The following is a 115,343-nucleotide window of genomic DNA, read 5'->3' as shown; positions in this document are numbered from 1 at the left end:
GTGGGCAATCGGCGTGTAGATCTCCAGCGTTTCACGGGCGACCCGGCGCCGTTTTTCGGTGCCGACGGCGCCCAGAGTGCGCATATTGTGCAGGCGATCAGCCAACTTGATGAGTATGACGCGGACGTCGCGCGCCATGGCCAGCAGCATCTTGCGAAAACTTTCTGCCTGTTGCTCAGCCTTGGTGGCGAACTCGAGTCGGTCCAGCTTGGAGACGCCATCGACGATCTCCGAGACATCGGCCCCGAATTTTTCGGCCAGCTCTTGTTTGGAAATACCCTGGTCTTCGATGACATCGTGCAGGAGCGCCGCCATGAGAGAGTCGGCGTCGAGTTTCCAGCCGGCACAGATTTCTGTGACCGCGATAGGGTGGGAGATATAGGGTTCGCCGCTGGCGCGAAACTGACCTAGATGGGCCTGGTCTGCAAAGCGGTAGGCTTCTTTTACCCGTTCAACATCTTTGGGGTCGAGATAGCCGCTGATGATTTCGCTGAGCGGCGCCAGCGAGGCTATCGTGTTGGCGCCGGTGTCGGGTTGGGCAGGCTTGGGCGGGTGTTTGGCGTTTTTTTTTCGGCGCAGGCGCGGGCCTTTTTTCAGGGCAGCCAGAAGCCCGGAAGATGCGCCACGCAATGCTGAAAATGCCATAGGCCGCCTCGGTAGTTCAGGTCGGCACTTTGCGGAGCATTTCCATACCGGTGGCGCCTGCCGCAATTTCGCGCAAGGCGGTGACGGTGGGTTTATCCTTGGTGTCCAGGCGTGGTTCATGACCTTGGGCGAGTTCGCGGGCGCGATACGCCGCAACCAGGGTCAGGTTGAAGCGATTGGGGATATGATCCAGACAGTCTTCGACAGTGATGCGTGCCATTTTTAACCTTGAGTAGCGGTATCAGTACGGAAAAAGCGATCAGGCAACAGTTTTACTGATGCCCAGCTGGGAAAAAAGTTGCTCGTTGCGCATCGCCTGGGATGCGTAACGCAAGCGAGCTGCTGCAACAATTTGACCAAGTTGCAGCAGCGCGGTGCTAAATTCTTGATTAATAATAACATATTGGCACTCCGAGGCATGCGACATTTCGCTGCCCGCGGCCAGCAATCGGCGCGATATGACGTCAGGCGCATCCTGGCCGCGCTTGGTCAGGCGCGCTTCCAGCGCTTCCACCGATGGGGGCAGGACAAAAACGCCTATCGCCTGGGGAAAATGCTCGCGCACCTGGCGCGCGCCTTGCCAATCGATTTCAAGAATGACATCGCGGCCTTGAGCCAGCGCTTCGTCGATGCGATCACGTGGCGTGCCGTAGAAATTGCCATGGACTTCGGCCCATTCGAGCAAGGCCTGCTGTTCTCGTAACGCCAGAAAATCTTCCTGACTGACAAAGCGGTAGTGCTTATTGGCTTCTTCACCCGGCCGCGGCTTGCGTGTGGTGCAGGAAATGGAAAGCACGATGGACGGGTCCTGCGCGAGCAGGGCGTTGACCAAGCTGGACTTGCCCGCGCCGCTGGGCGCGACCACCATGAATATATTGCCGGAAAAAGAGGACATTTTGGACATTCTGTCTGGTAAGACTGCGTATTTTACACAGCTGTGAAGCCCAGTTCTTCGAGCGTACGCTCGTACACCGCCTGGTTGCCGCAAAGAAACACAGCGGCATCGCCCAGATTCATGTTGAAAGCGAGATCTTCGACTTGCGTTCGGGCTTCGTCTGGGTGACTGACGGCGGTAACGTGTACATCGCCGTCCTGTTCGAATTGTTCGGCTGGCACGAAGTCGGCAACGCGTTCGATATCCGGCGCACTGACCACGACATAGGAGCGGAATTGCAGGTCTTCGATGGTGACCTCAAGAACAAGCCCTTGCTCCAGCGTGCCGACAACCCTGCTGCTTGTGACGCTGCTCATCCTGCGGCTCCTTGGGTTGTATCCCGCGTGAAATCCAGCTCGGCGACGACAGGTGCATGATCCGACGGCTGTTCGTTGCCACGGGGCCCCTTGTCGATAAAGCAGGCTGAGCACAAGGGCTTGAGTGCTTCTGACAGCAGAACGTGGTCGATGCGCAAGCCGGCATTGCGGCGGAACGCGAAGCGTCGATAGTCCCACCAACTGAATGATTTTTCTTCCTGGGGAAACAGGCGGAAGGCGTCAGTCAGCCCCAGATCAAGCAGGCGGCGAAACGCGGCGCGCTCAGGGTCGGACACCAGTACGTCGCCTTCCCATTTGGCGGGGTCGTGCACGTCGGCATCTTCTGGGGCAACGTTATAGTCACCCAGAATGGCCAGGCGCGGGTAACGTTTCAGTTCTTCTTTCAGCCAGGCGTGCAGCGCCTCGTACCATTGCAGCTTGTAGGCATATTTCTCGCTGCCGACAGCCTGCCCGTTCGGACAGTAAGCGCTGATAATCCGGATTTCGCCCACGGGGCTGTCCAGGGTGCTTGCAATGATGCGACGCTGATGATCGTCGAACGACGGCATGTTGCGCTGAACGTCCAGGCATTCAGCGGGTGCGATGATGGCCACGCCGTTATAGGTTTTTTGTCCTGCCCATTGGGCCTGGTAGCCGATCTCGGTAAATGCGTCGAGCGGGAATTTGTCGTCGGCCAGTTTCAGTTCCTGCAGGCACAGGGCATGGACGGGGTTATCGTTCAGCCAGTCAAGAACCTGCGGTAAACGTACCTTGAGGGAATTTACATTCCATGTGGCAAATTTCATTGTGTGCGCTTTCTTGTGGGGTTTTCGGCGACCTCGGGTCGCTGCTCATCTGCTTGGCAGGCGTATCAGGCGCTATTGTCCCATGAGACAGAAACCGATGGCCATGCAGCGGCACCTACGGAATTGATTACGGCAGCCTACAGAATTGATTACTATACCCGGACTCATTTTTCCGTGACAGCCAGACTGCCTGGTAGAGCGAACTGCCCATGAATCCTGTTTCTCACACCGCCGAAGCGTCCACTGAGCGTCGCCATGTTCAGCGCAATGTCTGGTTGTTGGTCGCCGCGCAATCGCTGGGCGGCGCGGCGCCGCCGATTATCATTTCGCTGGGAGGCATCGTCGGGCAAATGCTTGCGGTCAATCCGACGCTGGCCACCTTGCCCGTCAGTCTCTATAACCTGGGGCTCGCGCTGTCGACGATTCCCGCGGCCTTGCTCATGCGGCGTATTGGTCGCCGCAACGCATACTTGCTGGGGGCGTTACTGGGCATATTGTCCGGCATTGTCGCCACCGTCGGGGTATTGCGGGGCAGCTTCGAAATATTCTGCACGGGCACGGCTGTGGCAGGTTTTTACGGAGCCTGTGTACAAAGCTATCGTTTCGCGGCCTCTGATTCCGTCCAGGCGGCGATGCGCGCCAAAGCCATTTCGCGCATTATGGTGGGTGGGCTGGTTGCTGCGATTATCGGCCCACAGGTGGTCATCTGGACACGCGATGCATGGCCCGCGGCGCCGTTCGCTGGAAGCTTTCTGGGCCAGGGTGTCTTGGCCATGCTGGCCCTGCCGCTCCTGGCGATGTTGCACATGCCTCGGCCCAAGACCGAATCGGTCGTCGGCCAAGCCCGTCCTCTCGCCGTGATTGCGCGCAGCCCACGCTTTGTAGTGGCGGTCACAGCCGGTATTGTTTCGTATGGATTGATGGCTTTCATCATGACCGCGGCACCCATGGCCATGGTGGGCTGTGGCCATACGGTCGGCGAGGCGGCATTGGGCATACAGTGGCACGTGCTTGCCATGTTCGGACCAAGCTTTTTTACAGGGCACTTGATTGCGCGATTCGGAAAAATCGCAATTACGGCGATGGGCCTGGTGCTGATTGCCGCCTCAGGGTTGTTGGCCCTGGCGGGTCTGGAGCTGTTGAATTTCTGGGGGTCGCTGGTCTTGCTCGGCCTGGGATGGAACTTCGGTTTCATCGGCTCGACCGCCATGGTCACAGAGGTTTATACCCCTGCGGAGCGGGCCAAGGTGCAGGCGCTCAATGATTTTCTGGTGTTCGGCACGGTGGCCGTTGCTTCTTTCGGATCGGGCAGGCTGCTCACTACAGCGGGTTGGGATGTCATCAATACCCTGATGATGCCGCTCATCGCTATCGTTCTGCTCATGCTGGGATGGCTGGCCTGGCAAATGCGCCGCGAGGAAGTGTCATCAGCCGCTTCCTCTTAGGCCATGAATTGGCCGGTATCGTTTCTGCCGCAATCGTGCTGTCAAACTATGTCAGAAATGCTTTATCTTCGCTTATTTTAGGCTAAGTGCCTGACAATATTGGATTTATTTCTCTAAATGGTGTATGCTTGAAGAGTACGGGGCGCACAGTGTGCCCCTGTAATGCATCAAGGAGAGATAAACAATGGCAACCAAATCTACTGCCAAGAAGCAGCCCTTCGTGATCGAACCCCTGAACTGGGTCGCGCCGAGCCAGTCCAACGAAGACACCGAAAAGAAAGAAGAGAGCAAGAAGGCCGCTCAGGCAGAAGAATTGCAGGACTGACGAATCCTCAGTCAATCTGCCCATCGATGCATGATGGCATGATACCAACCCACATGCACCTGTTTGGGCGTATACAAAAAAGCGACGGTTCCAGGCCGTCGCTTTTTTTATGCTGCGCCGCGGCATGAATGTTCCTGAACGCGTTAATATGGCAGATTCCGTACATCAATCAACTGGAACAGCCAATCGGGAGACCATGATGGAAGAAGTTGTCATTGTCGGCGCATGCCGTACCGCTATCGGAGATTTTGGAGGCGGCCTCAAGGACGTGTCGCCTTGCGACCTCGGGACAACCGTCTTGAAAGCGGTGCTGGAACGCAGCAAGGTCGCTGCGGACGATGTCGGGCACGTGGTGTTCGGTCACGTGATCAATACCGAGCCTCGCGACATGTATCTATCCCGTGTGGCAACGCTCAATGCCGGCATGCCGCAGTCTACGCCCGCATTCAATGTCAATCGTCTGTGTGGATCGGGTTTGCAGGCTATTGTTTCCGCCGCTCAGGCCTTGAAACTGGGCGACGCTGAAGTGGCCATCGGCGCCGGCGCCGAAAGCATGAGCCGCGCCCCCTATATCGCTCCGGCCCAGCGCTGGGGAGCGCGCATGGGCGACAGTGTAATGTTGGACATGATGACTGGCGCGCTGTCTGACCCATTCGAAAAAGTCCACATGGGCATTACGGCCGAAAACGTGGCAAAAAAATACGAGATCAGCCGGGAGGACCAGGATGCGCTAGCACTCTCGTCTCATCAGCGGGCAGAGGCTGCGATTCAGCAAGGGTATTTCAAGGAGCAGATCGTTCCCGTTGTGCGTAAAACGCGCAAGGGAGAGGTTGTATTCGACACAGACGAACATGTCCGCCTGGGCGCGACGGCGGAGAATTTCCAGTCGCTCAAGCCCGTTTTCCAGAAGGAAAACGGCACGGTGACCGCAGGTAATGCCTCAGGGCTGAACGATGGCGCCGGCGCGGTGCTATTGATGACCGCCGCGGCCGCCAAGGCCCGCGGGCTTGCCCCCATGGCGCGTCTCGTGTCATATGGCCATGCGGGCGTCGATCCTCAATATATGGGAATAGGCCCGGTACCTGCCACGCGTATTGCGCTCCAGAAAGCAGGGCTGGATATTGGACAGATGGATGTGATCGAAGCCAACGAGGCATTCGCTGCCCAGGCATGTGCAGTCAGCAAGGAGCTCGGCCTGGATCCGGCCAAGGTCAATCCCAATGGCAGTGGCATCAGCCTGGGGCATCCGATTGGCGCAACGGGCGCCATCATAACGGTTAAGGCGCTGCATGAGCTTACGCGCATTCAAGGCCGTTATGCGCTGGTTACCATGTGCATAGGCGGCGGGCAGGGTATTGCGGCGATTTTCGAACGTGTCTGAGGCCTTGCGTCGCAAGCCAGGCAGGCAGGCAGCAAATGCAGCTTACGCCATAGACGAGCCCACGTTGTCCGAAGAGTACGGGGTACGTTATCTGCATTTCGGTTCACAATGGATTCAGGGCGCCATGCGGATAGCGGCGCCCGCCGAACTGGTCCTGGCCTATACCCAGCAAATGATGGCTTGGTTGTTGTTTCTGGAGCCCAGCCGCAAGGATGAAATAGGCGTCCTTGGGCTGGGGGCGGGTTCGCTGCTGCGCTATACGCTCAAGCACACGCCCGCATCGGTGGTCACCGCCGAGTGGAATCCGGCTGTCACGGCTGCCTGCCAAATGTACTTTCGACTGCCTGGCACCGCGCGTTCTGTCGTTGAGCATTGCGATGCGGGCGAGTGGGTACACGAGAGCCGCAATATCGGTCGCTACATAGCGTTAATGGTTGATCTTTACGATGGCCAGGCGCAGGGGCCCGTGCGTGACAGCGTGGCATTTTACGAGGGTTGTCGCCGAACGCTCGCAGATGTGGGCATCATGACGGTGAACTTGTTCGGCAATCATGACAGTTTTCCGCGCAACCTCGACAACATACGCGAAGCATTCCGCGGTCGCGTGCTTGAGTTGCCCGAAATAGACGAAGGCAATCGTATTGTGCTTGCATTCAAAGGCCCGGTATTGGATGTGACCGTCGCCCGCCTGTTGCAACGTGCAGAGCAGATAGAGGCTGCCGGTGGCCTGCCTGCGCGGCGATGGGCCAGGACGCTGCTTGCGGGGCGCGATGGCGGTGGTTCCCTGGTGGTATGAGCGTGCCGGCAGGGACGCCATGTTCGCATCGCTGGCAGGGATATCCCTTGAGGAAAATTCCGCCCTTACGCGTTAGACTTACGGCCATTGGCGAGGTCGCACCTTGCAGACTTACGCTGCTTTTATATCGGACAAGGAGCACTAGATGAAGTTCAGCAAATCTGCCAGCCTGCTGGCAGGCGCTGCGGCCGTGGTGGCGGCGCTCGCGCAGGCGCCGGTTTTTGCGCAGTCGGTCGCGGTGACCTCTATCGTCGAACATCCCGCACTGGATGCGATCAAGGATGGCGTCAAAGAAGTCCTGGATGAAGCCGGTTATGCCAAGCAAGGCGATTTCAAATGGCAATTCCAGACGGCCCAGGGCAATACCGCGATTGCCGCGCAAATTGCCCGCAAATTTGTTGGCGACAATCCTGATGTGATCGTCGCCATCGCCACGCCGTCGGCACAAGCTGTTGTGTCGGCAACCAAAACCATCCCTGTTGTGTATTCCGGCGTCACGGATCCTGTGGCAGCACAATTGGTTCCTTCCATGAATGCGTCCGGGACAAACGTTACGGGTGTGTCGGACAGTCTGGCGCTGGAAAAACAAATCGACTTGATCAAACAGGTTTCGCCGCAGGCCAAACGTGTTGGTATCGTCTACAACCCGGGTGAAGCCAACTCGGCGGTGGTCGTCAAGCAGTTGCGCGAATTGCTCCCCAAGGCTGACATGTCCCTGGTCGAGGCCACTGCGGCCCGCACGGTTGATGTGGGCGCGGCGGCCCGTAGCCTGGTGGGCAAGGTGGATGTCATCTATACCAATACGGACAACAATGTGGTGTCGGCCTATGAATCCCTGGTCAAGGTGGGCAACGATGCCAAAATCCCATTGATCGCCTCCGATACCGACAGTGTCAAGCGCGGGGCCATTGCGGCGCTCGGTGTCAATTATCATGACCTTGGTTTGCAGACAGGCAAAATAGTCGTACGCATTCTCAAAGGCGAGAAGCCAGGTGACATTGCCTCCGAAACCAGCGACAAACTCGAACTGTACGTCAATCTGGCCGCCGCCAAGAAGCAGGGCGTCACGCTGTCGGATGAGTTCATCAAGTCGGCCACGCAAGTCATCGAATAGTGGCGTGGATAGACCATCGGCTGACGCCTCGATCTTTTTCTGGCAGAGCAGGCGGGGCTGTTTCGTTTTTTGATTAAAATTTCTCGCTAGGCAAAACAGGTGGGTTGTCTTCAACAGCCCGCCTGTTTCTTTTTCAACTCAACGAGCCGGACAATGTCTATTTATTCGTTATGGGGCGCACTGGAAATTGGGCTGATTTTCGGACTGGTTGCGCTGGGGGTTCTGATTTCGTTTCGAATTCTGCGGTTTCCTGACCTTACCGTCGATGGCAGCTTCCCGCTGGGCGGAGCCACTGCGGCAACACTTATCAGCGCCGGAATGGATCCTTTCACGGCGACGCTTATCGCGACGCTGGCGGGAGCCGTGGCCGGCATGATGACAGGTTGGCTGCACGTCCGGTTGAAAATCATGGATTTGCTCGCCAGCATTCTGATGATGATTGCGTTGTATTCGATCAATCTGCGTGTGATGGGGCGGCCTAATGTGCCGTTGATCACCGAGCCAACGGTCTTCAGCATATTGCAGCCAGAAGGGTTGAGCGACTATATCGCAAGGCCGTTGATGTTGCTGCTGCTGGTGGTCATCGTCAAGCTTGCGCTGGATTGGTATTTTTCAACCGAAACGGGCCTGGCCATGCGTGCCACCGGCTCAAATCCGCGCATGGCGCGTTCGCAAGGAGTGGCAACCGGTAATCGCATTCTTGCCGGCATGGGGATATCCAACGCCTTGTGTGCCCTGGCCGGGGCGCTATTCGCCCAGTCTCAGGGTGGTGCGGATATTTCGATGGGGATTGGAACCATCGTGATCGGCCTGGCCGCTGTGATTGTGGGCGAAAGCATCATGCCGTCCCGGCGCTTGCTGATTGCCACGCTCGCCGTCATCGTGGGCGCGGTGCTTTACCGTTTCTTCATTGCTCTTGCCCTTAACGCCGATTTCATCGGCCTCAAGGCGCAGGATTTGAATCTGGTCACGGCCGTGCTTGTGACGGTCGCATTGGTCATTCCGCTGGTCAAGCAGCGCTTGCGCGGCAAGGGAGGGCGCTAATATGCTGAGCGCAAAAGATGTCACGATTACATTTAATGCGGGCACCCCGATCGAAACGCGCGCGCTGCGTGGCCTGTCACTGGACATTCCGGCCGGACAGTTCGTTACGGTGATCGGATCCAACGGCGCGGGAAAATCCACGTTTCTGAACGCCGTATCCGGTGATCTGGCCATAGACAGCGGTTCCATCGCCATTGACGGCAAGGATGTCACGACCGAGCCTGTCTGGAAACGTGCCGAGCGCGTCGCGCGGGTTTTTCAGGACCCCATGGCCGGCACCTGCGAAGATCTCACCATCGAAGAAAATCTCGCCCTGGCGTATGGCCGCGGAAAGCGTCGCGGCTTTGGCAAGGCCGTCAAGGCGGCCATGCGGGATGAATTCCGCGAACGCGTGGAGATTTTGGGGCTCGGATTGGAAAACCGCTTGACGGACAGAATAGGTCTGTTGTCGGGTGGGCAGCGCCAGGCCGTCAGCCTGTTGATGGCGGCCCTGAGGCCCTCACGCATTCTGTTGCTGGACGAACATACTGCCGCGCTCGATCCGCGTACCGCCCAGTTTGTGCTGGATCTCACTGCCCGCATCGTGGCGGAAAGCAAACTGACCACCATGATGGTCACACACAGCATGCGGCAGGCGCTGGATGTCGGCGATCGCACCGTCATGCTGCACCAAGGCAATGTTGTTCTCGACGTTTCAGGCCCTGAGCGCAAAGGGTTGGATGTGCCCGACCTCCTGCAGATGTTCGAGCGCGTAAGAGGCGAAAAGCTGGCTGACGACGCCTTGTTGCTGAGTTAACCGCCGTTAGCCTCAGGCACGTTACTTGCTACGGGTTGGCCTATAACAACAGGCCAGCCTGACTCCATGACGAAAGAGGACAAACCGCTCACGCTCAGAATACTTACTGTCAATACGCACAAAGGGTTCACGGTTTTCAATCGCCGTTTTATCCTGCACGAGTTGCGAGATGCGATTCGTGCAACGCGTGCCGATATTGTGTTTTTGCAGGAAGTGCTCGGTGCGCACCATCATCATGCCGAGAAACTGGCTCGGTGGCCGGCAACCAGCCAATATGAGTTTCTTGCGGATACGATCTGGCCCCAGTTCGCCTATGGACGCAACGCTGTTTATCCGCATGGGCATCATGGCAACGCGATCCTGTCAAAGTTTCCCATAACAAGTTATGAGAATATCGATATTTCGGTAGACAAGCAGGAAAAGCGCGGCATGCTTCATTGCGTGCTGCAGCCTCCCGGCTACGACGGGCAGATCCATCTCATATGCGTGCACATGGGCCTGCGAGAGCGGCATCGGCATTTTCAGCTGAGCGATCTGTGCCGGTACGTCAACGAAGATATTCCGCCGGACGTGCCGCTGGTTATAGCAGGTGACTTCAATGACTGGCGGCAGATCGGCCAGCGTATGCTGGTGCGTACCTGTGGGATGTATGAGGTTTTTCGCGAAAAAAAAGGCAAAGTGGCCCGAACCTTTCCCGCCCGCCTGCCACTGCTGCGACTGGATCGGATCTACGTGCGCAATATTTCCCGTTTTGAAGCCATGTCGCTGGCCCGGCGTCCATGGTCACAGCTGTCGGATCATGCTCCGCTGGCGGTGGAGCTTGCGATATGAAAGCGCACTGGACCTCAGGGAACACCATTGAATTGCTCGAAAATGGAGAGGATTTTTTTCCGGCTGTCAACGAGGCCATCAACGAGGCGACGCACAGCGTCATCATTGAAACCTTCATTATCTTCGACGATAAGGTTGGTCAGGCGCTGCAACAGGTGGTCATCGGGGCGGCGCAGCGGGGCGTGCAAGTGGATATCGCCGTCGATGGCTATGGCACTGCCGATTTGCCGCCGGACTTTATCGAGGCAATGACCTCGGCCGGCGTTCGCTTCCACGTGTTTGATCCACAGCCGCGTCTGCTTGGGATGCGAACCAACCTGTTTCGCCGACTCCACAGGAAAATCGTTGTTGTCGACGATGCCATTGCATTTGTGGGAGGGATCAATTTTGGCGCGGACCATCTCGCGGATTTCGGTCCCACAGCCAAACAGGATTATGCAATCTCCATCAAAGGGCCCTTGGTCAAGGAGATCGCGCATTTCGAAGCTCAGGTACTGGCGCCGGTCAAGCCGGAGCGCAGATCCTGGCGCAGGCGGCGTCGCCAGCCCGAACGACGCGCTACGTCCGCCGCGCCTGCGTCGGAGGGCTGTTCCGCAGCGCTGGTCGTGCGCGACAATGATGAACACAACAATGACATAGAGCTGCACTATCGCATGGGTATACGGGCAGCCAAGGACTATGTCACGATTGCAAACGCTTATTTTTTCCCTGGCTACCGTCTGCTCAGAGACTTGCGCGGTGCGGCGCAGCGCGGTGTAAAAGTTCGGCTTATCCTGCAGGGGGAGCCCGACATGCCTGCAGCCCGCTTTGTGGCGACCATGCTCTACGACTATCTGTTGTCTGCGGGCGTGGAAATCTACGAGTATTGCGAGCGCCCGCTGCACGGCAAGGTGGCTGTGGTCGATGATGCATGGTCCACGGTAGGCTCCAGCAATCTGGATCCACTCAGCCTTGCGCTCAATCTGGAAGCCAACGTGATGATTCTGGATCGCGACTTCAGCAGGCATTTGCAGTCCCGGCTCGACAAGCTGATCGACGAGCACTGCAAGCAGATGCTCAGCGACACGCAGCCTCGGCGGAAGATTCAGCGTGTCGTCCTGGGCGTGTTCGTGTTCCATTTCCTGCGACGCTTTCCTTCATGGGCCAGTTGGCTCCCTGCCCGCAAGACCAGATTGCTGTCCATGCCCCCCGAACACGCCAAAGCCACCTCGCCGGCGACAGACCCGGACGATGCGGCGGACACCCACGACAAGCGCGGCCATCACGCTGTCCTTCAATGGGCCAGGGCGCGTTGGCCGATGCTGCGCAGGATCCTGGCTGGCGGATTCATCGCGCTGATCGTCGTGCTTCTGGGGCTTGCGGCCACCCGCGTCAAGTGGGACGAGGTACTGCAGGCCATAGGCGATACGCCCTCCCGAGCGCTATTGTTTGCATTCGCCCTCACGCTGGCCAGTTATTTGACCTACGCCTGTTTTGATCTCGTGGGAAAATGGTACACCGGCCACACCCTGACAAGGCTCAGGACGTTTGTGATTGGGATCACGACTTATGCCTTCATCATGACTTTAGGCTCATCTGTAGGCGGGCTGGGTCTGCGTTTGCGCCTGTACACCAAAAGCGGGCTCAGTCCTGGTAAGGCCACGCGTATATTCGGCGTTGGCGTGGTGACCAACTGGGCCGGCTATGGCCTGCTTGCAGGCGCCATTTTCGCTGCGGGCGGTGTAAGCCTGCCGACGGACTGGGGCTTCGGAACAGGCGCGCTCAGGGGGCTGGGCGCGGTCATGATGCTGTTGTCGTTGTGCTACGCAGGCGCTTGTTTTTGTTCACGCAAGCGGTCCTGGACACTACGTGGCCATCATATTGAGTTGCCATCCGGCAAAATTGCGCTCGTCCAGCTCGGACTTTCCACGCTCAACTGGAGCCTGATGGGAGCCGTGCTGTATGTGTTGCTCCCCGATGGTCCGGGCTATCTGCTGGTGCTTGGCGTTGTGCTGCTCAGTGCCATTGCTGGCCTCATCGCCCGCGTGCCTGCGGGCCTGGGCGTGCTTGAAGCGATGGCGGTGGCGGTACTGTCGGCGAACGATGATGTGACGCACAGTACCGTGCTGGCGGCCACACTGGTCTACCGCGCAGTGTATTATCTGTCGCCGCTTTTTGTCGCCGGCCTCTGGTATCTGCTGATGGAAGCACGTATGAAAGAGCAAACCGGAAGTCAGCAGAAAAATCCCGGAACCGATATGCCTGGGGGTTGAGCACTTAAAGAGTGGTCGTCATGGGCATACGAATTGCTGCGCTCCAACTATCATCACCACAAGGAGAGCAACATGTCCCTGATCGTCGCTGCCCGTTTCGAAACGTTTGACGCAGCGCAGGTTGCCGCCTCCCGCCTGATGGAAGCGGGCATTACACCAGACCGGCTGCATACTTTTTATGTTAATCCCGCAGGAAGCCATGACCGCTATCCCCTGGGCGGAGATCATGCCGCCGACCCGAACTCCATCGGCGCGCCGTCCGGCGCTGTTGCAGGCGCGGCAGTGCTTGGCGGGATCGGCGCCATTATCGGTGGGATCGTTGTGTCTGTATTTGGTGCGGACACCGCTGCCATCGCCGGTGGCGCGGGCGTGGGGGCCTATGTGGGATCGCTGGTAGGCGCCATGCGGGGACTGGGCCGATCCAGGCCTGAACAAACCCACGCGCAGCGCAAGGAAACCCAAGCACACGAGGGGCGCAGCTCCGGGGTGGTGCTGGCCGTTCATACTGAACCCGCGGACGAAAAGCGGGTTGGGGGAATACTGCGTGATGCCGGCGGCGCAGAAGTGGAGCGTGCAAAAGGCAACTGGCGTGATGGCAAGTGGGAAGATTTCGACCCCCTCACCAGCCCTGAGCTGGAGAGGGATCTCTAGTCCAGGAACCAGTTGCCGCTTTTACCGCACGCTTAGATCAGTAGCTGGACTTTACGCTCATGTCGTAATCCACTGTCTTGACGCCTTCCACCTGCCTGGCCGCCTGGATGGCGTTTTGCGCGGCTTTCTGGTTATCTACCATGCCGCGCAACTTCACCACACCTTCATACGTGCTCACTTGTATGTCATTGGCATGCACACCGGGAACTCCGAGCACTGCCGCCTGCACATTGGTGTTTATGCTCGTGTCATCCGAGTACTCCGCCGCGCTGCGTTGCGAGTCGGTGTCGTGATGCGCGCAAGCGCCGAGCGCGAGTGTCATGACTGTAATCGCCAGGGCTTGGGCAATTCGTTGCTGGGACATAAAACCTCCTGTTCGTAAAAATGCAACCCCCACAAGGGCGCTGTCTTACAACAGCAAATGACATGCCGCCGGGCAAATGAAACATATTGAAATGAGTAAGAATATTTGTATAGTACCTGTTTACCCTTATACTTTCGCTTTGCATAAACAACCAGAAGCGATGCAGTTAGCCTCAAAAGGGCGCCAATACTGCACAGGAGCCATCGGATGCCGAGTTATCGCTTGCCCTCGGGGCAGCAGATCCGCGTTATCATATTTTCTTCTTTACTCTTGCTCGGTGCTTGCAGCGAAAAGGGCGAACCCCAAGGCGGGGGCATGAAAGTCCCTGTCAGTGTCGTGACAGTGCAGCCAGCAAAAACCCAGATCTTTGTCGACTTGCCCGGCCGCGTCGAGGCAATCAAAGACGCGCAGATCCGCGCCCGTGTCGACGGCATCGTCGAAGAGATCAATTTCGAGCAGGGCAGCGAAGTCAAGCAAGGCCAATTGCTCTTTACGATCGATCCGGCTCCGTATATCGCCATGCGCGACCAGGCCTCCGCACAGCTCAAGAACGCCCAGGCCGATGTGCGTACGGCCCGCTTGCTTGCCGAGCGCTACACCAAGCTGATCAAGGCCAATGCCGTCAGTCGGCAGGAATACGATAACGCCGTGGCGCAGGCCAGCCAGGCCGATGCCGCCGTGGCAGCCGCTCAGGCAGCGCTGAAATCTGCCGACATCAACCTTGGCTACACCAAGGTGGTATCGCCGATTGATGGCCGCATCGGCGAATCGCTGGTCACCGAAGGCGCGCTGGTGAGTGCGGCCTCGGCAACGCAAATGGCCACGGTGCAGCAGCTTGATCGTGTTTATGTCGATATCACTCGCTCAACCGCGCAATTGGCACAATTGCGTCGTGCCCTGGCCTCGGGCCATCTGACTCCGTCAGGCGAAGGTAATGCGCTTGCGCAGGTGTTGCTGGATGACGGAACGCCATATGACCACGACGGCAAACTCCTGTTTTCCGGTGTGAGTGTGGATCCTACGACTGGTCAGGTACGCCTGCGCGCCTTGTTCGACAACCCTGATCAAATCCTGTTGCCGGGCATGTATGTGCGGGTTCGCCTTGAGCAAGGGGTGGACGAAAAGGCGCTGGTTGTTCCGCAGCAGGCGTTGCAGCGCACCGCCGATGGTCTGGACAGCGTCATGACCGTCAAGGACGGAAAGGTCAGCCCAATGGCTGTGTCGTTGGGACCACGCGTCAATGGCGGCTCGATTGTCACCAAGGGGTTGAATCCTGGCGATGTCGTCATTGTCGAAGGCTTTCAGAAGATTGGTCCGGGTGCGCCGGTTCAACCCATACCCTGGAAGCAGGGGCAGGGCAAAGGCGGCGCGCCTGCGGCGCAAGGCGGGGAGCCGGGCGCTCAGCAGCCCCCTCAGGATGCTCCCGCCAGACAAGGCGAAAGCCAGGCGGATAAAACGCCGGCAACAGCGGAATCCCAGGGCTGAATCACAGCCAAAACAAGCGGGCCCATCGGGCCCGCAGCGCTTATGCTTGAAAAAGTGAGCACACATGCCACAGTTTTTTATAGATCGTCCGATTTTTGCGTGGGTCGTTGCCCTGGGCATCACGCTGGCCGGCTTGCTGGCTATCCCCAACATGCCGGTGTCGCAATATCCCGAGGTCGCGCCACCCACGATATCGATTCAAGCCACTTATCCGGGTGCATCGGCTGAAGAGGTATCCACGACAGTCGCCAGCGTGATTGAAAACGAGCTCAATGGCGCCAAAGACCTGCTTTACTACGAGTCAGTCAGTGATTCATATGGCAGCGCCGAGATCTCGGTTACCTTCAAGCCCGGCACCGACCCTGACATGGCGCAGGTCGATGTGCAGAATCGTCTGTCTAACGTCACTTCCAAGCTGCCGTCGGCAGTCACGCAACAGGGCCTGCGCGTCAACCAGAGCAATACAGGCTTTCTCATGGTGGTGGCCTTGTCCTCCACTGATGGCTCGCTGGACCAAACCGCGTTGGCAGACTATATAACCCGCAACGTGCAGAACACGATTTCCCGGGTGGAGGGTGTCGGTAATTTCCAGCTGTTTGCCGCGCCACGGGCGATGCGCATCTGGGTAGATCCCGATAAACTCACGGGCTTCAACCTGAGCGCCTCCGATGTCAATGCAGCGGTTTCGCGCCAGAACGTGCTGGTCTCCGGCGGTATATTGGGTGCGCCGCCCAATCCTGACACTCAGCGAACCTCCGCGCCCATTGTCGTGAACGGGCAGTTGGCCACCGTTGAAGAGTTCGGCAATATCGTGTTGCGATCAAATGTGGATGGCGCGACAGTGCGCCTGAAGGACGTCGCGCGCATAGAGGTAGGTTCTGATTCGTATCAGTTCGGCGCGCGCCTGAACGGCAAGCCTACTGCGGCGTTTGCCATTGCCCTGTCGCCTGGCGCCAACGCGCTGTCCACGGCAGAGGGTATCAAGGCCGAAATGGAAAAATTGTCCGAGTTTTTCCCGGACAACATTACCTACTCCATTCCCTATGACACCTCGCCCTATGTGTCGATCTCCATCGAGCAGGTTGTCCATACCCTGCTCGAAGCCATGGTGCTGGTGTTCATCGTCATGTTCGTGTTTCTGCAGAACGTACGCTACACATTGATACCGGCGCTGGTGGTGCCTGTAGCCATGATGGGGGCGTTCGCTGTCATGCTGGCGCTGGGCTTTTCGATCAACGTGCTTACCATGTTCGCCATGGTGCTGGCCATTGGTATTCTGGTGGACGACGCCATTGTGGTGGTCGAGAACGTCGAGCGGATCATGGTGGAAGAGGGATTGTCTCCCAAAGACGCCACGCGCAAGGCCATGCCGCAAATCAGTGGTGCGATTGTCGGGATTACGCTGGTGCTGACCACGGTGTTTCTGCCGCTTGCCTTCATGTCGGGTTCGGTGGGCGTGATTTATCGCCAGTTTTCGGTGGCCATGGCGGTATCCATCATGTTCTCGGGCTTTCTGGCGCTTTCGTTTACGCCTGCGCTGTGCGTTACCTTGCTCAAGCCCATCCCCAAAGGCCATCACGAAAGCAAGAAGGGCCTTTTTGGCTGGTTCAATCGCGGCTTCGAGCGTACGACCAACAAGTACGAACGCATGGTCGCAGGCAGCCTCAAGCGTGGCGGCCGCATGATGCTGATCTATCTGGTGCTGGTGCTTGCATTGGGCTGGATGTATGTTCGCCTGCCTACGTCTTTCCTTCCCGAAGAAGATCAGGGCTACGTGATTGCCAATATCGAGCTGCCTGCTGGCTCGACGGCCAACCGCGCGCTTGAAGTCATCGAAAAGGTCGAGAAGTTCTTTATGGATCAGCCCCAGGTTGCCAATATTGTGGCTGTCCAGGGTTTCAGTTTTAACGGCAATGGCTTGAATGCCGCCATCGCATTCGTGCCACTCAAGGATTTCTCCGAACGCAAGGGGGCCGAGAATTCAGCGCAAGCCATGTCTGGCAAGGCAATTCAAAACCTGTTGTTCGGCATTCCGGATGCCATGGTATTTACGGTTGTGCCGCCCGCGATTTCTTCGCTGGGCAATGCCACCGGCTTTGACCTCAGGTTGGAGGACCGGGGTGGGGTGGGCCATGATGCCCTGTTGGCCGCCTCCCAGCAATTGCTGCAGTTGGCAGGCAAGAGCGAGATTCTCAAGGATACCCGTGTCACGGGGCTTGCCGGCGGCAAACAGCTCAAACTGAATATTGACCGCAGCAAGGCCGCTGCGCTGGGTGTGGATTTTTCCGAAGCCGCGCAGCTGATTTCGACGGCCCTGGGTTCGTCCTACGTGGGCAACTTCACGAACCAGGGTTGGGTCCAGAACGTATGGGTGCAGGCCGAGCAGAAGCATCGCATGGATCCGGAGGATATTCTCAAACTCAACGCCCGCAATACCGACGGCAAAATGGTGCCGCTGTCGTCGTTTGTCTCTGTCGAGTGGGGACAGGGGCCGGTGCAGGTGGTGCGCTATAACAGCTACGAAACCGTCCGTATCGGCGGCTCGGCACAGGATGGCTATTCCACCGGCCAGGCCATGGCCGAGATGGAGCGGTTGGTGGCGCAACTGCCCACAGGGATTGGGTATGAGTGGACCGGGCTTTCCTATCAGGAAATCCAGGCAGGCAATCAGTCACTGATCCTGATGGCCTTGTCGGTGCTTGTGGTGTTCATGGTGCTGTCCGCACTCTACGAGAGCTGGGCGATTCCGCTTTCGGTCATGCTGGCGGTGCCGCTGGGCATGTTGGGCGCTGTGGCAATGATTACGCTGATGGGTATGTCCAATGATGTGTATTTCCAGGTGGGCATGGTGACGGTGATCGGCCTGGCGGCGAAGAACGCCATCCTGATTGTTGAGTTTGCCAAGGATATATACGCGCAGGGGGGCAGTTTGATAGATGCAACCGTTCAGGCAGCCAAACTGCGGTTCCGCCCCATTCTGATGACCTCCTTCGCCTTCATCCTGGGTGTTGTACCGCTGGCGCTTGCCACTGGCGCAGGCGCGGCCAGCCAGAATGCCGTTGGCCTGGGCGTGTTGGGCGGCATGCTTGCCGCTACGCCGCTGGCAGTGATTTTTGTGCCTGCTTTCTTTGTCGTGGTACTGGGGCTTTTCAAGACCAAGCCCAAGGTGTTTGGCGATCATGGCGTGCCGGCCAGCTCCGGTGCAACCGCGCACACCCTCGAACATCAAGAAGGCCATGGCGGACACAACGAGGATAAAGCATGAGTCGGCGAATTTACCGTTATACGGCACTGACAGCGTTGCTGGCATTGACGCTGTCCGGGTGCTCGTTTGCGCCCAAGTACGAAAGGCCGCAACCGCCTGTACCGGGGCACTACCCAGACGCGCCGGCCGCCGGCGATACGGCGCACGGCGGCGCGCAGTCTGGATCGCGGGTCGACTATAGTGCTGATCTGGGCTGGGGCGAGTTCTTTCGCGATGAGCATCTGAAGGCACTCATTAATGTCGCGCTGGCCAATAATCGCGACCTTCGCATTGCCGTCCAGCGCGTAGAGGAAGCCAGAGCGCAATACGGGATTGTGGATGCCGACCGCTGGCCAAGCATCGGCGCGGGCGCAAATGCACAGGTCACTCGCAATCCTGAGAACCTGCGCATGGCAGGTCCTGACTCTCCCAGCGTGTCCCATTCCTATCAAGCAGGCATCGGCCTGACCGCATTCGAGCTGGATTTCTTCGGCCGCATACGCAATCTGAGCGAGGCAGCTTTCCAGCAATACCTGTCCACGGCTCAGGCGCGCCGTACGGTGCATATCAATCTGGTGGCGCAGGTGGCCGAGGCCTATTTCCGCTTGCGTACCGCGCAAGAGCTGAGCAAACTGATGCACAGCACACTGCGCTCGCGCCAGGATACTTTTGACTTGGTCAAGACCCGATATGATGCCGGGATATCGTCTGCACTGGATCTCAATCAGGCCCGTGGCCAGTTGGAGACCGTTCGCTCGGACATGTCTGGCATAGAACGCGAGCAGTCGCAAGCCAGAAACGCGCTCCATTTACTGCTGGGCGCCGAGCCTCCGGCCAATCTTCCTCCGGCGGACACTTTTGGCCGTGATCAGGTTCTGGCTGCCATTCCGGTAGGCTTGCCTTCCGATTTGCTTGAGCGCCGGCCAGATATCATGGGTGCCGAGAATGCCTTGCGCGGCGCCAACGCCAATATTGGTGCAGCACGCGCAGCTTTCTTCCCCAATATTTCCATTACAGGGCTGTTGGGTTTTGCCAGCACTGAGCTGGGTGGGCTTTTCAGTTCGGGGCAGCGCTTCTGGCAGTACGCGCCTCAGATACAGGTGCCGATTTTTTCGGGCGGCAGCCTAAGGGGTAACCTGGCATTAGCGGAAGCTCGCAACAATATTGCCGTATCGCAGTATGAAAAAACCATACAGATCGCCTTTCGAGAAGTCGCAGACGCCCTGGCCGGCGAGGCAACCTATGCTAACCAACTCGATGCCCTGCGTGCGCTTGAAGCATCGGCAACCGAAAGCCTGAAGCTGGCACGCTTGCGGTACGAAACGGGCATAGACAGCTTTCTGCAGGTGCAGAGCGCTGAAGTTAATCTCTACAGCGCGCAGCAACTGTTCCTGCAGACAGGCATGAACTCCTTGCTGAACCGTGTCGAACTCTATAAAGCCTTGGGCGGCGGCTGGCTGGAAAGCACAACGCAGGCCGGTCCCGAGGGTGACGCGACGCGTGTCACAGGTGAGGTCGATGGCGCACACCCGGTTCCCTTGTCGGCACAGTAGGCTTGTCAATGGCGTGCTGGGGGCCGGTTGGTTCCCTGGCGCCGCCACACCTTTATCGTAAAAGGCGATAATAGAGATGTGCCTGAGACAGGCACATCCCGCAGAACCAGTATGAAAGAGGGTCGCATGTTAGAGCTGGGTGTAAATATTGATCACGTTGCTACCCTGCGTCAGCAACGGCACACGTTTTATCCTGATCCGCTGCAGGCGGCGTTGCGCGCGGAAGACGCCGGGGCGGACCTCATCACTTTGCATTTGCGTGAAGACCGTCGCCATATTCAGGATGCGGATGTTGAGGCGATCAGGCCGGTGTTGCGCACCCGGATGAATCTTGAATGCGCCATTACGCCAGAAATGCTGGATATTGCCTGTCGCGTGCGCCCGCAAGATGTCTGCCTGGTGCCCGAAAAGCGTGAAGAATTGACGACAGAAGGCGGCCTGGATGTTCAGGGTAAATTTGAACAGGTCAGGCAGGCAGTGTCGCAGTTGCATGATGCTGGAATACGCGTATCGTTGTTTGTTGATCCCGAGGCGGTGCAGATAGACGCCGCTGTGCGAGCGGGCGCCACAGTCATTGAGCTGCACACTGGGGCCTATGCCGAGGCGTACGAGGCGGCGCAAGCCGAAACTCAGGTAGGGCAGGCCTCGGCCGACACCGCAGAAGCTGGTCGCGCAGCGGTTGATTTTGAGCTGGCCCGGCTTCGCACCGCCATTGCGCAAGGCGTCGGCCACGGTTTGCGTGTCAATGCGGGCCATGGCCTGCATTACGACAACGTGGATGCCATTGTGGCTTTGCAAGGGATAGCAGAGTTGAACATCGGCCACGCCATTGTGGCGCGCGCCGTGTTCGACGGCTGGGAAAAGGCGATACGCGATATGAAGGCGCTACTTACTAAAGGATGATAGATGTCTGTTGCACCCATTGATTTTTTACTTTCGCGTCGTTCCGTCAAGTTCGTGCAGGAACCTGCGCCCTCCAGCGAGGAACTCGCGCGCATTCTCCAAAGCGCCATGTCGGCACCTGACCATGGCCGTCTTCAGCCTTGGCGTTTTAAGTTGATCCGTGGCGCTGCGGTTGGCCGCCTGGCAGATACCGTTTTTACTCTGATGGAGGAGGCTGGTTCGCCTATCCCCCCTCACAAGGCGGAAATCACGCGTCGCTGGCTGAGCAAAGTGCCTTTGATGCTTGCTGTGGCGTGCAAGCTGGATCACGCCAATACCAAAATCCCCGAAGAAGAACGCATGCTGGCCACAGGTGCGGCGGTCACCAATATTCTTAACGCGGTCCACATGTTGGGTTACGCTGCGTATTGGAGCACCGGCCTGGGAACATATGTTGATCAAGTGACTGATGCGCTGGGCTTTGACAGCCTGGATTATCGATTCATGGGTTACATCGCCATTGGCACGCCGATAGAATCGGGTCAGGCACCTGAACGGCCTGATTACCACCAGTTTGTCAGCGAGTGGACCGGCGCGTAAACGGGCAGGACAACGGAGGTTGTGCGGCATGGAACGAGTAAAGACAGATGTGGCGATTATCGGTGCGGGTACGGCAGGGCTTTCCGCGTACCGCGCGGTCAAGTCTGCCGGGCTGGATGCGCTACTGATTGAAGGCGGCCCTTATGGCACAACGTGCGCCCGCGTCGGATGCATGCCTTCCAAGTTGTTGATTGCAGCGGCAGAAGCGGCCCATGGCGTTGCAGCTGCGCATGCCTTCGGCGTGCACATTGATGGCAGCGTGCGTATCGATGGCGTGGCGGTCATGGACCGTGTTCGCCGCGAACGTGATCGTTTTGTTGGTTTTGTACTCGAGAGTGTCGAGCAGATTCCCGACGACGACAAACTGGTTGGCCGCGCCCGCTTCATTTCGGATACGGGGCTGATCGTCGGTGATCATACCGAAGTCGAGGCAGGGCGGGTTGTTATCGCGACAGGCTCGTCCCCTGTCATGCCGGATATGTACGCGGCCCTCGGAGACCGCGCCATCGTCAATGACGATGTTTTCGAATGGAAAGACCTTCCTCAAAGCGTGCTTGTTGTCGGCACCGGTGTGATTGGCCTTGAGATAGGCCAGGCGCTCGCGCGCCTTGGCGTGCGCGTGCGTTTCATTAGCCGTAGCGCCGGCGTGGGTGGCCTGACAGATCCGAAGGTCAAGGCAAGTGCCCTTGCCGCATTTCGCCATGAACTGGACATCTGTCTGGAAACCGAGGTCATTCAGGCCCAGCGCGACGGCGACCGGGTTGCGGTGCGTTACCGATCAGAAGGCGGCGAAGAGAAAACCGAACAGTTCGATTATGTTTTGGTTGCCGCGGGGCGCCGTCCGAACCTGGCTGGTCTCGATCTTCACAATACGTCGGCACAGGTCAATGATAAAGGCATGCCGGATTTCGATGCGGGCACCTTGCAAATTGGCAGCCTGCCGATTTTCATTGCAGGCGATGTCAGTGGCATCTTGCCGGTACTGCATGAAGCGGCGGATGATGGGCACATCGCAGGAAGCAATGCAGCGTCATATCCCGAGGTAGAGATAATCGTCCGCAGGGCGCCGATGGCCGTTGTGTTCACCGACCCTCAACTGGCCCAGGTGGGCACGCGTTTCAAGGAGTTGGCGAGCCCCTGCACGGTGTTTGGCGAGGTGGATTTTTCCAATCAGGGCCGTTCGCGCGTCATGCTCAAGAATCGCGGCATGCTCAGGGTTTATGCCGATCGCAGCGATGGGCGTTTTCTTGGTGCGGAAATGGCAGGGCCGGCCATGGAGCACATTGCCCATTTGCTGGCTTGGGCATTGCAGCAGGAACTGACGGTTGGCCAGATGCTGCAGATGCCGTTCTATCATCCTGTTATCGAAGAAGGGTTGCGCACCGCGCTGCGCATGGCGGCCAAGCGCCAGGTCGAGGCCGACCTGCAGTATGTGCGCGAATGCGAACAGGCGGTCAACAGCGCCTGATCCGGGCCGATATCACCCCTGTTTCAGCAGCTGCTCGACACCTGACTTGAGCACTTCTACCGATTCGGTGTCGGGCGCCAGAAAGCGTGCCCGGCCTTTTTCATCGAAAAAATACACGCCTCGGCTGTGCGCAACGTCGTAGACTTCAGGCGCGTTGGGCTTGGGCTTTTCGATCTGATAAGCAACGCGATAGCGGCGAGCGACATCGGCGATCTGTTTTTCGGTGCCAGTCAAACCGATGGCATTGCCTTCGAAGGCATCGACATAGGCTTGCAAGACCTCTGGCGTATCGCGATGCGGATCGACGCTGATAAACAGAATGCGCACTTTTTCTGCCGCGTCGCCCAGCTCGCGCACCACCTGCGTGAGTTGGGCCATCGTAGTCGGACAGACGTCCGGGCAACTGGCATAGCCAAAAAACAGCAGGACGGTTTTGCCTTTGAAGTCTTCCTGAGTATAGGTTTTGCCGCCGGCGCCTTCCAGCGTGAACTGCAGATCCGGGAGGAATCCACGAATCTTGTGTAGAGTGGCGTCTGTCTGAGCGGCCGCCGAAGTGCAGAGCACGAGCGCAGCGGCAAGGCCAGACAGGAAACGAAACAGCTTAGGCATGACAGTGGAAACCAGCGAGGCGGGAACCCTCGGATAACAATAATGGAACTGTAGCCATTATAGGCTCGATTCCGCCAACCCACTGTGCCGGAGCAGGGGTTCCAAAGAAGGGGCGCGTCCACGGAATGCCTTGAAGGAATCCGCAGCGGGCCGGGCACCACCAATCGCGAGGATTTCCTGGAGAAAACGCTGCCCTGTTCCGGGATGCAGGGTATCCCGCTCGCTGTCAGGCATGCACTGAACGGCTTCTTCAAATGCGGCGTAGGCATCGGCAGAAAGCACTTCGGCCCACTTGTAGCTATAGTAGCCAGCCCCATAGCCGCCCGCAAATAGATGCGAGAAGGCATGAGGAAAGCGATGCCACGACGGGGGGAACAGGACAGCGACTTCCTTGCGCACGTCGTCAAGCGTCGCGAGCACTTGCTCAATGCTCATGCCCTTGGGCTGATGGTGGATGACCATGTCAAACAGCGCGAACTCCACTTGCCTGAGCATCTGCATGCCGCTTTGAAAATTGCGTGCGGCCACCAGCTTGTCAAACAGCGCTCTGGGCAGATGCGCGCCGCTTTCCACATGTGAGGAAAGGCTGCGCAGTACCGGCCATTCGTAGCAGAAGTTCTCCATGAATTGCGAAGGCAGTTCAATGGCATCCCACTCGACACTCGCAAACGCTGCCGCACCCGGATCATCTATCTGCGACAGCAGAGTGTGCATCGCGTGCCCGCTTTCGTGGAAAAGCGTAATGACGTCATCGTGGGTCAGCAGGGCTGGCTTACCGTCCTGTGGCGCGGAAAAATTGCAGGTCAGGTAGGCAACAGGCGTTTGCAGGCCAGCAGCACTGCGGCGACGGCTGCGTTCGCTGTCGACCCAGGCACCGCCTTGCTTGCCTTGCCGTGCATAAAGATCAATGTAGAGCACGCCGAGCACGTCGCCTTTCGCGCTGAGCACTTCCAGCGCCTGAGCGTCCTTGTGCCAGGTAGGGGCATCGCTGCGACGCAGCGTGATATTGAACAGGCGATTCATGACATGAAAAAGGCCGTCCAGTACCTGGGGCTCGGTAAAGTATTGCTTGATTTCTTCTTCCGAATACGCATAACGCGCTTCGCGCAGCCGCTCCGAGACAAACGCGATGTCCCAGGGTTCAAGCTCAGGCATGTGAAGCGTGTCGCGGGCGAATGCCCGTAATTCGGCAAGATCCCGCTGTGCGTAGGGCTTGGCTTTTGCCGCCAGCTCCCTAAGGAAATCCGTCACCTGCTGGGCGCTGTCTGCCATGCGGGTTTCCAGGCGCAAGGCCGCAAAGCTATCGTAGCCAAGCAAATGCGCTTCTTCGGCGCGCAAGGCCAGCAACTGTTCGATCAGCGCAGAATTGTCCAGTTCAGGGCTGCCTTGTTCGGAGGCAATTGTTGCGTAGGCCTTGTACATTTCCTGCCGCAGTGAGCGATCGAGCGCCCGCTGCATGACAGGCAGATAGCAGGGCATCTTGAGCACGAGCTTCCAGCCTGGCTTGCCATCGGCTTCTGCCGCAGAACGGGCTGCCTGGCGGACATCGGCGGGAATGCCCTCGAGTCGCTGCTCGTCTGTGATCATCAAAGCCCATTGGTCGACTGTGTCGAGTACATGCTCCGAAAATTTCTGAGAAGCCTGCGCTTCCTGATCTGAGATTTCCGCATAGCGCTTGCGTTGACTGCCTTGCAGCGCCACACCACTGAGGCGAAAATCGCGCAGCGCAAGATCAACGATGCGCTGTCGCACTGGCGTCAAGTCTGCGTAATCCTGAGAGGCCTTGAGACGCTTGTATTGCGCGAATAAGCCTTCGTGCAGTCCAACCCACGTGGAGAATTCGGTCACTAGCGGGAGGCACGCGTTATAGGCGGAGCGCAATTCCGGTGTATTGACGACAGCGTTGAGATGGCCTGCCACCGACCATGCTCTCCATAGCCGTCCAGATGCGTCTTCAAGCGGTTCGACAATGGCTTCCCAACGGGTGGGCAAAGTTGGGTCGGCGGCCCGTTCCACCGCCTGCCTGGCTTCTGCAATGAGCATCGTGACGGCTGGCTCGATATGGGCAGGCTTGACCGCTGCGTAGTCGATCAATTGCGTGACCGGTGCAGTGAGTGGATTTTGCGACATGGTTTTCCTGGAACGGTGTAGTAGGGTTGCGCAACCGGGTGTCTGCGCTTGCGAGGCGTGCGCGCGCTTCGCAAGCGTTTCTGCTGGCTTGGCGGGATCAGGCTACCGGTGTGGCAACCACGCTGCGCTCGGCTGCTTCGAGCGTGTTGACCAGCAGCATGGCGATGGTCATGGGGCCCACGCCCCCGGGCACCGGAGTGATTGCGCCCGCGACTTCGCGTGCCGAGGGATAGTCGACATCGCCGACCAGCTTGCCCTGTTCGGTGCGATTGATGCCGACGTCAATGACCACAGCGCCTGGCTTGATCATATCGCCGGTGACAATGCCGGGCTTTCCGGTTGCCACCACCAGTACATCCGCACGGCGTGTCTGGGCGCCCAGGTCGCGCGTCTTGGAGTTGCACAGGGTAACGGTGGCGCCTTTGGCCAGCATGAGCATGGCCATGGGTTTTCCAACGATGTTGCTGGCACCGACAATCACCGCCTCCGCGCCCCAGAGCGAAACTTCTTCGGATTCCAGCATTTTCATGATGCCGTATGGCGTGCAAGGGCGAAACAGCGGCTGCCCTGTCATGAGCAGGCCAGCGTTGCTGACGTGAAAGCCATCCACGTCCTTGCGGGCGTCTATGGCTTCGATGACCTTGGCTGCGTCCATGTGGCGAGGCAGCGGAAGCTGAACCAGAATGCCGTGAACGCGGTCATCCTGATTGAGCTGATCAACCTGGTCCAGCAAGGCCGCCTCGGTAATATCCGCATCGAGGCGGATGACGCGCGAATACAGGCCGGCTTTCTCGCAGGCGGCCGCCTTGTTGCGCACGTAGACTTGCGAGGCGGGATCTTCGCCGACCAGCACGACGGCCAGCCCGGGCACAATGCCTTGCTGCTTGAGTTCCTGAACGCGACGCGCTACGTCGAGCCTGACGGCGTCGGCGAGCGCCTTGCCGTCGATAATGCGAGCCGTCATGCTGTGCCCTCGGCTTTGGTCAGGGCGATTTTCATGAGGTCGGCAACCGTGGTGACTTCGAGCTTTTCCATGATGTTGGCGCGGTGCGCTTCAACTGTTTTGATGCTGATGTTCAGGTCGCCCGCGATCTGCTTGTTGAGCCTGCCGGCGACAATGCGCTCGAGCACTTGCTGTTCGCGCGCCGTCAAGCGTCCCAGCACCGCTTCGTGATTTTTCTGGGCCATGGCCTGGCTCACCCGCTCGGTGGCTTCTTCCAGCATGCGCGCCACGATATTGCGTAAATCGGTTTCATTGAATGGTTTTTCGAGAAAATCCACCGCACCTTTTTTCATGGTGGAGACGGCCATCGGCACATCGCCATGCCCTGTGATGAAAACAATGGGCAAGGGCGCCTTGCGCGCGATGAGTTCCTCTTGCAGCTCAAGGCCGCTCATGCCGGGCATGCGAACGTCTGCGATCAAGACGCCGATTTGATCCGGCTCGTAAGCATTGAGGAATTCTTCTGCGCCGCTGAAGCTGCGAACCCTGTACCCATTGGCTTCGAGCAGCCAGCGCAGGGAATCGCGTACAGCTTCATCGTCATCCACGATGAATATGGTGTTGGGCGCTTGAAGTGTAGTCATGCATGCAACTCCTGAGTGTCTTCTGTCGAGCGGGGCGCTTCTGGCGCGGCGCAGGGCAGGGTAAAACGAAAAATAGTGCCGCCTTCGGGGTTTGCGCTGGCCCACAGGCGTCCGTGATGTGACTCGATAATAGTACGGCAGATATTCAGGCCCATGCCCAGGCCTTCGGATTTGGTGCTGTAAAACGGCTCAAACAGGCGTTCCGGATCGCGCAGGCCGTGACCACGGTCGATGACAGCAATTTCGATGATGGGCCCCTGGTCGGTGATAACCAGATGCAGCGTGCGATAGTCGCTCTTTTCCATGGCTTCGACGCCGTTCTTGAGCAGGTTCAATAATACCTGTTCGATCAGAATGGGGTCGGCCATGACGTCGGGAATGGTTTCGGGCACGTGCAATTGGATTTCGACCTGCCGCTTGCGCGCGTCGATATCGGCGAACCCTACCGCATTGTCGACGATGCGCATCACATGGACGCGTTGCCGGCGTGGTTCGCTGCGCTTGACGAACTCGCGGATGCGAATAATGATCTTGCCGGCGCGCTCGGCCTGTTCCGCCGCTTTTTCCAGCGCCGGCAGCAGGCGCTCGGGATCCGCGTTGCCTGACTTGATCATGGCGACGGCGCCCATGCTGTAGTTGCTGATGGCGGTGAGTGGCTGATTCAACTCATGAGCCAGCGACGACGCCATCTCGCCCATGGTGGTCAGTCGACTGGTGAGCTGGACCTTTTCCTGCTGCACACGTGACGCTTCTTCGTGCGTGCGCCGCTCGGTAATGTCGCGTGCCACCTGAAGGCGCACACGCCTGCCATCCGTCCAGGCCAGGATGCGATGATGGACTTCGAACCAGCGCTGGGCTGATTCCGAGAACATTTCTACGGTTTCGTCGGTAAAGCGGCCCAGGCGGCCGCCCAGCAGCTCGGCGTGGCCGCTGGACTGCGCGCCAAAGAATCGCCGGTATGTCCGGTTGGCAAACAAGAGTTCCAGGCCGTCGGAAGTATCCGCCGCAACGGATATGGCATCGTCCAGGCCTTCGAGCACCGTCATGAACCGTTCGTGTGCCGCCGTGAGTGCCTCGCGTATGCGTTTGGGCTCGGTGATGTCGGTCATGGACGTCATCCAGCCGATCTGCTCGCCATTGGGGTCGCGCAGGGGAGACACATACATGCGGGCGGTGAATCGTGAGCCATCGCGCCGTTGCGCCTCGACCTCCAGCCCGCTGCTGGGCGTGCGGCCGGAAAGCAATACGTCCAGGGTTTCCTGATGTTGGGCGTGCCTGCCCGGCACCCAATAGGGAAAAGGCGTTGTACGCCCGATGAGATCGGCTTCGTTCCAGCCTATCATGCGGCAAAAGGCTGGATTCACATAGGCAATCCGGCCATGCATGTCGAATACGCGCATACCTGTGGACATGGAGTTTTCCATGGCGCGGCGAAAACCGGTTTCGGCGATCAGCGCGGCTTCTGCCCGTGTCCGAAAGCGTGTATAGCGCCACAGCGCCAGCAGGCTAAGGACAATCAGGCACGAAAGGGCCACGACCACCATGATCAGACGCTGCTGCCGGGTTTCCTGATCTATGGTTACGAACATGACGCTGTCCTGGTGCAATTGCTGCAGCCAAATGAACACGCCCATTACGCACAAATACAACACGAGCACCAATACCGGCGTCAGCCAATAGAAGCCGCGCCGGGTATTGTGGGCCTGATCATAAAACGTGGTTGGGATCAGGGATTTGCGTGAGTTACCTGCCATGGGAGTGCATAGTGGGCTGGAGATGCATAGCGCATTTTAGACCGTAACAAGGATGCAAAACGAGGCTTATTTTTCACATTATAAAAACTCATACCATAAAATGAAATTTTTCTTGAACATCCGGTAGGTCTTTCCTAGAATGGGTACATTCTGTGTATGAAGGCAGCCGCGGGTGAGCCTGCCAGGCGTCCGCGAAACGGGCGGCGTGGCACAGACACAGGGTACGGGCTTGGCCGCCAGGCACTCAAGATGCTGGGGCACCGGAATCCACCTTTCCAACAGGAGACAGTGAATGTCCTCTTTAGATCGGGCCGCCAACACGGCCGGCACCACCGACGATGAAACCCTGGAAACCCAGGAATGGCTTGAGGCCCTGGAGGCTGTACTGGATCGCGAAGGCCCCGAAAGGGCGCACTTTCTTCTCGAACGGCTTATCGACCTGGCACGCCGCTCGGGCGCGCATATTCCATTTTCGCCAAATACTGCCTATGTCAACACGATACCGCCAGGGCTGGAACCTCCCCACCCGGGCAATATCGTGCTCGAAGAACGCATTCGTTCCTATGTAAGATGGAACGCGATGGCCATGGTGGTCAAGGCCAATCGTCACAGCCCGGCCGACGGCGGAGATCTGGGCGGCCACATCGCGTCGTTCGCGTCACTGGCAACCATGATCGGCTGCGGCCAGAATCATTTCTGGCATGCCGAAACCCCTGATCACGGCGGCGACCTGGTTTATTTTCAGGGGCATTCGTCTCCCGGCATGTATGGTCGCGCCTACCTTGAAGGCCGCCTGACCGAAGAACAGCTGGACAACTTCCGCCAGGAAGTCGACGGCAAGGGCTTGCCTTCGTATCCTCATCCCAAGCTCATGCCGGATTTCTGGCAGTTCCCCACCGTATCCATGGGGCTGGGCCCGCTGATGGCCATCTATCAGGCGCGTTTTCTCAAATACCTGCACGCGCGCGGCCTGGCCGATACCAGCCAGCGCAAGGTCTGGGTGTTCTGTGGCGACGGCGAAATGGATGAGCCCGAGTCCCTCGGCGCTATCAGCCTTGCCGCACGCGAAAAACTCGACAACCTGATTTTTGTCATCAACTGCAATCTGCAGCGCCTGGACGGCCCGGTACGCGGCAACGGCAAAATTATCCAGGAACTCGAGGGCGATTTCCGGGGCAGCGGCTGGAATGTCATCAAGCTGATCTGGGGCGGATACTGGGATCCTCTTCTGGCTCGCGACAAAGAAGGCATTCTGCGCCGCGTCATGGAAGAATCCGTCGATGGCGAGTATCAGGCATACAAAGCGCACGACGGCAAATTTGTTCGAGAGCATTTCTTCGGCAAACACCCCAAGCTTCTCGAAATGGTCAGTCGCATGAGCGACGAAGACGTCTGGCGTCTGAACCGTGGCGGTCATGATCCCTACAAGGTCTATGCGGCCTTCAAGGCAGCTTCCGATCATGCGGGGCAGCCTACCGTCATCTTGGCCAAAACCATCAAGGGCTACGGCATGGGCCATGTGGGTCAAGCCAAGAATCCCACTCACCAGCAGAAAAAACTAGATATGGATGCGGTGCGCGAATTCCGCGATCGCTTCAACATTCCCGTGCCAGACGACAAGCTCGAAGCGCTGCCATACTTCAAGCCTTCGGAAGATTCTCCCGAAATGAAGTACCTGCACGAGCGTCGCAAAGCGTTGGGCGGGTATCTGCCGCGTCGTCGCGAAAAGGCCGACGAGCAGCTCAAAGCGCCTGCGCTGGAAGCTTTCAAGGCAGTGCTCGAACCCACCGCCGAAGGCCGCGAAATCTCCACCACCCAAGCGTTTGTTCGCATTCTCAATCAGGTGCTTCGAGACAAGGAGCTCAGCCCGCGTGTCGTGCCTATCCTGGCCGACGAGTCACGCACTTTCGGTATGGAGGGCCTGTTCCGGCAGATCGGCATCTATGCGCCTGAAGGCCAAAAGTACATCCCGGTCGACAAAGACCAGGTGATGTACTACCGAGAAACCGAAAATGGCCAATTGCTGCAAGAAGGGATCAACGAAGCAGGGGCGTTCAGTTCCTGGATCGCAGCTGCCACGTCGTACTCGACCAATAATCGCATCATGATCCCGTTCTTCATTTATTACTCGATGTTCGGGTTCCAGCGGATTGGCGATCTGGCGTGGGCCGCGGGCGACATGCAGGCGCGTGGCTTCCTGCTGGGAGGTACCGCGGGGCGCACCACGCTCAACGGCGAAGGCCTGCAGCACGAAGATGGCCACAGCCATATCATGTCGGGCCTGATCCCCAACTGCGTCTCCTACGATCCGGCCTTTGGCCACGAGCTGGCGGTGATTATCCAGGACGGCCTGCGCCGCATGGTCGAAAACCAGGAAAATGTCTACTACTACATTACCGTGATGAACGAAAACTACCCGCAGCCTGGTCTCAAGCCCGGCGACGAGGAAGGCATCGTGCGCGGCATGTACAAGTTCAAATCCGCCGGAAAAGCCAAACAGCCTCGCGTCCAGCTCATGGGTTCGGGCACGATTCTGCGCGAAGTCATCGCGGCGCAGGAACTGCTCCAGAGCGACTGGGGTGTTGCGTCGGATGTGTGGAGCGTCACCAGCTTTACCGAACTGCGTCGCGACGGCCTGGATTGCGAGCGTTACAACCTGCTGCACCCCGAAGAAGGCAAGCAGCAAGTTCCTTACGTTACGCAACAGCTCAAGGACACCGACGGGCCCATTATTGTGTCCACCGACTACGTCAAATCGTTTGGCGATCAGATCCGTCCCTATCTCCCGCAAGGTCGTAGTCTGCGTGTGTTGGGCACCGATGGTTTTGGCCGTTCGGATTTTCGCTACAAACTGCGTGAACACTTCGAGGTAGACCGGCATTTCGTGGTGCTGGGCGCGCTGCGCAGCCTGGCCGACGAGGGCAAGGTACCGCTGGCCAAGGTGGCAGAAGCCATCAAGAAGTATGGCATCAATCCAGAAAAAGCCAATCCGCATCACGCATAAGGGGGGAAGGACATGAGCAATATTACCGAGATCAAGGTCCCGGACATTGGTGATTTCGATGAGGTCGAAGTCATCGAAGTGCTGGTGTCTGAAGGCGATGCCGTATCGGCCGAACAAAGCTTGATTACTGTCGAATCGGACAAGGCATCGATGGAGATTCCGTCTTCCCAGGCCGGCATCGTCAAATCCGTCAAGGTCAAAGTCGGCGACAAGATCAGCGAAGGCACGGTGATTATCGAAGTAGAGCAGGGCGACGCCAAGGCTTCAGACAAGGATGCCGAGACCGCCGCTGCTGCTCCCGAAACCGAAAAGCAGGCGCCGGCGGACGCCGCGCCGCCCGCTGCGGCAGGCGCCGAATCGCCCGCGGCCAAACCGGCAGAGGCGGGCGGTGAAACCGTAACCATTTCCGTGCCGGATATCGGTGATGCCACGGATGTCGAAGTCATCGAAATCCTGGTTAAAGTTGGTGATTCCGTCAATGCCGAGCAAAGCCTGATCACCGTGGAGTCCGACAAGGCCTCCATGGAAGTACCTTCATCGCAGGCCGGTGTCGTCACGGCCATTAAGGTCAAGCTGGGCGACAAAGTCAGCGAAGGCTCGGATATTCTCGAAATCAAGACGTCTGGGGGTTCTGCCCAGGGCGACGCCAAACCTGAGGCCGCGGCGCCAGCTGCCGCGTCAGAAGCCCAGCCGCAGGAAGCGGCCGAACAACCTGCCCGGCAAGACAATAGTGCGCCGCAAGCGGCCTCTGCGGGCGGTCTGGCATCGGTTCCGCCAGAGCGGCACTCGCCCACCGAGGCTTTTGCCGAGGCGGACGTGCCATTGCGCAATCTTCCGCACGCTTCGCCTTCCGTGCGTAAATTTGCACGTGAGTTGGGCGTAGACCTCAAACTCGTGACGGGTTCAGGAGCCAAGAATCGCATCACGCAGGACGACGTGCGCCAGTATGTGAAGCGTTCGCTGGCCACTGGCGCTGCGCCCGCGGCGCCGGCAGGCGTGGCGGGTGGCGGTCTGAATGTGCTTGGCTGGCCCAAGGTCGACTTTGCCAAATTCGGCGAAATCGAAGCGCGCCCACTCTCGCGCATCAAGAAGATATCGGGCGCCAATCTGCATCGTAATTGGGTCATGATTCCACATGTCACCAATAATGATCAGGCGGACATCACCGAGCTTGAAGCGCTCAGGCAGGCACTGAATAAAGAGAACCAAAAGTCTGGCGCCAAAGTCACCATGCTCGCCTTCATCATCAAGGCGGTCGTGGCGGCGCTCAAGAAATTCCCCGAGTTCAATGCATCGCTCGATGGCGATAATCTTGTCTACAAGCACTATTACCATATTGGCTTTGCCGCCGATACACCCAATGGGCTTGTTGTGCCGGTTATCCGCGATGCCGACAAAAAGGGTGTCATGGAGCTGGCCAAAGAAACCTCCGAGCTTGCGGCACTGGCTCGGGACGGCAAGCTTTCTCCTTCGCAGATGCAAGGAGGGTGTTTCTCGATTTCGTCGCTGGGTGGCATTGGCGGCACATCCTTCACGCCTATCATCAATGCGCCAGAAGTAGCCATACTTGGTGTGTCCCGCTCTGCTCATGCACCGGTCTGGAACGGCACTGCATTCGAACCGCGCCTCATGCTGCCTTTGTCACTGTCGTATGATCACCGCGTCATCGATGGCGCCGCCGCGGCACGTTTCAACGCCTACCTCAGCGGCCTGCTGGCCGACTTCCGACGCATCGCGCTATAGGAGCCGTCCATGAGCACCATTGAATTAAAAGTTCCGGATATCGGAGACTTCGATCAGGTAGAGGTCATCGAAGTGTTGGTCGCGGAAGGCGACACCATAGCGCCAGAGCAAAGCCTGATCACTGTGGAGTCCGACAAGGCCTCCATGGAGATCCCGGCCGAGCAGGGCGGGGTGGTCAAGCAGGTTCAGGTCAAGGTCGGCGACAAAATAGCCGAAGGCGCCGTCATGGTAGTCATTGAAGCTGCTGGAGCTGCCGAGGAAAAAGCGTCAGCATCCGGTGGCAAGGATAGCGCGCCAGCGCAACAGCCCAAAGCGCCTGCGGGGGCCTCAACTGATGCATCCTCCCAGGCAAGCGGCGCGGGCGGCGCGCGGGAAGCCAAGGCGCCGAGTGGCCAGCAGGCGGCTGCGCCAGCACCCTCGAGTTATTCCGGCGCAGCCGATGTGCAGTGTGATGTGCTGGTGCTGGGCGCAGGCCCAGGCGGATACTCAGCCGCGTTTCGGGCAGCCGACCTCGGGCTTTCCGTTGTGCTCGTCGAGCGCTATTCAACGCTGGGCGGCGTATGCCTGAATGTTGGCTGCATCCCTTCCAAGGCCTTGCTGCACACTGCAGCGGTTCTGGAGGAAGCCCAGTCACTGACCAAGCACGGAATTACCTTCGGTGCGCCATCCATTGATCTCGATGGCTTGCGTGGCTACAAAGACAGCGTGGTGGGCAAGCTGACGGGAGGCCTTGCCGGCATGGCCAAGGCGCGCAAAGTCAAAGTAATCACCGGAGTGGGTGAGTTTGCCGATCCGAACCATCTTTCCGTCAAGGGTACGGATGGCGCGTCTCAAACAATCAAGTTTGGCTCGGCCATTATTGCCGCTGGCAGTCAGTCGGTAAAGCTGCCATTCCTGCCTCAGGATGAGCGCATTGTCGACTCCACGGGTGCGCTCAAGCTCACCAGCATTCCCAAGAAAATGCTGATCATTGGTGGCGGCATCATTGGTCTGGAAATGGGAACCGTCTATTCTGCGCTGGGCACTCGTCTGGACGTGGTCGAAATGCTGGATGGGCTGATGCAGGGTGCTGATCGGGACCTGGTCAAGGTATGGGAAAAAATGAACGCCCGTCGCTTTGACAATGTGATGCTCAAAACCAAGACTGTGGCCGCTCACGCAAAGGACGATGGCATTTGGGTGGAATTCGAGGGCGAAAAGGCGCCGCAGGGTCCGCAGCGCTACGACCTCGTGCTGCAGGCAGTTGGCCGGGCGCCCAATGGCAAGAATATCGGAGCGGACAAGGCGGGCGTCGCAGTAACCGATCGTGGTTTTATTGACGTCGATCGCCAGATGCGCACCAATGTTCCACATATCTACGCAATCGGCGACATTGTCGGGCAACCCATGCTGGCACATAAGGCCGTCCACGAGGGACATGTCGCGGCAGAAGTCATTGCGGGCCAGAAAAGCTTCTTTGACGCACGGGTGATTCCGTCTGTTGCCTATACAGACCCCGAGATCGCGTGGGTGGGTCTGACCGAAGAGCAGGCTCGCGAGGAGGGCATCGCCATCACAAAAGGCCTGTTCCCCTGGGCGGCTTCCGGGCGGGCCATTGCCAACGGCCGCGACGAAGGTTTTACCAAACTGTTGTTCGATGCCGAGACGCATCGCATCCTCGGTGGCGGTATCGTCGGCACGCACGCCGGCGATCTGATCAGCGAAGTTGCGCTGGCCGTCGAGATGGGCGCGGATGCAGTGGATATCGGCAAAACCATTCACCCGCACCCAACCCTGGGCGAATCCGTTGGTATGGCGGCCGAGGTGGCCGAAGGTAGTTGTACCGATATTCCGCCCGTCAGGAAGAAATAGCCTCAGGGTTGGCTGAGCCCGTCGGTTCAGGCGCTGTCGGGTTCGGCCCTTCCTGATCCCGACGGCGTCAGCCTATTCGGCAACGGTGCATGATCCGCGAACCATGCGTGGTCTTGCCTACGTTTGCTGGCGGCAGGTGCTAATATCAGCGCCTGCCGTTTCTTTTTTGTCTGTGCATACCATGTCTTCTTCTGTACCCACCACCGCCGACCCCCTGCATACCTGGCTGGATTATCTTGAGTCGCTGCATCGGGTCGCCATAGATCTTGGCCTGGATCGCATCCGGGAGGTCGCCCGGAAGCTGGATCTTAGCTTGCCGTTCGTCAAGATTACCGTGGGGGGAACCAACGGCAAGGGATCCACCTGCGCCATGCTCGAGGCCATATTGCTGGCGGCAGGGTACAAGGTCGGGCTGTACACCTCTCCCCATCTGATCGACTTCAACGAACGAATACGCCTCAATGGCGAGTCGGCTGGCGACAGCGCCATCATTGAGCAGCTCGACATCATTGAGCACGCACGCGGTGATACATCGCTCAGCTACTTTGAATACACCACCTTGGCTGCGCTGATGCTTTTCAGCAAACAAGGCGTAGATGTCGCCGTTATGGAAGTGGGCTTGGGCGGGCGGCTTGACGCGGTCAACCTCGTGGATGCCGATTGCGCCATTATCACCAGTGTGGACATTGACCATGCGCAGTATCTGGGTAATACCCGAGAAAAAATAGGTTGGGAAAAAGCGCATATCTTCCGTGCCGGCCGGCCGGCCATCTGTGCGGACCCCGTTCCGCCAGCCTCGCTGCTTGATTATGCCAGGCAAATCAATGCCGACCTCTGGCTGTTCGGCAAGGATTTCAACTACTCCGGGGATAGGCAGCAGTGGGCTTATGGCGGCCGATCGCAACGCCGCGCCGCATTGGCCTATCCTGCGTTGCGAGGGGCCAATCAATTGCTCAATGCCTGTGCAGCACTGGCGGCGCTGGAAGCTTTGCGGTCTGTGCTGGTTGTTCCGCAGCAGGCAGTGCGGTTGGGGCTCTCCCAGGTATCACTGCCTGGCCGACTGCAGATATTGCCGGGCACGCCCACCGTCGTGCTGGATGTTGCGCACAATCCCCACGCCGCCGCCGCTCTGGGCCAGAATCTGGACAATATGGGGCATTTTGCCAAGACCTATGCCATTGTGGGCATGCTGGCTGACAAAGACATAGACGGTGTCATCGAAAAGCTGGCCAGCCGGGTGGATAACTGGTATTGCGTGACGCTGGGTGGCGAACGCGGTGTCGATGGCGAGGCAATGGCCGGGCATGTTCGCAAGGTGCTGGCGGCTCGCAAGGCGTTGAGCGCCGGCCAGGCAGGCAATACCGATAGCCAGGACCCCGACATCGATCCATCGGGCCGTCGTGATCATCAACCCGCTGTCCGGGCGGTGGCGCAACGCCCTGTCGACACAGAGGCCGCAATCGTGTCAAGTTTTGATAATCCGGTACAGGCCTTTAACGAGGCACGGAAACAGGCCGCTTTGAATGATAGAATTCTTGTGTTCGGTTCTTTTTCGACTGTCGGCCCCGTGCTTAACGAACTGGGGCGCACAACTGCTTAGTTCTTCAGGCATGGTCGCGCAGCGCCGGCTGGCCATCCTGTACACAGCATAGGTTTCTAGTCTCATGGGTCTGTTCTCTCGCAACGAGTCTGCCTCCAAGTCGGAGCGTCGCCCGGCTTCCCGGTCCTCCATGTCCAGCGAGGCGCAAGCCAGCGAACTGCGCAACCGCGCCCGTCGTCGCCTCATCGGGGCTCTGGCGCTGGTGTTGCTCGCTGTCATCATCGTTCCCATGCTGTTCGAGTCTCCGGACCCCGCAGTCGAAACACCAACGCCAGTGGTCGTCCCTGCAATACAGCCGCCAGCCATCGACTCTGGCACCCTGGCCGATGCGTCCTCTGGCGGAACGGACGGCACGCATGGGGCCGATGCCTATACCGGCACGGTCCAGCAGCCCGAAGGCGCGAATCCCGCTTTGCCGGATGACAGCACCGCCGCGCAGGCGGAGGCCCCTGCTGAACCCGATGCCAGCGCAGCAGACCCAACAGCGTCCACACCTGAACCCAAACCTGAACCCAAGCCTGAGCCCAAGCCAGAACCTAAACCGAAAGCTGAGCCCAAGCCTGAGCCCAAACCTTCCAAGAGCGCAGATCAGATCAAGCGCACCGACGATGGGTCAGTGGCGCTTGCGCTGCTTGAAGGCAAAACGCCGCCAGCCAGCAAGCCCGCAGCGCAAAAAGGCAATTTTGTGCTGCAGATTGCCGCCTATACGTCCGAATCCGACGCCCAGTCGCGCCGGGATCGTCTGGTCAGTTCAGGCGTCACCAATGCCTATGTGGAAAACGCGGTGTCCGGCGGCAAACCCACGTATCGCTTGCGGGTAGGCCCATTCCCGTCCCGCGATGCGGCCCAGGCAGCCCAGGCGCGCCTCAGGGCGCTGGGTTACGACAACGGTTTCATTTCTGCTAAGTGACAAGCTTCGACTACCTTGTCCTGGCCATACTTGCAGTGTCCGCATTACTCGGGCTGCTGCGTGGCCTCATCAAGGAAGTCCTTTCACTCATCGCTTACGTTGTAGCATTCATGGCTGCCATCTGGTGGGGGCCGCTTGCGTCCGACTGGCTGAGCCACTGGCTGGAAAATCCATTGCTTCGTGCGGGTGTTGCCTATGCCGCAGTGTTCTTTGTCGTATTGTTACTGGTCGGGTTGCTCAATGTCATGCTTGGCACCCTGATCGAAAAAACCGGCCTCACGCCTGCCGACCATGGACTGGGCGCCGTCTTCGGCCTGCTTCGCGGCATGATTTTTGTACTTGTTCTGGTCGGGCTGGCCGGTTATACCGAACTACCCAAGGAGCCGTGGTGGCAAGAAGCCAGGCTCTCTGGCACGGCGGTGCGTGGTATACAGCAAATTAAGCAGATGCTGCCGCCTTCGCTCGCGTCGTGGCTACCTTATTGATCGCATTACAGGAATCCAAAAATGTGTGGAGTCGTAGGGGTTGCAGGTAACGGCCCCGTGAACCAGTTGATTTACGACAGCCTGCTGCTGCTGCAGCATCGCGGTCAGGATGCGGCGGGCATTTCCACCTCGCATGAGCAGTTCTTCAATATGTACAAGGCGCACGGGCTCGTGCGCGATGTTTTTCGTACCCGCAATATGCGGTCTCTGCCGGGCAACAGCGGTCTGGGCCAGGTTCGTTACCCAACGGCGGGCTCCAGCGACAGCGTCGACGAGGCCCAGCCTTTTTATGTGAATGCGCCATTTGGCATCACTTTTGTTCATAACGGCAACCTCACCAATTGGCGTGAGCTGCGCGAAGCCCTGTTCAAGGTGGATCGCCGTCATATCAATACCAATTCCGACTCCGAAGTCCTGCTCAATGTGTTTGCCCACGAGCTGCAGCAGGCCTCCAGCGGTGGAACATTGGACGAAGATGCCATTTTTACCGCTGTATCCTCTGTGCACAGGCGTGCACGAGGCGCGTATGCAGTGATCGCCCAAATTGCCAGTTACGGTCTGGTGGCGTTTCGGGATCCTCATGGGATACGGCCGCTGTGCCTTGGCAGCGTCGAAACCGACGCTGGCACCGAATGGATGGTTGCCTCCGAGTCCGTCGCGCTCACCGGCTGTGGCTACACCCTTGTGCGGGATATCGAACCTGGCGAAGCTGTTTTTATTGATCTCGATGGCCATCTTTCCAGCCGCCAGTGCGCCGAGCAGCCAGCCCTCACGCCCTGCGTTTTCGAGTATGTGTACTTCGCAAGGCCTGACTCCGTAATGGACAATGTGTCCATTTACAACGCCCGCCTCAATATGGGCGAGTATCTTGCCGACAATGTCGCCAAAACGTTGCGTTTGGGCGAAATAGACGTGGTGATGCCTATTCCTGACTCATCACGCCCTTCAGCCATGCAATTGGCGTCGCGACTGGGTCTGGACTATCGCGAAGGGTTTATCAAGAATCGCTATATTGGCCGCACCTTCATCATGCCGGGTCAGGCCGTTCGAAAAAAATCCGTGCGTCAGAAACTCAGCGCCATTGATATGGAATTTCGCGGCAAGAACGTGCTGCTGGTGGATGACTCGATCGTGCGCGGCACTACCAGCCGTGAAATCGTCGATATGGCAAAGGCGGCGGGCGCCCGCAAGGTATTTTTCGCGTCTGCCGCGCCGCCCGTCCGCTTTCCCAACGTGTACGGCATCGATATGCCCACACGGCGCGAACTGATCGCGGTGGGCCGTTCGACAGATGAAATAGCGCGTGAAATCGGTGCCGATGGCCTGGTGTATCAAGATCTCGCCGACCTGGAGCAATCGATTCGCGACCTGAATCCCGCCATGCTCAGTTTTGAGTCGTCCTGCTTCAACGGCCAGTACGTCACGGGCGACATCGATGACAACTATCTGGACCGTCTGGAGCGCAGCCGCGGTGAGCGGGCGACGGCGGGCGAGATGGCCACCACCGAGAAAGACGAATAGACGTGTTTCAGCTTCCCTGAGAGGGTCGTCAAAAGCTATGCCCTGCATGCAGGGTGTTTTATTTTTGGTCAGAGTCCCGCAACATGATCGCCAGCCCCAACAAGGCAGTGATGATGAACAGTCCCATGCCCCAAAGCGCATATTCAATACCCAGTATCGATACGCGCGCGTCCATGCAGGTTGCATAGATGCCGAACAGCCAGGGCAGGGCAGCATCCAGGCCCGAGCCGGCGATAAAGCGATCGGCAAACGTCAAGTCGCACGAAAACATATTGGACGCGACGGAGTACTGGTACCACGCAGCGACAACACCTGCGCCGCCGAGCAGGGCGACCAGTGCCCCGGCCATTCTGTGCAGCCCCGCCTTAAACCGCCCGACCAGCAGGCCCAACCAGCAGACGGCGGCGATGGCCAGAAAGATGAGCCGCTGCAAGACACACCATGCGCAGGGCTGCATGTCGAAGGCAAACTGTGAAATCAGCGCCACGGCAACTGCGGCAATACAAAGTAATGCGGTGAGGTGAAGAAGTACTCTGGGGTGGGCAATCATCGAACGCGAAAATCCATGGCAAAAAGTTAGACAATGATAGCAGCCGCGCTCAGGTAGTCGAGGTGTCAAGCGTTGTCAATAAATCGCGCTCGAAACGAAGTTGTTCGCGAGGATGCCCAAGGATGTCGCCCTCAATGATGAAAATGTCTTCGACACGATCGCCCAGCGTCATGATCTTGGCCATTTTGAGCCCTATGCTGTTTTTTGCGAATACTTGCGCCAGGCTATAAAGCAGTCCGGGCCTGTCGGCCGCCGTGACGGATAGTCGCCAGGACGTGCTGTGTTCATCTGGCTGAAGCTCGACATTGGGCACAATCGGAAATACCCGCGCGCGGCGGGAACCGACCCGTCGGGCAAGCGTATTGGAGGGCGCACGCAAAGAAGGCGGGGCGACGGGGCGCAGCGCCTCGTTCAGTTCGTGTTCAACCAGTGAAGCATTCGAGCGATAGTCTCTGTCCAGACCAGGCAACAGCACGATAAAGCTGTCCAGCGCCCAGCGATGATGAGTGGTATGGATGCGTGCATCCTGAACGCTGAATCCTCGGCGATCGAAATAATGGCAGATATTCACGAACAGATCCTCCCGGTCGCGGGTATATACCATGACCTGCAGGGCTTCATTCTGGCCAATGACGCGTGCCTTGACGACCGGCTCTTGCGTGTCGACACGATAGTAAAGCTGCCGCGTATGCCAGGCGATTTCACTGGATTCATGGCGCAGGAAGTAGGCCACATCGAGCTGGCTCCAGAACGCGTCACGGCTTTCGTCGCGCAGTCCCATGAGGCGGATTTCATTTGCTGCGGCCTGCTTGCGCTGTGCCAGGACGGTATTGGTGTCGGGCTGTGCGCCACCCAGCATAGCCAACGCCTGCCGGTAAAGATCTTCCAGCAGTTTTCCTTTCCAGGTATTCCATACCTTGGGGCTTGTGCCGCGGATATCGGCAACCGTTAGCAGATAGAGCGCCGTCAGTCTGCGTTCGTCGCCGACCTTGAGCACGAACTCCCGAACGACATCCGGGTCGCTCAGATCGCGCTTTTGAGCCACCATGGACATGGTCAGGTGATCGCGGACCAGGAACTCGACCAAGTCTTTGTCTGCGCCGTCGATGCCATGGTCGTTACAGAAACGCCGCACTTCAATGGCGCCCAGCTCGGAGTGATCGCCACCGCGTCCTTTCGCAATGTCATGGTAGAGCGCTGCGACATAAAGCAGCCAGTGGCGGTCGAAGTCCGCGATCAGCTGGCTGGCTAGCGGGTATTCTTGCGCATGTTCGGGCATGGTGAAGCGGCGAAGATTGCGCACGACCATCAGAATATGCTGATCGACGGTGTAGGCGTGAAACAGGTCGTGCTGCATCTGCCCCACGATGCGGCGAAACACGGGCAGGTAGCGTGGCAGAATATTGAGCATGGTCATGCGCCTGAGCGCATGCACAATACCGCGCGGCTGTTGCAGAATCTGCAGGAACTGATGACGGTTCACGGGATTGCGGCGGAACTGCGCATCGATGCGGCGCCGCGCATGCCACATGGCGCGAAGCGCCTGAGCCGTTGTGCCTTCAATTTCGGGGTGCTCTTGCATCACCAGAAAAGCACGAAACAGCAGCGCGGGATTGCGCTCGAAACCATCTTCGCGCTTGATGCCCAGCCGCCCGCGCACGACACAAAAATCGTCGTCGATGGCGCGTGTCTGGTCTGCCGGCAGCGCGAACAGGCGCTCTTCCATGCTCTGCATCAGAATGACATTGAGCTGATTGACGACCCGCGCTGCCCAGTAATAGCGTTGCATGAGTATTTCGCTCGGCCTGCGATTTCGGGTTGCCTCGAAGCCATATACGGCAGCCAGCGCTGGCTGCAGATCGAACAACACGCGATCTTCGCGGCGACCAGCCAATAGGTGCAGTTCTATACGCAGGCGCTTGAAGGCTTGTTCGGCACGGCGCAGCGCTCGGTATTCGGAGGGCATGAGCCAGTCGGTCCGGGCGATCTCACGCCAGCTTTGGCCCAGTCCCGCAGCCTGGGCGATCCACAACAGAATTTGCAGATCACGCAGGCCGCCGGGCGCCTCTTTGCAATTTGGTTCGAGTGCGTAAGGCGTATCTTGATGCCGAGCGTGGCGCTGCTGCATTTCGGCCCGTTTGGCCTGGAAAAACGTCTGGGGATCAAGTTGTTCTCGCATCGTCGTGCGCAGGGCCTGCAACAGATCTTTACTGCCTACCAGCCAGCGGGCCTCGAGCAGGGACGTTTCCACAGTGATGTCGTTGGCCGCTTCGCGTTGACAGTCCTCTACCGTGCGGACGCTGTGACCAGGCTCAACCCCCAGATCCCACATTGAGGCGATCAGGGACGATATCTTGCTGCTTTCATCGGGGCCAGGGGGGTGGCGCAACAGGACCAGCACATCGACATCAGAATAAGGGTAAAGCTCTCCGCGGCCGTAGCCACCGACTGCAGCGAGCGTCGCGCCGGCAGGCAGTGGATGCAGGCGCACCAGTTCGCGCAGTGTCTGATCGGTGATTCGGCGCAACGCGGTCAACAGCGTGTCGGGGCGCAGGTGATGGCGAAACGCGTCGATGGCGGCGTTCCGCTTGCTGGCAAGCTGCTTGCGGAGCACCTCGAGCGTGACGGCTGGCTTGGCCACGCCGTTCATGGTTTCAGGCACCCGCTATGAAAGCCGGTGGACGGGGCATGCCTTCGGACACTGTAAGCACTTCGTAACCCGTGTCGGTGACCAGCACCGCGTGCTCCCATTGGGCGGACAGGCTGTGGTCGCGCGTGACGACGGTCCAGCCATCGGCCAATGTGCGAATTTCCTTGCGACCGGCATTGATCATGGGCTCGATGGTAAAAATCATGCCGGGTTCGAGCCGAACGCCTGTGCCTGGCTTGCCATAATGCAGTACCTGGGGATCCTGATGGAATTTTCGGCCTACGCCGTGTCCGCAGTATTCGCGGACCACTGAAAACCCCTGTTTTTCCGCATGCTTCTGGATGGCGTGGCCAACGTCTCCGAGCGTTGCGCCTGGGCGCACCTGGTCGATCCCCAGCCACATGCATTCGAATGTGGTTTCGGTGAGGCGCCGCGCCAGAATGGAGGGTTCGCCAATGTAAAACATGCGGCTGGTGTCGCCAAACCAGCCGTCCTGAATGATGGTGACATCAATATTCATGATGTCGCCATGCTTGAGCACTTTGTCGCCCGGAATGCCATGACAGATTACATGGTTGACGGAAGTGCAGATGGACGCGGGAAACGGCGTGTAGCCTGGCGGCGCATAGCCCACCGTCGCCGACTTGATGTCGTGCTGCGCGATGTAGTCCATGCATAGCTTGTCCAGCTCGCCTGTGGTGACACCTGGTTGAACGTGTGGCGTAAGGTAATCGAGGATGGCAGCGGCCGTTTGGCATGCAGTGCGCATCTTTTCGAGATCAGCGGGGTCGGTAACGAGACTACTCATGGTAACTTGATATGTATGGCTTAAAAATAGTAGAATTATAGGCTTTCTCGGATTTTTACCCCTTGTTGGGGCACTTAATCCGCAGGCCGCGACGGCAAATCAATGCCGTATTTATGTAAATCGCGTGCCGGGTCGCCTTAGGGTGTTCGCAATACATGTGCATTGCTGCACAGCGGATGCTGGCCCGGTACAAGACCAAACCCTTGGAGAATATCATGTCTTTAATGCGCGAAATGCTTGAAGCTGGTGTGCACTTTGGCCACCAGACCCGTTACTGGAACCCCAAGATGGCTCCGTTCATCTTCGGTCAACGCAACAAGATCCACATTGTCAACCTTGAGCAAACGGTTGGCAAGTTCCAGGAAGCCGCCAAATTCGTGCGCCAGACGGCTGCCCGCGGAGGCACCATCCTGTTCGTCGGCACCAAGCGCGCCGCGCGCGAAATCGTCGCTGCCGAAGCTGCCCGCTGCGGCATGCCTTATGTCGACAGCCGCTGGCTGGGTGGCATGATGACCAATTTCAAAACGGTCAAGACGTCGGTCAAGCGCCTGAAAGAAATGGAAGCCCAGTTGGCCGAAGGCGCCACCGAAACCATGAGCAAGAAAGAAGCGCTCATGTTCGAGCGCGAGTTGGCCAAGCTGAACAAATCCATTGGCGGCATCAAAGACATGAACACCTTGCCCGATGCCTTGTTCATCATCGACGTTGGCTACCACAAGATTGCCGTGGCCGAAGCCAGCACACTGGGCATCCCGGTCGTGGGCGTGGTTGACACCAACCACTCGCCCGATGGCGTTGCCCACGTCATTCCTGGCAACGACGACTCTGCCAAGGCGATTGCCCTGTATGCCCGCGGTCTGGCCGATGCCGTCCTCGAAGGCCGTGAGCAGAATCTCAATGGCCTGGTCGAAGAAATCACCGAAGGCGATGAAGAGTTCGTCGAGGTCGAAGAAGAGCGCGAATAAGCATACGCCGCCTGGCGCCACGCCAGGTGCCGGCCGCCGTCGCCTTCGCGGCGGCGCGCCGCCGACATTTCGCACCTGCCCCGGCCCGACCGGGGCGTGTTTTAGATAATTGGAGAAAATTGTGGCTCAAATTACCGCTTCCATGGTCAAAGAATTGCGCGAAAAAACCGACGCACCCATGATGGAGTGCAAAAAAGCGCTCACAGAGGCCGACGGCGATCTGGCCCGCGCCGAAGAAATTCTCCGCGTCAAGCTGGGCAACAAGGCTAGCAAAGCAGCGGCCCGCGTTACCGCCGAAGGCTTGATCGGTCTGCACATTTCGTCTGACGGCAAATCCGGCGCTGTCGTCGAAGTCAACTGCGAAACCGACTTCGTTGCCAAGAACGACGATTTCATCGGGTTCGTGAACGCACTGGCTGCATTGATCACAGAAAAAAATCCTGCGGATGTGGCTGCGCTCAACGATCTGCCCATGGGCGAGGGCACGGTGGAAACCACCCGTTCGACCCTGGTTGGCAAGATTGGCGAAAACATCAGCGTGCGTCGTTTTCAGCGCTTCGAAACCGAGAACCAGCTGGCCAGCTACCTGCACGGTGGCCGCATCGGCGTATTGGTGGACTTCTCCGGCGCTGACGAAACCGGCAAGGATCTGGCCATGCATATTGCCGCCACCAAGCCCAAGGCGCTTGACGCCAGTGGCGTGCCTGCAGACGTAATTGCGACGGAGCGTTCCGTTGCCGAGCAAAAGGCGGCTGAATCCGGCAAGCCTGCAGAGATCGTCGCCAAGATGGTCGAAGGCTCGGTTCAGAAATTCCTCAAGGAAGTCACCCTGTTGTCCCAGCCGTTTGTCAAGAACGATAAGCAGTCGGTGGAGCAGATGCTCAAAGAGAAGGGCGCCAGCATCTCTCGCTTTGCACTTTACGTAGTGGGCGAAGGCATCGAGAAGAAGTCCGAAGACTTCGCGGCAGAAGTGGCCGCAGCCGCCGGCGGCAACGCCTGATTACCAATTACGGCAAAATATTCGGGTCTGCGCTACCACGCAGGCCCGGGTCTGGCTTACACTTTCGTTGGTTTGTTTACTGGGAAAACTACCTATGACCACCAGATCGTATAAGCGTGTCCTCCTCAAACTGTCCGGCGAAGCGCTGATGGGTGAGGACGCCTTTGGGATCAATCGTGCCACTATCCTGCGCATGACCGAAGAAATTGCCGAGGTGTCCGCGCTGGGTGTGGAGCTTGCTATCGTCATAGGTGGCGGCAATATTTTTCGCGGCGTGGCACCCGGCGCGCAAGGCATGGACCGCGCCACGGCGGATTACATGGGCATGATGGCAACGGTCATGAATGCGCTTGCCCTCCAGGACGCGCTCAAGAACCGGGGCATCGATGCACGCGTTCAGTCGGCCCTGAATCTCGACCAGGTCGTTGAGCCATATATCCGGCCCAAGGCATTGCGCTACCTCGAAGAAGGAAAGGTCGTTATTTTTGCTGCCGGCACGGGCAATCCGTTTTTCACCACGGACACGGCGGCTGCCCTGCGTGGCGCCGAAATCGGCGCTGAAATCGTGCTGAAAGCCACCAAGGTCGACGGGATCTACAGCGCTGATCCCAACAAAGACCCTGACGCAACCCGTTATGCGCGCATCAGCTTCGATGAAGCCATTGTGCGCCGGCTCGAGGTCATGGATGCGACCGCGTTCGCGCTATGCCGCGACCAAAAGCTGCCTATCAAGGTGTTTTCCATCAACAAGCCAGGAGCACTCAAGCGCGCCGTGTCCGGCGAGGACGAAGGCACTTTGGTGCACGTTTGATAAAGGAACCGCAATGAGCCTTTCAGAAGTCAAGAGTTCGGCCGAAACGCGCATGGGGAAATCCATCGAAGCGCTTAAAACCAGCCTGGCCAAGATCCGCACAGGGCGTGCGCATACAGGTATACTCGACCATGTCCTGGTTGAATACTACGGTTCGCCGGTGCCCATCAGCCAGGTTGCCAATGTCAACCTGATCGACGCGCGCACCATCAGCGTGCAGGTCTGGGAAAAAAACATGGCGGGCCCGGTCGAGAAGGCCATACGCGAATCCGACCTCGGGCTCAACCCCATTTCCATGGGAGACAGCATCCGTGTGCCCATGCCGGCGCTGACCGAAGAGCGTCGTCGTGACCTGACCAAGGTCGTGCGCACCGAAGGCGAAGACGCCAAGATTGCAGTACGCAATCTGCGCCGCGATGCCAACGATGCGCTCAAAAAAATGGTCAAGGACAAGGAAATCTCCGAGGACGACGAACGCCGTATGCAAGATGATATCCAGAAGTTGACTGATCGCCACGTGGCCGAGATTGACAAGCTTGTCAGTCAGAAAGAAGCCGAAATCATGACCGTATAGCGCCACGTGCGCCTTCCGGTTTTTTCGATGTCAGCAACTTCATCTACGCTCGCCATTCCAGATGCCTCGGAAGTTCCGCGGCATCTGGCCATTATCATGGATGGCAACGGACGGTGGGCGACTGCTCGATTTCTACCACGTACCGCAGGCCACGTTCGAGGCGTACGGGCCGTACGGCGGATTGTCGAGGCGTGTGGACGGCGTGGCGTCGAATACCTTACCCTTTTTGCATTCAGCTCCGAGAACTGGCGCCGCCCTCCGGAAGAGGTTTCGCTTCTGATGCGCTTGTTCATGCAAACGCTTGAACGCGAGATCGTGCGGTTGGAGGCACAGGGTGTCCGTTTGCGCATCGTTGGTGATCTCTCCGCCTTCGATCCGTCATTGCAGCGCCTGATTCGGGAAGCCGAGGAGCGTACTGCGCACAATAGCTCACTGAATCTCACCATTGCGGCCAATTACGGCGGTCGCTGGGATGTCCTGCAAGCGATGCGCCATCTGCTTGCCGAGCACCCTGAGTTCGCCACCAACCCAGAAGCGCTGAACGAAGCGGCGCTCACCAAGTACTTGTCCATGGCTTTCGCGCCGGAGCCAGACCTTTTTATTCGCACCGGCGGCGAACAACGTATTTCCAATTTTTTAATTTGGCAATTGGCCTATACAGAACTGTATTTCACTGGCCTGTACTGGCCCGATTTCGGCGCCAAAGAAATAGATGCCGCGTTCAGGTGGTACAAAGAAAGAGAGCGTCGTTTCGGGCGCACCAGCGCCCAGTTGGCTGCGCAGGAAAAATAACCGCAAGGTTCAAGGGGGGCTTTCATGCTCAAGCAGCGCGTTATTACCGCCATCGTCTTGCTCGCTGTTCTGCTGGCGGCCTTGCTCGCCCCCAGCCCATTGCCTCTCGTGCTGTTGTTGACGCTGATCGCCGCATGTGCGTTATGGGAATGGTTGCGGCTGACCTGGCCTGGCGCGGGCCAGTCCGGTCCCGCCGCGGTTGCCGCAGTGGTCGGCGTGGGACTGATGATCCTGGCGCTGCAGTGGCTGTCCACCCAGCCGCCCCAATGGACATGGACCGCATTGCTACACGCCAACCGCTGGGCATTGCCCGTTGTGGCTGCCATTTGGTTGGTGGGCGCCACAGGGATGGTATTGCGCGGTCAGGCAGCGCATCGCGCCAATGGGCTGTTGCTCAGCCTCTTTGGCCTCGCTGCAGTAGTGACCTGCTGGGTCGCGCTGGTCCAGCTCTATCGCATACATGGCGCCTGGTATCTTGTGTCCTTGCTCGCGCTGATCTGGATCGCTGACATCAGCGCCTACTTTGTCGGCAAGGCGCTGGGCCGTCACAAGCTCGCGCCCAGAGTAAGCCCGGGAAAAACCTGGGAGGGCGCTGCGGGGGGGGTTGTCGGCGCGACGGTCTGGGTCATGCTAACCATGTTGTGGCCTGGCAGTTTCGGCGCAGTGCTGGCTGAACGTTGGGCATGGTGGGGCGTATTGTTGATCGCCGTTTTTCTGGCGGCGATCTCCATTATGGGTGATTTGTTTGAGTCGTTGCTTAAACGTCGCGCTGGGGTCAAGGACTCCAGTCAACTGCTGCCTGGGCACGGAGGCGTTTACGATCGTATCGACGCATTGCTCCCCGTGGCGCCGTTCGCGTTTTTGCTGTCAACAGGGTTCGGATCGTCATGAAGGTGCAACAGATCTGCGTGCTGGGTTCCACCGGATCCATTGGCGAGAATACGCTTGACGTCATCGCACGCCATCGCGATACGCTGAACGTCTATGCGCTGAGTGCGTATAGCCGCATCGAGCGTCTCGCTGCGCAGGCGCAGGCAACGCGTGCCCGGGTCGTTGTGGTGCCCAATGAGGCGGCTCGCGCGCGCTTTGTACAGGCATGGCCCGCCAGTCAGCGTGCGCCTGAAATCCGGGTAGGCGCCACCGCGTTGGCCGAAACCGTTGCCGATACCGAGGTAACGTCGGTGATGGCGGCCATCGTCGGCGCGGCCGGCTTGCCGGCGGCATTGGCCGCGGCACAGGCGGGCAAGCGCGTTTTGCTGGCCAATAAAGAAGCGTTGGTGGCCGCCGGAGAGCTGTTCATGCGTACTGTACGAGAGTGCGGCGCAGAACTGCTGCCCATCGACAGCGAGCACAATGCCATTTTCCAATGTCTTCCCCACAGCTCAGGATGCCCCGGAAGCCACCCGGCGCCGGGGGTCCGGCGCTTGCTGGTGACCGCTTCAGGGGGCCCGTTCCGCAGTACGCCACTGGACCAACTGGATCATGTCACGCCCGACCAGGCATGTGCGCATCCCAATTGGAGCATGGGCCGCAAGATTTCTGTCGACTCGGCAACCATGCTGAACAAAGGGCTTGAGGTCATCGAAGCGCATTGGTTGTTTGCCATGCCGGTGGAGCGCATTCAAGTGCTGATTCACCCCCAAAGCAAAGTGCATTCCATGGTCGAATACGAGGATGGTTCGATACTGGCTCAGCTGGGCCAGCCTGATATGCGCACGCCCATTGCCTATGGTCTTGGTTTCCCGGACCGCATCGATAGCGGGGTGGGCCTGTTTGATCTGGCAACACTGGGCAGACTGGATTTTGAATTACCCGATCTGAACCGCTTTCCGTGCCTGCGATTGGCGTTCGAGGCGCTGCGAGCAGGGCAAGTTGCCTGCATCGCCTTGAACGCGGCCAACGAGATCGCGGTAGACCGTTTTTTGAAACAGCAGATTAGCTATACTCAGATAGCCCGTATTATCGAAGCCTGTCTGAACCGAGTTGGAGGGCAGGCGATTTCCTCGCCGGAAACCCTCGATGATGTGCTGGCGCTTGACGCGCATACGCGCGCCATGGCGTCCGAGTTCTGCCTGTCGGCGGCCTGACGCACTGTTTTTCTGGAATTTGATGCTTTACACCATACTTGCCTTTGCCATTGCCCTGGGCGTTCTGATTACGTTTCACGAGCTTGGGCATTACTGGGTAGCACGGCGCTGCGGCGTGCGCGTGTTGCGGTTTTCCGTGGGATTCGGCAAAGTACTGGCGCAGCGCACCGACAAGCAGGGCACAGAATGGGCGTTGTCTGCCATTCCGTTGGGGGGTTACGTCAAAATGATGGATGAAGCGCCAGAGGGTGCTTCGCCAGAACTTGCCAATCAGGCCTTCAATAACAAATCGCTGGGACAACGCAGCGCGATCGTGCTGGCCGGCCCCATGGCCAATCTGATCCTTGCCGCGCTCCTGTACACGATGCTCAATCTCGTTGGCACCAACGAGCCAGCGGCCATACTGGCCCAGCCTGCGGCAGAAACAGTCGCCGCACAGGCAGGCATTCAGGCGGGCGATCGCATTACCGCTGTAAATGGCCAGCCCGTGCAGTCCTGGGGCGAAGCTCGTTGGCAACTGCTGGATGTTGTCACCGCAGGCGGTGAAGCATCGCTTCAGGTGGATTCCGAGGGCGCGTCACGTCAGCGGCTTCTGCGGTTTGCGCCGGGGGCAGTCGAGCCGGATGGTCCGGATCCCATGGCGCAGGCCGGTTTGGCTCTGGCTGCGCCGCAGCCCATGGTCGGCAACGTCAATCCTGATAGCGCAGGCGAGGCGGCGGGATTGCGCACCGGAGATGTTATTGTTTCCGCGGGCGATTTACAGCATCCCGGCGCCAATGCCCTGGTACAGGAAATCCAGAAACACGCTGGGCAAGCCCTCGCGATCTCCGTATTGCGAGATGGGGCGCTCGTTACGCTGGACGTTACCCCCAAGGCGGAGACGTCACCCGACGGGGGCACCATTGGGCGAATAGGCGTCATGCTGACCGCCGACTTTCCCATGGTTACAGTCCGCTACGGTCTGTTCGATAGTGTACAGCGCGGGTTCACACGCACCGCAGAGACAGTCTGGTATTCTCTCAAGATGATGGGGCGCATGGTCACAGGGGATATTTCCCTGCGCAATGTCAGCGGCCCGGTCACCATCGCCGATTACGCGGGCCAAACCGCCCGCATCGGTCTTGCGGCCTATATAGGGTTTCTTGCACTGATCAGTGTCAGCATTGGCGTGTTAAATTTGCTACCCATCCCCATGCTCGATGGCGGCCACCTCATGTATTACCTTGTCGAGGCTGTCCGGGGCAAACCCATACCTGAAAAGTGGCTGGAAAATGGCCAGCGGATCGGCCTGGGTCTGCTTGCTGCACTGATGAGCCTGGCTTTTTTCAATGATTTTTCGCGCCTTTTCAGCTAGAGGCATTGTGCCGTACAATCTTCCACCATTTAGTCGCCCAAGGACTGTTCAGGATGTCGTTTAGCCGGAAACCCTATTTTGCCAAACGCAGTTTGCCCGCGCTGCTGGCCGCATTGCTGCTACCTTGCATTGCGAACGCGTTCACGCCATTTGTTGTGCGTGATATCAAGGTTGATGGCATACAGCGCGTCGACGCCGGCACCATCTTCAGCTACCTGCCTGTCAAGGTGGGTGAGCAGTTTACCGAAGCCCAGGCCAGCGAGGCCATTCAGCGGCTTTACGCCACAGGATTCTTCAGCGATGTGCGGATCGATACCAGCAATGATGTGCTGGTCGTCACAGTGCAGGAACGCCCCACCATCGCCTCCGTCAGTTTCAATGGCATGCGGGAGTTCGACGTCAAGGCCATCACGCAGTCGCTGCGCCAGGTAGGGTTCGGCGAGGGCAGGGTGTTTGATCGCTCCATGCTGGAGCGCGCCCGCTTCGAAATCGAACAGCAGTACCTGTCCAAGGGCAAGTATGGGGTCGAAATCAATCCCATTATTACGCCGCTGCCACGCAATCGCGTCGGCGTCAGCTTCGAAGTGTTCGAGGGCGACCGCGCCAAGATCAGCGAAATACATGTCGTTGGCAACAAGGCATTCTCCGAGGGCAAACTCAAAGACGAAATGGAGCTCACCACATCAGGCATGATGACGTGGTACACCAGCACCGACAAATACTCGCGCGAAAAGCTCGAAGGCGATATCGAGCGCTTGCGGTCGTTCTATCTGGATCGGGGTTACCTCGAATATTCTGCCGAGCCGCCTCAGGTCACGATCTCGCCAGACCGTAAAGATATCTTCATCACCTACACGCTGCACGAAGGCGAACCCTACAAGGTGCGCAGCGTCAAGCTGGCGGGCGATCTGCTCGGGTTGGACGACAAGATACAGGAATTGGTCAAGGTCAAGGCCGACGAAACGTTTTCCGCCACCAAAACCAACGAAACCGCCAAGGCAATCACCGAATATCTCGGCACGCTGGGATATGCCTTTGCCAACGTCAATCCCAATCCAGTGCTGGATCGCGAATCTCACGAAACCGATCTTACCTTTTACGTGGATCCGGGCAGCCGCGTCTACGTCAGGCGCATCCAGATCGGTGGCAATACGCGCACCCGCGACGAGGTCATCCGCCGCGAAATGCGTCAGCAAGAGGCTGCCTGGTACGATGGCGATGCCATCAAGCATTCTCGCGACCGCATAGATCGCCTCGGTTATTTCAACCAGATCGATGTTTCCTCGACACCTGTTGCAGGCTCGCCCGACCAGATCGACATCAATGTCGATGTCAAGGAAAAGCCCACAGGCCTGATCAATCTCGGGGTCGGCTACGGATCCACCGACGGCGTGATTCTGTCGGCCGGCATCAGCCAAGACAACATCTTCGGCAGCGGCAATACGCTGTCGCTACAAGTGAACACCAGCGAAACCAACCGGGCAGCGGTTATTTCGCATACCAATCCATACTGGACGCGCGACGGTATCAGCAAAACCACGTCGATCTACTATCGCCGCACAACGCCTTACGATAATGATTACTCCCGTGGCGATTATCGCGTTACCGCCATTGGTGGCGGCCTGAACTTCGGTGTACCCATCTCCGAATTCGACCGTATCTTTGCTGGCGTAAGCTTTGAGCACAACAAACTCACTGAACTTGATCCTCAATATACGCCGCGTGCCTACCAAGACTTCGTCGAAGAATACGGCGAAGGCACCAACGCGCTGATCTTCAACGTGGGTTGGTCCAAGGATACGCGCGACAGCGCTTTGGCGCCGCACAGAGGCAGCTATACGCGCTTGTCGGCGGATGTGTCCACGATGGATCTCAAATACTACATGCTGAGCGCCCAGCAGCAATACTACGTGCCGCTGGGTCGTGCGTATACGCTGGCCTTCAATGGTCTGGTTGATTGGGGCCGCAGCTACGGCGGCAAGAGCTTCCCGGTCATCAAGAACGTATACGGCGGCGGTATTGGTTCCGTGCGCGGCTACGAAGGCGCCTCGCTGGGCGGGCGCGACATTCTTACCAATGATTACCTGGGCGGCTCGCGCCGTGTCGTCGGTAACATGCAGTTGTATCTGCCGTTCCCCGGGGCGACGCGAGATCGTACACTACGCTGGTTCCTGTTTGCCGACGCAGGCCGGGTCGATAACACGGCCGGTGGCGGATGCGGGCGGGGGATAGATAATTACGCAGAAGATCCATGTGGTTGGAAGTATTCAACCGGTATCGGTCTGTCCTGGGAATCCCCGCTGGGGCCGCTGCAGCTGTCATGGGGCCACGCGCTCAATGCCAAGGAAGGCGACGACAAGCAGGCATTCCAGTTCCAGATAGGCACCGGTTTCTGATGTACGCTGTTTAATGGCACAATAACCGTTTTATCTCTGCATTTTCGCAAGGTAGATTGTTCATGAAGTCTCAAATCGCATTAAAACTTTCCGCTATATCCAGTGGCCTTGCGCGCAGCAACCGCGCCCTGATACTGGCTGGCGCACTGGGCCTGGGTGCCATGGTGGCGGCTCCGGTCGTTCACGCGCAAGCCACCAAGATCGGCTTTGTGAGCACCGAACGCATTCTGCGCGACTCCAAGCCTGCCAAGGCTGCCCAATCCAAGATCGAGTCCGAATTCAAGAAGCGCGATGAAGAGCTCCAAAGCATGGCCAACCGGCTGCGCAGCGAAGCCCAAAAACTCGACAAAGACGCGCCTGTGCTGTCAGAGTCCGAGCGCGTGAAGCGCCAGCGCAAACTGGCTGATCTGGATTCCGACCTGCAACGCAAGCGTCGCGAATTCCAGGAAGATTTCAACCGCCGGCGCAATGAAGAGTTCTCGGGGATCGTCGAAAAGGCCGACGCCGCCATTAAGCAGATCGCGGAACAACAAGGCTACGATCTCATTATTCAGGATGCCGTCACCGTCAGCCCACGTGTCGATATCACCGATCAGGTGATGAAGGCCCTGGGCGGCTAACACACGATGCCAGTATTGCTAGCGCCCAAGCAGGCGCCCACACTGCAAACACTGCTGGCCGAAGCCAATACCGTAGGCCTGGACTGCAGGCCAGCCCAAGCAACAAATGAGCCCGGCCCTCGCATTCGGGGGCTGGGCTCTCTGCTTTCTGCGGGGCCAGAGGAAATCAGCTTTCTTTCCAATGCTCGCTTGCACGAACAACTGGCCTCATGCCGGGCGGCGGCGGTCATCATGACCGAAGCGGATTTTCAGGCTTATGTCGGATCGGATCCGGGCTATCGCGTCATTGTGTGCAGTCAGCCCTATGTCATGTATGCCTTGCTGGCACAGTGGTTCGACAGCCATCGTGTGCAAGGTCTCGAAAAAGGCATACATCCCACAGCCATTATTGCGCCGGATGCGCAGTTGGCCGATGGCGTCAGTGTGGGCCCACATTGTGTGATCGAGCCTGGCGCACGCATCGGCACCGGCACCAGGCTTGGCCCAGGCTGCATCATCGGCGCAGGCTCCGTATTGGGCAGCGATTGTCTGCTGCATGCGCGGGTCACCCTTTATCATGGTGTCCAGGTGGGCGATCGCGCTATCCTGCATTCAGGCTGTGTGCTGGGCGCCGACGGGTTTGGGTTCGCGCCAACGCCGGGTGGCGCAGGCTGGACCAAAATTGCCCAGATAGGTGGCGTCAAATTAGGAAACGATGTCGAGATCGGCGCGAACACCACTGTTGATCGCGGTGCTCTCGAAAGCACAACGTTGGGCAACGGCGTCAAGCTGGACAACCAGATCATGATTGCGCACAACGTGCAGGTGGGGGATCACACCGCCATGGCGGCGTGTGTCGGTGTGGCGGGCTCCACCATCATCGGGCAGCGGTGTACCATCGGCGGTGCGGCAATGCTGTCCGGCCACCTGACATTGAGCGACGATGTGCATGTTTCCGGGGGCACAGCAATAACGTCCAGCATTACCAGCCCGGGCAGGTACACTGGGGTTTATCCCTTTGCAGAACATCGCGATTGGCAACGCAACGCAGCTGTTTTAGGGCAGCTGGCTCAGTTGCGCCGTCGTGTGCGCGCAACCGAAAAAAACAACGCATAACGCATTTAACTACACACATACAAGCATCGCCAGGGGCGGTGCGCGCAAGCAGGAAATAAAAAGATGGAACTCGACATTCGACAAATCATGGACAGGTTGCCGCATCGCTATCCCATGCTGTTAGTGGATCGCGTTATCGAAATGGTGCCTGGGAAAAGCATCGTGGCCATCAAGAATGTCTCGATGAATGAGCCTTTCTTTACTGGACATTTTCCTCACCATCCGGTGATGCCGGGCGTGCTGATCATCGAAGCACTCGCGCAAGCGGCCGCGCTGTTTTCGTTTGAAGACGATTCCGATGTCAACCCTGCCGACAAGAAGATTGCTTACTACCTGGTTGGCGTGGACGGTGCGCGCTTTCGCCGACCGGTAGTGCCTGGCGACCAGCTCAGGCTCGAGGTCACGGCCGATCGTATCAGCCGTTCCATCTGTAAATACACCGCACAGGCAACCGTTGATGGCCAAGTCGCAGCCGAAGCCAAGCTTATGTGCGCAATTCGTGTGCTGGAAGAATAGCAATGGCAGAACGTGTTCACCCGACGGCTATCGTAGCGCCTGGTGCGAAGATAGCCGATGATGTGACGATAGGGCCCTACAGTATCGTAGGCGAGCATGTGTCCATCGGACCAGGTTCCGTCGTGGGGCCGCATTGTGTGATCGATGGCCACACTACCATAGGCGCCAACAATACTTTCTACCGGTTTTGCTCCATAGGCGGCATTCCGCAAGACAAAAAATACCAAGGCGAGCCGACACGCCTGGAAATCGGCGACGGCAATACGATTCGTGAATATGTCACGATCAGCACGGGCACGGCCCAGGATGTCGGCGTTACCCGTCTGGGCGACGATAACTGGATTATGGCTTACGTGCATATTGCCCACGATTGTCAGGTAGGCAGCCACACCATCATGGCCAACAGTGTTCAGCTTGCCGGCCATATTCATATCGGCGACTGGGCCATTATTGGCGGCTTGTCTGCAGTGCACCAGTTTGTACGTATCGGGGCACACAGCATGATAGGTGGGACCAGCTCCATTCGGCAGGATATTCCCCCCTTCGTGATCGGCGCCGGCGATCCTTTCCGGCCCGTTGGCGTGAACTCCGAAGGTTTGAGCCGTCGCGGCTACAGCCAGGAAGCCATTTCGGCTGTCAAAGAAGCCTATAAGCTTGTTTTTCGCCGCAACCTCAAGGTAGAGGAGGCAACCGAGCAGATCCGGCATCTGCGTACTGAACGTCCCCAAGCCGATGAGGTGCTGACGATCATGGCGGATTTTCTGGCTGCCTCAACCCGGGGCATCGCACGCTCATGAGCCCGCGCATAGGCATGGTTGCTGGTGAGCCGTCTGGCGACATGCTGGCTGCCAGGGTCATACAGGGCATACGGCGGCAGGCGCAACAGGCCGGTTGCGAGGGCATAGGCGGCCCCGCCATGAAGCGAGCAGGCCTTGACGCATGGCATCCCATGGACGCGCTGACTGTGTTCGGCTACGTGGACGCCTTCAAACGCCTGCCGGGTTTGCTCACCACCTACTTTGATGTCAAGAAGCGCTGGATGCGGGACAAGCCGGATGTCTTCGTAGGCATCGATGCGCCTGATTTCAACCTGCGGCTTGAGCACCAGCTCAAACAGGCGGGCGTGCCCACCGTCCATTTTGTCGGCCCATCGATCTGGGCCTGGCGCTACGAACGCATTCACAAGATTCGGGCTGCCGTGTCACATATGCTGGTACTGTTTCCCTTCGAGGAGGCTATCTACCAGAAAGAGGGCGTTCCGGTTACCTATGTTGGACATCCGCTGGCCGGCGTGATCCCTATGCAGCCGGATAAAGTGGCAGCCCGGCGCTATCTGGGTCTGGATGAGTCTGTTCGCATGCTGGCCATCCTGCCGGGCAGCCGGTCGTCGGAAATCAATCTGCTCGCACCCCGCTTTCTACAGGCTGCCCAGATACTGTCCCATCAGGATCCCGATCTGCATTTTCTGGTACCCATGGTGAATGCCCGCCGTCGCGCAGAGTTTGAGGACATACTGCGGCGCTTTCCGTTGCGGCATTGCCGCATTATCGATCAGGACAGTGGCGCTCAAGAGGGCGACAGCGAGCGCAGGCAGCGTCCGCAGGCCTGGAATGTCATGGAAGCGGCCGACGCCGTGCTCGCTGCCAGCGGTACAGCAACGCTGGAGGCCTGCCTGTTCAAAAAGCCGCTGGTCATTTCTTATGTGCTGTCGCCCACAATGCGGCGCATCATGGCATGGAAATCCGGACAGGCACGGCCCAGCGTGCCATGGGTAGGCTTGCCCAATGTGTTGGCACAGGACTTTGTCGTGCCCGAGTTGCTGCAAGAAGACGCTACGCCTGATGCGCTCGCGCAAGCGAGCTGGACGGCGTTGAGCGACAAGGCCTATGCCGATCAGGTCGGCGAGCGTTTCAGGCTTATTCACGAGTCTCTGTTGCGCGATACGCCTGCGCTGGCAGCGCAGGCTATTCTTGAGCAGGCTGGCCGTGGCTAGGCAACCGGGCCGCCAGCCGGATCTTTTCAGTGTCTTGAATACCGGCGATATGATGCGTATAGCAGGCATAGACGAAGCGGGCCGCGGCCCGCTTGCGGGCCCAGTATTTGCGGCCGCCGTCATACTGGATCCGGGGCGCCGCATACGAGGCCTGAATGATTCCAAGAAACTGACTGCAGGGCATCGCGAGGAGCTTGGCTACCTGATACGCGAGCGGGCCCTGGCCTGGTGCGTAGCAAGCGCAAGCGTCGACGAAATCGACACGCTCAATATCCTTCAGGCGACCATGCTGGCCATGCGCCGAGCCTGCGAGGGGTTGTCGATGCAACCCGACAAAGCGCTGATCGACGGCAATTGCCTGCCCAGAGGGTTGGCCTGCGTAGCCGAACCCGTCATTGGCGGCGACGCAACCGTCAAGGCGATATCTGCTGCCTCTATCCTGGCCAAGACCGCCCGTGACGCAGACTGCTTGACGCTGCATGAGCAGTATCCCTGTTATGGATTTGATCAGCATAAGGGTTATGGAACTGCCGTGCATCTCGAACGGCTCCGCCAGCATGGACCATGTCCTGCCCATCGTCGCAGCTTCAGCCCTGTACGCCGCCTGCTCATTTTATGAAATACATTAGCTCTCGAGACAATGCCGTTTTCAAATATTTGTCGCGCGTGGCGGCGGGCAAGCACGGCGTGGGCGAGGGACGGCAGGTGCTGCTCGAGGGTACGCATCTGTGTCAGGCCTGGCTCCGGTTTCAGGGGCCTCCTGAGCGGGCGATTTTCGATGACTCGCGGCTGGCAGAAAGCAAAGAACTCCAGGCGCTGGCTCAATCGCTGGATACCGCAATCTGTATTGCCTGCGACGAACGCCTGGCTCGCAATCTTTCGCAGGTGGAGCATGGGCAAGGTGTGTATTTTCTGGTAACGCCGCCCAACCCTGGCGTACCCGATCGTATCGATCACCTTTGTCTGTGGCTGGACAGGATCCAGGATCCTGGGAACGTCGGAACATTGTTGCGCACAGCCGCGGCGGTCGGCATAGAGCATGCCTATTTGTCTGTGGGTACCGCCTCAGCCTGGTCGGCGAAAGTATTGCGCAGCGCCCAGGGTGCGCATTTTGTGATGCAAATTCATGAGCGGGTAGATCTGCTTGGCGCCTGTGACAGACTCGCCGTACCGTTGATTGCCACTGCGCTGAACGAAGCCGTTGCGCTTTACGATCTCGCCCTGCCTGAACGGTGTGCATGGCTGTTGGGCAACGAAGGGCAGGGGGTGGCGCCGCAACTGCTGGCTCAGGCAAAAACGCGGGTATTCATTCCACAGGCAGAGGGCGTGGAGTCGCTGAATGTGGCTGTGGCCGCCGGTGTTTGCCTGTTTGAGCAACGCCGGCAGACATTCGCCGCCCATCGTTAATAACTGCGGCGGTTAAGCCCTACCTCGTCCAGCACTTTGGTGGAGATCTCTTCGATGGAACGGGTGGTCGTGGACAGCCAGGGAATGTCTTCCATGCGCATCAGTCGTTCAGCCTCGGCGACTTCATGCCGGCACTGCTTGAGCGAGGCGTACTGGCTTTGCGGGCGCCGCTCATTGCGAACCTCTGCCAGACGTTCGGGCTGGATAGAAAGCCCGAAGAGCTTTTTGCGGTAGGGCAGCAGCGTTGCGGGCAGCGAACCTCGGTCGAAGTCTTCGGGGATGAGCGGGAAATTGGCGGCCTTTACCGCATACTGCATGGCCAGATAAAGGCTGGTGGGCGTTTTGCCGCAACGCGAGACGCCAACCAGGATGACATCAGCCTGTTCCAGCCCATGCACGAACTGGCCATCGTCATGCGCAAGGCTGAAATTTATGGCTTCGATGCGATTGGTGTATTGCTTGCTGAGGCCGCCCATATGCGAGCGGCCCACCGAATGATTGGACTTGACGCCCAAGGCGGTTTCAATATGTTGCACAAAGGTGCCAAACAGGTCTAGAAAGGTGCAATTGGCAGCTCTGATCTTGTTTGCACTGACGGGGTTGACCAACGTACTGAATACGAGTGGACGGGTGTTTTTTTCGGCTGCGCAATGATTGATGCGCGCTGCGGCGGCTTCCGCCTTTTCGGGGCTGTCGATAAAAGGAATGCGTATGGCCTCGAACTTCACCTGTTCGAATTGCGACAGGACAGAGTTGCTGAAGGTTTCGGCAGTAATGCCTGTACTGTCGGAAACGACAAATACGGTGTGTTCGATGGTGTTTTCGGACATGAGGAGAAATGCAAGCGCAGAGGCGACCAGAAACGGTACAATCGCGAAAGGTTAACAGTCACCGTACCAGCAGGCAAGGCTGGTTTGCTCAGCGCACGGGTGCAACGTCAATTCCGTTGCTTGGGTGCGTTGAGCAAACACGCTTTTTTATATTGTCAAAGGTGACTTCATGTCTTATGTAGTGTCTTTCGAGCAACTCCGCATGACGGACGTAGACTCGGTAGGAGGAAAAAACGCATCACTAGGTGAAATGATCAGCCAGTTGGCCGAAGCCGGTGTCCGGGTTCCAGGTGGATTTGCCACCACGGCGCAGGCCTTTCGTGAATTCCTGCAGGCAACAGGCCTGGATCAGCGTATTGCACATCGTCTCGAAACGCTCAATTCCGAAGACGTGCGAGAGCTGGCCAACGCTGGCGCGGAAATCCGGCAATGGATTATTGATACGCCCCTGCCTGCGGATTTCGAGCAAGCCATACGCGTTGCGTTTGCGGAGCTCGATGCCGACGGGAAAGGCAGTTTCGCCGTACGATCCTCTGCCACCGCCGAAGATCTTCCCGATGCGTCCTTTGCAGGCCAACAGGAAACCTTCCTGAACGTTGTCGGTATCGACGATGTCCTGGATAAGGTCAAGCACGTTTTCGCCTCGCTTTACAACGATCGGGCCATTTCCTACCGTGTGCACAAAGGCTACGCTCACGCAGAGGTTGCACTGTCCGCTGGTATCCAGCGCATGGTGCGTTCCGACTGTGGCAGCGCTGGCGTCATGTTCACTCTGGACACCGAATCAGGCTTTAGCGATGTGGTCTTCATCACATCGTCTTATGGCCTGGGTGAAACCGTGGTCCAGGGCGCCGTAAACCCAGACGAGTTTTATGTGTTCAAAGCCACGTTGGCGACGGGTCACTATCCGATCATCAGCCGTCGCATCGGCTCCAAGCTGATCAAAATGGAGTTCGACCCTGAACGCACCTCTGGCCACGCGGTCCGCACAGTCGATGTGCCGGTATCCGAGCGAAACCGCTATTCGCTGACCGACGACGAAATCATTGAGCTGGCCCGCTACGCTGTCATCATCGAAAAACACTATCAGCGTCCCATGGATATCGAATGGGGTCGCGATGGTGTGGATGGCAAACTGTATATCCTGCAGGCACGGCCCGAAACGGTCAAATCGCAGCTGGGCCACAACGACGTGCAGGAGCGTTATCGGCTCAAGGCTACCGGCGACATCCTGATTACCGGCCGCGCGATCGGCCAGAAAATCGGCTCAGGTCGCGTCCGTGTCGTGGGCGATATATCCGAGATGGATCAAGTCAAGGCGGGCGACATTCTGGTTACCGACATGACCGACCCCAACTGGGAGCCCGTCATGAAGCTGGCTTCGGCCATCGTCACCAATCGCGGAGGGCGTACTTGCCATGCGGCCATTATTGCTCGCGAACTCGGCATCCCGGCCGTGGTGGGTTGCGCCAATGCAACGGACGTGTTGGCGAATGGCCGTGAAGTCACTGTATCCTGCGCCGAAGGCGACGAAGGCCGCATCTATGACGGCCTGATCGAAACCGAAATCGAAGAGGTACGCTGGGGTGAAATGCCGGCCATCGATGTCAAGATCATGATGAACGTCGGGAACCCTCAGCTGGCCTTCGATTTTTCGCAGATCCCCAATAACGGCGTGGGGCTTGCGCGTCTCGAGTTCATCATCAACAACAATATAAATGTGCACCCCAAGGCGGTGCTCGACTATCCCAATGTGGACGGCGAACTCAAGCTGGCGGTTGAGTCGGCGGCGCGAGGCTACGCCAGCCCGCGCGCGTTTTTTGTCGAAAAACTCGCCGAAGGCATCGCCACCCTGGCAGCGGCGTTCTATCCCAAACCGGTTATCGTGCGTTTGTCGGACTTCAAGTCGAACGAATATCGCAAGCTCGTCGGCGGCTCGCGCTATGAGCCTGAAGAAGAAAACCCGATGCTGGGTTTCCGGGGTGCGTCGCGTTATATCTCTGAAGAGTTCGAAGAGTGTTTCCGCATGGAATGCGAAGCGCTCAAGAAAGTACGAGACGACATGGGCCTGACCAATGTCGAGATCATGGTGCCCTTTGTGCGCACTTTGTCGCAGGCCAGCCGAGTGGTCGATTTGCTGGCGCACAATGGCCTGGCTCGCGGGGAAAACGGTTTGCGCGTGATCATGATGTGCGAGGTGCCGTCCAACGCCATCCTGGCCGATCAGTTTCTGGAGTATTTCGATGGTTTTTCCATCGGTTCCAACGACATGACCCAGCTTACGCTGGGCCTTGATCGGGATTCTGGCATGGAATTGCTGGCCGCGGATTTCGACGAGCGCGACGAAGCAGTGCAGTTCATGCTGCGCCGTTCGATTCAGGCTTGCCTGAAGGCCGGCAAGTACGTGGGTATTTGCGGGCAGGGCCCCAGCGATCATCCGGATCTGGCAAAGTGGCTACAGAAAGAAGGCATTCTGTCCATGTCACTGAATCCGGATACGGTAGTGGATACCTGGCAGCGTCTGGCGCGCGAATAATTCGCCGCCAGGGAGTTAAAGTGATCCGTCACGCGATGTCGCGCATGACGGACACCACTGCGGGCCTGGGTGGCTTTTTTGCCACCCAGGCCCGCTTTGCATTCAGCGTGTAGTCGCCATGCGTGCGCAAAGGTCCACGAAGTTCTCCGCCGCGCTTGATGGCGTGCGGGCGGCGAGACGGATCGCGCAGATGACGCGCACCGCATCGGGCGCGTCGATCATCCGATGCACAACGTATTGCTTATCTGCGTAGTTCACCAATGACAGTGGCATGATTGCGACCCCCAGGTTTGCGGCAGCAAAGCTCATGGCTGATGTAGCGCGCTCTACCTCGAAAGCGGGTTGAAGTTCTCTGGCATAACGTGCGAAGGCGGTTTCAACAATCTGCCTGACACTGCTTTCTTTTTTTACCGCGATGATCCGCTCCTTGACGATGCTGGTCCACTTCACCTTGTCTTGCTTGGCAAAAGCATGGTTTGGCGAACAGAGCACCACCAGGTGATCGTTGAACAGTCTGGTCTGGCAAAGATCGTCGAAGTCTTGCCGACCCGGTGTCAATGCGAGATCCACTTTCCTTGCCCGCACCAGATGAATGCATGAGGCGTGCACTTCTTCGCGTACCTCCACACTGACGCCAGGATAAGTTTCACCGAATCTGTTCAGGGCGGACGGCAGCAGCCCGGCCATGACAGAGGGCGAGGCGGCAATGTGTAAACGTCCCTGTGCGCCGCTGACGAAATCCTGTACCCGCTGGATTGAATAATCAAAATGGGCCAGCAGCTCCTCAGCCTCTTTTTGCAGCACCTTGCCGGCAGGGGTCAATTCGACCACGCGTGTGCTGCGATCGAATAGCCGAGTCGATAGGGTCTCTTCAAGCCCTTGTATTGCTGCGCTTAACGCTGACTGGGATATATGGAGCGCTTCAGAGGCTTTGCTGAAGTTTAGATTGGCAGCGAGCATGAGAAATACTTCGAGATCTCTGATACGGATGCGCCGTCTTAGAATATCTATCAGCATTAGATATAAGTGTTTAAGTATTAATGATAATTAATGATAATACAAAACCTATACTTTTCAAGTATCGAACTCGTACTCAGGGAGAGGAAGGTGGAGAACGCAGAAGGGGTAACCGCTCAAATCATCGCCCAGCCACTTGGGGAACACTTGGCGGCGCAGGTGACTGGCGTGGATATTTCAAAGCCAATGTCGGCGGAAGCACTGCAAGCTATCAATGACTTGTGGGGGCAGTATCTGGTGTTGAGGTTCAGGGGGCAGGAAAGGCTGTCGCCTGAGGAGCTCATCCGATTCTCAAAACAGTTTGGAGCATTGGATTCCCGTCCCATCGGAACGCGAACACGGGCCGTTGGGCCGGCCTCCGCATTTCCGGAAATCACCACAATCTCGAACATCCAGATCGGTGGCCAAAGTATTGGCGGGCTGGGGGCGGGCGAGGCTGTCTGGCATACCGATATGAGTTATGCCACGAATCCTCCCAAAGCTGCATGTCTATATAGCCTGGAAGTACCCGAGTCGGGAGGCAATACTCATTTTCTGAACATGTATACGGCATACGAGACACTGCCTGCGGCGCTCAAAGCGCGTGTGGACAGGCTGACCTGTCTCCATGACGCAAGCCATAACAGCGCCGGCGAACTGCGTTTGGGCTTCAAGCAAGTTGATGATCCTCGTGAAACTGTCGGCGCCGTGCATCCATTGGTCAGAGTGCATCCTGAAACTCAACGAAAATGCCTCTTTCTGGGGCGGCGGCAGAACGCGTATGTTGTGGGCCTTCCTTTGGAAGAAAGCGAAGCGCTGCTGGATGATTTGTGGGCGCACGCGACCAATCCTGCGTTGGCCTGGTCGCAGACATGGAAGCCAGGGGACCTGGTGATGTGGGATAACCGCTGCACTATGCATCGTCGAGACGCTTTCGACGATGCTGCGCGGCGATTGATGATACGCACGCAAATTTCCGGTGAGCCCGTTCATCGCCCGCTGAACTGATCCATGATTGGAATCGGCGACCAACTTCAATTCAATTCGACGAACAACTTCATGACCATTCAAGAAGTAGTGCTACGGCGGCTTAATGCGCCGCTGAAGCAGCCTTATGTTGTCTCTACAAGAGCGATTCATGCATTTGATCCCATTGTTGTTTGCATACGCAACGACGACGGAGGCCATGGATGGGGCGAGGCGTTGATCGCACCCGGCTATACCGCTGAAACGGTAGAGGATTCCTGGCAGTTTTGCAGAGGCGCCGCAATGGCGATGCTTGGCGAAAGGCCGGCAGCGGCCAAAGACATGTTGCTCGACGCCGCAAGCAGACATCCGGGTGGTGCCAGCGCAATGCTCAGTGCGCTGGACATGATGGAAGAGGCCCCAATACTGCGGATTGATGAAAACCTGCGCATTCCGCTGCTGGCTCCCGTCAATGCGCATGAACCGGCAGCGATGAGGCAGGAAATAGAGCAATTGCTTGCAGCAGGCTATCGGACATTGAAGATCAAGATAGGATTCGATTGGCAGCAGGATCTGGCCCGCATAGAAAAGATCCAGCAAATTGTGCGTGGCAGGGCGATGCTCAGGCTCGATGCCAATCGTGGCTATGACCTGGGCGCCGGCAAGGCAGTCGCGAGCCGTCTTCATCCCGAAGGGATAGAGCTGTTTGAACAGCCCTGCGGTTCTGATGAGTGGGCAGCCCATGCGGAGATAGGCATGTGTTCCACGGTACCGCTGATGCTGGACGAGTCCATTTACAGCATTGAGGATATTGCCCGATGCGGCCCGCTGGAAGGGGTTGGGTTCGTCAAGCTCAAACTCAAGAAGGTCGGCAGTCCCGGCATGCTCGTCAACGCTCTGCAGTACATCAGGGATCAGGGTATGGAGCCGGTGTTGGGCGACGGCGTCGCCACCGACATTGCCTGCTGGGCGGAAGCCTGTGTGGCCACGCGCTGTATACGTAACGCGGGAGAAATGAACGGATATTTGAAACTGGGCCGAAGTCTTTTCAAGAACCCGCTTTGTGTCGAGGAAGGCGAAATGGTGATTCCCAAGGGATATTGGCCGCAAGTCGATGATGCGGCACTCGATGCCGTGACAGTGATACGAGACGTACTGACCGCTCAATAGCATGCCGCCTGGGGCGGGCTCGCTTCGCTGCGTCGTGATTCAAGATACAACAGAAAGGAGACAAGTTATGTTCGCAAAATTCATCCATGCTAAACGCGCGCTTGGTGTCGCACTACTGGCATCCTGCTCTGCGTTCGTTCTGCCGGCCATGGCATCCACTGGCAGTGTCGGCCAATATCCGGAACGCAATATAGAGATCATCGTGGCCTATCCAGCCGGAGGCGCTATCGATGCGCTTGCGCGGCTGATTGGTTCAGAGCTGGCCAAGAAACTGGGTAAATCCGTTATTGTGGTCAATCGCGCCGGCGGGTCTGGCGTGATCGGAACAAATATGGCTGCAAAGGCCAAACCTGATGGGTACACACTTTTGATGAGCGGCGCCAATGCAATTATCAGCCCCGCCGTGGATGCGAAAGTGCCTTTTGTCATGGCGGATTTCGACCCGGTCGCACGCATTAGTGAAACTGCGTTTGTCCTGACCGTTTCTCCCGACTTGCCCGTGAAGGATGTGCACGGTTTGATTGAATACAGTAAGCAGCATCCGCAATCCATGAACTACGCATCGACCGGGGTGGGGTCCGTTCAGAACATTCTGAGCGAACAGTTCAAGCAGCGGTATGCCCTGAACTGGCTGCATGTTCCTTATCAGGGCGGTTCGCCCGCGCTCAACGATGTGGTTGCCGAGCGGATACAGCTTATGTTTGCCAACCCTATGCTGGTCGGCCCCTATCTTGAAAAGGGGCGCGTGCGCGCCATCGCGACAAGCACGCCAGAGCGTATGGATGTTTTCCCGGATGTTCCGACGATGAAAGAACAGGGGCTCAATGACTTGGCGGTCCTGACGTGGGTGGGATTGCTGGCACCGGCAGGAACGCCAGAAGCCATTCGCGAGACACTGAGCCGCAACGTCATGGAAATTCTGAAGGACCCGGCGATCAGTGAAACCATCTTGAAGCAGGGAAGCCTGCTGTCTCCCTTACCCATGAAGGAATTTGGCGTCTTTCTCGAGCAGGATATCAAACGCTGGACTGATATTGTCCGGGAATCCCGCGTGGCGCTTGAATAATCAGCATGTAGTGTGAAATACCCGGGCTTTCAGTGTGAATGACTTGTGTTTTTTGTGAGGCTGTTTTGCGTATTGTAACTTTTCATCATGAATCTGATGCGTGTGTGGGATTCGTTCTGAATGATCGAACCTTGTTTCCTTTGACCGGCACTCCCTTCGCCCAGTTGAGTGTCACTGACCTGCTTGAGATGTCTGTGCGCGGTCGTCAGGATATCGTCGATGCTGTGACAGCCGGGAGCCAGGCTGTATCGCTGCCACTGGATGAGGTGCAACTACTTCCACCGTTATCCAGACCAGGAAAAATCATTTGTCTGGGGCTCAACTATTTTGACCATGCGGCGGAAAGTGGCCATGAGAAACCTGAATATCCCAGCTTTTTCCTTCGCACCGCTGATTCCCTGATTGGTGCTGGCCAGCCCATTGTGCGCCCGGCGTGTTCCGAACAGCTCGATTACGAGGCGGAGCTTGCCGTAATCATGGGGCAACGCTGCAGGCACGCCGCACCCGAAGAAGCACTTTCATATGTCGGCGGTTACTCGTGCTTTAACGATGGCAGTATTAGAGACTTTCAGCACAAGACCTCGCAATGGACAATAGGCAAGAACTTCGACGCTACGGGCGCTTTTGGCCCGGTCATTGTCACCGCTGATGAGATGCCTCCAGGCGCGTCCGGACTGAAAATAAGTACCCGTCTGAATGGCAAGATCTTGCAGCAGGACAACACGGCCAATATGGTGTTTACAGTGGCTGAGGCCATTGCAATGCTATCCCGGTGCATGACCCTCTTTCCTGGCGACGTGATTGCAATGGGTACGCCAGCAGGTGTCGGTTCCGCTCGTCGACCACCCATCTGGATGCGTCACGGAGATACGGTGGAGGTAGCTATCGAAGGTATCGGCCACCTGAGGAACCCCATTTGCGATGAGGGCGAGCGCACTGGGCAAGTTCCAGGGCGCACGAGCGCTTGAGATCGAATTTTCCTGTTGCCCTCTGCCGGGTGCTTGCCAGCAGAGCGGGCGCAAGCGTCAATGGACGCGGATGTCGCAATGTCACCTGTTTTTTGTCAGGCCTTATTTAGGCTTATAGGCAGTATGGATTAAGGTAACATGCTTTCTCACAGCGTTATGGAGAAGCAGCATGAGTCACGACAAGCACAAAGTTGTCATCGTCGGAGGAGGTGCCGGAGGCCTGGAGCTTGCCGCAAAACTGGGCCGCGAATTCGGCCCTGAGCACATTGTGCTTGTCGACAAGGCAGACAGTCACATCTGGAAGCCTTCCTTGCATGAAGTCGCGGCGGGAACACTGGACATACATCGCGAAGACCTTTCTTATTTCATGCTGGCCCGCGACTGCGGATTCACATTCATGCATGGCGAGCTTCAAGGGCTGGATCGCGAAGCCCATCAGTTGACGCTCAGCGCCGTCGTCGACGCCGCCGGAGAAGAAGTGTTTCCGGTCAGGACACTCGCCTACGGTACCTTGATCATGGCCGTAGGCAGCAAGTCCAATTTTTTTGGCACGCCAGGTGCCGCGCAATATGCGCTTGCGTTGGATTCAACGGCCGAGGCCGAGCGTTTTCGGCAGCGCCTGCTCAATGAGCTGGTTACGCTCAATCGCAAAAAGACGACGGGCACACCGCAAATTCTCAATATTGCCATTGTGGGAGGCGGTGCGACCGGCGTTGAACTGGCCGCCGAATTGCTTGAAGCGATGGCCGGTCTGGTGTACTACGGCCTGAACGAGCTGGACCCCGAGCGCGATGTTCGCATAACGCTGCTCGAAGGGGCCGATCGCATTTTGTCCGCCTTGCCCGAAAAGCTTTCCGCCACCGCTCAGGCGCTGCTTGTGACGCGCGGCGTATCCGTCAAGACCTCGGTCAAGGTTGCTGCTGTAGAGGCTGATGGGCTGGTCGATAGCGAAGGCAATCGCTACCCGGCCGACTTGTGTGTATGGGCGGCGGGCATAGAGGCGCCGGTTTTCCTGACAACACTGGGCCTGGAAACCAACCGCCTGCATCAGATTGTCGTCGATGAGCGCATGCGTACGGCCGACCCTGACATCTTTGCATTGGGCGATTGTGCACAGGCGCCCTGGGCGGGTGAAAGCAGATCGTTGCCGGCACGTGCCCAGGTAGCGCATCAACAGGCCTCTTTTCTCAGACCTGTTCTGCGTGCCCGCATCAAGGGGGAGAGCGAGCCTCAGGAGCACTTTCGTTTTCGCGATTATGGCTCGCTTGTTTCTGTTGGGCACACGCGCGGCGTGGGCAGCCTGATGGGTGTGCTCAAGGGCAAGAGCTGGTTTGTCGAGGGCCTGCTCGCGCGATGGATGTATATGAGTCTACACTTGATGCATCACATGGCAGTGCTGGGGCCTTTGCGCACCGGTTCCATGGCCCTGGGCCGGCTGCTGCTCAAGCGCGGAGCACCGAGGGTCAAGCTGCACTGATTCCATATTCGCCAGCCAAGGCGCTATGGCTGACCTTTTGAGAGCACAGGAGTCGGACGATGGAGTTTCATGCGCGGCTGGAGTCGCCACTGGGCCGCATATTGCTCTGTTCCCGAGGCACGGGACTTGCAGGGTTGTACTTTGTCGGCCAGAAAGATTGCCCCAGTGTGCCTGGCGTGCGGCCACCGCAGCACGCCAGCCCTGCCGCAGGCGACTTGAATGGCCGTCCGATCCGCAGCCTTCACGCACGCCGCCGCGCACTCGAACCGGATCTGTTCGGCGAGGAAAACCTCGCGCGAACAGCCGGCAATCAGGCCTGCATGCGGTATGCCCGGCAAACGCTGTCCAAGACAGCCGGGGGTGGCGCCAACACTGGACAGGATGATCAGGCCGGAACGCTTGAACTTCTGCAGGCGGATACGCCTTTGAATGTGCAAGATATCTTTGCCCAGGCAGGCGCGGAACTGGGTGAATATTTTGAAGGCTCGCGCCGCGTTTTTTCCGTGCCTCTCCAGTTGGACGGCACGCCGTTCCAGCAGCGGGTCTGGCAGGCGCTGCTTGGCATTCCATACGGCGAGTATGTGTCGTACGGCGATGTTGCCGTGGCGGCGGGCATGACGCGCCATCATGGCCGCCCGGTGGGCGCGGCGGTAGGGCAGAATCCCGTCACCATTATTGTGCCGTGCCATCGGGTGCTGGCGAGCTCGGGTCAGTTGAATGGCTACAGTAGCGGCCTGGAACGCAAGGTGGCCCTGCTGGAGCTCGAAGGCTTTGAGGTAGGCTGATGCGCCCTGATGGCGAAATCAGGCCTTGTTGCGCGTATCATGTTTCATGATGCGCTCTTTTTCTCGTTGCCAGTCCTTGTCGCGTGCCGTGTCTCGCTTGTCGTGCAGTTTCTTGCCACGCCCCAGGCCAAAATCCAGCTTGATGCGGCCATTCTTGTAATGCAGATTGAGCGGCACCAGCGTGTAGCCGCGCTGCTCCACTTTGCCGATCAGCTTGCTGATCTCTTCGGCCTTCAGAAGCAGCTTGCGCGTGCGGGTAGCGTTCGGATGTATGTGTGTTGAAGCGGTGGGAAGCGGGCTGATATGCATGCCCAATATCCAGAGCTCGCCACCGCGCACGATGACGTAGCTTTCCTTGAGCTGCACGTGACCCGCACGTATGGCTTTGACTTCCCAGCCTTCGAGCACGAGTCCCGCTTCGAAGCGGTCTTCGATGAAGTAATCGTGCGTTGCTTTGCGGTTATCGACAATGCTCATGAATCAATATGCCTATAGAGGCTAAAATCGCTACATTCTATCTATTAACACGGCTCGATGCATAAAGTACAACGCTCAGTTCTCGTCCCGCACAGTCGCGGCCAGATGTTCGACCTGGTTGCCGACGTTGAAAAATATCCAGAATTCATGCCGTGGTGTGGAGGCACTACGGTACACCGAAAAGATGAAAAGGGCATGGAAGCCTCTGTGACGATCAGCATTGCCGGGATACGTCAGACTTTCACCACCCGCAATGAGCATGATTATCCGGAGTTGATTACGGTTAATCTTGTTGATGGCCCATTTTCTCAGCTCAAGGGTACCTGGGCGTTCCAGGAGTTGGCCGCCGATGCCTGTAAAGTATCCTACACAATGGAATACGCGTTTTCCAGCCGTACGCTGGAAGCGGTGGTCGGCCCCATTTTCAATCGCATCGCCACCAGTTTCATCGACTCTTTCACGCAGCGAGCCCAGGCATTATATGGCGGCTGAAACCTCTGGTGCCGGCGAAAATCCTGCAAGGCCAAATCACGCAACAGCCACTGACAGCCGCGGCATCACCGTGCAAGTCATTTTCGCACAGGGGCCGGATGAAGTCTGGGCTGTGGAGATGCGGATGGGGCCAGACGCCACCCTGGGGCAGGCGATAGACCGCAGCGGCTTTGCGCAGCAATTCCCCGACTACGACATGGCCGATCTCAAGGCAGGTATTTTTGGGCAGCGATGCAGCAGAGACCATCCGCTTTCCGAGGGCGATCGGGTGGAAATCTATCGTCCACTGGACTTCGACCCCATGGAATCGCGTCGCCGGCGCGCTCAGCACAGAAAAAGCCGATTGTCGCGCACATGACATAAATCCTCGCCCAAGCGCGCTATGGTAGACCACTATAATTAATCGGCAGCGCGGACGGATCCCGGGCCGCGACAAGGAGACAGATTACATGGATTTCCGCCTTAGCGATGAACAACAGGCCTTTGCACAGGCCGCCCGCGACTTTGCCCTGGGCGAGCTGGAGCCTAACGCGGCGCGATGGGATGCCGAAAATATATTTCCGCGCGATACCTTCGCACGGGCCGGTGAGTTGGGTTTCTGCGCCATCTACGCGCCCGAATCCATAGGCGGTCTGGGCCTGCCCAGGCTCGATGCCACCCTGGTGTTCGAGGAAATGGCCGTCTTCGATCCTTCGACGACGGCCTTTTTGACCATCCACAATATGGCCACCTGGATGATCGGGTCTTGGGCGAGTCAGTCGGTCCGGGATGTGTGGGGCCCGGTGCTGGTCACCGGCGAAAAGCTCGCCTCGTACTGTCTCACCGAACCCGGTTCGGGATCAGACGCCGCTTCGTTGAGCACGCGCGCCGAGAAACGCGGCGGCGCCTATGTGCTCAACGGCGCCAAGGCTTTCATTTCCGGCGCGGGCGATACGGATGTGCTGGTGGTTATGGCGCGTACGGGCGGCCCGGGCGCAGCGGGCATTTCGGCTTTTGTCGTCCCTGCGGACACGCCGGGGATCACCTATGGTCGCAAAGAAGACAAAATGGGCTGGAATAGCCAGTCGACACGTCCTATCGTGTTCGAGAACGTCGAAGTACCGGCCGAAAACCTATTGGGCCAGGAAGGCGAAGGCTTCAAATTTGCCATGAAAGGGCTGGACGGCGGCCGGATCAATATCGGCATCTGCTCGGTGGGCGCCGCGCAGGGGGCTTACGACGCGGCACGCCGTTATATGGGTGAACGCAAGCAGTTTGGCCAGCAATTGGGCGCTTTTCAGGCGTTGCAATTCAAGCTGGTCGACATGCTGACACATATTGTGGCTTCGCGGCAGATGATTCGCCTGGCCGCCTCCAAGCTTGACGAAGGCGATCCCAACGCATCTTCCTATTGCGCCATGGCCAAACGGTTCGCCACCGACCTCTGCTTCCAGGCCTGCCTGGACGGTCAGCAGATTCATGGCGGCTATGGCTACCTCAAGGATTATCCGCTCGAACGCCTGGTACGCGATACCCGCGTACACCAGATTCTCGAGGGTACCAACGAAATCATGCGGGTGATTGTCGCCCGCCAATTACTGGATAAAGGAGCAGACATCCGATGAACTCCCCCGTGTTATTCCGGGAGCTGGACACAGCCAATGACAAGAAAATCGGCGTCGCCACGCTGAACGCCCCGCAAAGCCTGAATAGCCTGTCGCTGGAGATGTGCAAACTGCTTGCCGCCCAGCTCTCGCAATGGGAGTCCGACGAGCGCATAGCGTTTGTGGTGCTCGATGCCGCGGGGGGCAGGGCATTCTGCGCAGGCGGCGATCTGCAAGGGATCTACAAAGGCATGCTCGAGAATGTGTCGCGCGATCCCTGGAATAATCCTTACGCGCGTGAGTTCTTCGAGGTTGAGTACCGCCTGGATTACCAGATTCACACTTACGCCAAGCCATTGGTTTGCTGGGGCAGTGGCATTGTGATGGGCGGTGGCGTAGGTCTGATGATGGGCGCCAGCCATAGAGTTGTCAGTGAAACCACGCGCTTTGCCATGCCTGAAGTGTCCATTGGCCTGTTTCCGGACGTCGGTGGCACCTGGATGTTGGCGCGGTTGCCCGACGGCATCGGCAATTTCCTGGCGATGACGGGCGCCCAGTTGGGGGCACGCGATTGCATGCGTCTGGGCCTGGCCGATTACACCGTCGCCACCAGCCAATGGGACGCTGTACTGGCGCAGATGCAGGCCCAATCCTGGACAGGTAGCGCCACCGAGAACGCCACGATTCTGCGGCAAGTAATGCTGGCGAACAAGCCCTCGGAATCGTTGCCGCAGGGGCCGCTCGAAACGCATTTTGCGGCGATCCGCGAAGCCTGCGATGGCGAGGATTTCGACGCGGTGTGTGCCAGCATTGCCGCCTGGGCCAGCCATGATGATCCCTGGCTGCAGCGGGCCGCGAAAACCTTTAAGGCTGGCTCGCCAGGATCGGCGCGCCTGAGCTTCTCGCTGCTCAAGCGGGTTCGGCTGTTGTCCCTGGCCGAGGTATTCCGCGAGGAGTACATTGTTACTTTGCAGTGTGGTGTCCAGGGCGATCTGCAAGAGGGCATACGTGCCCTCATCGTCGACAAGGACAAACAACCCAAGTGGAATCCGGCCACGCCCGCAGACGCCACGTCCGCATGGGTGCAGCGGTTCTTTCAGCCGCCATGGCCAGCTGGCACCTCCCATCCCTTGCGGGATATGGGCCAAGCCTGAGCCAGCATTCGTTCAAGAATAATATCGTTCCAACAGGAGACAGCAATGAGTCGCATCGCATTTATCGGCCTGGGGCATATGGGAGCCCCCATGGCTCAAAACCTGCTCAAGGCCGGTCATGAAATGGTCGTTTTTGATTTGGTACCCGCTTCCGTGAAAATGCTGGCGGATTCCGGCGCCACGGCGGCGGGGTCAGCCAAAGAGGCAGTACGAGGGGCAGAGGTCGTCGTAACCATGCTGCCTGCCAGCAAGCATGTGGAAGGGTTGTATCTGGGCGATGATGGCTTGTTGCAACACATTGCGTCGGGCACGCTGGTACTTGAATGCAGCACGATCGCGCCTGAGTCAGCGCGCAAGGTGGGCGAGGCGGCGAACGAAAAAGGCATCCGCATGATTGATGCGCCGGTGTCCGGCGGCACCGGCGGCGCCATCGCCGGTACGCTGACTTTCATTGTTGGCGGCGCAGTGGCGGATCTTGAGGCAGCTACGCCGTATCTGGAAAAAATGGGCAAAAACATCTTCCATGCCGGCGATGCCGGGGCGGGTCAGGTGGCCAAGATTTGCAACAACATGCTGCTGGGCATCCTGATGGCCGGCACTTCGGAAGCATTGGCGCTGGGTACAGCCAATGGTCTGGATCCCAAGGTGCTTTCCGACATCATTGCCAAGAGTTCGGGCCGCAACTGGGCCACCGAGCTCTACAACCCGTGGCCAGGCGTCATGGATCACGCGCCGGCCTCCAAGGAGTATGCCGGCGGTTTCGGCGTAGACCTGATGCTCAAGGACCTGGGGCTGGCTGCGGAATCCGCGCTGAATGCGCGGGCTTCCATTCCGCTCGGAGAGCTGGCGCGCAACCTGTATTCGCTGCACAGCAGCAAGGGCAGTGGGGCGCTGGATTTCTCCAGCATCCTGAATTTGTACCGAAAGTAGAGGTCAGGCCTCGACCTTCAGCGGATACGGCAGGTCAAACGGCTGAATAGCGAGGCCGTTCGCGCTTTCCAGCCGGTAATCAGCCTGACCGAGGTCTGCCAACTGGGTTTCCATCAGCACATGCAGCGTTTCGCCATTGAGCGCTGCATTAACAATCCGTCCGCAGGGGTTGTCCGGGCGCAATGCATCGTAGGTGTCCATGCCCGGCAATGCGGCCGCGTCAATGCTTTTTGCGCTCGCGACTTTGCCATATGCCATGCGACGTTTTACCGTGCCGCGATAATGGGCCCTTGCCACGACTTCTTGGCCCGGGTAACACCCCTTGGTGAAATTGACCCCGTCGATGAGATCAAAATTGAGCGTCTGAGGAATGAAGAGGTCCTGCGTTGCGGCCTGCACCCAAGGCAATCCCGCAGCGATGTCCGCCGCATGCCATGGCGCGGTGTCTTCTGCCGAGTCCTCCAGGCCAGGATGTGGGGACTTGTCTTGTTCGGACGCCTGGAGGCTGGGAATCAGCCACCACCGCACCATGTCGGGCTGCGCAGACGGGGCGCCAATGGCCTGCCAGTCGTTTTTGAGCATGGCTACTGACCAGGGCGCGGGCTCCGCCGGCAGCGCAGCCCACTGCGCCTCATCGAAACCGGGCAGCCCTGGGAGGCTGGCCTGATCCTCTTGAGCGTGTCGAATCAATCCATAGACGGGAAGGTTGGTAATCTCTATTTTCACTTTGGCACGAAGGATAAACATCGATATCCGCTTGGCCAGCGCCTGGGCGAGGTCGGCTTTGACAAGCGCTCGTAATACAGGTGATGTGTCGCCATCCTGCTGAGGCGTTTTCCAGATAAGAAGGCTGCCCAGCAGGCGGCCCTTGGCCGTGCAATAGCCTGCGAGTCGCGCTTGCCCTTCAGGCAGGCCTTCAACGTCCTGAGTAAGCTGGCCATGCAGAAAAGCAATGGCATCCGCGCCAGTGGCTTGCAGGACGGCAAGATCGTGTAGGGGAAATAAAGTAGTAGGTGTGCGATTCATGGATTTGGAGCTGATAACAACAGTGATGCGCCGGGCGTGAAGTGCGCTTGATGCCTATGATACCGGCCCTGGCGGTATTTGCCCAAAATATCGGGTCCTGCGAGCTTGGGACAAGGGTTCGCGCAAGCCCGGGTCTGGGCTAAACTGGAAGGCTGATGAAAAAATTCAAGCTGATCCTTCTTTCTGTGTTTCTCCTGGTGGCCCTGGGCGCCGCCTTGCTCAGCGCCGGCGCCTGGTATTGGTCGCAGCGCCCGGTAACCATGGACAGTCCGCGTATCGATTACATTGTTGAGACGGGCAGCGGCCCAGCCACCATAGCACGCGCGCTGAACGAGGCGGGCATTCATATCAACAGCAGGGGCTTTGTGGCGCTGGCGCGGCTGACCCAGTTGGACAAGCGACTGCAAGCTGGCGCCTACGAGGCGTTGCAGGGGGATACCCCTCGACGCCTGCTCGAACGCATGGCCAATGGCGACATGACCCAAACTCGCCTGACCCTGGTCGAAGGATGGACATACAAGCGTATCCGGCAAGCTTTGCAAGACAACCCGGCCGTACGCCAAACGCTCGATGGCGTGAGCGACGACGAACTCCTGGCACGCCTGGGCGCCGATGTTCAAAGCCCCGAAGGGCTGTTTTATCCTGATACTTATGTATTTGTGCCGGGTACGACCGATTACGACATTTTGCGGCGCGCTTTTCATGCCCAGCAGAAAATGCTGGACAACCTGTGGGCGGAACGCGACCAGCAGTTGCCGCTGAAAACGCCTTACGAGGCCTTGGTTCTGGCCTCCATTGTTGAAAAGGAGACTGGCCACAGCATGGATCGCGGCAAGGTTGCAGGCGTGTTTGTCAATCGCCTCAAGCTCGGCATGCCCTTGCAAACTGATCCCACCGTTATTTACGGCATGGGCGACGCTTATCAGGGGCGGATACGTAAAAGAGACCTGACCACCGACACCCCCTGGAATACCTACACACGTAACGGCCTGCCGCCTACGCCCATTGCCGCGCCGGGGCGCGCGTCCCTCCTGGCCGTGCTGCACCCAGACGAGCACGGCTATCTGTATTTCGTTTCGCGTGGAGACGGTACCAGCGAGTTTTCCACCAATCTGGCCGCGCACAACCGCGCGGTTGCCAAGTACATACTGGGGCGCAAATAAATGCAGAACCAACGGGGTTGCTTTATTACACTCGAAGGCCTGGACGGCGCCGGAAAGAGCACGCATGTGCAATGGCTGGTAGATCGCCTGCGCGACAAGGGATTGCAGGTTTTGTCCACGCGCGAACCCGGCGGCACGGCGCTCGGTGAACGGCTGCGCGACATTCTATTGTCCTGCGACATGCATGCCAAAACAGAGGCATTGCTGATGTTCGCGGCGCGCTGCGAGCATGTGATACAGGTGATTTTGCCTGCCCTGCAGCAGGGAACGTGGGTGGTCTGCGACCGCTATACCGATGCCAGTTATGCGTACCAGGGTGGCGGGCGGCAACTGGGCAGCGAAGCTGTGCAACAGCTGGAAAGCTGGGCACTCAATGGGCTGGAGCCCGATCGCAGTTGGCTGTTTGATGTGCCGCTCGACGTTGCGCGCCAGCGGCTGGCCTCTGCGCGCGAGCCAGACCGTTTCGAGCAAGAGGGCGCTGCGTTCTTCGAGCGCACTCGCGCGGCCTATCATGAGCGTGTCAATACGCAGCCAGAGCGACTGCGGCTGATCGATTCGACCTTGCCGATAGAGGTCATCCGGGAACAGCTGGGTGCGCAGATTGATAGCTTGGTGTCGCACTGGCAAGCGCGGCTGACAGGCAGTACGGCATGAGCGCGTTACCTGATTTTTTGCCCTGGCAGCGTGAGCTTGCCCAACAATGGCTTAACCAGCGCGAGCGCTTTGCACATGCGTGGTTGCTGCATGGTCTGCCAGGCATAGGCAAAAAACAGTTCGCGCTTGCGGCAGCGGCCAGCCTGCTGTGCGAGCAGCCGGCCAACGGCCTGGCCTGCGGCACGTGTCCTGCCTGCCTGTGGGTGGCGGGCGGTAACCACCCTGATCTCAGGCGCATCCGTCCTGATGCCGTGGCCCAGGAAGAAGGGGTGGCAGTTGAAGAAGACACTTCGGTGTCAACTGTTAAAAAAACGCCTTCCAGGGATATACGCGTCGAACAGCTACGCGCTTTGGGCAGTTGGTTCAATACGGCCACGCATCGTGGCGGCTGGCGCGTCGCAGTGCTGTATCCAGCCAGAGCCATGAACATGATTGCCGCCAATGCCCTGCTCAAGGTACTGGAAGAACCGCCCGAGCATACGGTATTCCTGCTGGTGGCCGATGCCCCAGACCGCTTGCTGCCCACCCTGGTGTCGCGTTGTCGCCGGCTGCCGTTGCCGGTGCCGGATCCGGCGCAATCCCTGGCGTGGCTGCAGGCGGAACAGGTCTCGCGCGCCGATGAATGGTTGGCGGCAGCGGGTGGGGCGCCCTTGCTGGCCAAAGCGTTGTCGCTCTCGAACGACAGTCCGTGCCCCGACTGGCTACAGCAACTGACAAAAGGGCTGGCTGGCAGCGCGACGTCCGATATTGGGCCCTTGGCGGACCAAATCGAAAAATTGGCGCCAGACGCCTGGATAGACAGCCTTCAGCGCTTGTTTGTGGATATTCTCCTGGCCGCATCGGAGGCCCAGGTACGCTATTACCCGGCGCTGGAATCGCATATCAACACGATTGCGGCCCAGGCCTCGCGCCAGCATCTCGGGGACACGGCCCGGTGGCTCACTCAGCAACGGCGCATTGCAGGGCACCCTCTCAATGCCAAGCTGTTCACCCATAGCGCATTGCAGCGGGTAGCGCTTGCCTGCAACCCTGTCCGTCAGCCCTGAAGGTTTTTTCTGATTACGTAGGCGGTTTCGCATGTTTGTAGATTCACATTGTCACCTGAACTTTCCCGAATTGGCCGACAATCTGCCAGACATTCTAGAACGCATGAAACAAAACGATGTGCGTTATGCGCTGGTGGTCAGTGTTAACCTGCCGGCGTGGCAGGGCCTGATGGACATGGTGGCGCCCCACGATAACTTATTTGCCTCGGTGGGCGTGCATCCGGACTACCAGGACACGACCGAACCCACAGTAGAGCAGTTGATTGCGCTGTCCCAGTCCCCCAAGGTGGTTGCGTTAGGCGAAACCGGGCTGGATTATTTCCGGCTGGTCGAGCCCTTATCCTGGCAGCGCGATCGCTTTCGCACGCATATCCGGGCCAGCCGCGAAACAGGCCTGCCGCTCATCATTCATACGCGGGCCGCGAGCGAGGACACGCTGCGCATCATGAAGGAAGAGGGTGCCGCGCAATATGGCGGCGTCATGCATTGTTTTACCGAGTCCTGGGAGGTTGCCCAGGCAGCCATGGAGATGAATTTCTATATTTCGCTATCCGGGATAGTAACGTTTAAAAATGCCAAGGATTTACAGGAAGTTGCCAGAAAAGTACCCTTGGATAGATTATTGATAGAAACTGATTCCCCCTATTTAGCGCCCGTTCCACACCGGGGCAAGATGAATGACCCCTCAAAAGTCATGCATGTTGCCGAGAAAATTGCTGAGTTACGCGGTATCAGTGTTGCTGAGGTGGCACAAGCAACTACTGATAATTTCTTCAATTTATTCAATAAGATAAAGGTAGATATTAAAGTAATTTAATTAATGTAATTTATTTAAATCAAAGTATTTAATATTACAGAGTTAAGAAATTAAATTTAAAGTAAATTATCTGATAATTTACTTTATAATATTTATATAACTTATTGATAATAATCTGATTTTAGTCGATAAATACGGCTTTGCATGTTTACGACAGCGAAGTCCCCTCCCAGCAGGATAGTGACCGCTATGTATAGATATCCGCGTTTAATTGGGCTTCTTTGCCTCTTTCTGGTTTCCATGGCCTGCCGGGCGGCAAATCCTGCTGGCTGGTGGGTGGATATCGCAAACGACAGGGCAGACAAAGTTCGAGTGATGCTGCAGCAAGGCGCAGACCCCAACGAGATCAGCCCCGATGGACAGCCGGCGATCATGCAGGCGATCCGTGACGGCGCCTGGAAAGTCTACGAGGTGCTGCTCAATGACAGAAACACTGTGCTGAATGCCATCAATATCAACAAGGAAACGCCCTTGATGTATTTGGCGGTCGTTGGCGAAACAGAGAAGGCCCAGGCCCTCATTCGTCGTGGAGCGCTGGTCAACAGGCTAGGTTGGACGCCATTGCAGTACGCGGCGTCGACGGGCCAGCTCGATACAGTCAAAATGCTGATTGCCAACAAGGCGTTGGTGAATGCGCCTGCGCCAGACGGCACCACGGCGCTCATGATGGCTGCCAGGGCAGGGAGCGAAGAAGTTGTCAAGTATTTGCTCAGCGTGGGGGCCGACGCAACCATGCAGAATCTTCAGAAAATGGATGCCGCCGATTGGGCGCGCCTCAAGCATCATGACAAATTGGCGCAACAATTGGATGATTTGACCGCGCGCATCATGGCTGACCGTGAGTCGCAGCGTAAGGCTGCCTCGGGCCTTGCTGCGCCCACAGGCACCGGACACCCTCCCTCCGCCGGGCCCGCTACGCCCCAACCCGCCAACACGAAGCCCGCTGGCGTTCCGGATGCCAGCGATAATCAAGCTGGTGCGCCACGCTCATCCGAAAGCACCGATTCCACGTCACGCTATTTTGACTTGGATCGCTTCAATGAACCGGCGCAGCCCTGACGCTTGCCGGTTCGTTGGTGTCCTCAGGCAGGCAAAAAGGCAGGCTTGAGGACATTGGCCAGTGCGGAATAAGGAATGAGCAGCTCCGGTTGGCCTGCCGAGTAAGGCGCAATTTCGTATGAGTTGTACTTGACGACCAATCCCTGGTCGGTAAAGCCGAAATTATCGCTTTCCTGGAAGGGCCACATACGGCTATAGGCAGCGGGATCTTCCTGGGCATTGGGGTCGCGGGCCAGCCAGCGGGCGTGCGCCTCCTTCAAGGCGGCCACGTAGGCGGCCTTTTTGCCTGGCTGCAGGACATCATCCAGGCTCAACAGTCTTTCCGCTGTATTGTCCCAGTTCAGAAAGCGTGTGGCCGACAAGCCGTGTGCCATGCCTGTCATGTATTGCCAGGTATCGAGCTCAACAACCGTCAGGCTGCGATTGCGGTAACGGGATTTAGCAATCAACACCGTTGAATCGCGCGACGCGGCCGTCTTCCAGAAATAGGCTTCGTATTCTGCGATGGTGCCATAAGGCGGCGAGGTGTTTTCACCTACCCCCGTCATGTATGCCAGGCCATGATCCACCATATCGGTGAGCTTGGGATTGCCAGGAAATACCAGCGAATCAACCTTGATCGTCGGGCACTCGCCCTTGCAACCAGGTTTGGCGCGTTCCCATTTAACCGGTTGAGTGAATACGCCTTCTTTACTGGTTTCCTGGCTTATCTGGGTGGGAATCCTGGAAATATCGGTAGGTTTGGTGGCGCACGCCGCCAGCGCGAGGCTGGCTGCAACCGTCAAGGTTGCGCGATAAAAAAGTCTTGTCGAAATAGCTTGGCTTACCATCATTTCACTGTCCTGGCATTCTGGTCGAAAAGGATTTTTCTTGAGGCCTCATCACTGACCGAAGGCGCTGTGTTGATCTGCTCGGCCAATGCGTAGGCCCGTTGGGTGGCTGGCCGTTGCGCGATGGCCGAGAACCAGCGCATGAGATGCGGAAATTGCGCCAGATCCTGCTCCTGGCGCTCATGGGGAACAATCCAGGGGTAGCAGGCCATATCGGCGATGGAGTAATCGCCCGCAATAAACTCATGATCTGCCAGCTGTTTGTTCAACACGCCATAAAGCCGACCCGTCTCGCGTACGTAGCGGTCAATGGCGTAGGGGATTTTATCAACTGCGTAGGTATTGAAGTGATGATTCTGACCGGCCATCGGGCCAAGCCCGCCCATTTGCCAAAACAGCCACTGCAGGGCTTGATTTCGGCCTCTCAGAGTATCTGGAATGAACTGGCCTGTTTTGTCGGCAAGATACAGCAGGATGGCGCCAGACTCGAATAATGAAATAGGCGCGCCGCCATCTGCAGGTGCGTGATCAACAATGGCGGGAATACGGTTGTTAGGGGCAATCTTGAGAAATTCAGGCTGAAACTGATCGCCGGCGCCAATGTTGACAGGGATTATCTTGTAAGCAAGCCCGGCTTCTTCCAGAAAAAGGGTGATCTTGTGGCCATTGGGCGTAGTCCAATAATGCAAATCAATCATACAGACAGATCCTCTTTGGTAAAGGGCAAGGGACGGTGGAGGAGGGAGGACGTAAACTCGGCTAACATATATATGTATGGCGCGCGGCGTTGCCGCCAGCGCGTTGGTGCTTTGTCTTACTCATAACCACGATGACTAAAATCTATCACAATCCCCGTTGCGGCACTTCCCGCAATGTACTGCAGGCACTCCAGGACCGCGGCTTGCAGCCTGAGATTATCGAATATCTCAAAACCCCGCCATCACGCGCTCAGATTGAGCAGTTGATCGGCGATGCGGGGCTTGGCGTACGCGATGCCATGCGAAGCAAGGAAGCTGTCTACCAGGAACTCAAGCTGGATGACACCTCACTCAGCGACGCACAGCTGCTCGACGCGATTGCCGAGCACCCCATTCTGCTGAACAGACCTTTTGTTATCACAGCCAAAGGCACGCGCCTGTGCCGGCCTGCCGACGTGGTAGAAGAGATCCTCTGACACGTGTGTTTCGCAGATAACCAGGAGCATGTGGCGTAATGACCATAGAAGCATTTGTGCTGGTCATTATTGCGGCAGCGTTGCACGCTACCTGGAACCTGGTGTCGAAAAAGGCGGCCGCAGCGGCGGGAGACTTCGTCTTTGCCTATCGGCTGCTTTCCACCTTGTTTTATGCTCCCTGGGTTATTTACATACTCGCCGTCGAGGGTATGCATTGGAGTCTGCCAGTCGTATTTTTTATCGCGCTCTCCAGCGTTTTGCACCTGGGCTACAGTTTGTGCCTGCAGTGGGGCTATCGGGCGGCGGATTTGTCGGTGGTCTATCCGGTTGCGCGTGGCACGGGGCCTTTGCTTTCCAGCCTGGGCGCGTTCATGTGGCTGGGGGAGCGGCCCTCATTTCTGGGCGTGATCGGCATATTATGCATTGTCGCCGGTATTCTTCTGATTGCCACCGGCGGCAATCTGCGCCGCTTTGCATCGCCGCAGGGATGGGTAGGTGTTCGGTGGGGCGGTTTCATCGGCCTGTTCATCGCAGCGTATACCGTGGCCGACGCCTATAGCGTCAAAGTGCTGCTTGTGGCGCCGGTCATTCTGGATTGGCTTTCCGCAGCGGGGAACGCCGTCTTGATGGCCCCGCGTGCATGGGTACGGCGCACTGTCATGATGCAGCAAATGCGCGGAAAGTGGCGCTATGCTGCGATCGTCGGCGCCCTGTCGCCCATGGCCTACATCCTGGTTTTGTATGCCTATCGCTTGGGCGGGCAGGTCAGCCTGATCGCGCCGCTGCGCGAAGTGTCTCTCATGCTGGCAACCGTTGCCGGCTTTTTTATTCTCAAGGAAAAAGCATCCTTCGCCCGCCTTGCCGGCTGCGCCGTCATCATCGCAGGCGTCATCCTGCTGTCTGTCTGACTGCTGCATCCATGGTGTTGGGCCACGTGCCCGTTTACTGGAATAGTGCGTCAATACCGTGTAAACTATCCGTATATGGAGAAAAAACTATCCGTTTACGGAGACATCTCATGAGCCTTGCCTACGCCTATCCGCTTAGCCGCTTCGAGCCTGCCATCGTGCCAGACCTGAACGACAAGTCGGCGCGCCAGCGGCTGTCAAAATCCGCGCTCAAGGCCTTTTATAAATTGGCTGATGCCTGGCAGCTCAGGGACGAAGATGCCTGCACACTGCTGGGTGGGCTCTCCAGCAGCGCTTTTTACGAATGGAAGAAAAAGCCCGATCGTTTGCTGGAGGTTGACCGCATTACGCGTATTTCTTATTTGCTGGGCATTTACAAGGCATTGCACATTCTTTATGGCAACACTTTGGCCGATCAATGGGTCAATATGGCCAACCGCAATTTGTTGTTCGGCGGCAAAACACCTTTGAGCTATATGCTTGAGGGCGGGCTGCCAGCCATGCAAACCCTGCGCCAACTGCTCGACGCCCGGCGCGGCGGTATGTAAGCAATGCAGGGTACCTGGCGTGAACCACCGCTGACTTCGCTGCGCCAGGCAGACACGTGCCGTCTGTTGCCGTCGCGTTTTGTCGACGAAGAAGACTCCGTGCTGGCACCGTTGGCGGACGACACCGACGCGCTCAAGGATCTGTTTGCTCTGGATAACGCAACCAATCAGCGTCTTGCCGCTGAAAGAGGCGCCATGCCAGGCATAGGCATCGATGAGTTGGTGTTTGGCGTGCCCAATTTCCGGATTATTAATGGCGCATTCACCTATCCCAGGCCCGAAGGCAGCCGCTTCAATGACGGACAGCGGGGCGCCTGGTATTGCGCCTTCGACGCCGAAACCGCGCTTGCGGAAATTGTGTTCCATAAAATCGTGGAATATACCGAGATCGATTACTTTCACGATAGCGTCAGCTATCAGTTGATGCTCGCCGACTTCAGTGGCGATTTTCATGATATTCGACAGGCGCGTGGTTATGCCAAATGTCTTGATCCGCGAAGCTATGTGGCGTCACAGGATCTTGCGCTGCAATTGCTGGAGGCGGGTTCGCTTGGCATCGTCTATCCCAGCGTCAGGCACCAAACGGGTATCAACCTGGCCTGCTTCAGGCCTGCGCTGGTCGGTAATGTGCGTCGTGATGCGGCCTATCAACTGGTCTGGACGGGTGACCCCCAGCCTACCATCACCCTCAAAAAGGGCCGCAAGAAATCGGCCGGACGCAAGCGCCCGGCCAAATCCTGATTCTAATATTGCGCGCCGCACGAGCGTACACGCGTTTGGGACACGGGTTGCTTAGTCCCAATAGCCCTGGCGATCATAATGGCGATGCAGCCTGTTCTCATAATCACGATCGATGCCCGCCTCGGGGTCATATTCCGGGCTTTCTTTGATCTGGTCGCGGGTCAGGGTGGTTTGCACAGTGGCGTCCGTCCAGTCTATATGCGCGATCCAGTTTGTTCCCAGCAAGACTTTTCTTCCGCCTGGCCACCAATTGCGGGTGTCAACCAGAAAATAGCGTATCGCCCAGGCTTCGTCGTCAAAAATAAAGTCTTCAACGTGTCCGATTTCACCATCCGTTCCACCGATATGGTAGCCGTCCACATTGGCGCTGCTGCGCAAGCGGGTATCTTCCGCGTTATCTGCCGCGCGTGCGGCAACCTGGTCGGGCCTGTCTTCAATGGGTGGAATGGATGCTGACTCGGGCAGCGGTAGTACAGGATAGCCACCGGCGCCCCAAAGGTAAGGCCCACTCCAATAATTGCTATAGCCGTAGTAATCGGAGAACTCACCTTCCAGTTGCCGTGAAACCGGTTGATGGGTATCGATATCAGGACTGTTCTTGACCTGATCCATGGACAGAGAGACGTGGATGAGTTCGTCGGTGTCGTCTATGTCTTGTATGGAAAAAGGTGAGATCAGCACGCTGCGCCTGGAAAGCCAGGAGCCTGTTTCGACCACCAGATAGCGTATCCCCCATCGTTCATCATCAAAATATGCCTCTTTAACGCTGCCCAGTTCGCCGTCCGTGGCCTGGATGGCGTAGCCTTTAATACTGCTCACTTTGCGTAGCATGACAAGCTCCTCATCAATAGGTGTTTCTACGCTACAGCAAGACTCATGCCCAAGCATTTCGCCATCGGCCAGACGTCAGGGTAGGACCATTTGTCCCTTTACCCAGTGCGGATATGTGCGATACATTGGCTGAAAATACGACACCGAGCAACTCAGCACGTGTATTGCCAGGGCTGTTGTAATGCAGGAGTTATTCATGGATCTCGACGCGTTGATGCTGGCCCGTATCCAGTTTGGCTTTACCATTTCCTTTCATATTATTTTTCCTGCAATCACGATCGGTCTCGCCAGCTATCTGGTCGTGCTCGAGGCCTGTTGGCTCAAGACAGGCAAGCCAGTCTATCGGGAACTCTATCACTATTGGCTCAAAATATTTGCCGTCAATTTTGGCATGGGCGTAGTGTCGGGCCTGGTCATGGCCTACCAGTTTGGCACTAACTGGAGCTATTTTTCCGCCTTTGCCGGCAGTATTACCGGCCCTTTGCTGGCTTACGAAGTACTCACCGCTTTTTTTCTCGAAGCGGGCTTTTTGGGTGTGATGCTGTTCGGATGGTCACGTGTGGGGCCTGGCCTGCATTTCTTTTCCACGCTCATGGTGGCGCTGGGCACACTGATTTCTGCGACCTGGATACTGGCGTCCAACAGCTGGATGCAGACGCCAGCGGGTTATGAAATCGTCAATAACCAGGTTGTGCCGGTTGACTGGCTGGCCGTGATCTTCAACCCATCCTTTCCGTATCGTCTGGTGCATATGAGCATTGCCGCTTTTCTGGCCACGGCGCTCTTGGTCTGTGCGTCCGCAGCCTGGCATTTGTTAAGGCGGCACGATACACCAGCCATCCGCATGATGTTTTCCATGGGGCTATGGATGCTGTTGTTTGTCGCGCCCATCCAGGCCGTGGTCGGTGATTTTCACGGCCTTAATACACTCAAGCATCAGCCGGCCAAGATTGCCGCCATAGAAGGGCATTGGGAAAACCAGCCAGGGCAGGGGGTGCCGTTAACGTTGTTCGCGTGGCCGGACATGGCGCAGGAAAAAAATCACTTCGCGCTTGAAATCCCGCGCCTGGGCAGCCTTATTCTCACTCACAGCCTGGATGGGCAATTCCCCGGGCTCAAGGAGTTCGCGCCGCGCGACCGCCCCAACGCAACTGTGGTGTTCTGGACATTTCGCATTATGGTGGGCCTGGGCCTGCTCATGATTGCGCTGGGTTTCTGGGCGGTGTGGGCGCGGTATCGCAAGACGCTTTACCACTCGCGCCCATTGTTGCGTTTTGCCTTATATATGGGGCCTACAGGGCTGGTTGCGATTATCGCCGGATGGTTTACAACAGAAATAGGGCGGCAACCCTGGATCGTGTACAACGTCATGCGCACTGCGGATGCGGTCACCCCTCATGGCGCGCCCGAGGTGGCGCTCACCCTGTTGCTGTTCGTTGTTGTCTATTTCGTCGTGTTCGGCGCGGGCATTGCCTATATTTTGCAATTGATCCGAAAAGGCCCGGCGGACCATGAACCCCCGCCTTCCATCAGCGCACACGGCCACGAGCACCGGCCCGCGCGGCCATTGTCGGCCGCAGAGAGCGGCACTGACGTGCCGCCAGCCTCCACACAGGAAAAAGGGTGAAGATATGGGTGTAGATCTGGCTTTGTTATGGGCTGTCATCATCCTTTTCGGGATCCTGATGTATGTCGTCATGGACGGCTTCGATCTGGGCATAGGCATACTCTTTCCCTTTGCCAAAGCCAAGGAAGATCGCGACGTGATGATGAACACCGTGGCGCCCGTCTGGGATGGCAACGAAACGTGGCTCGTGTTGGGCGGGGCGGGGCTGATGGCCGCGTTTCCGCTGGCCTACGCGGTGATACTCGATGCCTTCATGCTGCCACTCATCTTCATGTTGCTGGGGCTTATTTTCCGCGGCGTGGCCTTCGAGTTTCGGTTCAAGGCGAGCGAGGCGCACCGGCATCTATGGGATAAGGCGTTTATTTTCGGATCCGTGACGGCTACTTTTTTTCAGGGGGTGACACTGGGCGCGTATATTCACGGGCTGCCCGTTTCCGGCCGCAGCTATGCCGGCGGGGCGCTGGATTGGATTACGCCGTTTTCCCTATTTACCGGGCTTGGACTGCTCGTCGCCTACGCATTGCTGGGCTGTACCTGGCTTATCTTCAAGACCCATGGCGAGCTTCATGACCGCATGCGCGGGCTGGCTCGCCCACTCACATTGGGCTTGCTGGCGGTCATTGTAGTGATCAGTGTCTGGACGCCGCTCACGCACGAAGCAATTGCCGCGCGCTGGTTCAGCTTACCCAACCTGTTCTGGTTTGCACCGGTGCCCTTGCTGGTACTTGTGTGTGCGTACTACCTGCTGCGGTCACTGTCCAGCCAACCACACGCGGGCCCTTTCATGTTGACGCTGGGGCTTGTCTTTTTGGGATACAGCGGCCTGGGCATCAGTGTGTGGCCCTACATCATTCCACCATCCGTCACGATATGGGACGCATCATCGCCCGCCCAAAGCCAGGGCTTTGCATTAGTGGGCGCCTTGTTTATTGTGCCCTTTATTCTTGCCTATACGGCCTGGTCCTACTATGTATTTCGAGGCAAGGTGTCTGTAGATGACGGATATCACTGACAAAAAGCCAGCTCGGCGCTGGCCCAGACGGGTGGCTTGGTTGGTCGCGATATGGGCCGCCAGCATTGCTGTACTGGCGGTGGTTTCGTATGTGCTACGCATCCTGATGAATGCGGCAGGATTGACTGCCTGACAACGGCCATACGGGGCAAGGCGTGGAAGCATCGCGCCTACGTGCCGCCCACATTGATTCAGCGTGCGTCAACACGCAAGGGAGAGTAGCCTGCCTGGCGTATGGTTGCCTCGATGATGTCGGGATCGCCGACGTTTCCTACGCTGACGCGGTGTCGTCCGAGATCGATTTCGATCACGGCATCGGGTGCTATATCCTTGACGGCTTTGGTGATGGTCTTGACACAATGAGAGCAGGTCATGTCGTGCACTTTGAACTGAGGCATATCGTTCTCCATAATGAACACGCTTTCAATGGTACATTGATCACAGGCTACACGTCGCGTAAAAGGATGACAAATCATGCGTGAAATCAAGGAGATTTCCTCGCTACCTGTATCACCCGTGTTCAATATCGGCCAGGCCGCGAATGCTTCGGGCATCACGCCGAAAATGATACGCTACTACGAAGAAATAGGCCTGCTCAGGCCCGCTGCGCGCAGCGCATCTGGTTATCGGCGATATGCCGATGCCGAGGTTCAGACATTGCGTTTTATAAAGCGAGCCCGGGATCTGGGTTTTTCGCTGGATCGCATCCGGATGTTGCTGGGGCTCTGGGAGGATAGCACCCGCCAGAGCGCAGATGTCAAGAAACTGGCAAGCCAATATATTGTTGAACTGGACGAGGACATTCGAAAGCTGCAGTCGATACGTGATCAGCTTAGACACCTGGCCAATTGCTGCAGCGGCGACAGCCGGCCCGAGTGCCCTATATTGGACGATCTGGCAGCGAAGCTGCCAGACCCAAAGATTTCGTGAATCGAGTTCCGGGCGAACCAGAAGCCGGGCTAGCTGCCCAGCTGTAGCTTGCCCGTCATGATGGCCCAGTGACCGGGGAAGGAGCAGAAGAAGGCGTATTCTTCGCCGGCGGCCAGCTTGGATACATCGAATGTCACCGAGGTGGTTTCGCCGCCGCCTATGATATCGGTGTGCGCAATCACGCGATTATCATCAGGCTTGACATAGTCATTATCCAGCCCCGCGGCCATGCCGTCGGTTGCCACTGCTTTTTCGTCGGCCTTCTTTGTGATGACGACGTTGTGGCCCATGCTGGCCTTGGGCAGCTTGCCGACATGGTGCAGGTTGATTGTGAATTCCTTGCAGGTTTTGTCTACCGTGATTTCCTTGGTATTGAACTGCATGGCATCGTTGGCTTCGACGGTGATGTCGCACGCGGCAAGCGCGGGCAGGCTGGCAACGGAAAGAAGGGCAGCGAAAGAGAGTTTTGCAAGCATAGTGGCTCCAGTTTGCACAATGATAAACGCAGGAAATATTGGCACAAAAAATGCATTAGCTCAAACGTGTCCATTTGAACGCATTTTGGCGACTCGCGTTTTGATACACATCAGAGGTGTAGGGTTACTGGCAGCCGCTTCGCGTGCCCAGCGAGACGGATTTTTCGCCGGCTGAGCGAACCTGGTTTAGTCTGGGATGCGGCTGCGGATTTGCCTTGCGCGCAGTGCCTGCAGTTCGGATTCAAGCTCGTCCATCCTGCGCAGCAAGCGCATGGCCAGCGTTAGCCCAGAAGGGTCCAGCTCGAAGTCATCACGCAACCGGCGGGCGCGGCGCGCGAGCACCACACATTCGGTATGAAAAAAATAGTTGTGCGGGTCGTCGTTGGATGGTTTGAGGATACCGGTATCAACGAGGTCGAGCACATCCTGCTGGCTGAGCCCCGACACCTCAACGATGTGTTCCAGCGAGCAGATGTCTGAGGCGTTCAGCCAAACCGTTTCGGTAATGTGGACTGTCATGTTCAGGCTCCAGCATAAAGTTGGGCGCGAGGGTCGAAGCGGGATTCGGCCGCAAGCTTCTCGAACAGCGCTCGCTCGCCGTCTGTGAGCGTTCTGGGAATATCGACGCGTGCAATTGCATACAGATTGCCCGCCGATCCCTGGCTTCCCGGCAGCCCGCGTCCGGCCAAACGCAGTTTGCGCTCGGAGGTGGTGCCGGCCGGGACACTCAATTCGACACGGCCTGCGGGCGTAGGCACCTGAACACGGGCGCCCAACGCGGCTTCCCAGGGAGACAGCGGCAAGTCCACATAGAGATCGCGGCCGTCTACGCGGTACAGGCGGTGCGGCTGCAGTGTCATCACGAGATACAGGTCTCCGGGCTTGCCGCCGTTTAGGCCGGCACCGCCTTTGCCGGGCATGCGCAGGCGTTGGCCATCGGCGGCGCCCTTGGGGATGTGCACCCGAAATGTGCGCGGAACGCGATGGATCATTCCATGTTCGCCGTACTCTGGCAAGGTGACCGTGAATTCTGTTTCGGCGCCTGTAAAGATCTGCTCAAGCGTAACCGGCATGGCCATTTCAAAATCTTCGCCCCGGATAGGGCGTTGCGCGCGTTGCTGCTGGCCTCCCTGCCTGGCTGCCGCAAAAGCGGCCATGAGATCGGCCAGATCAATATCGGAAAAGTCGCCCGTATTTTCATACACGTTTTCCTGCCAGGCATGTGGCGGAACGAATTCTTCGCCTTGCGAATGCTGGCCCAGATTGTCATAGGCTTTTCGCTTTTCGTCATCTTTGAGCGTGGCATAAGCTTCGGCGACTTTCTTGAACTCGTCTTCAGCGCCGGGCTCCTTGGAGACATCAGGATGATACTTGTGCGCAAGATTGCGATAGGCCTTTTTAATGTCGGCCTGAGACGCATCGCGGTCGACACCGAGAACCTGGTAATAGTCGATATATTTCATCGAAGCTCCTGAAATGGCCGTCTTGCAGGAAGTTTGGGACGTTTATTGCCTGAGGCGCCGCAACGCCAGCCCCACAAAAAGCAGTGTCCAGCCCTGGAAAAGCAGATCAATGGCAAGCACAAGCCCGAGCACCCACACGCTGTTGCCCGGCCAACCGACAGCAATAACCAGGCCTGCCAGCAGCGTGACGGTACCGGACAGTGCCAGCCATTGCCAGTGTCGTTGTGTTCTGTTGTTGAACCAGATCCACAGCCGCAACGCACCCGTTGCGATAAGCACGGCGCCCAGCATCAAGGTGAGGATGCTGGCACCGAAGGCTGGATTGATAATGGCAAGGGCGCCCGCGCCTGCGTAGAGCACCCCGGTAATGCTCCAGAAGAGAAACCCGCTCCAGTGCTGGACGCGCCAGGCATGCACGAGCTCGAGAATGCCGCCAGCCAGCATGAGCAGCCCGACAAACAGAACACTGATCAATGTTGCGGTGAGTACGTGTACTGACGCGGCCAGCCCGAGCACGACAAGCACAGCGCCCAAGCCCATGAACCAGCCCCATTGAGCCCCGAGCCTGGAGAGCGCAGTGGCGAGGGTTTCGGATCGAGGCGAAATGCCAGAAGGTTGATTCATGACGAAGCTCCTGTATCGAACCTGCAAGATTTAATGCCCGCATGCCGATGCGATGCGCGATCATCGAATCTCATGTTCCATTCTATCCGAAGCCCAGGAAGATGGCGCATATGTCACACAGACATAAGCAATCGAAAAACGAGTAGTTCCTTTCCAGGACATCAATGGGCAAGATGACGACTCATATCCCATAGATGGAGCCGTCATGCAGAAGAAGGCAGGTTTTCTCGCCGCCATGATCATTGCCAGCACAGCACTCGCATTGCCCGCCGGCCCTGGGCGCGCGCAGGAGCCACAGGCCTTGCTGAATGTGTCCTATGACCCCACCCGGGAACTCTATCGAGACATCAACGAAAAATTCATTCAGTCATACCAGGAGGCCACTGGCACGACGTTGCGCATACGCCAATCGCACGGTGGTTCCGGGCGCCAGGCGCGCAGTGTTATCGATGGCCTTGAAGCGGATGTCGTCACCCTGGCATTGGCCTACGACATCGACGCAATCGCTGACGCGGGCCTGCTGGCCGGCAATTGGCAGACACGCCTGCCGGACAATAGCGCACCGTATAAATCAACCATTGTGTTTCTTGTACGCAAGGGGAATCCCAAGCATATCCGCGACTGGGACGACCTCATCAAAGAAGGCGTGCAGGTGATTACGCCTAACCCCAAGACATCAGGCGGTGCACGGTGGAATTATCTTGCCGCGTGGGCCTATGCGCTGGACCGCAGCAACGGCGATGCCGAGAGCGCCCGTGATTTTGTCCGGCAACTGTTCCGGCATGTGCCTATTCTTGATACGGGCGCGCGCGGCGCAACGACCACCTTTGTCGAGCGAGGGCAGGGCGATGTATTGCTGGCCTGGGAAAATGAAGCCTTTCTTGCGCGCAATGAGCTTGGCCCCGACAAGTTCGATATCGTTGTGCCGTCGCTGTCCATACAGGCGGAACCGCCCGTCGCCGTGGTCGACGAAAATGCGGCTCGCAAGCATAACCGCGAGGCGGCGCAGGCCTATCTGCAATTCCTGTATACGCCCCAGGCGCAGGAAATCATTGCGCAGAACTATTATCGGCCGGTGGATAAAAACGTAGCCGAAAAATATCGTGATACCTTCCCCACGCTGCGCCTGGTGACCATTGACGGCGTCTTTGGGGGTTGGCGCGAAGCGCAGCAAACGCATTTTTCGGATGGCGGAACATTCGATCAGATTTATAAACCGTAATGACCGCCTCACGCATCCCCACCGCTGCCGTGCCGCCACCACACGGCCTGTGCACCGTCGATGCCCCCCCTGCGTCCCCTGCACATGCAGGCAAGCGCCGCGCGCGCGGTATTGGCGTTCTGCCAGGCTTTGGCCTGACCATGGGTTACTCCATGCTCTACCTCAGCATTCTGGTGTTGCTACCGCTGGCAACGCTTCCGCTCAAGTCTTTCGAGCTTGGCTGGGAGGGCTTCTGGACCACCGTCACCGCGCCGCGTGTACTGGCCTCCTATCGGCTTACCTTCGGTGCGTCGCTGATTGCCGCCACCATCAACGCTTTCTTTGGCTTTGTCATTGCATGGGTATTGGTGCGTTATCGATTTCCCGGTCGTCGCCTGCTTGATGCGCTGGTCGATCTTCCCTTCGCCTTGCCAACGGCAGTGGCGGGCATAGCGCTTACGACCTTGTATGCGTCCAATGGTTGGCTGGGCAAACCGATAGCGCAGTGGTTCGGATGGCAAATAGCCTACACGCCTGCGGGCATCGTGATTGCCTTGATATTTATCGGCATGCCTTTCGTCGTTCGTACCGTACAGCCAGTGCTGGAGGATGTCGAGCAGGCGCTTGAAGAGGCAGCGGCCAGTTTGGGCGCGAGCCGCCTGTGGATATTCCGGAAGGTGCTGCTGCCTGCAGTTTTGCCTGCCTTGCTGACCGGTTTTGCCTTGGCGTTTGCGCGCGCGATCGGCGAGTATGGCTCGGTAATATTCATTGCGGGCAATAGGCCCATGGTTTCGGAAATCACACCATTATTGATTATTTCCAAGCTAGAGCAGTTTGATTATGCAGGGGCTGCGGCCATTGCGACCGTCATGCTGATGTTCTCATTCGCGTTATTGCTCCTTATCAACGGATTGCAATGGTGGCAAGGCCGCCGTCAAGACGGGAGACGCCGATGAGCATGAACACGGCCACGCTCAGTCTTGCCGGCAGCCACTATCCCGTGGCCGGGCATCTAACAGAACCCAGGTGGATGCGCTACCTGCTTTTGTTGATGGCGCTCGGCTTTCTGGCACTATTTCTGCTGGCACCCTTGCTGGTAGTGTTTATCGAGGCTTTTCGTCGAGGTGCCGCGCTTTACTGGCAGGCCATTGCCGACCCGGATGCCTGGTCAGCGATACGGCTGACCTTACTGGTTGCCGCCATCTCGTTGTCTGCCAATATGGTGTTTGGCGTGGCTATCGCATGGGCGATTACACGTTTCCAGTTCCGTGGAAAACAAGTACTGGTTACGCTGATCGATTTGCCTTTCACGGTATCGCCCGTTGTGGCGGGCCTGGTTTTTATTCTACTGTTTGGCCGCAACGGCTGGTTTGGCGATTGGCTGGGCGGTCATGATTTCAAAGTGGTTTACGCGGTGCCTGGCGTCATTCTTGCGACATTGTTCGTGACATTTCCCTTTGTGGCCAGATCATTGATACCACTGATGCAGGCACAAGGCAGCGACGAAGAGCATGCGGCGCTGACATTGGGCGCCAGCGGCTGGACCATATTTCGCAGCGTAACCCTCCCCAATATCAAGTGGGGCCTGCTCTATGGCGCCATTCTCTGCAACGCCAGGGCAATGGGAGAGTTCGGTGCGGTGTCGGTGGTATCCGGACATATTCGCGGATTAACCAATACGGTCACGCTGCACATCGAAATTCTCTACAACGAATACATGTTTTCCGCCGCGTTTGCGGTGGCCTCTCTGCTTGCCTTTCTGGCGCTGCTGACCCTGGCGCTCAAGAGCTGGGTAGAGTGGCGTACAGGGAGCGGCCAGGAGCCGGCATCATCATGAGTATTGAAGTGAGAAATCTGTCCCGCGCATTTGGCAACTTTCAGGCGCTCAATAATGTGTCATTGCATATCGACACGGGCGAACTGGTTGCCTTGTTGGGTCCTTCGGGCTGCGGCAAGACAACGCTGCTGCGTGTAATCGCAGGGCTGGAGCGACCGGATTCGGGCAGCGTGCTTTTTGCCGGTGAGGATGCGACCACCGTCGATATTCGCAAACGGCGAGTCGGTTTCGTGTTCCAGCACTATGCCTTGTTTCGACACATGACGGTATTCGAGAACGTCGCGTTCGGCCTGCGGGTGCGCCCACGTGCGCAGCGCCCCGCGGAGCGGGCAATCCAGCACAAGGTGCATGAACTTCTTCAGCTCGTGCAGTTGGACTGGTTGTCCGACCGCTATCCCGCGCAGTTGTCCGGTGGACAGCGTCAGCGCATTGCGCTGGCGCGCGCCCTGGCCGTCGAACCACGCGTGCTGTTGCTGGATGAGCCTTTTGGCGCGCTGGATGCCAAAGTCAGAAAAGAACTGCGGCGTTGGTTGCGACGCTTGCACGATGAGCTGAATGTGGCAAGTGTCTTTGTGACGCACGACCAAGAAGAAGCGCTTGAGGTTGCCGATCGCATCGTACTCATGAATGCCGGAAAGATAGAGCAGGTCGGTACGCCCAGAGAAGTGTGGGAGAAACCCGCAACGCCCTTTGTTTATGGTTTTCTGGGAGATGTCAATCAGTTCAGCGGCAGGCTGGAAGGCGGCGTACTGCATGCCGAGGGCATATCGTTTCCTTCTCCACCCCATGCCCAGGCGCAGGGCGCGCAGGCAACCGCCTATGTGCGCCCTCATGAGTTCGATATTGGCCGGCAGGCGCCACAGGGCCGGACGGGCATTGCTGTTCGGCTCAGTCATGCCTACCTGGCGGGCCCTAGCGCCTATCTTGAGCTGGCACATATCGATACCGGAAAGATCATCGAAGCCCAGGTGCCGGAACATCGATTTCGCGAACTGGATCTGCGCATTGGCGAGTCCCTATATGCCTTGCCCAGACATGCGCGGATCTTTCCGACTCCAATAGCACCGTAGAGGAAAACAATGACTGCTGATCGATGGACCACCTTATTGATGCATCTTCGACAGATTGCCAGCGATCACCCCAAGGTTGCCTTCGCTTCGTCGCTTGCTGCAGAAGACATGGTGTTGACGCATGCCATTCTGAGCGAAGGTCTGCCTATCGCTATCTTCACGCTGGATACTGGCCGCCTTCACGCCGAGACGCTTGGCCTGATCGATGCGATACGCGAGCGCTATGGCCGCGATATTGAGGTCTGGCGCCCAGATGCGAAGGCTGTGGCCCGGCATGTTGACGAGCATGGCGCCTTTGCCTTCTACGAAAGTTTGGCACTGCGCAAGGCCTGTTGCAATATGCGCAAAGTCGAACCGCTGCGACGCGCACTGGTCGGTCGTGATGCCTGGATTACCGGGCAGCGGCGTGAACAGTCCACCACGCGCACCGAACTTGCGCTGAATGAGTACGACGCGGTGTTTGGGCTGCAAAAGTACAACCCGCTGGCGTTATGGCATCACGACGACATCTGGCGCGCGATCCGTGCCATGAATATTCCCTACAACCCGCTGCATGACCAGGGCTATCCGTCCATTGGATGCGAACCCTGTACGCGAGCCATCAAGCCTGGCGAAGATCTGCGCGCCGGGCGCTGGTGGTGGGAAAACGCCGACGCCAGGGAGTGCGGTCTGCATACCGGCAATCTGCGAAACCGGGTTTTTGTTCTGGAGGAAAGATAAGCATCATGGTCGCATTACAGATAGACAGTCATTTGGACTGGCTGGAAGCTGAAGCCATTTACATCATGCGGGAACTTGCCGCAGAGAGCGAACGCCCCGTGCTGCTCTTCTCGGGTGGCAAGGACTCCTGCGTGCTCTTGCGTCTGGCCGAGAAAGCATTCAGGCCTTCGCGCTTTCCGTTTCCGCTGATGCATATCGACACGGGCCACAACTTTGACGAAGTAATCGCATTCCGAGATCGCCGCATCGCCGAGCTTGGCGAAACACTCATCGTACGCAGTGTCGAGGCGTCGATACAACGAGGCACTGTTGTGCTGCGCAGGGAGAACGATTCCCGCAACGCGGCCCAGGCGGTAACACTGCTTGAAGCCATCGAGGAATTCGGCTTTGATGCCTGTATCGGCGGCGCGCGACGCGATGAGGAAAAAGCGCGTGCCAAGGAGCGAATTTTCTCGTTTCGCGATGAGTTCGGAAAATGGGATCCCAAGGCCCAGCGTCCGGAGCTTTGGAACCTCTATAACACGCGTGTCCATGCAGGCGAGAACATGCGTGTCTTTCCAATTTCGAACTGGACGGAACTGGATGTCTGGCAATACATCCAGCGGGAAAACATTGCGTTGCCGTCCATCTACTATGCGCACGAACGGCAGGTGGTACGCCGACACGGCCTACTGGTGCCTGTCACCCCACTAACGCCACCCGCTCAAGAAGACATCATCGAAACACTGTCTGTGCGTTTTCGCACTGTTGGCGATATCTCGTGCACGTGCCCTGTTGCTTCCGTTGCATCGAGCGCAGCCGACATCATTGTCGAAACGGCCATGACGACGGTGACGGAGCGTGGCGCCACACGCATGGACGATCAGACGTCGGAGGCTTCCATGGAGCGCCGCAAGAAAAACGGGTATTTCTGATGGTCCTTATTTACAAACAGTCGGTCCAGGCATTCATTGATCGGATGCCGGGTATCAAGAACGAGTATCCACTATGAATGCCATCAACGAACAGTTTATCCAGACCAATGATCGCAGTGTTCTCCGTTTCATCACGGCAGGCTCTGTCGATGATGGAAAGTCCACACTGATCGGCCGCTTGTTGTTCGACAGCAAAACGGTGTTCGCTGATCAACTGCGCGCCATAGAGCGCTCTCGCTATCGCCGTCCAGAAGACCTTGAACCGAACCTGGCCATGCTCACCGATGGGCTCGAAGATGAGCGCGAGCAAGGCATTACGATCGATCTGGCCTATCGCTATTTCTCGACACCCAAGCGCAAGTTCATCGTAGCCGATGCCCCTGGGCACGAACAGTACACGCGTAATATGGTCACTGGTGCATCAACGGCGCATGCCGCCATTATTCTCGTGGATGCCAGCAAGGCGCGCGATGGGCAGCTGTTAGTGCAGACTCGGCGTCACAGCACAATCGCGCACTTACTGGGGGTGCGTCATATCATTGTGGCGGTGAACAAGCTTGATCTGCTCGATTGGAATGCAGACGTCTTTCAGCGCATTGAACATGCATATACGGAGCTTGCAAAAAAACTTGGCATCCCCCGTTTCCAGGTGATCCCCGTATCTGCGCTGCTTGGCGACAACATCGTTCGCGTATCCGGCAACACGCCGTGGTATAGAGGGCCGACTTTGTTGACGCTGCTGGAAACGCTGGAGGCGGATGAAGGCCTGGACCAGGGGCCGCTGCGCTTTCTGGTTCAATGGGTCGCACGGCATAACGGCAGTCAGGCAGATGGCCTGCGAGGTTACGCCGGCCAGGTGGCCAGTGGCACGTTGCGCAAAGGTGATGAGGTCATTGTCCAGCCCTCGGGCGTGCGTGCGACAGTCAAGGCGTTGCTCACCTTTGATGCAGAGGTGGAGCAAGCCAGTGCAGGCGTGCCTGTCACAGTGCTGCTCAATGAACATATCGATATATCCCGGGGAGACTGGCTGAGTCATAGCGTTCAGGCGCCTACGATTACGCGCGAGTTCGAAGCGGACCTTTGCTGGTTGGGTACGCAGCCACTGAATCCCGCACGCAAGTATCTGATCAAGCATGGCGCGAAAACAAGCAGTGCTCGGGTTGCTGACATCATCAATCGCCGCGACTTGCAGCACCTGGTCGAATTGCCCATGAACGGAGAGGCGCTGTCCATGAACGATATTGGCCGCGTCGCGATTCGAACACGAGATTCGTTGGCCGTGGATGGCTACGATGAGCTTGCCGCGACAGGTGCGTTTATTCTCATTGATGAGGCGACGCACCTCACGGTGGCAGGCGGTCTGATACGCAGGGCAGCGCCTGCTGATTGACTGGCTCTCAGCATGGCGAAATAGCGGTTTCATCGCTCACGCCGAACACAGGCGAGAAGGGCGGCTGGGATTGGAATGGTAAATTGGGCTGGTAACTGGCTGTGCAAAGCCCGTTCAATCAATATTGTATTGATGCTTACCAATCCACTGTCCAGGAGAAACCGTCATGGCAGATCAATTGAACGATGACCACCCGCTCGAGGTCGTCGTGGTCCCTCGCACCCACGATCTTGGGGATCAGTTCGAAGTAAGACGCGCGCTGCCCTCGCGCGAACGGCGTATGGTGGGCCCATTTGTATTTCTGGATCAGATGGGACCTCATGTGTTCAGTGCCGGCAAGGGGCTGGACGTCCGGCCGCATCCTCACATCGGATTGGCCACGGTCACCTACTTGTTCGATGGCGAGATTCTGCACCACGACAGCCTGGGTAGCCTGCAGACAATTCAGCCGGGCGACGTCAACTGGATGACAGCCGGAAAGGGAATCGTCCACTCGGAACGAACTGCGCCAGAGACAAGGCAGAGCGGTTCAGCGTTGTTTGGCATGCAATGCTGGGTCGCACTGCCCGAAGCACATGAAGAAGATGAGCCCGATTTCTTGCATGTTGGAAAATCTTCGCTTCCCGTCGAAGAAGGCGAGGGCGTATCGGCCAGAATTATTGCAGGCTGTTTTCTCGGGCACCGCTCCCCGGCGCCCATTCTGTCGGATTTGTTCCAGGCTGATGTCATGTTGGCGCCAGGCGCGACGCTGCAGATGCCCGCAGAGTATCCCGAACAGGCGATTTATGTTGCCCAAGGGGTACTGGATATTGGTCGCAACGAGCGCTATGACGCTGGACAACTGCTGGTGCTCAAACCCGGAAAAAGCGTCACACTGACTGCGGCGGGGCCAACTTCCACCAGATTGATGCTGTTCGGTGGCGCACCGATGGAATCTTCCCGCTATTTGTCCTGGAATTTTGTCTCCAGCTCCGCCGACCGTATCGAGCAGGCAAAGGAGGACTGGAAAGCAGGCCGTTTCCCCAAGGTGCCCGGCGAGTCGGACTTCATTCCTTTACCGGATATTCCCGGTAAGCCGGTACGATACCCATAGTCAGGAGGGAGTGCCGGGCGGGCATGGCACTTGCTGGAGGTGACTGACGCAGGGACGCGCCTGATGTACTGGGCGTGGACCGCGCATCTGCCAAATCGACAGCAAGGAGTGAAATATGATCGTCAAGAAGGGATCCGCCGTTTGGAAGGGGAGTTTCAAAGAAGGAGAAGGCTCCATCTCCACTGAAACCGGCGTGCTGAGCGACGCCCCTTATGGCGCGAAGGCACGCTTTGAGGATGGACGTGGAACCAATCCCGAAGAGCTGATCGGCGCTGCGCATGCCGCCTGCTTTTCGATGGCGCTTTCGCTGATGCTGAGCGAAGCGGGACTGCCACCGGAAGAAATCCGCACCACTGCCGACATTACGCTTGAAAAAGTAGGAGATGGGTTTGCCATTACCGCCAGCCATCTGACTGTGGTGGCGACAATCCCTGGCGCAGATCAGGCCAAGTTCGACGACATCGCTGACCAGGCGAAAGCGGGATGCCCTGTATCCAAACTGTTGAATGCGAAGATCTCCATGGATGCGACCCTGCAGTCCTAGATTGCAGCGCACTGAGGGAGTCTTCCCATGTCGACGCATCAACACTCGGCGGGAGGCTTGCGTCACCGCATCTCCTATGTGGATCAGCGCATCGTCTCGCCGCCCCCCTTGTCCGGGCAAGATCTTGACCCGATAGGCGCATCGTCGTCTGCGGTGCTGGTGCCAAGCGACCACGATGGCGCGCATCCAGCGTTGATACCGCTGCGAAGTTTTGTGCTGTTTGGCGACAGTCCTGGACAGGCGGAGCGTTGGCTTTCCACTGGCACCGAGCATGCGCTGGAACACGGGGTGCGGCCTTTGCTTGAATGGGCTGCCGCAGACAGCGCGGGGGTAGTGTGTCGCCGCCCCATGCAGGTCGATGTGTCGATATGGCAGCAGATTATTGCCCGCGTTCACCTCGACTACCCTGATTTTGCGTTTGTTGCCTGGACTCCTGGCCTGAATCCGCGCCAGATTGCGTCGCTGATCCCCGCAGGCTTTAGCGCGACCTGCCTCTCGCTTCCCTGGTGGGATGGTCGAGCGACGTGGTTGCTGGAGGAACACAAGCGCCTGTCACAGCTGGCGCCTGTTCTGGCACCTGTCGTGGACCTCGACGCGGCAAATGGGCAAGTCCAACCATCACAGCAGTTTGCAGGGATCCCGATGTCGGATCGTTTGTGGATGGCTGCTTTTTTTGGCGACGGCATTCTGATGACGCCATCTTCTGTGGCGGACGCAGACCCGGCTACGCTTGCCAAGGTGCAGCGATGGCTCGTACAGCAAACAACGTTGAACAACAGGCAAACGGGTGGTTCGTCTTGCATGGCGCATGCAGAAGCGCCCGTGCCGGGCACAGTTTCAGGGGAACGCATCGTGTGCCTGACCGGGCCGTTGGCGCAGGTATCGGCGTTCGCCCGCAGCGACGGGACAAGCAGTGCGCTGGTCGTCAACCCCGATAGGGAAGCGTCCACGATCGTGGATTGGAATATGCTGGCCGCGCGATTACCTGACGACCATGTTTTTCCGGAGGGTGCGACGACACCGGAAAAGTTGCCTCCGGGCGGGTTGACCCTCGCGCAGATTTGTCGCGCCGACCGGACAAGTGAGTCGATGCGAGGCGAAGACGCTTCGCGTATTGCCATTGAACACGTGACGCCTGCCGTCGATAACGGACTATTTGCGGCCAAGGCGTGCGTGGGTGATCGCGTGAGCGTGCAAGCCTCAATCTTTTCCGATGGCCATGAACGGATTTCAGCCAGCGTGCTGTGGCGATCCGCAAGCCAGACACCCTGGCAGCGCGTCACCATGCAAGAGGTGGGCAACGATGTATGGGAAGCAAGTTTTTATCCCCGGATTGTAGGCAGCTGTTTCTATATTGTTCAGGCATGGCGCGACGAATGGTCATCCTTCAGGGAGTATCTCGGCAAGAAGGTACAAGCAGGGCAGGAGGTCGCACTCGAGATCGAGGAGGGGCGCCAACTGTTGACGCAGACCATGGCGCGGATGCACGCTACCAGTCCAGAGATCGCTGTGCGCATTGAAGATTTTCGGCAAGCAACCGACGCGCCAGCGCCCGAGGCGATTGATGCGCTCCTTTCAACGGAGCTGGCACAGCTTATGCAGGCAAGCGAGCACCGACCTTTTCAGGTATGTTCGAACATGTATCCGCTGACCGTGGATCGTCGCAGGGCACGCTATGCCAGCTGGTACGAGTTGTTTCCGCGCTCGCAGGGTGCGGGGCGCGACACGCATGGCACCTTTCTGGATGTCGTGAATCGATTGTCCGATATTGCTGCGATGGGGTTCGATGTGTTGTATTTTCCGCCCATACACCCCATTGGGCGGGCCAACCGAAAAGGCCGGAACAATGCACTGCGCGCCGAACCCGACGATCCCGGCAGCCCCTATGCCATTGGCTCAGAGCAAGGCGGACACGACGTACTGCATCCCGAGCTTGGCGAGCCAGCGGATTTCCGGATGCTCCTCAACGCGGCCCAGGCGCATGGCATGGAAATCGCCATGGACTTTGCCATACAGTGTTCTCCGGATCATCCGTGGCTGACGACGCACCCCGATTGGTTCGATTGGCGAGCGGATGGAAGCTTGCGCTATGCGGAGAACCCGCCCAAACGCTATGAAGACATTGTTAACCCTGATTTCTACGATGCGCAGGGACGTCCGCGCGATGATTTATGGGCTGCGCTCCGCGACATCGTTCTCTTCTGGGCAGAGCAGGGCGTATCGACTTTTCGGGTCGACAACCCACACACCAAACCGTTGCCATTCTGGCAATGGATGATAGCGGAAGTGAAGACCAGATACCCACAGGTTGTTTTTCTGTCAGAGGCCTTCACCCGACCCAGGATGATGTATCGATTAGGCAAGATTGGATTCTCTCAGTCGTATACCTACTTTACCTGGCGCAACACCAAGCAGGAGCTGGAATCGTATTTGAGCGAATTGAACGCTGCCCCGGTTGCGGATTTTTTCCGTCCCAATTTTTTCGTGAATACGCCCGATATCAACCCCTGGTTCCTGCAGGATGGGGGCAGGGCGGCCTTTTTGATTCGCGCAGCGCTTGCAACCACGCTGTCAGGAGTGTGGGGCATGTACCAGGGTTTTGAACTGTGCGAAGCGACAGCGTTGCCGGGAAAGGAAGAGTATCTGAACTCGGAAAAGTACGAGATACGGCAATGGGATATGGCCCGACCCGGCAACATCGTGGCGGAAATTACCCAACTGAATCACTTGCGCCGCCTGAACCCGGCGCTGCAGTCGCATCTGGGCGTCCGTTTTCATCATATTGACAACGGGCATATTCTCTTTTTCACCAAATCGACGCGCGAAGCAGACAGTGTGGTCATTGTCGCCATCAGCCTGGATCCGCACGCCCCGCAGGCCGGCACGCTCCAGTTGCCTTTATGGTTGTGGGGCGTTCCCGACGAGGGAAAGGTGCATCTGCATGACCTGTGGGCCGATCAGGCATTTGAACTGACGGGCCAGCATCACCGTATTGAACTGACGCCTGAGCGCCCGTTCGTGATCTGGAGACTGTTGCCGTCATGGTAAAGCATACAGGAACCCCTTCGGCCCAAACGCAATCCGGTACGCTGCTGCGCGATGACGCGCTCTGGTACAAAGACGCCGTGATCTACCAGTTGCACGTCAAATCGTTCTTCGATGCCAATAACGATGGCGAGGGAGACTTCGCCGGGCTTGTCTCCAAACTGGACTACATCGCCAGCCTGGGCGTCAACACCATCTGGCTGCTGCCGTTCTATCCATCGCCAAGACGCGACGATGGCTACGATATTGCGGAATATAGAGGCGTACACGAAGGCTACGGCACACTGGGGGACGTGCGCAGACTGATACGCGAAGCGCATCAACGAGGGTTACGCGTGATTACCGAGTTGGTGGTCAATCACACCTCGGACCAGCATGCCTGGTTCCAGCGAGCACGGCGCGCAAAGCCAGGATCCGCGGCACGCAACTACTATGTCTGGTCCGACAACGACCAGGCCTATGCCGGGACGCGCATTATTTTCTGCGATACCGAGAAATCCAATTGGACCTGGGATCCTGTTGCCGGAGCCTACTTTTGGCATCGTTTCTATTCACATCAACCCGATCTGAACTACGATAATCCCAAGGTGCTGAAGGAAGTCATCGCAGTCATGCGGTTCTGGTTGGATATGGGGGTGGACGGTCTCAGGTTGGATGCCGTTCCCTACCTCGTTGAGCGAGAGGGTACGAACAACGAGAATCTGCCCGAAACCCATGCGATTCTGCGCCAGATCAGGGCCGCCATGGACAAGGACTATCCTGGTCGTCTGTTGCTTGCAGAAGCCAATCAATGGCCAGAGGACGCACAGGAATACTTCGGCCAAGGCGATGAGTGCCATATGTCGTTTCATTTTCCGTTGATGCCGCGCATGTATATGGCCATCGCACGCGCCGACCGGTTTCCCATTACCGACATCATGCAGCAGACGCCGGAAATACCCGCCAATTGCCAGTGGGCCATTTTTCTGCGCAATCACGATGAACTGACGCTGGAAATGGTGACCAGTAGCGAGCGTGATTATCTATGGGATGTCTATGCGGCAGACCGCCGCGCCCGCATCAATCTGGGCATACGCCGCCGCCTGTCTCCGTTGCTTGAGCGCGACCGCCGTCGCATTGAGCTGATGAATAGCCTGTTGCTGTCCATGCCTGGTACGCCAGTGCTGTATTACGGTGATGAAATTGGAATGGGAGACAACATACACTTGGGCGATCGCGACGGCGTGCGTACACCTATGCAATGGTCCCCGGATCGCAACGGCGGGTTTTCACGGGCAGATCCGGAGCGGCTCCCCTTGCCGGTGCTGATGGGACCACTGTACGGCTACGAGGCTGTCAATGTCGAGGCGCAACAGCGCGACCCGCACTCGCTGCTTAACTGGACTCGCAGAATGCTCATCAAGCGGCAGCAGCAAACCCATGTATTTGGTCGCGGCAGCTTGCGCTTTCTGTTTCCCGGCAATCGCAAGATTCTGGCTTATCTGCGCGAATACGAAGAAGTGAGTCTGCTTTGCGTAGCGAATCTCTCGAATGCATCGCAGCCTGTCGAACTTGATCTATCCATGATGTCGGGTAGGGTGCCCATTGAAATCCTGGGTGGTACGCCGTTTCCGACGATCGGCGAGTTGCCTTATCTTTTGACGCTGCCGCCCTATGGTTTTTACTGGTTTGAACTGAGCGCAAGCGCCGCACCACCTTCGTGGCATGCGGCGGCGCCGGAACAAATGCCCGAGTACGCCACGTTGGTGTTAAGACGTAAAGCAGGCTATCAGTTGATGGAAGGATCCATGCGCACGTTGTGCCAAACGGTGTTGCCTGTCTACCTGCAGCGCCAGCGCTGGTTTTCGGGTGGACACGGGCCGGCGTCGATCGCGATTTCCTATGTTGTGCCATTACCCTCCCAGACAGATCTGTTCCTGGCTGAGATAACGCTGGAGCAGGAAGGTAGCCAGCAGGCGTATTTTTTGCCGCTGGCGCTGCTGTGGAGTGAGGCGATAGGCGGCATGCCTGCGCAGTACGCGATGGCAAGAGTGCGTCGAGGCTCGGAATTGGGCCTGGCTACCGACGGCTACTCGGTGCCGGAGTTCGTACAAGCTCTGCTCGAGAATTTCCGCGCGGAGACAAAGCTGTCTGTAAGAACGACTGTTGGCAAGGCCAGCATACAGTTTCGCGCAGAGTCCAGATTGCATGACGTGCCATGGCCACCTGATCCAGAAATGCTGTGGTTTCATGGTGAGCAGAGCAATAGTTCTCTGATGATAGGTGACGACGCCGCCCTGAAACTGGTGCGGCACGTCGTGGCCGGCATACATCCCGAAGCGGAAATGTCACGGCATCTAGGTCGCGCGGGATATGGCAATATCGCTGCGCTGCTTGGGGAGTTGTTGCGCGTGGATGCGGATGGAACGCCTCACACGCTGGCGTTGCTGCATTGCCGGATCAACAATCAGGGCGATGCCTGGTCCTGGACGCAGGAATATCTCAAGCGCATGCTGGAGAATGCCGCCTTTACGGACGTGTCCGATGAGTCTCGCGTCGAGCACGAGGAAGAGTTGCATGGCTACCGGAGCATGGCGGCTACCATAGGCCGACGGCTGGCGCAGATGCACGCCGTGCTGGCACAACCCTGCGAGGATGAGGCCTTTCAACCGACACAGGCGCGGCGGCGCGACGCTCAAGCATGGGCGAGATCCGTTCGCACAATGCTTGAACGCGCAATCAAAGCAGCCGCGGGAATGCGCACGCAATTACCGGAGTCTGCGCAATCACAGTTGCGCGAACTGGAGCAGGACAAGAAGTCGCTGTCGGGGCAGATCGACAAGATTGCGCAGGCGCTGACGGATACTGTCTTAACGCGGATCCACGGCGATCTGCATCTCGGGCAAGTACTGATTGCACAGAGCGATGCCTACTTCATCGACTTTGAAGGCGAGCCGGTGCGGCCGCTGGATGAACGCCGCACCAAGACGAGCGCATGGCGTGATGTGGCTGGAATGATACGCTCTTTCGACTATGCGTCGGCGGCGTTTGCCATGGCCGAGGCGTCTGCGTCTCCCGCCGCGAATACAGACGACGCGCAGGAGGCGGCCAGGATATCTGCTCAGAGCGCCGGGCCCAGTGGGCCACCTGGTCTGGCTCAGATCCGCCAGAGGATGCTCGACCAGTTTTGCCTGAGTGCCACCACCGCATTTCTGGAAGGATATGCCAATGCCATGGCCGAGGCGGCAGGCCCGCAGGTCGAAACGCAGAGTGTTGATCAATCGGCAACGGATTCCTGGCCTGCGATGGAGGACCATGGCTTGCTCAATCTCGCCTTGCTGGAGAAGGCAGCTTATGAAGTGTGCTATGAGGTTGCGCATCGGCCGCTCTGGGTGGGCATCCCACTGAAAGGGCTGTTGGACGCGGTCAGGCGGATACAGAGGGCCAGCGCATCGGCCGGAGGTGCCAGCCGATCATGAGCAATAAGCACCAGACGTCCCCAGGAAACACCACGCAGAAGGCTGCTTCGTCGGACCAAGAATCCGTACCCCTGCTCGGCGCGCTCGATATTCATCTGATCGGAGAGGGCAGACATCAGCATATTGCCGACTGCCTTGGCGCCCACGTTATCGAGCGGCAAGGTGTTCTCGGTACACGATTTGCCGTCTGGGCGCCTAACGCCAGTGCGGTGGCAGTGGTTGGAGATTTCAACGATTGGCGCGAAGCCGCCCATCCCATGAAACTGCTGCCCGATTGTGGCGTCTGGGTGTTGTTCATCCCCGAGATCCAGGCCGGCGCCCTTTACAAGTTTGCCTTGCGCAATCATGCAGGGCAAGGCTTGCCCTACAAGGCAGATCCCTACGCAAGGCAAACCGAAAGGCCGCCAGCAACGGCCTCTGTGGTTTCTGATCCAGAGGAATTTGCCTGGACCGATGACGCCTGGATGGCGCACCGGGCGCTCAAACAGGCGCCGAATGCGCCTATCTCTATTTACGAAGTCCATGTCGACTCATGGTTGCGTCAAAGCGGCAGCACCAGTCTATGGGAAGAAATGGGCGCTCGCCTGATCGACTATGCTGTCGAGATGGGCTTCACTCATCTAGAGCTGTTGCCGATTACGGAACATCCCTTTGGCGGCTCTTGGGGATATCAACCGCTTGGCCTTTATGCGCCTTCTGCGCGGTATGGAACGCCTGCGCAGTTTGCCGCATTCGTGGATCGCTGCCATGCCGCGGGGCTGGGCCTGATTCTGGATTGGGTACCCGCGCATTTTCCGTCAGACGCACATGGCTTGGCTAACTTTGACGGTACCGCCCTTTACGAGCATGCCGATCCCAGACAGGGATTTCACCCGGACTGGAATACGCTCATCTACAATCTGGGCCGTAATGAGGTGCGCAATTTCCTGGTTGGCAGCGCGCTGGAGTGGCTGCGCCGCTATCATGTCGACGGATTGCGGGTAGATGCAGTAGCGTCTTTACTCTATCTTGATTACAGCCGCAAAGCGGGCGAGTGGCTGCCTAATCGCCATAGCGGCCGCGAAAATCTCGAATCGGTGCAGTTTCTGCAGGCGTTGAACACCCTGATCAAGCAAATATGCCCCGGCGCCCTCATGATTGCGGAGGAGTCAACCGCATGGCCGGGCGTGACCGCCGCGGTGGAGCAGGGCGGGCTGGGATTTGATTACAAGTGGAATATGGGATGGATGCATGACACCTTGCGTTATATGCATCTTGATCCCGTCCATCGGCGCTATCACCACAACGATATGACATTCGGCATGGTGTACGCCTATTCCGAACACTTTGTCCTGCCGCTTTCGCACGACGAGGTTGTGTACGGCAAGGGGGCTTTGATAGAAAAAATGCCCGGCGACAGCTGGCAGCGCTTCGCGAATCTGCGGGCGTATCTCGGCTTCATGTGGACCCATCCGGGCAAGAAGCTTTTGTTCATGGGCTGCGAACTGGCCCAATGGCAGGAATGGGACCATGACGGCGAGCTGGACTGGGCATGCCTGCATGATGCAGCGCGAGCGCGCGACGCCAGGCTGCCTGATACGCGCGGCAAGGTGTCTGACCTTGCAGGCAATCCTCACGCGGGCGTACAACGCTTGCTTGGCGATCTGAACATGTTGTATCGCCAGGAGCCTGCCCTGCATGGCAGCGACACTGTACCGGAAGGCTTCGCCTGGGTCATCGGCGACGACGCCGACAACAGCGTTTTCGCTTTTCTGCGCCGCCACCACGACCGAACTGTGCTGATGGTCAGCAACATGACGCCCATGCCCCGCAGAGATTACCGCATTGGCGTCCCCAAACCCGGGCGGTGGCGCGAAGCCATCAACACCGACGCAGAGCACTATGGCGGATCGAACGTTGGCAATCAGGGCGCAGCCCATACGCAGGCGGTGGTGTCACATGGATACGCTCAGTCACTGTCATTGATGCTGCCGCCTCTCGCAACACTTGTTTTCATCGCAGAAGGGTAAAACATGAGATTGACGTTGCCCGATATATTAGCGCCAGGTTTGCCCTATCCACTGGGCGCCTCCAGTGATGGGTTGGGTGTCAATTTTGCAGTGTTCTCCGCGAACGCCAGCAAAATCGATCTGTGCATTTTCGACCCTCGCGGCCGCAAAGAACTCAAACGCTATAGCATGCCCGAGTGTACGGATGAGATCTGGCATGGCTACCTGCCAGATGCCGAGCCTGGCCTGATATACGGCTACAGAGCCCATGGCCCTTACGACCCCAGGCACGGCCATCGTTTCAACCCTCAAAAACTGCTCATCGATCCCTACGCGCGCAAGCTTGCAGGGCAGTTGCGATGGTCCGACGCGCTGTTCGGGTATCGCGTCCAGCACGCCAAGGCCGATCTTAGCCAGGATAGACGCGATTCATCTCTGTTTGTGCCCAAATGCGTGGTCACCAGCGATAACTTCAACTGGGGCACGGCGTCGCGCACGACGATTCCCTGGGCGGATACGGTTATCTATGAAGCACATCTGCGCGGCGTTTCGTTGCAGCGCGAGGATGTGCGTCCGGAGTGGCGAGGAAGCAGCGACGGGCTGGCGCATCCTCGCTTCATTGACCATCTTCACAAACTGGGCGTGACGACGATTGAACTGCTGCCCGTACATGCCTACCTGAACGATCATTTTCTCGTCGAGCGCGGGCTTCGAAACTATTGGGGATACAACAGCCTGGCTTTTTTTGCCCCCGAACTTTCCTATCTGACAGGCGGCCGCAACAACGACTTGCGCATGGCAATACGCCGCCTTCAGCAGGCCGGCATTGAAGTGATACTGGACGTGGTCTACAACCATACGTGCGAAGGCAATGAGCTTGGTCCAACGCTGTCGTGGCGTGGCCTGGACAACGCCAGTTATTATCGCCTGGTCCCGGGTGACGAACGCTATTACATCAATGATACCGGTTGTGGCAATACCGTTAACCTCTCGCACCCCAGGGTGCTTCAGATGGTCATGGACTCGTTGCGTTACTGGGCACAGAGCTACCGCATCGACGGCTTTCGCTTCGACCTGGGTACGACCTTGGGGCGCGAGGGCACTGGTTTTGATCCGGGTTCAGGGTTTTTTGACGCAATTCTGCAAGACCCCGTGCTGTCGCGCCTCAAACTGATTTCAGAACCTTGGGATACGGGGCCCGACGGCTATCAGCTGGGCAATCATCCCCCGGGATTTGCCGAGTGGAATGACCGCTTTCGGGATGGCATGCGCCGGTTCTGGAAAGGCGAGCCCGGATTGCGTGGCGATCTGGCAGACTGGCTGATCGGCTCGCCAGCCATCTTCGATCGCCGCCACCGACGCCCCTGGGCCTCTGTCAACTACATCGCATCGCATGATGGCTTCACCGCTCACGACCTCGTATCATTCAACGAGAAACACAACGAAGCCAATGGTGACGACAACGCCGATGGCCATGGTGAAAACTACAGCGCCAACTGGGGCCATGAAGGAGAGACCGATAACATCGACATCCTTCGCATCCGCGGGACGGTGCTGCGCTCAATGTTGGCCAGCGTGTTCTTTTCGAATGGCACACCCATGCTGCTTGCAGGCGATGAGTTCGGCAATAGCCAGGGAGGCAACAACAACGCGTACTGTCAGGACAACGAAACCTCGTGGCTGGACTGGACCCAGGCAGCGTCGCCACAAGGTCGAGCATTGACTGCCTATGTTGCCAGGCTGGGTGCGTTACGACGCCAACACCCCTCATTGCGTGTTGCGCGTTTTGAAGATGGCAATCATGAGATCCAACAGGGGCTACCTCGTATCTGCTGGTACGACATGGATGGCAAGGCCATGTCGCAGGCAGCCTGGGATTACCACGACGGGCGCGTGCTGGGATTGCAGCGGGCAGCGTCATTGCAGGACGGCACTATCGACATCACCTTGCTCCTGCTCAATGCCGGCGACAAACCCATTGAATTTATGCTGCCGTCGTTACCTTGCGCCATGGCCATACAACTGGACAGCAGTGCGCCCGATGCCAGGCCAGGTGTGCCCGCGCAGCATCATGTCAAGGTCGCCGCTCACGGACTCGTGCTGCTTGCCGGTATAGAAGCTCAATCCCAGCCGGAGTCGTAAATGGGGGAAAAGGGTAGCGCGGACTTACATCGACTGGCGTATGCAGCAGGACTTACCCCTGTCTGGCAAGATGTATTTGGCAATATGCGCCAAGTATGCGATGACAGCCTGCGCAGCCTCCTTGTGGCAATGGGGCTTCCGTGCGCATCCGCAGCGCAGATACAAGACAGCTATCGCCTCTTGGCAGCAAGCGAAGCCGCTGACAATGTGGTTGCGAGCAAGCGGTTATGGGTGATCGATGTGGGGCAATCCTTGATCATCCCCTGGCGCGACGCCTTACCTTATCAGCTCAGGCTTGAGTCCGGCAAACGGATTGATGGCACTGCGGAACGACAAACGCATGACAGGGTGTGTATTCCTGCAATCAATGAGCCTGGTTATCACACACTTTGTATCGGCAATGCCTGTATATCGATTGCGGTCTGTCCACACTGCTGTCCTTCGGTGCGCGCAAGCGCCGATGCAGAGCAGTCGCGCGCATGGGGCATCGCCACGCAGGTCTATAGTCTGCGCAGCGCAGTCGCCGCCAACGGGGCTGGCGATTTTTCCTTGCTCGCCAGGTTTGCCACGCAGGCGGGCCATGTTGGCGCCAGTGCGCTGGCCATCAGCCCCGTTCATGCAATGTTCACCGCAGCGCCTGAACGGTACAGTCCCTATTCGCCCTCCAGCCGATTGTTTCTGAACGTTGCTTACGCCGAGCCGGAGCTGGTGTTGGGACGCAAAGTGGTGGCCTGTGCGATGACTGACAGCCCCATTGCCTCTGATGTGCTTCGTGCGGCAGGCTGGTCTCATCTGGCGGATCCCAGCGAGGCGAGGGCAGGGGATAAGTGCATGCAGGCAGACACGATAGATTGGCACGCTCTGGTGCCAGCGCGTCTTGCCATATTGCGCGTGCTATTCGAGCGGTTTGAAGAGTATGCCACCGATACATTGGCACGGGATTTTCGCCAGTTTTGCCAAGAGGGTGGCGATGCATTGGAAAGCCATGCGCGCTACGAGGCATTGTCAACGCAATATTGCCGTGAACTGGGGCCTGAGAGCGGCTGGCAGAATTGGCCATCGCCACTGCACAATCCGGACGGAGAGGCCGTCCGCCATTATGCTCAGGCGCATCGCGCAGAGGTGGACTTTCATTGCTTCACCCAATGGCTGGCCGATCGTGGGCTTGCCAACGCGCAAGCGGCAGCGCGCGCCAGCGGCATGTCTGTTGGACTGATCGCCGATCTGGCCATTGGTACGGATGCGCGAGGCAGCCACGCATGGCGCCGTCAGGCCGATATGCTGCAGAAGGTGTCCGTAGGCGCGCCACCAGATTTGTTTCAGCCGCTAGGCCAGTCCTGGGGCATTACCGCGTTTTCACCGCATGCTTTGCGCAACAGCGCATATGCGGGTTTTGTCGAAACGCTGCGCGCCAACCTGCGCCATGCTGGCGGCATACGCATCGATCATGTTATGGGCCTGGCACGCATGTGGTTGGTGCCTGAAGACGCAGAGGCTGGCGACGGCGCATACCTGCAGTATCCATTCAGGGAGATGCTCGGCCTGCTTGTGCTTGAGGCGTGGCGACACAAGGCCATTGTCATCGGCGAAAATCTCGGCACTGTCGAGCCTGATTTCAACAACACGCTGAAGCAAAAGGGCATTTTTGGCACCAGTGTGCTGTGGTTTCAGCATGACGAGCCCTGGCCCGACTGGACCATGGCAACCACCACGACTCATGATCTTCCCACGATAGAAGGGTGGTGGAGAGGTCGGGATATACAGTGGCAGGCGCAACTGGGGCAACTATCAGCTGAGCAGGCTGAAACACAGCGCCAACTGAGGGCGGCGGAAAAAACAGCGCTGCTGTCCAGGCTGCCTTCATACCGTGCTCAGGATGCGGGTGAGAACGTTGCACCAAGACAGGCTATTCTCGAGTATGTAGCCGCGACCCCCAGCCCGCTGGTGATGATTCCCATCGAAGATATCCTGGGCGTACTTGAACAGCCCAATCTACCTGGCACAGTCGCTGTTTCTGCACTGCCATCGTTTTCGATGCGTGTATTGTCCCCGTTGCCAGCCTTCGTCCAGACGGTGTCATCAATGGCGGGCGCAGCCGCTCCCGACAGCCATCCCAGCTGGATCCAGCGCTTACCGCAGCCTGTCTGCCGCGTGTTTGACCAGGCAGACAGCCAAAAAAGCCTGGCCAGCATCATACAAGGCAGGTCAGGCTAGGCCGAATCTTTGAGCGCATTCAATCAAACTTGACGATCTTGAACGTAAGCCGGTCCTGATCATCATGGCCCACACTGTAGCCAAGGCGCTCGTTGATGGTGTTGTCGGGGTGAAACGTCAGGATGGAAGGCTTGATGTGTTCGATCTCGTTTTCGTTCACATAAACCGAGTTGGCAATGATGACTTCGTCGCCGCGTTGGCATGTGCGGGCTGCCGCGCCATTCAGGATGCAGCAGCGCGAACCGCGCTCACCATATATGACATAGGTGCTGATGCGCGCGCCGGAATTTTTGTTCCAGATATCGACGAACTCCATGGGCAGGATGCCCGCCGCCTCGCAGTGATCTGGATCCAGGGTAATGGATCCGTGATAGTCGAGGTCTGCGCCGGTAACGCGTATGCCGTGGAGTTTGCCGCGAACTACTTTTCTCACTGGTATTCTCTAAGTAGGGGAAGGGGACGCGTATTGTAATATGGGCGATTGCGCGACGTGGGTGCGCGCCCGTCTTTCGCCCGCCTGCCAGAATGATAGGTTGTAACGATACATGCTCCATGTCAGCGATGCGGTTGTCCTGAACGAAGACGAAATCGAATTCTCCATGATTCGTGCGCAGGGCGCGGGCGGCCAGAACGTCAACAAGGTGTCCAGTGCCGTTCATCTGCGGTTTGACATTGCTCGCTCCAGCCTTTCTGACAGCAACAAGACTGCGTTGCTTGATTTTCCGGACAGGCGCATCTCGAAAGAAGGCGTCATCATCATCAAGGCGCAATCATTTCGCAGCCAGGAGAAAAACCGCAGCGATGCAATCGAACGCCTGATCGCATTGGTTCGCACTGCGCTGGACAAGCCAGCCCCTCGCAAACCGACCCGACCGACACGGGCATCCCAAAGACGCCGGGTGCAGCGCAAGATAGTGCACGGACAGGTGAAGCGTTTGCGGGGAAAATCCATCGACTTGGCATAGGGCATGCCTGAGTGCATTGATTGGAGGCATTTATCCTGCGTACTACGCCATGTGGGTGAAAAGGACGATAGCCGATAGAACGCATAATGTATATTATGTAAAGTCTCATAGGGAACGGCAGCATCTTCAAGTCAACAGGAGCAACCTGGATGATGGCACAGTGGGTTGATCTGTCAGGGGGCACGACGCGCCCCTGCCCCACCTGCAATATCATGCACCCTGTAGCGCCTCATTCCATCAGTACATGACAACCGAGCGTATGGATTCACCGCGCTTCATGAGTTCAAAGCCTTCATTGATCTGTTCCAGCGCCAGGGTGTGTGTAATGAGGTCGTCGATATTGATCTTTCCATCCATATACCAGTCGACGATGGCGGGAACATCTGTTCGGCCACGCGCACCGCCGAAAGCCGAGCCTTTCCAGACACGCCCGGTCACCAGCTGGAACGGACGGGTGGCGATTTCGGCGCCGGCTTCGGCGACGCCGATGATAATGGACTGGCCCCAGCCGCGATGGCAGCATTCGAGTGCCTGGCACATGACTTTGGTGTTGCCGATGCATTCAAAGGAGTAGTCCGCGCCGCCGTCGGTAAGCTGGATAATATGGTCGACCACGTTCTCGACCTGGTTGGGATTGATGAAATCTGTCATCCCGAAC

The 115,343-nt window shown here is 57.9% G+C and carries 107 protein-coding genes and 1 pseudogene (1 of these 108 running past the window's edge); 80 read left to right on the top strand and 28 right to left on the bottom strand.

Features of this window, described 5'->3' with window-relative positions:
• The 5 genes in view from ERE07_RS13660 to xth are tightly spaced (at most 39 nt apart) and all read right to left on the bottom strand, a layout consistent with a single transcriptional unit that may run on beyond the window.
• Positions 1-645, bottom strand: partial view of a RelA/SpoT family protein gene (locus ERE07_RS13660; protein WP_130009587.1) — the 5' portion only. It extends 1,626 nt beyond the left edge of the window; only the first 645 of its 2,271 coding nucleotides appear in the window; its start codon is at positions 643-645; its stop codon lies off the left edge, out of view.
• Between the two features lie 16 nt (positions 646-661).
• Positions 662-865 carry a DNA-directed RNA polymerase subunit omega gene (gene rpoZ / locus ERE07_RS13655; RefSeq protein ID WP_130009586.1) on the bottom strand — a complete coding sequence of 68 codons (204 nt, stop codon included), beginning with the start codon at positions 863-865 and terminating at the stop codon, positions 662-664.
• Positions 866-904: 39 nt separating this feature from the next.
• Positions 905-1,540: a guanylate kinase gene (gene gmk / locus ERE07_RS13650; protein ID WP_130009585.1), complete on the bottom strand. Its 636-nt coding sequence runs from the start codon at positions 1,538-1,540 to the stop codon at positions 905-907.
• A gap of 32 nt (positions 1,541-1,572) precedes the next feature.
• The gene (locus ERE07_RS13645) at positions 1,573-1,896 is read right to left on the bottom strand and encodes a hypothetical protein (protein ID WP_130009584.1); all 324 of its coding nucleotides are present in this window, start codon (positions 1,894-1,896) and stop codon (positions 1,573-1,575) included.
• The gene (gene xth / locus ERE07_RS13640) at positions 1,893-2,702 is read right to left on the bottom strand and encodes an exodeoxyribonuclease III (protein ID WP_130009583.1); all 810 of its coding nucleotides are present in this window, start codon (positions 2,700-2,702) and stop codon (positions 1,893-1,895) included. Before xth ends, ERE07_RS13645 begins: the two co-directional genes overlap by 4 nt.
• A 209-nt stretch (positions 2,703-2,911) precedes the next feature.
• Here xth and ERE07_RS13635 point away from each other — a divergent pair, with 209 nt between their 5' ends.
• The 11 genes and pseudogenes from ERE07_RS13635 to ERE07_RS13595 all read left to right on the top strand — a co-directional run bounded on the left by ERE07_RS13635 (position 2,912) and on the right by ERE07_RS13595 (position 13,337).
• Positions 2,912-4,147 carry an MFS transporter gene (locus ERE07_RS13635; RefSeq protein WP_130009582.1) on the top strand — a complete coding sequence of 412 codons (1,236 nt, stop codon included), beginning with the start codon at positions 2,912-2,914 and terminating at the stop codon, positions 4,145-4,147.
• Positions 4,148-4,331: 184 nt separating this feature from the next.
• Complete coding sequence (locus ERE07_RS21715; RefSeq protein WP_167670899.1) at positions 4,332-4,472, top strand: hypothetical protein; 141 nt, start codon at positions 4,332-4,334, stop codon at positions 4,470-4,472.
• 199 nt (positions 4,473-4,671) lie between these two features.
• Positions 4,672-5,853: an acetyl-CoA C-acyltransferase family protein gene (locus tag ERE07_RS13630; RefSeq protein ID WP_130009671.1), complete on the top strand. Its 1,182-nt coding sequence runs from the start codon at positions 4,672-4,674 to the stop codon at positions 5,851-5,853.
• Positions 5,846-6,649 (top strand): class I SAM-dependent methyltransferase, encoded by an 804-nt coding sequence (locus ERE07_RS13625; protein ID WP_245153707.1) that lies wholly within the window; start codon positions 5,846-5,848, stop codon positions 6,647-6,649. Before ERE07_RS13630 ends, ERE07_RS13625 begins: the two co-directional genes overlap by 8 nt.
• A 145-nt stretch (positions 6,650-6,794) precedes the next feature.
• Positions 6,795-7,763, top strand: a complete 969-nt coding sequence (locus ERE07_RS13620; RefSeq protein ID WP_130009581.1) for an ABC transporter substrate-binding protein — start codon at positions 6,795-6,797, stop codon at positions 7,761-7,763.
• Between the two features lie 153 nt (positions 7,764-7,916).
• Entirely contained in the window at positions 7,917-8,807 is an 891-nt protein-coding gene (locus ERE07_RS13615; RefSeq protein WP_130009580.1) for an ABC transporter permease, read from the top strand.
• Position 8,808: 1 nt separating this feature from the next.
• Positions 8,809-9,603, top strand: a complete 795-nt coding sequence (locus tag ERE07_RS13610; protein ID WP_130009579.1) for an ABC transporter ATP-binding protein — start codon at positions 8,809-8,811, stop codon at positions 9,601-9,603.
• Between the two features lie 66 nt (positions 9,604-9,669).
• Complete coding sequence (locus ERE07_RS13605) at positions 9,670-10,434, top strand: endonuclease/exonuclease/phosphatase family protein (protein WP_130009578.1); 765 nt, start codon at positions 9,670-9,672, stop codon at positions 10,432-10,434.
• Positions 10,431-11,654 (top strand): annotated as a pseudogene (gene clsB, locus ERE07_RS22055) (cardiolipin synthase ClsB); the annotation flags it as partial. The gene ERE07_RS13605 and the pseudogene clsB, both read left to right, overlap by 4 nt.
• Positions 11,655-11,732: 78 nt before the next feature.
• The gene (locus tag ERE07_RS22050; protein ID WP_245153721.1) at positions 11,733-12,686 is read left to right on the top strand and encodes a lysylphosphatidylglycerol synthase transmembrane domain-containing protein; all 954 of its coding nucleotides are present in this window, start codon (positions 11,733-11,735) and stop codon (positions 12,684-12,686) included.
• Positions 12,687-12,758: 72 nt separating this feature from the next.
• Positions 12,759-13,337: a hypothetical protein gene (locus ERE07_RS13595; protein WP_130009576.1), complete on the top strand. Its 579-nt coding sequence runs from the start codon at positions 12,759-12,761 to the stop codon at positions 13,335-13,337.
• A gap of 37 nt (positions 13,338-13,374) precedes the next feature.
• Here ERE07_RS13595 and ERE07_RS13590 read toward each other — a convergent pair whose 3' ends face one another.
• Positions 13,375-13,701, bottom strand: coding sequence for a BON domain-containing protein (locus tag ERE07_RS13590; protein WP_130009575.1), 327 nt, complete (start codon positions 13,699-13,701; stop codon positions 13,375-13,377).
• A 207-nt stretch (positions 13,702-13,908) separates the two neighbouring features.
• On the opposite strand from ERE07_RS13590, the gene ERE07_RS13585 reads away from it, so the two are divergent.
• The 6 genes from ERE07_RS13585 (at position 13,909) to ERE07_RS13560 (ending at position 22,933) form a co-directional block, all read left to right on the top strand.
• The gene (locus ERE07_RS13585; protein WP_130009574.1) at positions 13,909-15,186 is read left to right on the top strand and encodes an efflux RND transporter periplasmic adaptor subunit; all 1,278 of its coding nucleotides are present in this window, start codon (positions 13,909-13,911) and stop codon (positions 15,184-15,186) included.
• Between the two features lie 64 nt (positions 15,187-15,250).
• Complete coding sequence (locus tag ERE07_RS13580; RefSeq protein WP_130009573.1) at positions 15,251-18,451, top strand: efflux RND transporter permease subunit; 3,201 nt, start codon at positions 15,251-15,253, stop codon at positions 18,449-18,451.
• Positions 18,448-19,983, top strand: a complete 1,536-nt coding sequence (locus ERE07_RS13575) for an efflux transporter outer membrane subunit (protein ID WP_130009572.1) — start codon at positions 18,448-18,450, stop codon at positions 19,981-19,983. Before ERE07_RS13580 ends, ERE07_RS13575 begins: the two co-directional genes overlap by 4 nt.
• Positions 19,984-20,109: 126 nt before the next feature.
• Positions 20,110-20,886, top strand: coding sequence for a pyridoxine 5'-phosphate synthase (locus ERE07_RS13570; protein WP_130009669.1), 777 nt, complete (start codon positions 20,110-20,112; stop codon positions 20,884-20,886).
• A 3-nt stretch (positions 20,887-20,889) separates the two neighbouring features.
• Positions 20,890-21,465, top strand: a complete 576-nt coding sequence (locus ERE07_RS13565) for a nitroreductase family protein (RefSeq protein WP_130009571.1) — start codon at positions 20,890-20,892, stop codon at positions 21,463-21,465.
• Positions 21,466-21,493: 28 nt separating this feature from the next.
• A complete protein-coding gene (locus ERE07_RS13560; protein ID WP_130009570.1) occupies positions 21,494-22,933 on the top strand; it encodes a dihydrolipoyl dehydrogenase in 1,440 nt (479 codons plus the stop codon).
• Positions 22,934-22,945: 12 nt separating this feature from the next.
• Here ERE07_RS13560 and ERE07_RS13555 read toward each other — a convergent pair whose 3' ends face one another.
• From ERE07_RS13555 to ERE07_RS13535, 5 genes are all read right to left on the bottom strand, one after another.
• Positions 22,946-23,542, bottom strand: coding sequence for an SCO family protein (locus ERE07_RS13555; protein WP_130009569.1), 597 nt, complete (start codon positions 23,540-23,542; stop codon positions 22,946-22,948).
• A gap of 57 nt (positions 23,543-23,599) precedes the next feature.
• Positions 23,600-25,672: a M3 family metallopeptidase gene (locus ERE07_RS13550; protein WP_130009568.1), complete on the bottom strand. Its 2,073-nt coding sequence runs from the start codon at positions 25,670-25,672 to the stop codon at positions 23,600-23,602.
• 97 nt (positions 25,673-25,769) lie between these two features.
• Positions 25,770-26,636 carry a bifunctional methylenetetrahydrofolate dehydrogenase/methenyltetrahydrofolate cyclohydrolase FolD gene (gene folD / locus ERE07_RS13545; RefSeq protein ID WP_130009567.1) on the bottom strand — a complete coding sequence of 289 codons (867 nt, stop codon included), beginning with the start codon at positions 26,634-26,636 and terminating at the stop codon, positions 25,770-25,772.
• Positions 26,633-27,259: a response regulator transcription factor gene (locus ERE07_RS13540; RefSeq protein WP_130009566.1), complete on the bottom strand. Its 627-nt coding sequence runs from the start codon at positions 27,257-27,259 to the stop codon at positions 26,633-26,635. The genes folD and ERE07_RS13540 overlap by 4 nt, the downstream gene beginning before the upstream one ends.
• Positions 27,256-29,013 (bottom strand): PAS domain-containing sensor histidine kinase, encoded by a 1,758-nt coding sequence (locus ERE07_RS13535; protein ID WP_130009565.1) that lies wholly within the window; start codon positions 29,011-29,013, stop codon positions 27,256-27,258. Before ERE07_RS13535 ends, ERE07_RS13540 begins: the two co-directional genes overlap by 4 nt.
• A 292-nt stretch (positions 29,014-29,305) precedes the next feature.
• Between ERE07_RS13535 and aceE the strand changes: the two genes are divergently transcribed.
• From aceE to purF, 7 genes are all read left to right on the top strand, one after another.
• Complete coding sequence (aceE, locus tag ERE07_RS13530; RefSeq protein WP_130009564.1) at positions 29,306-32,017, top strand: pyruvate dehydrogenase (acetyl-transferring), homodimeric type; 2,712 nt, start codon at positions 29,306-29,308, stop codon at positions 32,015-32,017.
• A 12-nt stretch (positions 32,018-32,029) separates the two neighbouring features.
• Complete coding sequence (aceF, locus tag ERE07_RS13525; RefSeq protein WP_130009563.1) at positions 32,030-33,760, top strand: dihydrolipoyllysine-residue acetyltransferase; 1,731 nt, start codon at positions 32,030-32,032, stop codon at positions 33,758-33,760.
• A 9-nt stretch (positions 33,761-33,769) separates the two neighbouring features.
• The gene (lpdA, locus tag ERE07_RS13520) at positions 33,770-35,611 is read left to right on the top strand and encodes a dihydrolipoyl dehydrogenase (protein WP_130009562.1); all 1,842 of its coding nucleotides are present in this window, start codon (positions 33,770-33,772) and stop codon (positions 35,609-35,611) included.
• 181 nt (positions 35,612-35,792) lie between these two features.
• The gene (folC, locus tag ERE07_RS13515) at positions 35,793-37,211 is read left to right on the top strand and encodes a bifunctional tetrahydrofolate synthase/dihydrofolate synthase (RefSeq protein ID WP_130009561.1); all 1,419 of its coding nucleotides are present in this window, start codon (positions 35,793-35,795) and stop codon (positions 37,209-37,211) included.
• A gap of 64 nt (positions 37,212-37,275) precedes the next feature.
• Entirely contained in the window at positions 37,276-38,121 is an 846-nt protein-coding gene (locus ERE07_RS13510) for an SPOR domain-containing protein (protein WP_130009560.1), read from the top strand.
• The gene (locus ERE07_RS13505) at positions 38,118-38,606 is read left to right on the top strand and encodes a CvpA family protein (RefSeq protein ID WP_130009559.1); all 489 of its coding nucleotides are present in this window, start codon (positions 38,118-38,120) and stop codon (positions 38,604-38,606) included. The genes ERE07_RS13510 and ERE07_RS13505 overlap by 4 nt, the downstream gene beginning before the upstream one ends.
• A 21-nt stretch (positions 38,607-38,627) precedes the next feature.
• Positions 38,628-40,127 carry an amidophosphoribosyltransferase gene (purF, locus tag ERE07_RS13500; protein WP_130009558.1) on the top strand — a complete coding sequence of 500 codons (1,500 nt, stop codon included), beginning with the start codon at positions 38,628-38,630 and terminating at the stop codon, positions 40,125-40,127.
• A 58-nt stretch (positions 40,128-40,185) separates the two neighbouring features.
• On the opposite strand, the gene ERE07_RS13495 is transcribed toward purF, so the two are convergent.
• The 3 genes from ERE07_RS13495 to map are packed head-to-tail and all read right to left on the bottom strand — an operon-like array spanning position 40,186 to position 44,171.
• Positions 40,186-40,677: a disulfide bond formation protein B gene (locus tag ERE07_RS13495; RefSeq protein WP_130009557.1), complete on the bottom strand. Its 492-nt coding sequence runs from the start codon at positions 40,675-40,677 to the stop codon at positions 40,186-40,188.
• A 49-nt stretch (positions 40,678-40,726) separates the two neighbouring features.
• Positions 40,727-43,327: a [protein-PII] uridylyltransferase gene (locus ERE07_RS13490; RefSeq protein ID WP_130009668.1), complete on the bottom strand. Its 2,601-nt coding sequence runs from the start codon at positions 43,325-43,327 to the stop codon at positions 40,727-40,729.
• 4 nt (positions 43,328-43,331) lie between these two features.
• Complete coding sequence (gene map / locus ERE07_RS13485) at positions 43,332-44,171, bottom strand: type I methionyl aminopeptidase (RefSeq protein ID WP_425330982.1); 840 nt, start codon at positions 44,169-44,171, stop codon at positions 43,332-43,334.
• 179 nt (positions 44,172-44,350) lie between these two features.
• On the opposite strand from map, the gene rpsB reads away from it, so the two are divergent.
• The 16 genes from rpsB (at position 44,351) to ERE07_RS13405 (ending at position 59,745) form a co-directional block, all read left to right on the top strand.
• The gene (gene rpsB / locus ERE07_RS13480; RefSeq protein WP_130009555.1) at positions 44,351-45,100 is read left to right on the top strand and encodes a 30S ribosomal protein S2; all 750 of its coding nucleotides are present in this window, start codon (positions 44,351-44,353) and stop codon (positions 45,098-45,100) included.
• Between the two features lie 121 nt (positions 45,101-45,221).
• Complete coding sequence (gene tsf / locus ERE07_RS13475) at positions 45,222-46,100, top strand: translation elongation factor Ts (RefSeq protein WP_130009554.1); 879 nt, start codon at positions 45,222-45,224, stop codon at positions 46,098-46,100.
• A 94-nt stretch (positions 46,101-46,194) separates the two neighbouring features.
• Positions 46,195-46,911 carry a UMP kinase gene (gene pyrH / locus ERE07_RS13470; protein WP_130009553.1) on the top strand — a complete coding sequence of 239 codons (717 nt, stop codon included), beginning with the start codon at positions 46,195-46,197 and terminating at the stop codon, positions 46,909-46,911.
• 13 nt (positions 46,912-46,924) lie between these two features.
• Positions 46,925-47,485, top strand: coding sequence for a ribosome recycling factor (gene frr / locus ERE07_RS13465; protein WP_130009552.1), 561 nt, complete (start codon positions 46,925-46,927; stop codon positions 47,483-47,485).
• Positions 47,486-47,512: 27 nt separating this feature from the next.
• Positions 47,513-48,277, top strand: coding sequence for a polyprenyl diphosphate synthase (gene uppS, locus ERE07_RS13460; RefSeq protein ID WP_130009551.1), 765 nt, complete (start codon positions 47,513-47,515; stop codon positions 48,275-48,277).
• A 24-nt stretch (positions 48,278-48,301) separates the two neighbouring features.
• Positions 48,302-49,168: a phosphatidate cytidylyltransferase gene (locus ERE07_RS13455; protein ID WP_130009550.1), complete on the top strand. Its 867-nt coding sequence runs from the start codon at positions 48,302-48,304 to the stop codon at positions 49,166-49,168.
• Positions 49,165-50,364 (top strand): 1-deoxy-D-xylulose-5-phosphate reductoisomerase, encoded by a 1,200-nt coding sequence (gene dxr / locus ERE07_RS13450; RefSeq protein ID WP_130009549.1) that lies wholly within the window; start codon positions 49,165-49,167, stop codon positions 50,362-50,364. The genes ERE07_RS13455 and dxr overlap by 4 nt, the downstream gene beginning before the upstream one ends.
• Before the next feature lie 22 nt (positions 50,365-50,386).
• Complete coding sequence (gene rseP / locus ERE07_RS13445; protein WP_130009548.1) at positions 50,387-51,718, top strand: RIP metalloprotease RseP; 1,332 nt, start codon at positions 50,387-50,389, stop codon at positions 51,716-51,718.
• 53 nt (positions 51,719-51,771) lie between these two features.
• Positions 51,772-54,114, top strand: a complete 2,343-nt coding sequence (gene bamA / locus ERE07_RS13440; RefSeq protein ID WP_130009547.1) for an outer membrane protein assembly factor BamA — start codon at positions 51,772-51,774, stop codon at positions 54,112-54,114.
• A 62-nt stretch (positions 54,115-54,176) separates the two neighbouring features.
• On the top strand, positions 54,177-54,734 hold the full coding sequence (locus ERE07_RS13435; RefSeq protein ID WP_130009546.1) for an OmpH/Skp family outer membrane protein: 558 nt from the start codon (positions 54,177-54,179) through the stop codon (positions 54,732-54,734).
• A 6-nt stretch (positions 54,735-54,740) separates the two neighbouring features.
• Positions 54,741-55,829, top strand: a complete 1,089-nt coding sequence (gene lpxD / locus ERE07_RS13430) for a UDP-3-O-(3-hydroxymyristoyl)glucosamine N-acyltransferase (protein WP_130009545.1) — start codon at positions 54,741-54,743, stop codon at positions 55,827-55,829.
• A 63-nt stretch (positions 55,830-55,892) separates the two neighbouring features.
• On the top strand, positions 55,893-56,345 hold the full coding sequence (gene fabZ, locus ERE07_RS13425; protein WP_130009544.1) for a 3-hydroxyacyl-ACP dehydratase FabZ: 453 nt from the start codon (positions 55,893-55,895) through the stop codon (positions 56,343-56,345).
• Between the two features lie 2 nt (positions 56,346-56,347).
• Positions 56,348-57,142: an acyl-ACP--UDP-N-acetylglucosamine O-acyltransferase gene (lpxA, locus tag ERE07_RS13420; RefSeq protein ID WP_130009543.1), complete on the top strand. Its 795-nt coding sequence runs from the start codon at positions 56,348-56,350 to the stop codon at positions 57,140-57,142.
• A complete protein-coding gene (gene lpxB / locus ERE07_RS13415) occupies positions 57,139-58,338 on the top strand; it encodes a lipid-A-disaccharide synthase (RefSeq protein ID WP_130009542.1) in 1,200 nt (399 codons plus the stop codon). The genes lpxA and lpxB overlap by 4 nt, the downstream gene beginning before the upstream one ends.
• Before the next feature lie 49 nt (positions 58,339-58,387).
• Positions 58,388-58,957: a ribonuclease HII gene (rnhB, locus tag ERE07_RS13410; RefSeq protein ID WP_130009667.1), complete on the top strand. Its 570-nt coding sequence runs from the start codon at positions 58,388-58,390 to the stop codon at positions 58,955-58,957.
• Positions 58,954-59,745: a TrmH family RNA methyltransferase gene (locus ERE07_RS13405; protein ID WP_130009541.1), complete on the top strand. Its 792-nt coding sequence runs from the start codon at positions 58,954-58,956 to the stop codon at positions 59,743-59,745. Before rnhB ends, ERE07_RS13405 begins: the two co-directional genes overlap by 4 nt.
• On the opposite strand, the gene ppsR is transcribed toward ERE07_RS13405, so the two are convergent.
• Positions 59,742-60,575, bottom strand: a complete 834-nt coding sequence (gene ppsR / locus ERE07_RS13400) for a posphoenolpyruvate synthetase regulatory kinase/phosphorylase PpsR (protein ID WP_130009540.1) — start codon at positions 60,573-60,575, stop codon at positions 59,742-59,744. The two genes, ERE07_RS13405 and ppsR, sit on opposite strands and share 4 nt — an antisense overlap.
• A gap of 169 nt (positions 60,576-60,744) precedes the next feature.
• On the opposite strand from ppsR, the gene ppsA reads away from it, so the two are divergent.
• On the top strand, positions 60,745-63,111 hold the full coding sequence (gene ppsA / locus ERE07_RS13395) for a phosphoenolpyruvate synthase (RefSeq protein WP_130009539.1): 2,367 nt from the start codon (positions 60,745-60,747) through the stop codon (positions 63,109-63,111).
• Positions 63,112-63,213: 102 nt separating this feature from the next.
• On the opposite strand, the gene ERE07_RS13390 is transcribed toward ppsA, so the two are convergent.
• Positions 63,214-64,128 (bottom strand): LysR family transcriptional regulator, encoded by a 915-nt coding sequence (locus tag ERE07_RS13390; RefSeq protein ID WP_130009538.1) that lies wholly within the window; start codon positions 64,126-64,128, stop codon positions 63,214-63,216.
• 90 nt (positions 64,129-64,218) lie between these two features.
• Here ERE07_RS13390 and ERE07_RS13385 point away from each other — a divergent pair, with 90 nt between their 5' ends.
• The 6 genes from ERE07_RS13385 to ERE07_RS22045 all read left to right on the top strand — a co-directional run bounded on the left by ERE07_RS13385 (position 64,219) and on the right by ERE07_RS22045 (position 70,539).
• Entirely contained in the window at positions 64,219-65,115 is an 897-nt protein-coding gene (locus tag ERE07_RS13385) for a TauD/TfdA dioxygenase family protein (protein ID WP_245153705.1), read from the top strand.
• A 51-nt stretch (positions 65,116-65,166) separates the two neighbouring features.
• Positions 65,167-66,243, top strand: a complete 1,077-nt coding sequence (locus ERE07_RS13380) for a mandelate racemase/muconate lactonizing enzyme family protein (RefSeq protein ID WP_167670895.1) — start codon at positions 65,167-65,169, stop codon at positions 66,241-66,243.
• 67 nt (positions 66,244-66,310) lie between these two features.
• Positions 66,311-67,309: a Bug family tripartite tricarboxylate transporter substrate binding protein gene (locus ERE07_RS13375; RefSeq protein WP_167670893.1), complete on the top strand. Its 999-nt coding sequence runs from the start codon at positions 66,311-66,313 to the stop codon at positions 67,307-67,309.
• Positions 67,310-67,347: 38 nt separating this feature from the next.
• Positions 67,348-68,277: a fumarylacetoacetate hydrolase family protein gene (locus ERE07_RS13370; RefSeq protein ID WP_130009533.1), complete on the top strand. Its 930-nt coding sequence runs from the start codon at positions 67,348-67,350 to the stop codon at positions 68,275-68,277.
• Between the two features lie 169 nt (positions 68,278-68,446).
• A complete protein-coding gene (locus ERE07_RS13365) occupies positions 68,447-69,754 on the top strand; it encodes an NAD(P)/FAD-dependent oxidoreductase (RefSeq protein WP_130009531.1) in 1,308 nt (435 codons plus the stop codon).
• A gap of 59 nt (positions 69,755-69,813) precedes the next feature.
• Complete coding sequence (locus tag ERE07_RS22045; protein ID WP_245153704.1) at positions 69,814-70,539, top strand: methylated-DNA--[protein]-cysteine S-methyltransferase; 726 nt, start codon at positions 69,814-69,816, stop codon at positions 70,537-70,539.
• An 18-nt stretch (positions 70,540-70,557) separates the two neighbouring features.
• Here the strand turns inward: ERE07_RS22045 and smpB are convergent, their stop codons facing one another.
• On the bottom strand, positions 70,558-71,016 hold the full coding sequence (gene smpB, locus ERE07_RS13355) for an SsrA-binding protein SmpB (protein ID WP_130009529.1): 459 nt from the start codon (positions 71,014-71,016) through the stop codon (positions 70,558-70,560).
• Positions 71,017-71,073: 57 nt separating this feature from the next.
• Between smpB and ERE07_RS13350 the strand changes: the two genes are divergently transcribed.
• From ERE07_RS13350 to mmsB, 5 genes are all read left to right on the top strand, one after another.
• The gene (locus ERE07_RS13350; RefSeq protein ID WP_130009527.1) at positions 71,074-71,508 is read left to right on the top strand and encodes a type II toxin-antitoxin system RatA family toxin; all 435 of its coding nucleotides are present in this window, start codon (positions 71,074-71,076) and stop codon (positions 71,506-71,508) included.
• A 70-nt stretch (positions 71,509-71,578) separates the two neighbouring features.
• Positions 71,579-71,866, top strand: a complete 288-nt coding sequence (locus ERE07_RS13345; RefSeq protein ID WP_245153703.1) for an RnfH family protein — start codon at positions 71,579-71,581, stop codon at positions 71,864-71,866.
• Between the two features lie 91 nt (positions 71,867-71,957).
• Positions 71,958-73,112: an acyl-CoA dehydrogenase family protein gene (locus ERE07_RS13340; RefSeq protein WP_130009524.1), complete on the top strand. Its 1,155-nt coding sequence runs from the start codon at positions 71,958-71,960 to the stop codon at positions 73,110-73,112.
• Positions 73,109-74,245 (top strand): enoyl-CoA hydratase/isomerase family protein, encoded by a 1,137-nt coding sequence (locus ERE07_RS13335; RefSeq protein ID WP_130009522.1) that lies wholly within the window; start codon positions 73,109-73,111, stop codon positions 74,243-74,245. The genes ERE07_RS13340 and ERE07_RS13335 overlap by 4 nt, the downstream gene beginning before the upstream one ends.
• A 45-nt stretch (positions 74,246-74,290) precedes the next feature.
• A complete protein-coding gene (gene mmsB, locus ERE07_RS13330) occupies positions 74,291-75,175 on the top strand; it encodes a 3-hydroxyisobutyrate dehydrogenase (protein WP_130009520.1) in 885 nt (294 codons plus the stop codon).
• A gap of 3 nt (positions 75,176-75,178) precedes the next feature.
• Here mmsB and ygfZ read toward each other — a convergent pair whose 3' ends face one another.
• The gene (ygfZ, locus tag ERE07_RS13325) at positions 75,179-76,201 is read right to left on the bottom strand and encodes a CAF17-like 4Fe-4S cluster assembly/insertion protein YgfZ (RefSeq protein WP_130009518.1); all 1,023 of its coding nucleotides are present in this window, start codon (positions 76,199-76,201) and stop codon (positions 75,179-75,181) included.
• A gap of 155 nt (positions 76,202-76,356) precedes the next feature.
• On the opposite strand from ygfZ, the gene mltG reads away from it, so the two are divergent.
• From mltG to ERE07_RS13300, 5 genes are all read left to right on the top strand, one after another.
• Positions 76,357-77,364: an endolytic transglycosylase MltG gene (mltG, locus tag ERE07_RS13320; RefSeq protein ID WP_130009516.1), complete on the top strand. Its 1,008-nt coding sequence runs from the start codon at positions 76,357-76,359 to the stop codon at positions 77,362-77,364.
• Positions 77,365-78,018: a dTMP kinase gene (tmk, locus tag ERE07_RS13315; protein WP_130009514.1), complete on the top strand. Its 654-nt coding sequence runs from the start codon at positions 77,365-77,367 to the stop codon at positions 78,016-78,018. It begins immediately after the preceding gene.
• Complete coding sequence (gene holB / locus ERE07_RS13310) at positions 78,015-79,064, top strand: DNA polymerase III subunit delta' (RefSeq protein WP_130009512.1); 1,050 nt, start codon at positions 78,015-78,017, stop codon at positions 79,062-79,064. The genes tmk and holB overlap by 4 nt, the downstream gene beginning before the upstream one ends.
• Before the next feature lie 31 nt (positions 79,065-79,095).
• On the top strand, positions 79,096-79,881 hold the full coding sequence (locus ERE07_RS13305; RefSeq protein WP_130009510.1) for a TatD family hydrolase: 786 nt from the start codon (positions 79,096-79,098) through the stop codon (positions 79,879-79,881).
• Positions 79,882-80,070: 189 nt separating this feature from the next.
• Complete coding sequence (locus ERE07_RS13300; RefSeq protein WP_245153702.1) at positions 80,071-80,940, top strand: ankyrin repeat domain-containing protein; 870 nt, start codon at positions 80,071-80,073, stop codon at positions 80,938-80,940.
• Between the two features lie 23 nt (positions 80,941-80,963).
• On the opposite strand, the gene ERE07_RS13295 is transcribed toward ERE07_RS13300, so the two are convergent.
• Complete coding sequence (locus tag ERE07_RS13295; protein WP_342366243.1) at positions 80,964-81,773, bottom strand: RsiV family protein; 810 nt, start codon at positions 81,771-81,773, stop codon at positions 80,964-80,966.
• Positions 81,770-82,468: a glutathione binding-like protein gene (locus ERE07_RS13290; RefSeq protein ID WP_130009506.1), complete on the bottom strand. Its 699-nt coding sequence runs from the start codon at positions 82,466-82,468 to the stop codon at positions 81,770-81,772. The genes ERE07_RS13295 and ERE07_RS13290 overlap by 4 nt, the downstream gene beginning before the upstream one ends.
• Positions 82,469-82,599: 131 nt before the next feature.
• Here ERE07_RS13290 and arsC point away from each other — a divergent pair, with 131 nt between their 5' ends.
• The 4 genes from arsC (at position 82,600) to ERE07_RS13270 (ending at position 85,141) form a co-directional block, all read left to right on the top strand.
• Positions 82,600-82,944 carry an arsenate reductase (glutaredoxin) gene (gene arsC, locus ERE07_RS13285; RefSeq protein ID WP_130009504.1) on the top strand — a complete coding sequence of 115 codons (345 nt, stop codon included), beginning with the start codon at positions 82,600-82,602 and terminating at the stop codon, positions 82,942-82,944.
• Positions 82,945-82,982: 38 nt separating this feature from the next.
• Positions 82,983-83,852: a DMT family transporter gene (locus ERE07_RS13280; RefSeq protein ID WP_130009503.1), complete on the top strand. Its 870-nt coding sequence runs from the start codon at positions 82,983-82,985 to the stop codon at positions 83,850-83,852.
• 110 nt (positions 83,853-83,962) lie between these two features.
• Positions 83,963-84,400: an MbcA/ParS/Xre antitoxin family protein gene (locus ERE07_RS13275; protein WP_130009501.1), complete on the top strand. Its 438-nt coding sequence runs from the start codon at positions 83,963-83,965 to the stop codon at positions 84,398-84,400.
• A 3-nt stretch (positions 84,401-84,403) separates the two neighbouring features.
• Complete coding sequence (locus tag ERE07_RS13270; RefSeq protein WP_130009499.1) at positions 84,404-85,141, top strand: RES family NAD+ phosphorylase; 738 nt, start codon at positions 84,404-84,406, stop codon at positions 85,139-85,141.
• Positions 85,142-85,192: 51 nt separating this feature from the next.
• On the opposite strand, the gene ERE07_RS13265 is transcribed toward ERE07_RS13270, so the two are convergent.
• The gene (locus tag ERE07_RS13265; protein ID WP_130009498.1) at positions 85,193-85,972 is read right to left on the bottom strand and encodes a PRC-barrel domain-containing protein; all 780 of its coding nucleotides are present in this window, start codon (positions 85,970-85,972) and stop codon (positions 85,193-85,195) included.
• Between the two features lie 196 nt (positions 85,973-86,168).
• On the opposite strand from ERE07_RS13265, the gene ERE07_RS13260 reads away from it, so the two are divergent.
• The 3 genes from ERE07_RS13260 to ERE07_RS13250 are packed head-to-tail and all read left to right on the top strand — an operon-like array spanning position 86,169 to position 88,744.
• Positions 86,169-87,599: a cytochrome ubiquinol oxidase subunit I gene (locus tag ERE07_RS13260; RefSeq protein WP_130009496.1), complete on the top strand. Its 1,431-nt coding sequence runs from the start codon at positions 86,169-86,171 to the stop codon at positions 87,597-87,599.
• A gap of 4 nt (positions 87,600-87,603) precedes the next feature.
• On the top strand, positions 87,604-88,611 hold the full coding sequence (gene cydB, locus ERE07_RS13255) for a cytochrome d ubiquinol oxidase subunit II (protein WP_130009495.1): 1,008 nt from the start codon (positions 87,604-87,606) through the stop codon (positions 88,609-88,611).
• Positions 88,595-88,744: a DUF2474 domain-containing protein gene (locus ERE07_RS13250; RefSeq protein WP_130009493.1), complete on the top strand. Its 150-nt coding sequence runs from the start codon at positions 88,595-88,597 to the stop codon at positions 88,742-88,744. Before cydB ends, ERE07_RS13250 begins: the two co-directional genes overlap by 17 nt.
• A 58-nt stretch (positions 88,745-88,802) precedes the next feature.
• Here the strand turns inward: ERE07_RS13250 and ERE07_RS13245 are convergent, their stop codons facing one another.
• Positions 88,803-89,009, bottom strand: a complete 207-nt coding sequence (locus ERE07_RS13245; RefSeq protein ID WP_130009492.1) for a heavy-metal-associated domain-containing protein — start codon at positions 89,007-89,009, stop codon at positions 88,803-88,805.
• A gap of 76 nt (positions 89,010-89,085) precedes the next feature.
• On the opposite strand from ERE07_RS13245, the gene cueR reads away from it, so the two are divergent.
• Positions 89,086-89,541: a Cu(I)-responsive transcriptional regulator gene (cueR, locus tag ERE07_RS13240; RefSeq protein ID WP_130009490.1), complete on the top strand. Its 456-nt coding sequence runs from the start codon at positions 89,086-89,088 to the stop codon at positions 89,539-89,541.
• 29 nt (positions 89,542-89,570) lie between these two features.
• On the opposite strand, the gene azu is transcribed toward cueR, so the two are convergent.
• The 4 genes from azu to ERE07_RS13220 all read right to left on the bottom strand — a co-directional run bounded on the left by azu (position 89,571) and on the right by ERE07_RS13220 (position 92,104).
• Positions 89,571-90,017, bottom strand: a complete 447-nt coding sequence (gene azu, locus ERE07_RS13235) for an azurin (RefSeq protein ID WP_130009489.1) — start codon at positions 90,015-90,017, stop codon at positions 89,571-89,573.
• 186 nt (positions 90,018-90,203) lie between these two features.
• Positions 90,204-90,536 (bottom strand): chaperone modulator CbpM, encoded by a 333-nt coding sequence (locus ERE07_RS13230; protein WP_130009487.1) that lies wholly within the window; start codon positions 90,534-90,536, stop codon positions 90,204-90,206.
• Positions 90,537-90,538: 2 nt separating this feature from the next.
• The gene (locus ERE07_RS13225) at positions 90,539-91,480 is read right to left on the bottom strand and encodes a DnaJ C-terminal domain-containing protein (protein WP_130009486.1); all 942 of its coding nucleotides are present in this window, start codon (positions 91,478-91,480) and stop codon (positions 90,539-90,541) included.
• Positions 91,481-91,522: 42 nt separating this feature from the next.
• A complete protein-coding gene (locus ERE07_RS13220; protein ID WP_130009484.1) occupies positions 91,523-92,104 on the bottom strand; it encodes an HdeD family acid-resistance protein in 582 nt (193 codons plus the stop codon).
• 205 nt (positions 92,105-92,309) lie between these two features.
• Between ERE07_RS13220 and ERE07_RS13215 the strand changes: the two genes are divergently transcribed.
• The 14 genes from ERE07_RS13215 to malQ all read left to right on the top strand — a co-directional run bounded on the left by ERE07_RS13215 (position 92,310) and on the right by malQ (position 113,720).
• Complete coding sequence (locus ERE07_RS13215) at positions 92,310-93,326, top strand: sulfate ABC transporter substrate-binding protein (protein WP_130009482.1); 1,017 nt, start codon at positions 92,310-92,312, stop codon at positions 93,324-93,326.
• Positions 93,327-93,466: 140 nt separating this feature from the next.
• Entirely contained in the window at positions 93,467-94,261 is a 795-nt protein-coding gene (gene cysT, locus ERE07_RS13210; protein ID WP_245153719.1) for a sulfate ABC transporter permease subunit CysT, read from the top strand.
• Between the two features lie 2 nt (positions 94,262-94,263).
• Complete coding sequence (cysW, locus tag ERE07_RS13205) at positions 94,264-95,142, top strand: sulfate ABC transporter permease subunit CysW (protein WP_209021152.1); 879 nt, start codon at positions 94,264-94,266, stop codon at positions 95,140-95,142.
• On the top strand, positions 95,139-96,212 hold the full coding sequence (locus ERE07_RS13200; protein ID WP_130009478.1) for a sulfate/molybdate ABC transporter ATP-binding protein: 1,074 nt from the start codon (positions 95,139-95,141) through the stop codon (positions 96,210-96,212). The genes cysW and ERE07_RS13200 overlap by 4 nt, the downstream gene beginning before the upstream one ends.
• Positions 96,213-96,221: 9 nt before the next feature.
• Complete coding sequence (locus tag ERE07_RS13195) at positions 96,222-96,932, top strand: phosphoadenylyl-sulfate reductase (RefSeq protein ID WP_130009476.1); 711 nt, start codon at positions 96,222-96,224, stop codon at positions 96,930-96,932.
• 5 nt (positions 96,933-96,937) lie between these two features.
• Entirely contained in the window at positions 96,938-97,846 is a 909-nt protein-coding gene (gene cysD / locus ERE07_RS13190; RefSeq protein ID WP_130009474.1) for a sulfate adenylyltransferase subunit CysD, read from the top strand.
• Between the two features lie 73 nt (positions 97,847-97,919).
• On the top strand, positions 97,920-99,236 hold the full coding sequence (locus tag ERE07_RS13185) for a sulfate adenylyltransferase subunit 1 (RefSeq protein ID WP_130009472.1): 1,317 nt from the start codon (positions 97,920-97,922) through the stop codon (positions 99,234-99,236).
• A 166-nt stretch (positions 99,237-99,402) separates the two neighbouring features.
• Positions 99,403-100,329 (top strand): pirin family protein, encoded by a 927-nt coding sequence (locus ERE07_RS13180; protein ID WP_130009470.1) that lies wholly within the window; start codon positions 99,403-99,405, stop codon positions 100,327-100,329.
• 118 nt (positions 100,330-100,447) lie between these two features.
• Entirely contained in the window at positions 100,448-100,873 is a 426-nt protein-coding gene (locus ERE07_RS13175) for an OsmC family protein (protein WP_280634373.1), read from the top strand.
• A gap of 27 nt (positions 100,874-100,900) precedes the next feature.
• A complete protein-coding gene (locus tag ERE07_RS13170) occupies positions 100,901-103,921 on the top strand; it encodes an alpha-1,4-glucan--maltose-1-phosphate maltosyltransferase (RefSeq protein ID WP_130009467.1) in 3,021 nt (1,006 codons plus the stop codon).
• Positions 103,915-107,376, top strand: a complete 3,462-nt coding sequence (treS, locus tag ERE07_RS13165) for a maltose alpha-D-glucosyltransferase (protein ID WP_130009466.1) — start codon at positions 103,915-103,917, stop codon at positions 107,374-107,376. Before ERE07_RS13170 ends, treS begins: the two co-directional genes overlap by 7 nt.
• A complete protein-coding gene (gene glgB / locus ERE07_RS13160; protein WP_130009464.1) occupies positions 107,373-109,385 on the top strand; it encodes a 1,4-alpha-glucan branching protein GlgB in 2,013 nt (670 codons plus the stop codon). Before treS ends, glgB begins: the two co-directional genes overlap by 4 nt.
• Positions 109,386-109,388: 3 nt before the next feature.
• Positions 109,389-111,506 carry a glycogen debranching protein GlgX gene (gene glgX, locus ERE07_RS13155; RefSeq protein ID WP_130009462.1) on the top strand — a complete coding sequence of 706 codons (2,118 nt, stop codon included), beginning with the start codon at positions 109,389-109,391 and terminating at the stop codon, positions 111,504-111,506.
• A complete protein-coding gene (gene malQ, locus ERE07_RS13150) occupies positions 111,507-113,720 on the top strand; it encodes a 4-alpha-glucanotransferase (protein ID WP_130009461.1) in 2,214 nt (737 codons plus the stop codon). It abuts the gene before it with no gap.
• A 19-nt stretch (positions 113,721-113,739) separates the two neighbouring features.
• Here the strand turns inward: malQ and panD are convergent, their stop codons facing one another.
• Positions 113,740-114,153, bottom strand: a complete 414-nt coding sequence (gene panD, locus ERE07_RS13145; RefSeq protein WP_130009459.1) for an aspartate 1-decarboxylase — start codon at positions 114,151-114,153, stop codon at positions 113,740-113,742.
• Positions 114,154-114,265: 112 nt separating this feature from the next.
• Here panD and arfB point away from each other — a divergent pair, with 112 nt between their 5' ends.
• Complete coding sequence (arfB, locus tag ERE07_RS13140; RefSeq protein WP_130009458.1) at positions 114,266-114,685, top strand: alternative ribosome rescue aminoacyl-tRNA hydrolase ArfB; 420 nt, start codon at positions 114,266-114,268, stop codon at positions 114,683-114,685.
• 237 nt (positions 114,686-114,922) lie between these two features.
• On the opposite strand, the gene ERE07_RS13135 is transcribed toward arfB, so the two are convergent.
• On the bottom strand, positions 114,923-115,343 hold a 421-nt coding region (locus ERE07_RS13135), incomplete at its 5' end, for a zinc-binding dehydrogenase (RefSeq protein WP_167670891.1).

Source organism: Allopusillimonas ginsengisoli (genome assembly GCF_004153455.1).
In the GTDB taxonomy this organism is placed as follows: Bacteria; Pseudomonadota; Gammaproteobacteria; order Burkholderiales; family Burkholderiaceae_B; genus Allopusillimonas; species Allopusillimonas ginsengisoli.
This window is presented reverse-complemented; position numbering and strand designations above follow the sequence as displayed.

Coding starts and splice junctions, on each gene's coding strand:
- rpoZ (WP_130009586.1), bottom strand. CDS start 865: ATGGCACGCATCACTGTCGAAGACTGTCTGGATCATATCCCCAATCGC.
- gmk (WP_130009585.1), bottom strand. CDS start 1,540: ATGTCCTCTTTTTCCGGCAATATATTCATGGTGGTCGCGCCCAGCGGC.
- ERE07_RS13645 (WP_130009584.1), bottom strand. CDS start 1,896: ATGAGCAGCGTCACAAGCAGCAGGGTTGTCGGCACGCTGGAGCAAGGG.
- xth (WP_130009583.1), bottom strand. CDS start 2,702: ATGAAATTTGCCACATGGAATGTAAATTCCCTCAAGGTACGTTTACCG.
- ERE07_RS13635 (WP_130009582.1), top strand. CDS start 2,912: ATGAATCCTGTTTCTCACACCGCCGAAGCGTCCACTGAGCGTCGCCAT.
- ERE07_RS21715 (WP_167670899.1), top strand. CDS start 4,332: ATGGCAACCAAATCTACTGCCAAGAAGCAGCCCTTCGTGATCGAACCC.
- ERE07_RS13630 (WP_130009671.1), top strand. CDS start 4,672: ATGGAAGAAGTTGTCATTGTCGGCGCATGCCGTACCGCTATCGGAGAT.
- ERE07_RS13620 (WP_130009581.1), top strand. CDS start 6,795: ATGAAGTTCAGCAAATCTGCCAGCCTGCTGGCAGGCGCTGCGGCCGTG.
- ERE07_RS13615 (WP_130009580.1), top strand. CDS start 7,917: ATGTCTATTTATTCGTTATGGGGCGCACTGGAAATTGGGCTGATTTTC.
- ERE07_RS13610 (WP_130009579.1), top strand. CDS start 8,809: ATGCTGAGCGCAAAAGATGTCACGATTACATTTAATGCGGGCACCCCG.
- ERE07_RS13605 (WP_130009578.1), top strand. CDS start 9,670: ATGACGAAAGAGGACAAACCGCTCACGCTCAGAATACTTACTGTCAAT.
- ERE07_RS22050 (WP_245153721.1), top strand. CDS start 11,733: ATGCTGCGCAGGATCCTGGCTGGCGGATTCATCGCGCTGATCGTCGTG.
- ERE07_RS13595 (WP_130009576.1), top strand. CDS start 12,759: ATGTCCCTGATCGTCGCTGCCCGTTTCGAAACGTTTGACGCAGCGCAG.
- ERE07_RS13590 (WP_130009575.1), bottom strand. CDS start 13,701: ATGTCCCAGCAACGAATTGCCCAAGCCCTGGCGATTACAGTCATGACA.
- ERE07_RS13585 (WP_130009574.1), top strand. CDS start 13,909: ATGCCGAGTTATCGCTTGCCCTCGGGGCAGCAGATCCGCGTTATCATA.
- ERE07_RS13580 (WP_130009573.1), top strand. CDS start 15,251: ATGCCACAGTTTTTTATAGATCGTCCGATTTTTGCGTGGGTCGTTGCC.
- ERE07_RS13575 (WP_130009572.1), top strand. CDS start 18,448: ATGAGTCGGCGAATTTACCGTTATACGGCACTGACAGCGTTGCTGGCA.
- ERE07_RS13570 (WP_130009669.1), top strand. CDS start 20,110: ATGTTAGAGCTGGGTGTAAATATTGATCACGTTGCTACCCTGCGTCAG.
- ERE07_RS13565 (WP_130009571.1), top strand. CDS start 20,890: ATGTCTGTTGCACCCATTGATTTTTTACTTTCGCGTCGTTCCGTCAAG.
- ERE07_RS13560 (WP_130009570.1), top strand. CDS start 21,494: ATGGAACGAGTAAAGACAGATGTGGCGATTATCGGTGCGGGTACGGCA.
- ERE07_RS13555 (WP_130009569.1), bottom strand. CDS start 23,542: ATGCCTAAGCTGTTTCGTTTCCTGTCTGGCCTTGCCGCTGCGCTCGTG.
- ERE07_RS13550 (WP_130009568.1), bottom strand. CDS start 25,672: ATGTCGCAAAATCCACTCACTGCACCGGTCACGCAATTGATCGACTAC.
- folD (WP_130009567.1), bottom strand. CDS start 26,636: ATGACGGCTCGCATTATCGACGGCAAGGCGCTCGCCGACGCCGTCAGG.
- ERE07_RS13540 (WP_130009566.1), bottom strand. CDS start 27,259: ATGACTACACTTCAAGCGCCCAACACCATATTCATCGTGGATGACGAT.
- ERE07_RS13535 (WP_130009565.1), bottom strand. CDS start 29,013: ATGGCAGGTAACTCACGCAAATCCCTGATCCCAACCACGTTTTATGAT.
- aceE (WP_130009564.1), top strand. CDS start 29,306: ATGTCCTCTTTAGATCGGGCCGCCAACACGGCCGGCACCACCGACGAT.
- aceF (WP_130009563.1), top strand. CDS start 32,030: ATGAGCAATATTACCGAGATCAAGGTCCCGGACATTGGTGATTTCGAT.
- lpdA (WP_130009562.1), top strand. CDS start 33,770: ATGAGCACCATTGAATTAAAAGTTCCGGATATCGGAGACTTCGATCAG.
- folC (WP_130009561.1), top strand. CDS start 35,793: ATGTCTTCTTCTGTACCCACCACCGCCGACCCCCTGCATACCTGGCTG.
- ERE07_RS13510 (WP_130009560.1), top strand. CDS start 37,276: ATGGGTCTGTTCTCTCGCAACGAGTCTGCCTCCAAGTCGGAGCGTCGC.
- purF (WP_130009558.1), top strand. CDS start 38,628: ATGTGTGGAGTCGTAGGGGTTGCAGGTAACGGCCCCGTGAACCAGTTG.
- ERE07_RS13495 (WP_130009557.1), bottom strand. CDS start 40,677: ATGATTGCCCACCCCAGAGTACTTCTTCACCTCACCGCATTACTTTGT.
- ERE07_RS13490 (WP_130009668.1), bottom strand. CDS start 43,327: ATGAACGGCGTGGCCAAGCCAGCCGTCACGCTCGAGGTGCTCCGCAAG.
- rpsB (WP_130009555.1), top strand. CDS start 44,351: ATGTCTTTAATGCGCGAAATGCTTGAAGCTGGTGTGCACTTTGGCCAC.
- pyrH (WP_130009553.1), top strand. CDS start 46,195: ATGACCACCAGATCGTATAAGCGTGTCCTCCTCAAACTGTCCGGCGAA.
- frr (WP_130009552.1), top strand. CDS start 46,925: ATGAGCCTTTCAGAAGTCAAGAGTTCGGCCGAAACGCGCATGGGGAAA.
- uppS (WP_130009551.1), top strand. CDS start 47,513: ATGTCAGCAACTTCATCTACGCTCGCCATTCCAGATGCCTCGGAAGTT.
- ERE07_RS13455 (WP_130009550.1), top strand. CDS start 48,302: ATGCTCAAGCAGCGCGTTATTACCGCCATCGTCTTGCTCGCTGTTCTG.
- dxr (WP_130009549.1), top strand. CDS start 49,165: ATGAAGGTGCAACAGATCTGCGTGCTGGGTTCCACCGGATCCATTGGC.
- rseP (WP_130009548.1), top strand. CDS start 50,387: ATGCTTTACACCATACTTGCCTTTGCCATTGCCCTGGGCGTTCTGATT.
- bamA (WP_130009547.1), top strand. CDS start 51,772: ATGTCGTTTAGCCGGAAACCCTATTTTGCCAAACGCAGTTTGCCCGCG.
- ERE07_RS13435 (WP_130009546.1), top strand. CDS start 54,177: ATGAAGTCTCAAATCGCATTAAAACTTTCCGCTATATCCAGTGGCCTT.
- lpxD (WP_130009545.1), top strand. CDS start 54,741: ATGCCAGTATTGCTAGCGCCCAAGCAGGCGCCCACACTGCAAACACTG.
- fabZ (WP_130009544.1), top strand. CDS start 55,893: ATGGAACTCGACATTCGACAAATCATGGACAGGTTGCCGCATCGCTAT.
- lpxA (WP_130009543.1), top strand. CDS start 56,348: ATGGCAGAACGTGTTCACCCGACGGCTATCGTAGCGCCTGGTGCGAAG.
- lpxB (WP_130009542.1), top strand. CDS start 57,139: ATGAGCCCGCGCATAGGCATGGTTGCTGGTGAGCCGTCTGGCGACATG.
- rnhB (WP_130009667.1), top strand. CDS start 58,388: ATGATGCGTATAGCAGGCATAGACGAAGCGGGCCGCGGCCCGCTTGCG.
- ERE07_RS13405 (WP_130009541.1), top strand. CDS start 58,954: ATGAAATACATTAGCTCTCGAGACAATGCCGTTTTCAAATATTTGTCG.
- ppsR (WP_130009540.1), bottom strand. CDS start 60,575: ATGTCCGAAAACACCATCGAACACACCGTATTTGTCGTTTCCGACAGT.
- ppsA (WP_130009539.1), top strand. CDS start 60,745: ATGTCTTATGTAGTGTCTTTCGAGCAACTCCGCATGACGGACGTAGAC.
- ERE07_RS13390 (WP_130009538.1), bottom strand. CDS start 64,128: ATGCTGATAGATATTCTAAGACGGCGCATCCGTATCAGAGATCTCGAA.
- ERE07_RS13380 (WP_167670895.1), top strand. CDS start 65,167: ATGACCATTCAAGAAGTAGTGCTACGGCGGCTTAATGCGCCGCTGAAG.
- ERE07_RS13375 (WP_167670893.1), top strand. CDS start 66,311: ATGTTCGCAAAATTCATCCATGCTAAACGCGCGCTTGGTGTCGCACTA.
- ERE07_RS13370 (WP_130009533.1), top strand. CDS start 67,348: ATGACTTGTGTTTTTTGTGAGGCTGTTTTGCGTATTGTAACTTTTCAT.
- ERE07_RS13365 (WP_130009531.1), top strand. CDS start 68,447: ATGAGTCACGACAAGCACAAAGTTGTCATCGTCGGAGGAGGTGCCGGA.
- ERE07_RS22045 (WP_245153704.1), top strand. CDS start 69,814: ATGGAGTTTCATGCGCGGCTGGAGTCGCCACTGGGCCGCATATTGCTC.
- smpB (WP_130009529.1), bottom strand. CDS start 71,016: ATGAGCATTGTCGATAACCGCAAAGCAACGCACGATTACTTCATCGAA.
- ERE07_RS13350 (WP_130009527.1), top strand. CDS start 71,074: ATGCATAAAGTACAACGCTCAGTTCTCGTCCCGCACAGTCGCGGCCAG.
- ERE07_RS13340 (WP_130009524.1), top strand. CDS start 71,958: ATGGATTTCCGCCTTAGCGATGAACAACAGGCCTTTGCACAGGCCGCC.
- ERE07_RS13335 (WP_130009522.1), top strand. CDS start 73,109: ATGAACTCCCCCGTGTTATTCCGGGAGCTGGACACAGCCAATGACAAG.
- mmsB (WP_130009520.1), top strand. CDS start 74,291: ATGAGTCGCATCGCATTTATCGGCCTGGGGCATATGGGAGCCCCCATG.
- ygfZ (WP_130009518.1), bottom strand. CDS start 76,201: ATGAATCGCACACCTACTACTTTATTTCCCCTACACGATCTTGCCGTC.
- mltG (WP_130009516.1), top strand. CDS start 76,357: ATGAAAAAATTCAAGCTGATCCTTCTTTCTGTGTTTCTCCTGGTGGCC.
- tmk (WP_130009514.1), top strand. CDS start 77,365: ATGCAGAACCAACGGGGTTGCTTTATTACACTCGAAGGCCTGGACGGC.
- holB (WP_130009512.1), top strand. CDS start 78,015: ATGAGCGCGTTACCTGATTTTTTGCCCTGGCAGCGTGAGCTTGCCCAA.
- ERE07_RS13305 (WP_130009510.1), top strand. CDS start 79,096: ATGTTTGTAGATTCACATTGTCACCTGAACTTTCCCGAATTGGCCGAC.
- ERE07_RS13300 (WP_245153702.1), top strand. CDS start 80,071: ATGTATAGATATCCGCGTTTAATTGGGCTTCTTTGCCTCTTTCTGGTT.
- ERE07_RS13295 (WP_342366243.1), bottom strand. CDS start 81,773: ATGATGGTAAGCCAAGCTATTTCGACAAGACTTTTTTATCGCGCAACC.
- ERE07_RS13290 (WP_130009506.1), bottom strand. CDS start 82,468: ATGATTGATTTGCATTATTGGACTACGCCCAATGGCCACAAGATCACC.
- arsC (WP_130009504.1), top strand. CDS start 82,600: ATGACTAAAATCTATCACAATCCCCGTTGCGGCACTTCCCGCAATGTA.
- ERE07_RS13280 (WP_130009503.1), top strand. CDS start 82,983: ATGACCATAGAAGCATTTGTGCTGGTCATTATTGCGGCAGCGTTGCAC.
- ERE07_RS13275 (WP_130009501.1), top strand. CDS start 83,963: ATGAGCCTTGCCTACGCCTATCCGCTTAGCCGCTTCGAGCCTGCCATC.
- ERE07_RS13270 (WP_130009499.1), top strand. CDS start 84,404: ATGCAGGGTACCTGGCGTGAACCACCGCTGACTTCGCTGCGCCAGGCA.
- ERE07_RS13265 (WP_130009498.1), bottom strand. CDS start 85,972: ATGCTACGCAAAGTGAGCAGTATTAAAGGCTACGCCATCCAGGCCACG.
- ERE07_RS13260 (WP_130009496.1), top strand. CDS start 86,169: ATGGATCTCGACGCGTTGATGCTGGCCCGTATCCAGTTTGGCTTTACC.
- cydB (WP_130009495.1), top strand. CDS start 87,604: ATGGGTGTAGATCTGGCTTTGTTATGGGCTGTCATCATCCTTTTCGGG.
- ERE07_RS13250 (WP_130009493.1), top strand. CDS start 88,595: ATGACGGATATCACTGACAAAAAGCCAGCTCGGCGCTGGCCCAGACGG.
- ERE07_RS13245 (WP_130009492.1), bottom strand. CDS start 89,009: ATGCCTCAGTTCAAAGTGCACGACATGACCTGCTCTCATTGTGTCAAG.
- cueR (WP_130009490.1), top strand. CDS start 89,086: ATGCGTGAAATCAAGGAGATTTCCTCGCTACCTGTATCACCCGTGTTC.
- azu (WP_130009489.1), bottom strand. CDS start 90,017: ATGCTTGCAAAACTCTCTTTCGCTGCCCTTCTTTCCGTTGCCAGCCTG.
- ERE07_RS13230 (WP_130009487.1), bottom strand. CDS start 90,536: ATGACAGTCCACATTACCGAAACGGTTTGGCTGAACGCCTCAGACATC.
- ERE07_RS13225 (WP_130009486.1), bottom strand. CDS start 91,480: ATGAAATATATCGACTATTACCAGGTTCTCGGTGTCGACCGCGATGCG.
- ERE07_RS13220 (WP_130009484.1), bottom strand. CDS start 92,104: ATGAATCAACCTTCTGGCATTTCGCCTCGATCCGAAACCCTCGCCACT.
- ERE07_RS13215 (WP_130009482.1), top strand. CDS start 92,310: ATGCAGAAGAAGGCAGGTTTTCTCGCCGCCATGATCATTGCCAGCACA.
- cysT (WP_245153719.1), top strand. CDS start 93,467: ATGGGTTACTCCATGCTCTACCTCAGCATTCTGGTGTTGCTACCGCTG.
- cysW (WP_209021152.1), top strand. CDS start 94,264: ATGAACACGGCCACGCTCAGTCTTGCCGGCAGCCACTATCCCGTGGCC.
- ERE07_RS13200 (WP_130009478.1), top strand. CDS start 95,139: ATGAGTATTGAAGTGAGAAATCTGTCCCGCGCATTTGGCAACTTTCAG.
- ERE07_RS13195 (WP_130009476.1), top strand. CDS start 96,222: ATGACTGCTGATCGATGGACCACCTTATTGATGCATCTTCGACAGATT.
- cysD (WP_130009474.1), top strand. CDS start 96,938: ATGGTCGCATTACAGATAGACAGTCATTTGGACTGGCTGGAAGCTGAA.
- ERE07_RS13185 (WP_130009472.1), top strand. CDS start 97,920: ATGAATGCCATCAACGAACAGTTTATCCAGACCAATGATCGCAGTGTT.
- ERE07_RS13180 (WP_130009470.1), top strand. CDS start 99,403: ATGGCAGATCAATTGAACGATGACCACCCGCTCGAGGTCGTCGTGGTC.
- ERE07_RS13170 (WP_130009467.1), top strand. CDS start 100,901: ATGTCGACGCATCAACACTCGGCGGGAGGCTTGCGTCACCGCATCTCC.
- treS (WP_130009466.1), top strand. CDS start 103,915: ATGGTAAAGCATACAGGAACCCCTTCGGCCCAAACGCAATCCGGTACG.
- glgB (WP_130009464.1), top strand. CDS start 107,373: ATGAGCAATAAGCACCAGACGTCCCCAGGAAACACCACGCAGAAGGCT.
- glgX (WP_130009462.1), top strand. CDS start 109,389: ATGAGATTGACGTTGCCCGATATATTAGCGCCAGGTTTGCCCTATCCA.
- malQ (WP_130009461.1), top strand. CDS start 111,507: ATGGGGGAAAAGGGTAGCGCGGACTTACATCGACTGGCGTATGCAGCA.
- arfB (WP_130009458.1), top strand. CDS start 114,266: ATGCTCCATGTCAGCGATGCGGTTGTCCTGAACGAAGACGAAATCGAA.